The following is a 113,227-nucleotide window of genomic DNA, read 5'->3' on the forward strand; positions in this document are numbered from 1 at the left end:
CCAGATAGAGGCTACTCGTCAAATGGTCGAGCACCACCACATCCAGATCGGCGATGTTCGGAAATGAGAAAATGACGAACGGTCCGGTCAGGCCGAGATGACCCCCCACCGTGAACGGCAGCACCTGGAGCCGCACTTGGGGGAGCCGCGCCACCTCCACCAGATGCCTCAGCTGCTCCGCCATCACCCCCGGCCCGCCGATCTGCCGGCGCAGCACCGCCTCGTCCAGCACCGCGCTGAGCTCCAGGGGCGGATCCGCCCGCAGCACCGCCTGCCGTGCCAGCCGTACCTCGACCAGCGCGTCCACCTTCGGCTCCGGCAGCCCGCCCAGCGCGGCCCGGGTCACGGCCCGCGCGTAGTCCGGGGTCTGCAGCAGCCCCGGCACCACGGAGAGCTCCACGGTGCGTGCCGCCCGGGCCCCGGCCTCCAGGCTGATGAAGTCCCGGTACTCCTGCGGGAGCAGGCCGCGGTAGTCGTGCCACCACTGCCGCCCCCGCGCGGTGTCCCCGCTCGGTGCCGGGCCGGCCGCCGACGCCCCGAGGGCCTCCAGCAGCGCCCGCTGCTGGGCGCTCACCACGCCCCCGTAAGCGTCGAGCAGCAGCCGGATGTCCTCGGTCTTCACACCGCTGCGGCCCGTCTCGATGCGGCTGACCTTCGACTGGTGCCAGCCGACGATGCGGGCCACCTCGCCGCTGGTGAGTCCGGAGCGGTCGCGCAGCGCGCGCAGCTCCTCGCCGAGCTTGCGCCGACGTACCGCGGGACCGTGCTGCATACCCGCTCTCCTTCCACCGGCACACCTCGCGCCGGTCTGCCGTCCAAATACGCTCTTCCGTAGCAGAGTTCACCGCATTGAGCGACAGATATATGCACATCTTGGGGGAACAGCGGAAACGGCGGCACGATGGGTGGCACTCTGGCGCTCAGCGTAGATCCGGGGCGGCTTCGTCCCGGTGGGAAAGGGACGTCGCCATGGCAGATCAGCTGGAAGCATCCGTCACTCTGCCGAGCGATCCGGTATCGGTCGCCGCCGCCCGCCGCTACGTGGCGCAGGTACTGTCCGACTGGGGACTGCGGGAGGACGCCGGCACCGCCGACACCGTCCGGCTGATCGTCTCGGAACTCGCGACCAACTCGGTGCAGCACACCTTCGGCCAGTCACCCACCTTCACCGTCGACGTCCGCCTCGAACGCGACGAGTGGCTGCGCGTCGGAGTGACGGACAGCCACCCGCGCTGGCCCAGGCGGCTCCCCGCCGCGGTCCAGCAGGACAACGGCCGCGGGATGGTCATCATCCGCTGGCTGACGGCGGAGGCGGGCGGCCGGCTCTCGGTCAGCCCCACGGAGGACGGCGGCAAGACCGTGTGGATCACCCTGCCCTGGCCCGCCGACGCCTCCGCGCGGACCCTCAGGGGCTGTTGACCCGGCGCGGGGCGGCCCCGCGCCCGCCGTATACGACTCCTCCCCCCCCGGGACCGGGGCGGAGTCCGAATCGCGTGCCTTCCCGAAACCTGGGTTAACGCGCCGGAAAAATGCGGGCCCTACCGTATGGCCCTCGGTCTTCGGCCAATGATCACCCACGCTCCGGTAAAGCGGCGGTGATCGGGACGGAAAGCCTCGTCCTGTGTGGGGAAAGACGCGCTTGGCAAGCACGGACAAGCGCAGGTCAACAAGGTGTTGACGGCCGGTACGGTCGCCCCGGCGCGATGAAGACATGTCCCGGAAGCTTGGTGATACAGGTGCAATTGACACCGCACGAACAAGAGAGACTCCTGATCCACGTGGCCGCCGACGTGGCCGCGAAGCGCAGGGCGCGCGGAGTGCTCCTCAACCACCCCGAGGCCGTCGCCCTGATCACCTCTCACCTCCTCGAAGGCGCCCGCGACGGGCGGACCGTCGCCGAGCTGATGGCCTCCGGCCGCACCGTGCTCACCCGCGCCGAAGTCATGGAGGGCGTCCCCGAGATGATCCACGACGTCCAGGTCGAGGCGACCTTCCCCGACGGCACCAAGCTCGTCACCGTCCACGACCCGATCGTCTGAGGGGGAGCGGCAGCATGATCCCCGGCGAGATCGTCCACGGGGAGGGTCCGGTGCGCCTCAACCAGGACCGCCCCGTCACCCGCCTCACCGTCCTCAACGGTGCCGACCGGCCCGTCCAGGTCGGCTCCCACTACCACTTCGCCGAGGCCAACCCCGGCCTCGACTTCGACCGGCGGGCCGCGCGCGGCCTGCGCCTGAACATCGCGGCCGGCACCGCCGTCCGCTTCGAGCCGGGCATCCCGGTCGCCGTGGAACTCGTACCGCTCGGCGGACTGCGCACCGTGCCCGGACTGCGCGGCGAGACCGGGGGACCGCTCGATGGCTGAACTCTCCCGCCGGGCCTACACCGACCTCTTCGGGCCCACCGCCGGCGACCGGATCCGGCTCGCCGACACCGCCCTCTTCGTCGAGATCGAGCGGGACCTCAGCGGCGGACCGGGCAACTCCGGCGACGAGGCCGTCTTCGGCGGCGGCAAGGTCATCCGCGAGTCCATGGGCCAGGCCCGCACCACCCGCGCCGAGGGCGCTCCCGACACGGTGATCACCGGTGTGGTGATCCTCGACCACTGGGGCATCGTCAAGGCCGACGTCGGCATCCGCGACGGCCGCATCTGCGGCATCGGCAAGGCCGGAAACCCCGACACCATGGACGGGGTGGACCCCGCACTCGTCATCGGCCCCGAGACCGAGATCATCGCGGGCAACGGGAAGATCGTCACCGCCGGCGCCATCGACGCCCACGTGCACTTCATCTCCCCGACCGTCGTCGACGAGGCCCTCGCCTCCGGCATCACCACCCTCGTCGGCGGCGGCACCGGCCCCGCCGAGGGGTCCAAGGCCACCACCGTCACCCCCGGGCCCTGGCACCTGGCCCGGATGTTCGCGGCGCTGGAGGCCTACCCCGTCAACATCGGCCTCCTCGGCAAGGGCAACACCACGTCCCGCGAGGGCATGCTCTCCCAGCTGCGCGGCGGAGCCCTCGGATTCAAGATCCACGAGGACTGGGGGGCGACCCCCGCCGCCATCGACGCCTGCCTGACCGTCGCCGACGAGACCGGCGCCCAGGTCGCCATCCACACCGACACGCTCAACGAGGCCGGCTTCGTCGCCGACACCCTCAAGGCCATCGCCGGGCGGACCATCCACTCGTACCACACCGAGGGCGCGGGCGGCGGCCACGCACCCGACATCATCACCGTGGTCTCCGAGCCCAACGTCCTGCCCAGCTCCACCAACCCCACCCGGCCGCACACCCTCAACACCGTCGAGGAACACCTCGACATGCTGATGGTCTGCCACCACCTCAACCCGGCCGTCCCCGAGGACCTCGCCTTCGCCGAGTCCCGGATCCGGCCCTCCACCATCGCCGCCGAGGACGTGCTCCACGACCTCGGAGCCATCTCCATCATCTCCTCCGACTCCCAGGCCATGGGCCGGGTCGGCGAGGTCGTGCTGCGCACCTGGCAGACCGCCCACGTGATGAAGGAACGGCGCGGGTTCCTGCCCGGCGACGGCCCCGCCGACAACCACCGCGCCCGCCGCTACGTCGCCAAGTACACGATCAACCCCGCAGTGGCCCAGGGCCTCGCCAGGGAGATCGGCTCCGTCGAGACCGGCAAGCTCGCCGACCTGGTGCTGTGGAACCCCGCCTTCTTCGGGGTCAAGCCCGAACTGGTCGTCAAGGGCGGCCAGATCGCCTACGCGCAGATGGGCGACGCCAACGCCTCCATCCCCACCCCGCAGCCGGTCCTGCCCCGGCCCATGTACGGCGGCATCGGCCGGGCCCCGGCCCTCAACTCGCTCAACTTCACCGCGCAGGCCGCCCTCGACGACGGCCTCCCCGAACGCCTCGGCCTCGGAAAGAGGTTCACGGCCATCGAGAACACCCGCAAGCTGGGCAAGGCGGACATGCGCAACAACGACGCCCGGCCGAGGGTGGAGGTCGACCCCGACACCTTCACCGTCACCATCGACGGCGAAACGGTGGAGCCGGCCCCCGCGGCCGAGCTGCCCATGGCACAGAGATACTTCCTCTTCTGATGGGGCCCAGCCTGCCGAAGGGCCCCCTGCCATGAGCCTCGCCGCGCTGCTCGTGCTCGCGGACGGCCGCTTCCCCGCCGGAGGGCACGCCCACTCCGGCGGGGCGGAGGCCGCCTGCAAGGCCGGCCGCATCCACGACGCCGCCACCCTGGCCCAGTTCTGCCGGGGCCGGCTGCACACCGCCGGGCTCACCGCCGCCGGGCTCGCCGCTGCCGCCGCCCTCGGCCTCGACCCGGCGGAACTCGACGCCGCCGCCGACGCCCGCACCCCCTCGCCCGCGCTGCGCGCCGCCGCACGGCGGCTCGGCCGGCAGCTGCTGCGGGCCGCCCGGGCCGCCTGGCCCGCCGCCGAACTGGACGCCCTGGCCGCCGCCTTCCCGCGCGGGGCCCACCAGCCCGTGGTCCTCGGCCTCACCGCCCGGGCGGCCGGGCTCGGGGCCCTGGACGCCGCGCACGTGGCGGCGTACGAGAGCGTCAGCGGGCCGGCCACGGCCACGGTACGGCTGCTGGGCCTCGACCCCTTCGAGGCGAGCGCCGTACTGGCCCGCCTCGCCCCCGAACTCGACGCCGTCGCCGCCCGCGCGGCCCAGGCCGCCCTGCTCGCCCGTACCGAAGGCGCGGACGCCCTGCCCGCGGCCTCCTCACCGCTGCTGGAGATCGCGGCCGAGGCGCATGCCGACTGGGCGGTACGCCTCTTCGCCTCCTGAGCACCCCGACCGGCTTCCCGAAGGAGACCTGCCGTGCACCTCGACCACGACGTGACCTACCCCCACCGCCACACCCACGGCGCCGCCCCGCTGCGCGCCGACGGCAGCCGCCGCGCCCTGCGCGTGGGCCTCGGCGGCCCCGTCGGCTCCGGCAAGACCGCCACCGTCGCCGCCCTCTGCCGGACCCTGCGCTCCGAACTGTCCATGGCCGTCGTCACCAACGACATCTACACCCGCGAGGACGCCGAGTTCCTGCTGCGCGAAGCCGTCCTGCCCCCCGAGCGGATCAGCGCCGTGGAGACCGGCGCCTGCCCCCACACCGCGATCCGCGACGACATCTCCGCCAATCTGGAGGCCGTCGAGGAACTGGAAGAGGCCTTCCGCACCCATGCCCCCCTCGACCTGATCCTCGTCGAATCCGGCGGGGACAACCTGACCGCCACCTTCTCCCGGGGTCTGGTCGACGCCCAGATCTTCGTCATCGACGTGGCGGGCGGCGACGACATCCCCCGCAAGGGCGGCCCCGGAGTCACCACCTCCGACCTCCTCGTCGTCAACAAGACCGACCTCGCCCCCCACGTGGGCTCCGACCTGGAACGGATGGCCCGCGACGCCGCCGCACAGCGCGGGGACCTGCCCGTCGCCTTCCAGTCCCTGCGCGGCGCCGAGGGCGTGGCCCCGGTGGCCGACTGGGTACGGGAGCGGATCGCCGCCTGGGCCGTACGGTGACCAGCGCGCCCCCCGCCGCCCTCCACCCGGCCTCCCTGCGCGCCACCGCCCGCATCCGCGCCGCCGCCGACGGGCGCGGCGGCACCGCCCTGCCCCTGCTGGCCGGGGAGGGGCCGCTCGCCCTGCGCCGCACCCGGGGCGAGGGAGCCGAGGCGGGGGTGATGCTGGTCGGCGCGATGAGCGCCCCCCTCGGCGGCGACCACCTCACGGTGGAGGCCGAAGCGGGACCCGGCGCCCGTCTGGCCGTGCGCTCGGCGGCGGCCACCCTGGCCCTGCCCGGCCGCGGCGGCGAGCCCGCGCGGTACGACGTACGGCTGACGCTGGCCGCGGGGTCGGCGGTGCGCTGGCTGCCGGAGCCGCTCGTCTCCGTGCGCGGCAGCGACCTGCGCGCCACCACCCGCGCCGAACTGGCCCCCGCCGCCCGCCTCCTGCTGCGCGAGGAACAGGTGCTGGGACGCAGCGGCGAGGCCCCCGGCCTGCTGCGCAGCCGCCTCACGGCCACCCGGGACGGCCGGCCCCTGCTGGACCAGGAGCTGTCCTGCGGCCCCGGCGCACCGGGCGGCTGGGACGGCCCGGCCGGAACGGCGGGGCACCGCGCCCTCGGCCAGCTCCTCGTCGTCGACCCGCGCTTCGAGGCGGACCCGCCGCGCGCCGCCGTACTGGGGGAGTTCGCGGCGGCCACCCCGCTGGCCGGGCCGGCCGTACTCGTGACGGCCCTGGCACCGGACGCGCTGCGGCTGCGCGAACTGCTGGACGGGGCCCAGCGCACGTACGGCTGGTGACCCGGCCGCTGACGGGGGGACAGAACCGGGACAATGGGACACCGCTCAGCGGTACACACCTTTCCGGTTATCGGGTTGGCAAAGAACTCCACCGTGCTCTGTTGCCGGGTACCGGTCAGACGAAAGGATCCCCCTGTCCCAAACCCGCCGCTCCGGGCGGCACATGACCAGGGGGATCAACCACGTGATACGCAATGCGACGCTGGGGAGCGCCGCCACCCTCATCACCGGCGCGCTGGCGGCAGGCCTGCTGCTCGCGCCGCCGGCCTCGGCGGCTCCGGCCGGCCGGGACAACGGCGGCGCCGAGGCGATCGGCGTCCAGATCGCCGCCGCCCGCGCCGCGCGCGCGGGCATCGACTGGAAGGACTGTCCCGCCGACTGGGGCTTCGAGAAGCCGATCCAGTGCGGCTGGGTCAAGGTCCCGCTGGACTACGCCAAGCCCTTCGGCAAGACCATCGAGCTCGCCGTCGACCGCGCCGTCAGCACCGGCACCAAGGAGGAGCGCCAGGGCGCCCTCGTCTACAACCCGGGCGGCCCGGGCGGCTCCGGCATGCGCTTCCCGCGCCGGGTCACCACCAAGAGCCCGCTGTGGGTCAACACCTCCAAGGCGTACGACTTCGTGGGCTTCGACCCCCGCGGCGTCGGCCACTCCGCGCCGATCTCCTGCATCGACCCGCAGGAGTTCGTCAAGGCCCCGAAGGCCGACCCGGTCCCCTCCAGCGAGGCCGACAAGCGCGCCCAGCGCAAGCTCGCCGCCGAGTACGCGGACGGCTGCAAGGAGCGCAGCGGCGAGATGCTGCCGCACATGACCACGCCGAACACCGCGCGCGACCTGGACGTCATCCGGGCCGCCCTCGGCGAGAAGAAGCTGAACTTCCTCGGCGTCTCCTACGGCACCTACCTGGGCGGGGTCTACGCGACCCTCTTCCCGACCCACGTGCGCCGCATGATCCTCGACAGCGTCGTCAACCCGTCGCAGGAGAAGATCTGGTACCAGGCCAACCTGGACCAGGACGTCGCCTTCCAGATGCGCTGGAACGACTGGCAGGACTGGGTCGCCAAGAACGACGCCGTCTTCCACCTCGGCGACAGCCGCGCCAAGGTCGAGGCCAAGTACCAGGAGCTGCGCGCCCAGGCCAAGGCCAACCCGCTCGGCGGGGTCGTCGGCCCGGCCGAGCTGATCGGCTTCTTCCAGGGTGCCCCGTACTACGACTCCTCGTGGGTCCCGGTCGCGCAGGCGTTCAGCGCCTGGGCCGCCGGTGACGAGAAGCCGCTGATCGAGGCCATCGCCCCGGACATGTCCGACACCAAGGGCAACGCCGCCTCCGAGAACGGCAACGCCGTGTACACCGCGGTGGAGTGCGCCGACGCCAAGTGGCCCACCAGCTGGACCAAGTGGGACCGGGACAACACCGAGCTGCACAAGAAGTACCCGTTCCTGACCTGGTCGAACGCGTGGATGAACCTGCCCTGCGCGACCTGGAAGTCCAAGCAGAGCACCCCGATCGAGGTCGGTGCCAAGCGCGGCATCGCGCCGGTCCTGATCGTCCAGTCCGAGCGTGACGCGGCCACCCCCTACGAGGGCGCCGTCGAGCTGCACCGCCGCCTGGCGGGCTCGCGCCTGATCACCGAGCAGAACGCCGGTTCGCACGGCGTCACCAGCCTGCTGAACTCCTGCGTCAACACGCGCGTGGACGGCTACCTGCTCACCGGCAAGGTCGACGCCCAGAACGTCACCTGCGCCCCGCACGCCACCCCGGTGCCCCCGGCCCCGGCCGCGGCGAGGTCCCTCGCGGAGGCCCCGGCCGCCGCGCTCCCGCAGCACGAGGAGCTGCCGGCCGTCCGCTAGGACGCCGGAAGCGGGAGCGGTGACAGCACCCCGGTGACCCGGGCGGGAGAAGGCTCAGCGCGTCAGGCGCCGGGCCTTCTTCCGCTTCTCCTCCTCCTCGGCCTTCACGTCGGCCGCGTACCGGTCGACGTACTCCTGGCCGGAGAGGCCGAGGATCGCGTACATGATCTCGTCCGTGACGGCCCGCAGCACGGCCCGCTCGCCCTCCATGCCCGCGTACCGGGAGAAGTCCAGCGGCTCCCCGAAGCGGATCGTGACCCGGCGGATCTTCGGGAGCTTCTGCCCGGGCGGCTGGATCTCGAAGGTGCCGACCATCGCGCAGGGCACCACCGGCACCCCCGCGCCCAGCGCCATCGCCGCCACCCCGACCTTGCCCTTGTAGAGCCGCCCGTCGTGGGAGCGGGTGCCCTCCGGATAGATGCCGAGCAGCTCGCCCCTGGACAGCACCCCCAGCCCCTCGCGCAGGGCAGCCCGCCCGGCGTCCTTGCCGGAGCGGTCCACCGGGATCTGCCCGGCGCTGCGGAAGAAGGCGGCGGTCAGCCGGCCCTTGAGGCCGGGCCCGGTGAAGTACTCGGCCTTGGCGAGGAAGGTGATCCGGCGCGTGAGGATCGCGGGCATCAGGAAGTGGTCCGAGAAGGACAGGTGGTTGCCCGCGACGATCGCGGGCCCCTCCTCGGGGATGTGCTCCAGCCCCTCGATCCGCGGCCGGAACAGCAGCCGCAGCAGCGGACCGAGCAGTACGTGCTTGAGCAAGTGGTAGAACACCAGGCCGCTCCCGTCGATGCCGCTATGTCACGGTCATCCTACGGAAAGTCAACGCGCGGCCGGGAGGGTCATGCGCTGCGCGAAGCGGCCAGCCCCATGGTCAGCAGCCCCAGCACCACCCAGCCGAACCACAGCCAGCCGTTGCTGCCGAGCGCCACCGAGTACGTGGAGACGGCCACCAGGGCGGCGAAGGTCGTCACCGCCATCGCCTTAACGGATCCGGTCATGCCCCATGGTGGCGCCTGAGGCGGGTCCCGCGCTACTGGCCGCGCTGCTGGAGCGAGGCGAGATACGCGTTGTAGGCGGCCAGCTCCTTGTCGCCGTCCCGGTCGGCGGCCCGGTCCGAGCGCCGCGCGATCCGCTGCTCCGAGTGGTACCACTGGTAGATCAGCGCGATCAGCACCAGCACCGAGGGGATCTCGCTGAACGCCCAGGCGATGCCGCCGCCCCACTGCTGGTCGAGCAGCGGGTCGATGCCCAGGGAGGCCGGCGGGTTCGCGTACGTCTTGATCATCGGCTCGCTCGCCATCATCAGCGCGATGCCGAAGAAGGCGTGGAAGGGCATCCCCGCGAACAGCTCCAGCATGCGCATCACATAGCCGGGGCGGTGCGGGCCGGGGTCCACGCCCATGATCGGCCAGAAGAAGATCAGGCCGACGGCGAGGAAGTGGACCATCATGCCGATGTGGCCGGGCCTGCTCTCCATCAGGAAGTCGAAGAGCGGGGTGAAGTACAGCGCGTAGAGGCTCGCGATGAACATCGGGATCGTGAACGCCGGGTGGGTGACGATCCGCATGTACCGGCTGTGCAGCAGCATCAGGAGCAGCTCGCGCGGGCCCCTGTGGCCGCGCGCCGCGGGCGGCAGCGCCCGCAGGGCCAGCGTCACCGGTGCCCCGAGCAGCAGCAGGATCGGGGTGATCATGCTGATCACCATGTGCTGGACCATGTGCACGCTGAACATGACCATGCCGTAGTCGTTCAGCTTGGTGCACATCACCAGGACCACCGTCAGCACACCGGTGACGAAGGCGATCGTGCGGCCCAGCGGCCAGGAGTCCCCGCGGCCGCGCAGGCGCAGCACGCCCCACCCGTACAGGGCCAGCCCCAGCAGCGAGCCGAACAGGAAGAAGGCGTCGAAGGAGAACTCCAGTCCGCGCCCGAGAGTGAACGGTGGCAGGTCCATGTTCATGTCCATGCCGTGACCGTTGTGATCCATACCTTCACTCCCTTGACTGTGGCGCCCCACCACAGTAATGCCGCCCCCGGACGCCATTGCGTCCGGGGGCGGCATCAGAAGGGGGGAAACCTCACAGAACGGTCTGGGCCTCGTCGTAGCGGGCCGGCGGGACCGTCTTCAGGGTGGAGGTGGCCTCCGCGAGCGGCACCATCACGATGTCCGTGCCGCGCAGGGCCGTGAGCATCCCGAACTCGCCCCGGTGCGCCGCCTCCACCGCGTGCCAGCCGAAGCGGGTGGCCAGCACCCGGTCGTACGCGGTGGGCGTGCCGCCGCGCTGGACATGGCCCAGGATGACCGGCCGGGCCTCCTTGCCCAGGCGCCGCTCCAGCTCGACGGCGAGGATGTTCCCGATGCCCGCGAAGCGCTCGTGGCCGTACTGGTCCTTGCCGCCCGCCTGGTACTCCATCGTGCCGGGACGGGGCTTCGCACCCTCGGCGACCACGACGATCGCGAACCGCTTGCCCGCGGAGAAGCGCTCGCCGACGATCGCCGTCAGCTCCTCGATGTCGAAGGGGCGCTCCGGGACGACGATGGCGTGCGCGCCGGCCGCCATGCCCGAGTGCAGGGCGATCCAGCCGGTGTGCCGGCCCATGACCTCGACGACCATCACGCGCTGGTGCGACTCGGCGGTGGTCTTCAGCCGGTCCAGGGCCTCGGTCGCGACGCCCACGGCCGTGTCGAAGCCGAAGGTCACGTCGGTGGAGGCGATGTCGTTGTCGATGGTCTTCGGCACGCCGACGATCGGCAGACCGCCCTGCGCGAGCAGGTTGGCGGCCTTCAGGGTGCCCTCGCCGCCGATGGGGATGATGGCGTCCAGACCGAGGTCCGCTACGTGTCCGCGGGCCCGCTCCACACCGTCGCGCAGGTGCGCCGGCTGGACCCGGGAGGAACCGAGGATGGTGCCGCCGCGGGCCAGGATGCCGGCGACGGAGTCCAGGTCGAGCTTGCGGTAGTCGCACTCGAGGAGGCCGCGCCAGCCGTCGTGGAAGCCGATGACCTCGTCGCCGTGGTCGACGACGGCGCGGTGCACGACGGAGCGGATGACGGCATTGAGGCCGGGGCAGTCGCCGCCGGAAGTGAGCACACCAATGCGCATGGCAGGAAGAACCTTTGCAACGTGGGCCGACGACCGGACCACGTCGTCCGGTTGGAACTACCCGTCACCCTACAAGCGGATTCCCGGTGGACTGAACCATCCTCCACAGGATGGTCGGAAGAGACAGAAGATCGTACGAACGCACACCGGCCCGGACTCCCGAGGGGGAATCCGGGCCGGTGGCCGGGCGGTGCGGGCGGCAGCCCGACTACGCCGGCTGCGTTGCCGTCGCGATGCGCTCCGCGCGCAGCGCCTCGTACCAGCGGTCGTCTATGGCCGGCAGCGCGTTCACGTCGAGGGCCAGCTTCAGCAGGTGGTCCGCGATGAGCGGGTTGCGGGCCATCACGGGACCGTGCATGTACGTGCCGAAGACGGTGTCGTTGTACGCGCCCTCGGTGCCGTCGCCGGTGCCGTTGCCGCGGCCCATCGTCACCCGGGCGAACGGCCGTGCCGTCGGGCCGAGGTGGGTGACGCCCTGGTGGTTCTCGAAGCCCGTCAGCTGGGGCAGGCCCAGGCGCGGGTCGATGTCGCCGAGGACGTCGCCGACGCACCGCTCGCCCTCACCGCGCACGGTCACCACGTCCAGCAGGCCGAGGCCCTCCTGACGCTGTCCCTGGTCGTTGACGAACTCCTGGCCCAGGATCTGGTACCCGGCGCAGACGGAGAAGACGATCGCCCCGTTCGAGACGGCGCGCTCCAGACCGCCGTCGCGCAGCAGCCGCTCGGCGGCCAGCCGCTGCGGCCGGTCCTCGCCGCCGCCGATCAGGTAGATGTCGCCCGAGGTCGGGATGGGCTGGTCGCTGCGCACGTCCACGCGCTGCACGTCCAGGCCGCGCTGGCGGGCCCGGCGCTCCACGACGAGGGCGTTGCCCTGGTCTCCGTACGTGCTGAGCAGGTCGGGGTAGACCCACACCAGACGCAGGCTGTTGTCGCTCATGCTCTTGTCCTTCGAAGGTCTGGGTACTAGTTGCCGACGCGGCGGCGCACGTCCTGGAAGGCCGTGTAGTTGGCGATCAGCTCGATCTGCCCGGGCGGCGCCAGCTGGACGGCCTCGTCGAGCGTCTCGCAGACCCGGAAGTCCAGGCCCGCGACCTCCAGGCGGACCGCGAGGTCCAGCTTGCGGTCGCCGATGACGAAGATCGGGTGCCCGGCGAGGCGCGGGTAGTCCACGTCCCACAGCCAGGAGGTGTCGGTGCCGTCCGCGCCGCGGGCGTTCACCGAGAGGATCACCGGCGCCGGAGGTCCGTCGATCAGCGAGAACGTCTCGAGCCAGCCCGCCGGGTTCTTCGCGAGCAGCAGCCGCAGCTCACGGCCCATGAAGTTGACCACGTCGTAGCGGCCGGCCACGGCCTGCACCTGGTACATGCGCTCCAGCGCGACCTGCGGCGGCACGCCGAACACGGCGGCCACGGCGGCCGAGGTGGCGGCGTTGGCCTTGTTGGCGCGGCCGGGCAGCTGGAGGTGGATCGGCCAGGCGCTGCCGTGCGGGTCCAGCACGTGGTCGCCGGAGAGCACCCAGCTCGGGGCCGGGCGGCGGAAACCGCATTCGCCGCAGAACCAGTCGTCGCCCGGGCGCTGCATGACGCCACCGCAGGAGGGGCACGACCAGGCGTCGTCCTTCCACTCCTGGCCGGCGGCGACCCACACCACGTTCTGCGAGGAGGAGGCCGACCACACGATCAGCGGGTCGTCGCAGTTCGCGACCACGACCGCCTTGGAGCCCTGGAGCCCCTCGCGCCACTTCTCGGCGAGCATGCGGGTCTCGGCCGCGCGGTCCAGCTGGTCGCGGGAGAGGTTCAGCAGGGCGATCACCTTGGGGGTGACGTCCCGGGCCACCCCGGCCAGGTACTTCTCGTCCACCTCGATGACGCCGTACCTGGCGTCCGAGCCGCCGGCCAGGGCGGAGGTGATGCCGGCCGGCATGTTCGCGCCCAGCGCGTTGGACACGACCGGACCGCTGGCCCGCAGGGCCTCCGCGATCAGGCGGGTCGTGGTGGTCTTGCCGTTCGTCGCGGAGACGAGGACGACGTCGAGATGCTGCGCCAGCGCGCCGAGAAGATCGGGGTCCAGCCTGAGTGCGACCTTGCCTCCGATCACCGATCCGCTTCCGCGTCCCGCGGCCCGCGACACCGCCGCCGCGGCCTTGCCCGCCGTCACGGCCAGCTTGGCCCGCGGCGAAAGCGGCTCCGTGTTGCCTGCCATCGTCCCTTGTCCTCCTAGCGTCGGTCGCCCCAGCCTATCCAGTACCGGCCGTGGCCTTGACCGCGGCGCCCCAGGTCGCCGCGGATCTGCTCATATATTCGCCCGTCGTACCCTTACGGCCATGCGACAGCGTCCCCTCCCCGGTACCACCGGTTCCGTCCGCCCCATGAGCCTGCTGGGTGACCCGGTGCTCCATTCGCCCTGCGCGGAAGTCACCGACTTCGGCCCCCAACTCGGGCGGCTCATCGAGGACATGTTCGCCACGATGTACGCGGCCCAGGGCGTCGGCCTCGCCGCGAACCAGATCGGCACCGGGCAGCGGGTCTTCGTCTACGACTGCCCCGACGACGAGGACGTCCGCCACGTGGGACACGTCGTCAATCCCCGGCTGGTCGAGGCCGACGGGGACGAGTTCCGCGGCCCCGAGGGCTGTCTGTCGCTGCCCGGCCTGGAGGCGGGCACCGTCCGCTTCGACCGGGCGGTCGTCGAGGGGGTCACCTCCGACGGGACCCCGGTGCGGATCGAGGGCACCGGATTCTTCGCCCGCTGCCTCCAGCACGAGTGCGACCACCTCGACGGCACGGTCTACGCGGACCGGGTGACCGGGCTGCGCGCCCGCAGGCTGCGCCGGGCCATCGCCAAGGCCCCGTGGGGCGGTGCCCGGGGGTAGGCCGTCGCGGGCGGGTCAGAAGCCGGGGCCGTCCGCGCGGTTGCCCGCGGTGGCCAGGCGCCCCCAGAGCAGGTCGGTGAGGCCCGCGACCAGAGCGGCCCGGTCGCAGGGCCGTTCGCCCAGCCACCAGTCGCCCGCCGCGTGCATCATGCCGACGATGCCGTGGCCCCAGATCCGGGCGAGCTGCCGGCCGTCGGGGCCGAGGTCCACGCGTTCCCCGACCACCTCCGCCAGCTCCTCGCCGAGCCGGCGCAGCAGCGGGGCGGAGTGCAGGCCGACGTCGAAGCCGCGCTCGTTGCTCTGCGAGTCCTCGGCGGGGTGCATCAGGAACCGGTAGACCTGCGGGCGGGCCTCGATCGCGGCGAGGTAGGTGTCGAGGGTGGCCTCCACCCGACGGCGGCGTTCGGCCGGGGCGTCGAGCGCGGCCCGCAGCGAGTCCAGCAGGGCGTCGGTGTGCCGGACGGCGAGTGCCTGGTAGAGGCCCGCCTTGTCGCCGAAGTGCCGGTAGAGGATGGGCTTGGTGATGCCGGCCTCCGCCGCGATGGCGTTCATGGAGGCCTTCGGACCGTCCCTGAGTACGACGCGGTCCGCCGCCTCGAGCAGCTCGCGCCGACGGCGTTCTCCCGCTCCCGGCTCGCCCGCCTGCTGACTGGTCTCCATGACGTGTTTCTCTCCCCGCCCTTGCGATGTGCCTGACGCCCACGCAACGTAACACCCCGCGTACCCCGGTCACCGAACCGGCCGCGCTTGACAGTGCTTACCGGCCGGTAACAGACTGTGGCCACGACGGGGGTTACCCGCAGTAACGGTAACCCTGTGAGACAGCTGGAGGGGACATGGCGGAGTTCACCATGGAGCTCAACGACGACCAGAAGCAGGTCCGGGACTGGATCCACGGCTTCGCCGCCGATGTGATCAGGCCCGCCGCCGCCGAATGGGACGAGCGGGAAGAGACTCCGTGGCCCGTCATCCAGGAAGCGGCCAAGGTCGGCATCTACTCGCTGGACTTCTACGCCCAGCAGTTCTTCGACCCGACCGGCCTCGGCATCCCCATGGCGATGGAGGAGCTCTTCTGGGGCGACGCGGGCATCGCCCTGTCCATCGTCGGCACCGGCCTCGCGGCCATCGGCGTCGTCGCCAACGGGACCGAGGAGCAGATCGGCACCTGGATCCCGCAGATGTACGGCACCCCGGACGACGTCAAGGTCGCCGCCTTCTGCTCCTCCGAGCCGGACGCCGGGTCCGACGTCGGCGCGATGCGCACCCGGGCCGTCTACGACCGGGCCAAGGACGAGTGGGTCCTCAACGGCACCAAGACCTGGGCCACCAACGGCGGCATCGCCAACGTCCACATCGTCGTCGCCGTCGTCGACCCCGAGCTCGGCACCAAGGGCCACGCCTCCTTCATCGTGCCGCCCGGCACCCCCGGCCTGTCCCAGGGCCAGAAGTTCAAGAAGCACGGCATCCGCGCCTCCCACACGGCCGAGGTGGTCCTGGAAGACGTACGCGTCCCCGGGTCCTGCCTGCTCGGAGGCAAGGACAAGCTGGACGAGCGGCTCGCGCGGGCCCGTGAGCGGGCCGCGGCGGGCGGCGGCGAGCGCGTGAAGAACGCCGCGATGGCCACCTTCGAGGCCTCGCGGCCGGCCGTCGGCGCCATGGCCGTCGGCACCGCCCGCGCGGCGTACGAGGTCGCCCTGGACTACGCGAAGACCCGTACCCAGTTCGGGCGCCCGATCATCGACAACCAGGGGGTGGCCTTCCAGCTGGCGGACATGCGCACCCAGATCGACGCGGCCCGGCTGCTGGTGTGGCGCGCGTCCTGGATGGCCGTCGCGGGCAAGCCCTTCACCTCGGCGGAGGGCTCCATGTCGAAGCTGTACGCGAGCGAGGTGGCGAAGAAGGTCACCGCCCAGGCGGTCCAGATCCTCGGCGGCAACGGCTACACCCGGGAGTACCCCGTGGAGCGGATGCACCGGGACAGCGCGATCTACACGATCTTCGAGGGGACCAGCGAGATCCAGCGCCTGGTGATCGCGCGCACGCTCTCCGGCATGCCGATCCGGTAGCCGCGGTCCTCGCCGCCGCCCCGGGAGCCCGTCTCGCGGGGCGGCGGGCGCGGGTCAGCGCAGCGGGGTCAGGCAGTGCAGGGTCCAGTCGTCGCCGCCGTACTCCGGGGCGGAGAGGAAGTCGCCCGGGGCGCAGGACTCCCCGGTGGTCAGCCGCTTGCTGACGCGGTACTGCGCCTTCGGCGAGCCGCAGCCCGTGACCAGCAGCTCCTGGTCGCTCCAGTCGCCCACGTTGCGCACGCACTGTCCCACCGTCAGGACCGGCGGCTCGTCGTCGCCGGCCGTCAGGCCGGCCAGGACGAGGGCGGGGACGCCGAGGGCCAGGAGCAGCGCCGGTACGAGGAACAGCATCGCGGGCGGGCGCCGCCACAGCGGCCGGCCCGGATCCTGCGGGGGCCGGAACCCGCCAGACGGCACCCCGAGGCGCCGGAAGGCCGCCCGGGGGCCGAGGTTCAGCAGCAGGACGACCGGGGTGACGAACAGCGACAGCGGACCCCACCAGCCCTGCCACAGGGTGTCCGAGGACATCCTGCGGTACGTGGCCGTGCCGCAGTCGCGGCAGAACGGCCCGGGCACGCTCAGGAACCGCATCAGGACCAGCAGGCCCTGATGGCCGCGCACGGTGGCCGGAACCGCGGGCCAGCAGCCGCACACGCGGCAGGTGTACCCGTCGAAGCGCTCCGCCCGCTGCTGCGGCACCGCGGGGGCGTACGGCGGGAGGCGGGGGTCTGCGGCGTCCACCCGCCGGGCGGGGAACTCGTAGGGGCCGCCGGCGCCGTACTGCGGTGGCGGTGTGGCCAAGGGGACCTCCTCGAAGGCTCGGCGATCACCCGGCCGTGAGCCGGGAACGGGCGGTGATCCGGGCCGTGCCGTGATCCGGGCCGGGCGGTGATCACGGCACCATAGCCCGGCCCGTCAGGGGCGCAGGAGGCGGGTCATGGCCCGGCCGAAGAGGTAGTGGCCGGCGCGGGCCACCAGGGGGTCCAGGACGCGGGGGAGGGGGCCCACGCGCAGGTCCTCGCGCCAGTGGACCTCCGTGCCGCCCGCGGGGACCGGGCGCAGCTCGATCTCCGCCCAGCCCGTCACCGTCCGGCCGCGCTTCTCCAGGCGGACCCGCCGAGGGGGCTCCCAGACGACGATCTCCATGGTGTCGTCCACCGTGATCCTTCCCACTCCCGTGCGCGCGGTGAAGCGCGTCCCGGCGTGCGTCGGGGGCTCCGTCTCGACGACCGTCCGGGTCAGCGGCACCTGCGCGCCGTGGCGTTCCCAGTCCGTGAGCCGCCTCCAGGTCTCGTCGGGCGGAAGGGGCGTGCGGCGAATGATCCGGACAACGGGCATGAGCGCATGGTAAGCGGGCATACACACCCTGAACCGGACCTCGGATATGGCTTCCGTCGGGGGGCGGCAATCAGTAATACTCACCGCCACCGTGGATCGCGGATTCGACCGGGTGACCACCGGCCCTCCCGCCCCACACTGCGAGGAGGTGCGCCATGTGCTCCCACCAGCCCCCCTGCCCGCCCGCCGACAGCGCCGACCACGAGGCCGCACGCGTCGTGGCCTCCCACCCCGAGCAGGGCTGGAGCCTGCTCTGCAACGGGGTGGTCGTCTTCGACGACACCGGTGAACTGCTCCCCGAAGGCCGGACGGTGGAACCCCGTCGGCCGGCCCTGGTCTGAGCGAGGAGGCAGCATGCGTCAGCAGCTGATCCGCAAGCCCGTTCCCAAGCCCGCCCCCCGAGACCTGGACCTGCGCACGCCGTCGGGCAGACCCCTCCCGTACTGACGGGAGTCCAGGCATTACGCGGCGCACCGGCTGTCCTTCGCCCGTGAGGCGCGGTCAGCCGGTGGACGCCGCCGCACCGCCCCGGAACGCGGTCTCGTACGCCGCGTCGCCGATCGCCGCCCTGGCCTGCCGCTCGCCCCGGTCCCGCAGGGCCGTCAGCGAGGGCGAGCCCATCTGCGGCCGCCCCACCGTGCGCCACCAGGCGTGTCCGGTGCCGAGCAGCCGCGCGGCCAGTTCCCCGTCGCCCAGGGCCGCCACCGCTGCCGCCAGCAGGTCCAGGCCCAGCGCGATCCCGAAGCGGTCGCCCAGCAGCCGTTTGCCGGACAGCATGGCCCGTACGTGCCGTGCGGCCTCGCCGTGCTGGCCGAGCCCCAGGGCCGCGACGGCCAGGACGTAGTCCGCGTACGCCCGCAGCCAGCGCTCACCCAGCTCCGCGCACGCCTCGCGCAGCCCGTGCGCCTCCTCGGCGGCCTCCTCGAAGCGCCCGAGGTCGCACAGGGCGTACGCCGTGGCCAGCTGGCACAGCAGCCGGCCCGCCCCGTCATCGCGCCCCCCGTGCGCCGCCCGCGCCCGGGGCCCGGCCAGTACGAGCGCCTCCGCCGGGTCTCCCCGCATCAGGACCGACACGGCATGCAGGTGGGCGGCGCGCAGCCGCAGCTCCGGGTCGGTGAGCAGGGCAGCCGCCCGGGTGCACTCGACGCCCATCGCCCGGGCCGCGTCCATGTCGCCCTGGAGCAGGAGCGTCAGCCCGAGCGCCCACTGCGCCTGGACCCGGGCGGCCCCCGGCCGCGGGGCCGCGAGCAGGGCCCGCTCCAGGAAGGCCCGGCCCTCGTGGACGTGCCCGCACGAGAACCAGAAGAACCACAGGGCCCCGGCCATCTCCAGGGCCGCCGCGGGATCGGTGCCGAGCAGGTGCTCCAGGGCGGTGCGCAGCTGCGGGTGCTCGGCGGTCATCCTGCGGTACCAGTCCAGCTGGCCCGGCCCCAGCCAGCCGTGGTCGCCGGCGGCGCAGAGCGCGGCGTACCAGTGGGCGTGCCGGTCCGCGACGGTGCGCACCTCGCCCAGTTCCGTGAGCCAGTCGTGGCCGAACTCCCGGATCGTGTCGAGCATCCGGTAGCGGGCCCCGGCTCCGCGCTCGTGGGAGCGCCGTACGACGGACTTCGCGACCAGACCCTCCAGCACCCGTTCCACCCGGGCGGCCGGCAGCGGCCCGCCGGCGCACACCGCCCGGGCGGCGGCGACGTCGAACTCCCCGCTGAACACCGACAGCCGCGCCCACAGCAGCCGTTCCACCGGCTCGCACAGCTCGTGGCTCCAGCCGATCGTGGTCCGCATGGTCTGGTGCCGGGGCGGGAGCGCGGCGCGAGTGCCGGAGAGCACCTCCAGGCGCGCGCCGAGGCGCTGGGCCATCTCGTCCAGGCTCCACATCCGCATCCGTGCGCCGGCCAGCTCCAGGGCGAGCGGGATGCCGTCCAGCCGGCGGCACACCTCGGCGGCGGTGCGGCACCGGTCGGGGTCGGCGAAGTCGGCGGAGGTCCGCGGGCTCGCGGCGAGCGCGCGGGCGCGGAAGAGGGCCAGCGCCTCGCTGTCGGGGCCCTCGCAGGGGAGCGGGCGGACTTCGAGCACCGTCTCGCCGGGGGAGTCGAGCCGTTCCCGGGAGGTGGTCAGGACCGTCAGGCCGGGTGCCGACTGGAGCAGTTCGCCCGTGAGGTGGCGGACTTCGGCGACCAGGTGCTCGCAGGTGTCGAGGACGAGGAGGAGGGCCTTGTCGGCCATCCACGCGCACAGTTCCTCGTCGAGGGGGCGCACGGAGTGGCCGGCGGGTCCGATGGCGTGCGCGACGGTCGTGGTGAGGAGCGCGGGGTCGCGCAGGGCCGAGAGGTCCACCCACCAGATCCCGTCGGGCCAGAGGGAGCCCGGCCACGGTCCGCCGGACCGGGCGGTGCGGCTGCGGCGGGTGGCGGCGCGCAGGGCGAGCCGGGATTTGCCGACGCCGCCCACTCCGGTCAGGGTGACCAGTCTTCTTCCGCGCAACAGGGTGTCGAGACGGTCGAGTTCCTCCTCGCGGCCGATGAAGCCGGCGGTTTCCGGAGGAAGGTTCCCCGGCAGGTCGGGCAGGTCGGCCGGCTTGGCGCCGCTGCCTGGCGCAGGTTCTCCGCACGCGGAGTCTGCCTGATTGTGGTTGACCGAGTACTCACCGAACACGGATGTATTGTGCGCGATCTTCTTTCGCGGGACCTGCCGTTCGCTTCGGTTCCCGTCCAGGGGCGGACGGTCCGGGGTCAGCCGGGCAGCAGGATCCGCCGTTCCTCCGAGAAGGCGCCCCAGTTGCCGTCGGGCAGCCGGGCGCGCAGTTTCAGGGTCCAGGCCGTCCCCGCCGGTTCGGCCGTGGTGAGCCGGTAGGAGGCCCGGCCGCGCGGTAGGGCCCCGGCGCCGAACTGGATGACGGTGACGGGCAGGTCGTTGACGTAGAGCTGGTACTCGCTCGTCGCGCGGCCGGTGTCCGGGGCGGTCCAGGTCAGTTCCACCGCGCCGGGCGAGGCGGTGGCGGTGAACGAGCCGGGCGCGGTGTGCGGGGCCCGGCCGGGGTCGGCGGGGGTGGTGACCGCCACCGGCGGGCCGTCCGGTGAGGAGTTGTCGGAGCCGTCGCGGGCGCGGACGGTGAACACGTAGGCGGTGCCGGGCTGGAGCCCGGTGACGGTGGTGGCCCGGTCCGTGCCGGGGGCGGTGTGGACGCGGACCCCGGCCTGGTAGACGTCGTACGCGGTCACGCCCGTGTCGTCGGCGGCCGCGTCCCAGCTCAGCCGGACCGCGTGCGGCCCCTCGGCGCGCCCCTCGGCGGCGGCCGGTGCCGTGGGGGCCAGGCGGTCCTCGGCCCGGGCGTCCGGGGTGGTGACCTCTGCCGGGGCGCTGAGCGGCGAGCGGTTCCCGGCGGCGTCCTCGGCGCGGACGGAGAAGGTGTAGGCCGTCCGCGGGGCGAGGCCGGTGATGTCCGTCATGGTCTTGTCGGCGGGCAGTTCCCGCACCAGCCGGCCGCCCTGGAACACCTGGTAGCCGCTGACCCCGTCGGCGGTGTCCGGAGCCCGCCACATCACGTGGACCGAGGTGGCGCTGCCCGCCTGCGCGGTGAGACCGGCGGGAGCGTGCGGGGGCCGGGTGTCGCCGCCCGCGCCGCACGCGGTCAGGGCGGCGGCGAGGCACAGGGCGAGCACCGCCGGTGCGCGGCGCGGGGAAGTGGTGCCTCGCAACGGGCTGCCCTCCTCTTTGGTCTAGACATATATGGCACGGGGAGACCGGACCCACAAGACCCCTGGTCCCGCCGCCACCCGGGGGGTCGCCGGTCTGGGTGGATTCGTCTTCGTCTGATCTCGTCTGGCAATATTGCGATCCGTTTGCAATAACAGATGATTTTGAACAGGGATGTGCACGACATGACGGCCCGGACAGCACGGGGAGCGGGCGGCGCGATGCTCGCCACCGCACTCATCACGGGCCTGGCGGCCTGCTCGAACCCCTCGGCGACCGCATCGCCGGCGGACTCCGCGGTGGTCGGCATCGCGACCGAGCCCGAGAGCCTCAGCCCGCTGCTCGGCTACGGCAAGGACGGCAACTCCAAGATCTTCGACGGTCTGCTCACCCACGACGCGGACATGAAGCTCAAGCCCGCGCTGGCCGAGGCCCTGCCGGAGGTCTCCGCGGACGGCCGCACGTACACGTACAAGCTGCGCCGGGGCGTGAAGTTCAGCGACGGAGCGCCCTTCTCCGCCAAGGACGTGGAGTTCACCTACCGGACCATCCTCGACCCGAGGACCAACAACCCCTCCAGGACCGAGCTGGACGCCATCGAGAGCGTCACCGCCCAGGGTCCCGACCGGGTCGTCTTCACCCTCAAGTACCCCTACGCCCCGTTCGCCGAGCGGACCGTACTGCCCATCGCCCCCGAGCACATCGCGGGCCGGCAGGACGTCAACAGCGGAGAGTTCGCCACCAAGCCCGTCGGCACCGGCCCGTACCTGCTGACCGGCTGGTCCAAGGGCGAGAAGCTCAGCTTCAAGGCCAACCCCGGCTACTGGGGCGGCGAGCCCGCCGTGAAGAAGTTCACCATGGCCGTCGTCAAGGACGACGACGTCCGCGCCACCCGGCTGCGCGCCGGGGAGCTCGACGCGGCCGTCCTGCCCCCGAACCTCGCCCGCGGATTCGCGAAGGACAAGGCGCGCAGGACCTTCGCCGCCAAGACCTTCGACTACCGCAACGTGACCCTGCCGACCCACCACCCCGTCACCGGGGACGTGGCGGTCCGCCGCGCGCTCGACATCGCCGTGGACCGCCAGGCCATGGTCGACAAGCTCCTGGAGGACGCGGGCAAGGCCGCCTACGGCCCCGTCCCGACCGACAGCCGCTGGTTCACCGCGGGCACCGAGCGCCCGTACGACCTCGAACGGGCCAAGCAGATCCTCGACGAAGCCGGGTGGAAGGCCGGCGGGGACGGCATCCGCGTCAAGGACGGGGTCCGCGCCTCCTTCCCCCTCTGGTACACCTCCGGCGACAAGATCCGACAGGACCACGCGCTGGCCTTCGCCTCCGACGCGAAGAAGGCCGGCATCGAGGTCAGGACCGAGGCCGGGACCTGGGAGGTCATCGAACCCCGGATGAAGACCGACGCCGTGCTCGCCGGCGGCGGTTCCCCCGCCGACCCCGACTTCGACCAGTACCAGCTGCTGACCTCCTCCCTCGCGGGCGACGGCTTCAACAACATGGCCCAGTACGCCAACCCCGCCGTCGACCGGGCGGTCGCCGACGGCCGCACCAGCGGCGACCCGGCCGCCCGCAAGGCCGCGTACGACACCGTGCAGCGCGAACTCGTCCAGAACCCGGGCTACGTCTTCCTCACCCACATCGACCACCTCTACGTGGTGAACGACAAGTGGGACGGCCCCTCCACCCAGGTGGAACCGCACGACCACGGCCTCGGCACCGGCCCCTGGTGGAACATCGAGAGCTGGAAGCCGAAGCAGAAGTGACGTCCCGCCGTCCGGGCCCGCCCTGGGGACCGATCGCGCGCATGGCGGGACGGCGGACCCTCTCCGCCGCCCCCGTCCTGCTCGTCGTCACCTTCGGGGTCTTCGCCGTCGCCGCGCTGTCCCCCTTCGACCCCGTCAAGGCGTACGCCGGCACCGCCGGGCTCACCGCCTCCCAGGCCGAACTCGACCAGCTGCGCGCCAACCTCGGCGTGGACCGGCCCTTCCCCGCCCGGTGGTGGGACTGGCTCACCTCCGCGCTCACCGGCGACCTCGGCGACTCCGCCGTGCTGCGCCAGCCCGTCGCCGACGTCATCGCCGGACGCGTCGGCTGGTCCGCGCTGCTCGCCGGCTGCGCCTTCGCCGTCGCCGTGCTGCTGGGCACGGTGCTCGGAGTGCTCGCCGCCCGCCGCCCGGGCGGGGCACTGGACCGGACCGCGACCGGCCTCGCCTACACCCTGGAGGCGGCCCCCGCCTTCTGGCTCGGGCTGCTCGCCGTCTGGTTCTTCTCGGTACGGCTGGGCGTACTGCCCTCCGGCGGCCTCACCGACGCCGCCGACGACACCGTCACCCTCGGCGCGGTCGCCTCCCACCTGATCCTGCCCGCACTGGTCCTCGGCATCTCGCAACTGCCCTGGTTCTTCCTCTACGCCCGCCAAGGAGTGGCCGACGCCCTCGGCGAGGACCCCGTACGCGGTGCCCGCGCGCGGGGCCTGTCCGAGCGGCGGGTCCTGCTCGGGCACGGGCTGCGCTCCGGGATGCTCCCGATGCTCACCCTCATCGGCTCCCGGGTACCCGAGCTGATCACCGGCGCCCTGCTGGTCGAAACCGTCTTCAGCTGGCCCGGCGTCGCCGCCGCCACCGTCACCGCCGCCACCTCGGTGGACTTCCCGCTGCTGGCCGCGCTGACCGTACTGGCCACCGCCGCCGTGCTGGCCGGCAACCTGCTCTCCGACCTGCTGTACGGGCTGGCCGACCCGAGGGTGGGCTTCGATGGCTGACACCGCGGCCGGCACCGCCTGGCGCCGCCACGGCCGGGACCGGCGCTCCACCCGCGCCCTGCGCGTGCGCGCCTCGGCCGCCGTCACCGCCCTCCTCACCCTCGCCGTCCTGCTGGTGCCCCCGCTCGTCCAGCTGGACCAGCAGGCCGTCGACCTCTCCGCGAAGCTGCTGCCACCCGCCTGGGACCACCCCTTCGGCACCGACGACGTGGGCCGCGACCTCCTGCTGCGCTGCGTCTACGGGCTCCGCGTCTCGCTGCTCGTCGGCGTGGTCGCGGCGCTCGCCGCCACCGTGCTCGGCACCGCCGTGGGCGCGGCCGCCGGAGCGCTCGGCGGCCGGACCGACCGGCTCGTGATGCGGGCCGTCGACACCCTGTCCGCCATCCCGCACCTGCTGCTCGGGATCTTCGTCGTGGCCCTGTTCCGCCCCGGCGTCTGGCCCGTGGTGGTCTCGGTGGCGCTGACCCACTGGCTGTCCACCGCCCGCATCGTGCGCGCCGAGGTGCTGTCGTTGCGCGGCCGGCCGTACGTGGACGCGGCCGTCTCCGGCGGCGCCTCCCGCCGGCGGGTCCTCGTCCGGCACCTGCTGCCCGGGGTGCTGCCGCAGGCCGGGCTGGCGGCGGTGCTGATGATCCCGCACGCCATGTGGCACGAGTCCGCCCTGTCCTTCCTCGGCCTGGGCCTGCCCGCGCACCAGGCCAGCCTCGGCACCCTCGTCCAGGCCGGCCGCGGCTCGCTGCTCGCCGGGGACTGGTGGCCCACCCTCTTCCCCGGCCTGCTCCTGATCGCCCCCACGCTGGCCATCGCCGGCCTCGCCGGTGCCTGGCGCGAGCGCCTCAACCCCCGCCGCCGCTCGGAGCTGACCCTGTGAGCCCGCACCCTTCCGCCGCCCCGCCCGCCGGGGAGGTCCTGCGCGTCGAGGGGCTGTCCGTCCGCTTCCGGATGCGCGGCGGACGGTACGTCGAGGCCGTCTCCGACGCCGCGTTCCGCCTCGGGCCCGGCGAGTGCCTCACCCTCGTCGGCGAGAGCGGCTGCGGCAAATCCGTCCTCGCCTCCGCCCTGCTCGGCCTGCTCCCCGCCAACGCCGAGACCGCCGGCTCCGCCCGCCTCGCCGACGGCCTCGACCTGCTCGCCGCCGACGAACGGACCCTGGCCCGCACGGTACGCGGACGCCGCGTCGGCCTGGTCCCGCAGAGCCCCGCCGCGCACCTCACCCCCGTCCGCACCATCCGCTCCCATCTGGAGGAGACCGTCCGCGAGCTCACCGGCACCGGTGACCCGCGCGCGGCCGCCGAAGCCGCGGCCGCACGGGCCGCCTTCCCCGTGAGCCACCTCGACCACTACCCCCACCAGCTCTCCGGTGGCCTCGCCCAGCGCGCCGCCACCGCCCTCGCCCTCATCGGGGACGCACCCCTGCTCCTCGCCGACGAGCCCACCACCGGCCTCGACCGGGAGCTCGTGGACCGCACCGCCGACGAGCTGCGCGCCCACACCCGGGACGCCGGCCGCGCCCTGCTGATGATCACCCACGACCTGGCGGCGGCCCGCCGCATCGCCGACACCGTCGCCGTCATGTACGCGGGCCGGATCGTGGAACTCGCCCCCGCCGAAGCCTTCTTCGGCCGGCCGGGTCCCCGCCACCCCTACGCCCGCGGCCTGCTCGACGCCCTGCCCGAGCGCGCTTTCACCCCCATCCCCGGCGCCCCGCCCGAGCTGGGTGACCTGCCGCCCGGCTGCGCCTTCGCCGCCCGCTGCGCCCTGGCCGACAGCACTTGCCGGTCCGGGCGGCCCCCGCTGACCGAAGGGGTGGCCTGCCACCATGCTTGAGCTCAAGGGCATCACCGCCGGTTACGACCGCCGCGGCCCGGTCGTGCGGGACGCGCACCTCGCGATCCGCCCCGGCGAGGCCGTCGGTCTGCTCGGCCCCAGCGGCTGCGGCAAGTCCACCCTGGCCCGGGTCGCCGCCCTGCTGCACCGGCCCGACCGGGGGACGGTGGCCCTCGACGGCCGCGCGGTGACGGGCTTCAGGCACCGGGCCCCGCGCTCCCTGCGCATCGAAGTCGGCGTGGTCTTCCAGCAGCCCCGTCTCTCCGCGGACCCCCGCCTCAGGCTGTACGACCTCGTCGCGGAACCGCTCCGGGCCACGGGCCGGCGTAACGAAGCGGAATCCGCCGTGGGGGAGCTCGCCGACCTGGTCGGCCTCGGCGCCGACCTCCTCGCCCGGCGCCCCCACGAAGTCAGCGACGGCCAGCTGCAGCGCGCCTGCGTGGCCCGGGCCCTGGTCCTGCGGCCCCGCTGGCTGGTCTGCGACGAGATGACGGCGATGCTCGACGCCTCCACCACGGCGGCCCTGGTCGGGGTGGTCGAGGCGTACCGGCACCGGACCGGAGCCGGCCTGCTGGCCGTCGGACACGATCCGGTGCTGCTCGGCCGCTGGTGCGACCGCACCGCGAACTGGAGTGACATCACCGGCGGTTGACGGCCATCGGCGGGACCGCCCCCCGCCGCCCGGGCCGACGAGCTCCCCAAGACCCCCGGCCACCGCCTGGTCGGGCAGTACGAAGGCGCCCCGACGGCACCGCGTACGTCGGCGTGTTCAATGGCATCGTCGCGGTCCGCGACGGCGGCTGACCCCCGAGCGGACCGCGGCGCGGTCCGCTACACGGCGGTCTCCAGCTGCCGTTCCGCCGGGCGGTCCCGTTCCTGCGCGGAGGGCGGCACGGGCTTGGCCAGTTCGAGGCTCGCCTCCAGGTCGTCCAGTGCGAGGCGGGCGGCGGCGATCCGGTCCCGGACCTCCTCGGCCGGGTCCATGGCGTTCGCCGCGCGCTCCCGGGCCCGCGCGTCGGCCTCCTCCATCTCCCGGGCCTCGTCCAGCGAATTGAGCACGACCCCGATCAGGACGTTGACCAGGACGAAGGAGGCGAGGAGCGCGTACGAGGCGTAGTAGAGGATGCTGAACCGGGAGATCTCCAGCCCGGCCCGGACCGCGTCCGTCAGCCCGTCCAGGGTGGTCAGCAGGAACAGGGTGAGCGCGGCCCGCCCGATCGAGCCGTAGTGCTGCGGGTCGGAGGAGGCGAAGCAGACCCAGCCGACCATGGCGTACACGTACACCACGAGCGCGCCGATGAACAGGAAGCTGGCCGTGCCCGGCAGGCTGCGCCCGACCGCGAGCAGCAGGATCCGCAGGTGGGGCAGGAAGCGGGCGGTGCGCAGCACGCGGGCGAGGCGCAGCAGCCGCAGCACGGTGGTGTTGTCGCGCAGGAACGGCAGGAAGGCGGAGGTCAGGATCAGCAGGTCGAAGAGGTTCCAGGGGTCACGGAAGAATGCTTTCGGCCGGTCGGCGTGGGCGCCCGCCCGCAGCAGCATCTCCAGCGTGAAGAGGGTGAGGCAGGACTCCTCCGCGATCTGGAGCACGTGACGGTTCGCGGCGGCCAGCCCGCTGTACGTCTCCACGCCCATCAGCGCCGCGTTGAGCATGATCACGGCGAAGACGCCCATCCCGAACCACGGCGCCTCGGTGATGCCGCGGCAGCGGGCGGCCAGTCTCCTTCGGCCGAAACCGGCCGGCCTGGGGTCCGTCATCTCGCTCCTCGTACTCGTGTCGCTCGTGGTCGGCGGTCGCGCGGACCGGCGCGGGCGGGGCGCGCGCGCCGGTCCGTACGTCCTTCTAACGCCGTACGGGCGAACGGGTTTCAGGCGGTCGTACGGAGCGGTGCGGCCGGGCCGGGGGCCGGCCACCCGCCCGGGTGCACGGACGGGAGGAGGCGGGAAGGCCATCCGGAGGCGGTATCGGACGCGTGCACGAAGCGGGCGCGTGGCGGCGCGGCCCCACGCGAGTGGCTCCCACGCGAGCGCGGCCCCGCGCGGGCGGGCCGCACGGGCGGGCCGCGCGGGGCGCCGGCCGCGGGAGCGCATACGCGGCCGGGCCGGGTCCCCGAAAGGACCCGGCCCGGCCGTCAGTGTGCGGTGAGGAGGATCAGCCCTGCTTCTCGGCGCGCCGAGCGGCCTCCTCCGCCTGCTTCTCCTTGATCCGCACCGCTTCCTTGCGGACCTCCGCCTGGGTGGCGCGCTCCTTCTGCAGCCACTCCGGGTTCTCCTGCTTGATGGCCTCGATCTGCTCGGTGGTGAGCGCCTCGGTGACCCCGCCGCGCGCGAGACCGGCGATGGAGACGCCCAGCTTCGAGGCGACCACCGGACGCGGGTGCGGGCCGTTGCGCCGCAGCTCCACCAGCCAGGCCGGCGGCTCGGCCTGGAGTGCGTTCAGCTCGGTGCGCGAGATGACACCCTCCTGGAACTCTGCGGGGGTGGCCTCGAGGTACACACCCAGCTTCTTCGCCGCGGTCGCGGGCTTCATCGTCTGGGTGCTCTGGTGCGACGTCATGGAGTCAAGGGTATCGAGCATGTGCGCTACCTCCGACCACGACCGGTAACCTGGCGGGGTGACAGGCTCGGATGTACCCCCTTCCTTCCGGCTCGCCTACGTCCCGGGAGTGACGCCCACGAAGTGGGTGCGGATCTGGAACGAGCGGCTGCCCGACGTCCCGCTGACCCTCGTCGGCGTGCCCGCCGCCGAGGCCTTCGCCGCGCTGCGCACCGGGGACGCCGACGCCGGCTTCGTACGCATGCCCGTGGACGGGGCGGACCTCAGCGCGATCCCCCTCTACACCGAGACGACCGTCGTGGTGGTCCCCAAGGACCACGTCGTGGCCGCCGTCGAGGAGGTCACCACCGAGGACCTGGCCGACGAGATCGTGCTGCACCCCCTCGACGACGTCCTCGACTGGGAGACCCTGCCTGGACGCCCCGCCTTCGAACGGCCCGCCACCACGGCGGACGCCATCGAGCTGGTCGCGGCGGGCATCGGCGTCCTCGTCGTCCCGCAGTCCCTCGCCCGCCTGCACCACCGCAAGGACCTCACCTACCGGACGGTCTCCGACGCCCCCGCGTCGCGGATCGCGCTGTCCTGGCCGGAGGAGAAGACCACCGACCTGGTGGAGGAGTTCATCGGGATCGTCCGCGGGCGGACCGTGAACAGCACCCGCGGCCGCCAGCCCACCCCGCCGCAGCCCAAGCAGCGCAAGACCGCCGGCGGCGCCGGCGGCAGGACGGGAGCCAAGGCGGGCGGCGCGAAGACCGGCGGCGCCAGGGCCACGGGCAAGCCCGCGGCCCGGTCGGGCGGCAAGCCGGCCGCCAAGCGCGGCGGCAAGCCGCGCGGCCGCCGCTAGGGGGCCCTGAACGGCGGGGTTCATCCTGCCCGCGACGCCTTCGGGCGCCCGCCCGCGCCGCTGTGCCGTTGGGGCGAAGTCTCGGGGCCGATGGGCTTCCGGGCCCGGTGCGGAGGGGAGACCCAGCATCGTGACGGCTCATGCGGCAGGGCACGTGATTCCGTACGAGGTGCACGAGGCGGTACCTGGACGGGGGCGCGTTCAGTTGCGCGTTCGTGGACTGCCGGGGGTACGGCGAGGCGACGGACAGCCCGGGGCCTGCACGATGGAGGAGGTCGCGGTGGACGCGCTCGCCGTGGTGCGACGACCTCGGGTGGGACACCTTCTCGGTGGTCGGTCACTCCATGGGCGGCAAGGCGGCCCAGCAGCTGTTGCTGGACGCCCCTCGCGGGTCGGCTCGATCGTCGGCATCTCGCCGGTACCCGCGTCCGGGTTCCCGCTCGAAGGGGGAGAGATCTTCGACGACGCCGGCCACTTCGCCCCGGACGAGAGCCCGGAGGCCCTGGCGACCGTGGTCGAGGAATTCCCGGGACGCCAGGGCGTGCGGTGAAACCGCTGGTCTTTCCGCCGCCCCGGCGGGGTGCCTCACGGGCGGGCCGGTCCTCGCGTTGCGGGGGCGGGCCGGGGCGGGCAGGGTCGGTGGGGCGGTTCCCTCGCAGGAAGGCCGGACCATGCCCATCGCCACCGTCAACCCCACGACGGGCAAGACGCTGCTCTCCTTCGACGCCCTCGACGCCGCCGGCATCGAGCGCTGCCTGGCCCTGGCCGCGCGCACGGCCACCTCGTACCGGCACACCACCTTCGCCGAGCGGTCGGCGCTGCTGAACAGCGCGGCGGACCTGCTGGAGGCGGAGGCGGAGGACGTCGCCCGCACCATGACCGTCGAGATGGGCAAACCCCTCGCGGCGGCCCGCGCGGAGGCCGCCAAGTGCGTCAAGGCGATGCGCTGGTACGCGGCCCACGCCGAGTCCCTCCTCGCGGACGAGCGGCCCGCCGACGCCGACGTGCGCGACGCGGGCGCCTCCGCCGTGACGGTCCGCTACCGGCCCCTGGGCGTGGTCCTGGCGGTCATGCCGTGGAACTTCCCCCTCTGGCAGGTCGTACGCTTCGCCGCGCCCGCGCTCATGGCCGGCAATGTGGGCCTGCTCAAGCACGCGTCGAACGTCCCCCAGACGGCCCTGTACCTCGGCGACCTCTTCGACCGGGCGGGCTTCCCGCAGGGCTGCTTCCAGACCCTGCTGATCGGCTCGGGCCCCGTCGAGGGCATCCTGCGCGACCCGAGGGTGGCGGCGGCCACCCTGACGGGCAGCGAGCCCGCCGGGCGCGCCGTCGCCTCCGTCGCGGGGGACGAGGTCAAGAAGACCGTCCTGGAGCTCGGCGGCAGCGACCCGTACATCGTGATGCCCTCGGCGGACGTCGCGCGGGCCGCGCGGACCGCCGTGACCGCGCGCGTGCAGAACAACGGCCAGTCCTGCATCGCCGCCAAGCGGTTCATCGTCCACACCGACGTCTACGACGAGTTCGCCCGCCTCTTCACGGAGGGCATGGAGGCGCTGACCGTGGGCGACCCGATGCGGGAGTCCACCGACGTCGGACCGCTGGCCACCGAGGGCGGCCGCGCCGACGTGGAGGAGCTGGTCGACGACGCCGTACGGCACGGGGCCACGGTCCTGTGCGGCGGCCGGCGGCCGCCCGGCCGCCCGGACGGCTGGTTCTACGAGCCGACCGTCCTGGCCGGCGTCACCCCGGCCATGCGCGTCGACCTGGAGGAGACCTTCGGGCCCGTCGCCACCCTCTACCGGGTCGACGGCCTGGACGAGGCCGTGGAGCGGGCCAACCACACGCCCTTCGGACTCAGCTCCAACGTCTGGACCCGCGACGACTCCGACCTGGAGCGCTTCGTGCGCGACCTCGAAGCCGGAGGCGTCTTCGTCAACGGGATGACCGCCTCCCACCCGGCCCTGCCCTTCGGCGGGGTCAAGCGGTCGGGGTACGGGCGGGAGCTGTCCGGCCACGGCATCCGCGAGTTCTGCAACATCACCACCGTCTGGCGGGCGGCGGAGCCCGGCTGACCGCTCAGCCCTCCATCATCAGCCCTCCATCAGCCCCACGACGTGTTCGGTGATCATGTCCAGGACCGCCCCGGCGGCCTTCTCGTCGCCGAGGACCAGCACGTTCAGGGTCAGCCCGTCGGTCATGGCCGTCAGGTACCGGGCCAGTACAGGGGCCGGCACCTTCGGGACGAGCCCCATGTCCCGGCACAGCTGCCCGATCAGCTCCTCGTAGGTCTGGCAGTACAGCTCGTACTGGCGGCGGGCCAGGTGCTCGAAACCGGGCCGGCGCAGGGCGTACTGGGTGAGCTCGTAGGTGAGCATGTGTTCGCCGGGCTGGGCGCCCACGTGGTCCCAGTACGCGTGGAAGCCGGCCCGGACGGTCTCGCGAAGGGTGGGTTTCGGCCGGATCGCCTCCTTCACCACCGTGATGTAGTGCGCGGTGATCGCCTCGAGGACGGACTCCAGCAGCTCCTGCTTGGAGTCGAAGCAGTAGTGGAAGACGCTCAGGGACACGCCCGCCTCGGCGGCGATGGAGCGGGTCGTCGTCCGGGCGACGCCGTCGCGGGTCATCGCGCGGATCGCCGCCTCGGTCAGCTGGGCGCGCCGATCGGCCGACGGCATCCGGGGCATGGGACTCCTCTGGGTGGGGCCGCCTGGTACGGCGGCGGGGCCGGCCGGGTCGTCCGGCCGGCCCCGCCCGTGGTGTCAGTTGCTGTAGACGCCCAGCTCGTGGAGGGAGTACCCCCACTGGGTGGCCCGCTGGACCCCCTGGACGCGCAGGTACCGCGCGGTCACCCCGGCGAACCGGGCCGTGTCCAGGCCGCCGTCGCCCTCGGTGGTGGACCAGGCCGTCTGCCAGTTGGCGCCGTCCGTGGAGACCTCGATCCGGTACGCCTTCCCGTACGCCCGTTCCCAGTCGAGGGTGACGCGTCCGATCCGGTGCGCGGAGCCGAGGTCGACGCGCAGCCACTGGGCGTCGTTCCACTCGCTGGCCCAGCGGGAGCCCGGGTCGCCGTCCACGGCCCGGCCGGGGGAGTAGTCGACGAAGGGGTTCCACCACTCCGAGGACGAGGCCGACGCCGGTGAGCCGGCGGCGAGGTTCACCTCGGACCTGTGCCGCTCGGAGCCTCCCCAGGTGGTGAGGTAGGACTCGGCGCCCTTGAAGAGGTCGTCCACCACGTCCTGGCCGCCGACGAGCCGGACGTCCTCGATCCAGTCGGGGACCAGGCCGTAGTGCGAGGCGCCGTCGGTGTTGAGGTCCCAGGTGCGCTGTCCGGTGGTCTGCCTGTCGATGACGGACCCGCCGTCGGTGCTGCGGAAGGGGTACTTCACCGGGTTCGGGGTGTCCGCGCCCCGGGGGCCGGGCCAGCCGCCGACGCCGTTCATGTCGGTGCCGTAGCCGTAGCCGACGTCGTACTTGTCGCGCAGGGCGTCGGTCCGCTTGGCCTCCGCGCTGAAGGCCTCGGAGCCGCTCATGTACTGGGCGGCGAATCCGCCCAGCTTGTAGAGCCGCTCGGTCCAGCCCAGGTCCATCCAGCTGTGGGAGGAGATGACGCCCGGGTAGGACTCGGACTCCAGGATGTCGAAGGCGCGGCCCGCCGCCTTGACGCCCATGTGGTCGATCTCCAGCATCATCCCGCGCTTCATCATCCCGCGGACGGCGTACTCGCCGAGCTCGGTCAGACCGCGCTTGTTGCAGCGCGCGTCGGCGGAGTACGAGGGGACCGAGACGCCCGCCGGGAGCTCCTTCTGTGCCGCCGGAGCCGCCGCGAGGCCGATCGGGTTGTCCTTCTGCGGGCCGGTGCACTGTTCCGTCTGCCAGAAGGTGCCGGTCGACAGGAACTGGCCGACGTTGATCGCGGTGCCGAGGGCGCCCTCGTCGAAGCGGACCCCGCACAGGGCGTTGTCGAACTTGTGGCACAGGAACATGCTGCGCACGCCGAGCCCGTGCAGTTCGTCCAGGCCGCGGTCGATGTCGTCCCTGCCGCACTGGGCGACGTCCAGGACCTGCTTGCAGCCGAAGGGCTCGGAGGTCTCGACCCCCAGGACGACGGCCAGCTTCCCCTGCTTGATCACCTCGCGGGCCTGGCCGGAGTCGGTGACGATGCGGAACCAGCCCTTGCCCGGACCGCCGTACATCTTGTCGACGTAGGCCTGCATGTCGTACGTCTTCCGCGCCTCCAGGCGGATGGCGGTCATCTCGTCGCAGCCGCGGTCCTTGAAGAAGTAGACCGAGCAGATCACCCCGTTGGTGACGAGGTCGTTGACCAGGACCCGCTGGCCGCCGCGCCAGGCCCGCTCGACCCAGGCGTAGTAGTTCTGCTGGTGCGTCAGGGAGTCGTGGGCGGGCCAGTCCTTGAAGGTGGGCCAGCCGTCGGGGTCGTGCCTGCCGTCCCCGCCCTTGGTGATGAAGTCGAAGACGGCGAGGGACCCGTCGGGGTAGTGCTCGGGACAGTCCTTGAGGGCGTCCGCGACGCCCATCTCGGAGAAGGGCTTGCCGCAGATCAGCCGGCCGCCGAAGCCCTCGTTGGACATCAGGTGGTCGTGCGCGTCGACGAACCCGCGCACCCGGCCCTGGGCGTCGGTGCCCTTGAAGGGCTCGCCGGTGACGTTGATCTCCGAGTCGGGCCGGGGCCGCGCGGCCGGGTTCCACCAGCCGGCGTCGGCCGTGGAGCCGCCGTCGGCGGAGGAGAGGGGCGCGGGGCCGAGCAGCATGGCGAGCACGGCCACGAGCGGTGTCAGGAGTGCGATGCGGCGGCGCCCTCGGCGCGCGGCGCCGCGGTACGACCGTGGGGGCGGTGGGGTCAAGGTCATCACTCATGTCAGGTCGGCGGATGCGGCGCGGGCGGATCCGGGCATGAATTGTCATGCCCCGCACAAGGGTGGGACGAGAATCCCGACTGCCCCCGAAGGAGTCAAGGGTCCGGGACGGATGACCTGATGGAGCGTCGGCCCGCGCGGAGGCCGGCGGGCACGGCCGCGGCCGGATCGGACGGTGACCCGGCGACGGGCCGAAGGCCGGGGGCGGTTACGGTCCGCGCCTCCCGGCCGGCCCCGGCCCGCCGGCACGCCTCCGAGCCGGCCGGTGAGGGCTCCGGGACGGGAAGACGACCGGACAGCGGACAGTGGCCGGATCCCACCGGTCCCGGCGGGGGCCGATCCTAGAGTCGCCCGTATGAGCGAACAGAACGACATCGTCCAGGACGGCGGCTTGTCGCGGCGCGGAGTCCTGAGGGCCGCCGCGGCGGGCGCGGGCACGGTCGCCGCCGTGGGTGCCGGAACCTCCACCGCGCACGCCGACGGCCGCCGGCGCGGCGCGCCCACCTTCGTCCTCGTCCACGGCTCCGCGAGCAACTCCTACGGCTGGGCCCCGGTCCTCGCCGAACTGGGCCTGCGCGGACACCGGACGATCGCCGTCGACCTCCCCGGGCACGGCCTCGGCGCCTACTTCCCCCTCTCCTACCAGGCGCCGCAGGACCTGGAGCGGCTGAGCACCGAGCCCTCGCCGATCGGCAAGGTCACGCTGGCGGACTTCGCGGAGCACGTCGAGGGCGTCGTGCGCGCCGCCCACCGCAACGGTCCCGTGATCCTGGTCGGCCAGAGCCTGGGCGGGGCGACGCTGAACGCGGTCGCCAACCGCGTGCCCGAACTGATCGCCCACCTGGTCTACGCCTCCGCCTACTGCGCGACGCGGCACACCTCGGTGCTCGACCTGATGACGGCCCCCGAGGGCTCCTCCAGCGCCCTGTTCCGGATCCCGGCCGTCAAGACCCCGCCGGAGCTGGGGGTCAACCGGGCCAACTGGCGCTCCACCGACCCGGCCTTCTTCGCCGTGATGAAGGAGGCGCTGGCCGCAGACCGGCCGGACGCCGAGGTGTGGGCGCTCCTCAACACCCTGGAGCCCGACGAGTCCGCGGCGATCGGAGCCGCCGACTCCCGCGGGCTGGCGGACCGCTGGGGCCGGGTGCCGCGCACGTTCCTCCGGTTCACCGAGGACCGCTCGATCCCCCTCGCACTGCAGGACCTGATGATCCGCGAGGCCGACGAGACCACCCCGCGCAACCGCTTCCGCGTGCGCTCGGTCGCCGCCCCGCACGTCGGGCCGCGCGCGGCCGTATGGGGGGACGAGCTGGAACGGGTCGCGGAGCTGTGCCGTTAGGTCGTCGCGTCGTCGAAGTAGCGCGGGCCGCGCGGGACGTCGACGACACGGCCCCATGGCCGTCCCGTGCTCCCCGGCGGGCGCGCGGAGAGCTCCAGCTCAGTCGTTGAAGCCGCTGCACTCGGTCAGTTCGCCGCCCTGGCGGACGCTGTACTCGGCGGGCGTCACGTTCAGGATCTGGAAGCCGCCGTTCTGGGCGATCTCGATCGTCCCGCCGTATCCGGCCGAGCCGTAGACGTAGGCCGGACCAGGGGTGAAGCCACCGCCGGACAGGTGCACCTTCCCGTTGTCGAGGATGCCGGAGACCGAGCACGTCGCCGCCGGGGCGGCCGCCGGTTCCCGGGGGGCCGCCGCGAGAGCGGTGGGGGCGGTGATGAACGAGGCGGCCACGAGGGGGCCGATGACGAGGAGGCGGGTACGCGGGGTCATGGGTCTTCCTTACCGGTAGGGCCGCCGTCGTCTGTCCGAACCGGTGGCCCCGGCCGCACGGGAAGCCGTCCGGGAGCCGCCCGGGAACCGGTCCCCCTGTCCGGGACCGGGACGCGACGGGCACGAGTACCGCCCCCTCATCGTCTCTCCTCCCCCTCTCCGGTGCGACCGGCGGGTTCCGGCCGGGGCGCCTAAGGTCGAGGTATGAGCGGGACGGTCGTGGTGTACGAGTACGACCACAGCGCGGGAGCGGCTCCCGGGGACCGGGCGCCGGTCCTGCGCGTGCACGCGGCGCCCGCCGCCCCCGGGCAGAGCGCCGTACGGGGGCCCAGGACGCTGTGCGGCAAGGACACCTTCGCCATGGGGACGGCCCCCTGGCGGCCCGCCGAGCACCCCGGGTCGGACTGGTACCCCCCGGAGCATGCGGGCCGGGTCTGCCCCGCCTGCGACGACGCCGCCTCCGGGGGATGATCAGCGGCCGGGTGCCATGTCGTAGGTGACCCACATGGTCCGCGTCGCCACCTGGTCGTACTTGGCCCGCGCCCGGTGGTTGTCGTCGGCGGTGATCCAGCGCACCACGCTCCAGCCGCGCTCGGCGGCAAGCTCGCGCAGGGCCCCGAGCAGCAGGTCGGCGGCTCCGGAGCCGCGGTGCTCGGGGGCCACGAACAGGTCGTCCAGGAAGCAGCCGACGGTCGCGGACAGCGGCCGGGCGAACGGCCGGTAGTGCGCCAGCCCCAGCAGCCGGCCTCCCGCGTCCTCGGCGACCAGGGCGTTCACCTCGTGCCCGGGGTCGTTCACCCACGCCCACACCGTGCCGGCGGCCTCCTCCGTCTGCTCCACCCGGTAGAAATCGGCATAGCCCCGGTACAGGGCGCGCCACTGGGCGAAGTCCCCGGGCCGGACGGCGCGGACCTGGATGTCGGACATGTGCGGCAGCTCCTGTGATCGGCGGACCGGCGGACCGATGGACCGGCGGCCGACGCAACGTAGCAACCCGCCGCCCGCCCCGTACCTGTCCACGGAGGTGTCCCGCCCACCGGCGTTTTCTCCACGGCGGAGGAGTGGATCCGGGCCGCCGGCGACGGTCGGACGGTCCCCCTTGAAGGAACGATCCGGCGGGGGGTTAGCATATGAGCGCCGCCTAGCTCGAAAGATAAAGTCTGTGACTGTCAACGAGGACTCGTTCGCCAACTGGAAGACCCGCGAGGAGATCGCGGAGTCGATGATCCCCCTCATCGGGAAGCTGCACCGGGAACGGGACGTCACGATCCTGCTCCACAGCCGCTCCCTGGTGAACAAGTCGGTCGTGAGCATTCTCAAGGCCCACCGCTTCGCCCGGCAGATCGACGGCGAGGAGCTGTCGGTCACCGAGACGATGCCGTTCCTCCAGGCCCTCACCGCCCTCGACCTGGGCCCCTCCCAGATCGACATCGGCATGCTCGCCGCCACGTACAAGACCGACGACCGCGGTCTGTCGGTCGAGGACTTCACCGCCGAGGCCGTCGTCGGCGCCACCGGCGAGAACAAGATCGAGCGCCGGGAGGGACGCGACGTCGTCCTCTACGGCTTCGGCCGCATCGGCCGCCTCGTCGCCCGCCTGCTCATCGAGAAGGCCGGCTCCGGCAACGGTCTGCGCCTGCGCGCCATCGTCGTGCGCGGTGGCGGCGAGCAGGACCTGGTGAAGCGGGCGTCGCTGCTGCGCCGCGACTCCATCCACGGCCAGTTCCAGGGCACCATCACGGTGGACGAGGCGACGAGCACGATCCTCGCCAACGGCAACACCATCAAGGTGATCTACGCGAACGACCCGTCCGAGGTCGACTACACCGAGTACGGCATCAACGACGCCATCCTCATCGACAACACGGGCAAGTGGCGCGACCGCGAGGGCCTCTCCAAGCACCTGCGCCCGGGCATCGACAAGGTCGTCCTGACGGCCCCCGGCAAGGGCGACGTCCCCAACATCGTCCACGGCGTCAACCACGACACCATCAAGCCGGACGAGCGGGTCCTGTCCTGCGCCTCCTGCACCACCAACGCGATCGTCCCGCCGCTGAAGGCGATGGACGACGAGTACGGTGTGCTCCGCGGCCACGTGGAGACCGTCCACTCGTTCACCAACGACCAGAACCTGCTGGACAACTACCACAAGGCCGACCGCCGCGGCCGCTCCGCGCCGCTCAACATGGTCATCACCGAGACCGGCGCCGCCTCCGCCGTCGCAAAGGCGCTGCCCGACCTCAAGGCCCCGATCACCGGCAGCTCGATCCGCGTCCCCGTCCCGGACGTCTCGATCGCCATCCTGAGCCTGCGCCTGGGCCGGGAGACCACCCGCGAGGAGGTCCTCGAGTACCTCCGCGGCGTCTCGCTGCACTCGCCGCTCAAGCGCCAGATCGACTTCACCACCGCTCCCGACGCCGTCTCCATGGACTTCGTCGGCTCGCGCCACTCCTCGATCGTCGACGCGGGCGCCACCAAGGTGGACGGTGACAACGCGATCCTCTACCTCTGGTACGACAACGAGTTCGGCTACTCGTGCCAGGTGATCCGCGTCGTACAGCACGTCTCCGGCGTGGAGTACCCGACCTTCCCGGTCCCGCAGGTCTGATCCCGCCCACGCGCGTGATCCGGTGCCCCGCCGACTGCCGTCGGCGGGGCACCGCCGCGTTACCTAGACTGACCGGGTGACCGAGAACGCCCTTCCCCCCTGCCCTGAATGCTCCGGCTCGTACGCCTACGAGATGGGCGCCCTCCTCGTCTGCCCCGAGTGCGGGCACGAATGGCCCGCCGCGGCCGGCGAGGCCGGCGAGGCCGGCGACGCCTCCGAGGAGCGGGTGATCAAGGACTCGGTCGGCAACGTGCTCACGGACGGTGACACCGTGACCGTGGTGAAGGGCCTGAAGGTCAAGGGCCACCCGACCGGGATCAAGGCGGGCACCAAGGTCCGCAACATCCGGCTCGTCGACGGAGTCGACGGTCACGACATCGACTGCAAGATCGAGGGCTTCGGCTCCATGCAGCTCAAGTCGAGCGTCGTGAGGAAGGGCTGATTTCCGACTGACATTCAGCCCCGCCACCCCTCCCTCCGCCCCCGTCCACGCTCCCGTGGCCGGGGGCGTCGCCGTATCCGTACCGGCCATCGCCGACCCGATCCGGCCACGGTGGCTTGACCGGGCGCGTGACGAGCCCGCCAGAGAGGGCCGTTCCGCCTATTCGAGCCATCTGCCGAACGGGCCCGGAACCGCGGCCGGATCTCCGCTCTAGCGGTCCCCGGGGCCCTGCGTGATGCTGAGGACCGGGTCGGCCGCTCCGATGGCCGGATGGCATCGCCGTCCGGCCGGACCGGAACCCGAGGAAATCCGGCATTCCCCCTTCGCGGCCCGCGCCGCTCCACCGGCGCACGCACTCCGCCCAGCGCACCTTCCGGCTTTCGTTTCCACACGAGGGAGACACACATGTCCGACACCGCACACACCCCCGAATCCGGCTTCGAGGACCTCGACCTCGACCTCGGCGACCTCAGCGTGACCTCGATGCGGGACACCGTCGCGCTGCCCGAGGGCGGCGCCTCCTGGGGCTCGTGCTCCTGCCAGGGCTCCTCGTCCTGCGCCCAGCCGACCCAGCCGAGCCCCATGTAACCGCCGCACCACCACCACGCGGACCGCTTCCCGCCGCACCCCGCGTACGGCGGGAAGCCCGCGCGCCACCACCTACAGGAGGGGGACCGGCATGCAGCCGCAGCAGCACCACACGCCGGCCGGGGCCGAGGACGGAGCCGACGGCTACCGGGTGTGGCCCCCGCCGTACGCGCTGGTCCGCGCCACCGTACTGACCCACCCCGCCCAGACCCCGGACGCCGCCCGCTTCCGCGCCCTGCTCGCCCGGCTCCACCACCTCGACCGGCAGCTCACGCGGACGGCCGCACCGCTCTGCGACGACCTCCACGACAGCCGCGACGGCCACCCCGCCGCCCTCCACCGCGACGTGGTCCTCCCCCTGCGCCGAGCCCTGCACAACGGACGCGAACCCCGCCCCGCCCTGCTGGAGCGCCTCGGCGACCTCCCCGAGCGGGTGCCCCGTCTCGCCCACTGGCTCGGCCTGCGCGCCCGGCGCACCGCGCTCCTCGCCGGCCTCGGACCCGCCGCCGAACGCGCCCTCGCCGCCGAACGCGGCGCGCTGGCGGCCCTGTGCCGCGAACCGGCCCTCGCCAAAGCCGTCGCCCTCACCAGCGCCGACCTGCTACGGGCCGTGGAACGGGCGGGCACCGGAACGCAGGACCGCAGGGCCCGCAAGGAGGAACCCGCCGTCCTGCGCTACGCCCTGCGGGCCAGCACCAAGACCAGCCCGCTGTCCTGGTTCACGGCGGTCGGCTGGGGGCCCCTGCCCCCCGGCCCGCGCCGCGGCCGTGCCGTCCCCGCGTGGGGCCTGGCCCCCCTGTTCGACGGCCCGCTCCACCCCGTCGTGCAGCCCAGCCGCACCCTGACCACCGCCCTCACCCTCGCCCTCCTGGACGCCCCGCACCGCCGGTCCGCCCTGCCCCACCGCATCGCCAGCACCGCCCGGATCACCGGCGGCCGGGCGGCGTACTCCCGCGAACGGACCGCCTTCGCCGGGGGCCGCTACCTCGTCGCCGGTGAGGACGAGGCGGAACTCGCCCTCACCGGCCCGCTGGGCCTGGTCACCGAGCGGGCCGGGGACCCCGTACCGCTGGACGAGCTGACCGGGCTGCTGGCCGCCGCGCTGCCGGGCACGGCCGGTGACGGCCGGTCCGCCGCGGCCGGTTTCCTCGGCCGGCTCGCGGAGGCCGGGCTGCTGGTGCCGGTCGAACCGGTCCCGCCGCACGACCCTGACCCGCTGGGCCGCATCGCGGACTGGCTGGCCGCCCTGGACGGTGCCCCAGACGACGCCGCCCACGCCGGGCGCCTGCGCGCGATCGCCCGCATGACCGCCGACTTCGCGGGCACCCCCGCCGCCGGCCGCCCCGCCCTGCTGACCGGCCTCTCCCACCGCTGGACTGAGGCGCTGGCCGCCGCCGGGCGCCCCGTCCCGGCCGTGTCCGCCCCGCTCAGCGTGGTCTCCGAGGACGTCGTCGCCCCCCGGCCGCTCGCCCTCGACGGCTTCCTCGACGCCACCGACCACGAAACCCTCGGCGAGGTCACCGCGCTGGCGGAACTCTTCGACCTCGGCCACCTCCTGCGCCGGATCGTCCGCGACCGCTTCGTCGCCCGCTACGGCCCCGGCGGCCGCTGCCCGCACCCGTGGGAGTTCGGCACCGACATCGCCGAGGCCTGGGCGGCCGCCGGACGGCTCGCCGCCCTCGGCCCGGCCGACGACCTCCCCACCGGGACCGGGGTGCTTGCGGAGCTGCGGGCCGAAGCCGTGGCCGCCGCCCACGGCGCCCCGGGCGGCGGTCCCGCCGCGGCCGCGGAGCTCGTCCTGCCCCCGGACCTCCTCGCGGGACTCGGCGACCGGCTGCCCGACTGGGCCCTCGCCCGCCCGCTGAGCTACGCGTACTTCCTCCAGCGCGACCCCCGCCACCACCTCCTCTGCGTCAACCAGGTCTACGGCGGCTGGGGCCGCTTCACCAGCCGGTTCCTGGACGCCCTGGACCCCCGCGCCACCACCGAGGTCTCCCGGCAGGTCCGGCGCGGCCTCGGACCGGGCGCCCGCGCCGCCCAGATCAGGCCCGTCGGCGGCTTCAACGCCAACCTCCACCCCCTCTTCGTCCCGGACGAGATCGGCCCCGACCGCCGCTGGGCCTCCCTCGGCGAAGCCGACCTGGAACTCGTCCACGACGAAGCCGACGACCAGGTGCGCATCCGGCTGCGGAACACCGGCGAACTCCTCGACGTGCTCTACCCCGGCTTCCTCTCCCCGGTGCTGCTGCCGCGCCGCCTCGGCGCCCACCTCGGCGACCACCCCCACGGCATGGTCGACCTCGGCCCCCTCGCGCCCCGCAGCGTCCTCCCCGCACCGGGCGGCGGCCGCGTCACCCACACGCCCCGACTGCGCCACCGCCACGTGGTGCTCCGCCGACGGCGCTGGCTGCTGCCGCCCGACGCGGTGCGCGAACTCCGCGCCGGCCTCGCCGCCGGAGGCCCGGTCCCCGCGGAGACCGCCGCCCACTGGCGGGCCCGGCTGGACCTCCCCGAACAGCTCTTCCTGCGCCCGGCCGCCCCCGCCCCCACCGGGCGCCCCGCCGAGGACTTCCTGAACGGGCTGAGCCGCCCCAAACCGCAGTTCGTGGACCTCGGCAACGCCCTGCACCTGCGCTGCCTGGCCAAGTGGCTCTCCCGCCACGACGACGGCGCCCTCCTCGAGGAGGCGCTGCCCGCACCCGGCGCCCAGACCGCGCCCGCCCGCGCGGTCGAACTCGTACTCGAGGTCTACCGGGCCGGGCGGACCCGATGACCCACCCCCCGACAGCGGAGGAAGGAACCATGCCGGCACTTCCCGGCGGCCGCCCCGACAGCCGTGCCCTCGACGTGGTCGCCTACCACCACCACCCCGTCAAGGCCCCCCTGCTGCGCGAGGCGCTGCTGCCCCTCGCCGCGAGCTGCGCGCGGCAGGGCCTGTCCGCCCACGTCGAGCGGCACTGGCTGCACGGCCCCCACCTGCGGCTCTGCCTCCGGGGCCCGGCGGCGCGGGTGGAGGCCGCCGCGGCATCCGCCGCCTCACGGATCCGGGACTGGCTGCGCCTGCACCCCTCGCGCAGCGACCTCACCCCCGCGCAGCTGCTGGAGGCGGCGGCCGTGAACGGGCGCGCCGAACTCGTCCCCCCGCCCTACGGGCCCATCGCCCCGGACAACACGGTCCGCGTCGAGCCCGCCGACCGGTCCCCGGTCCGCGCCCTGCTCGGCGACGACGGCGCCGCCCTGCGCGACGACCTGCTGCGCGACGGACTCGGCGCGCTGCGGGCCGGCGCCGGCTTCCTCGCCGACCACGCGGACACCGCCCCGGCACGGGTCCGGCTCGCGGTGACCGCGCTCGCCGCACACGCCGCCGCCCATCCCGGGGGCCTGGCCGGCGGCCACTACTCGTACGTGTCCCACCTGGAGGACTTCCTGCTCCACGACGACCCCGACGGACGGCTGCGCGCCTCCTTCGACCGCCAGTGGGAGCGCGCCGGGGACACCCTGACCCCGCTCGTCGGGCGGATCGCCGACGGCGGCCCGCACGGCTGGGAACGGGCCTGGGCGGGATTCTCCGCCGCCGCCCGGAACCGGACGCGGGCCCGGTACGAGGCCGGCGCCGACCTGCACGGCAGCCCGCCCGCCTACCGGGACCGGGCCGCCGCCACCGGCGACCGGGCCGCGGCCGAGCGCTGGGACCCGGAGGCGCGCACCCGCTACAGCGAGTTCCACCGGCTGCTGCGCCGCGCCGACCCGCGGGGGGCGATGTTCACCGACCCCGGCTACGTGGTCCACCGGGTCTGCACCAACGCCCTCTACCGGCTCCTCGCCATCTGCGACGTGCGCCCGCTGGAGCGGTACCTGGCGGCACACCTGGTGGTCCGCACGGTCCCGGCGCTGACCGGCTCCGACTGGCGCACGGAGCTCCGCGCAGCCGTGGCCGCCGTGGAGAGCGGCGCATGACGGCCACCGGGGACCGGACGACGGGCGCCGCCCCTGCCGCCCGTGCCGTGCGCAGGCTCCGCCCGGGCGTCGCCGTGACCCCGCTGCGGGCCGGCCTCCACCTGCGCGGCCGCGACGGCAGCGTCACCCTGGAGGGCAGCACCGCACTGCCCGCGCTGTGGCGGTGGCTGGAGGGGCCGCTGCGGGACGGCGGACTCGACGACCTGCTGGACGCGACCGAAGCCGGCCCGCGCCTGCGCACCGCCGTACGGACCCTCCTCGGCCGGCTGGAGGCCCACGGCCTGCTCATGACCGAGCCCGCCGGGTACGAGGACCAGTGCGCCGGAGATCACGGCCGTGACCCCGTGGCGCTGTGGCTCCGGGCGGGCGCCGCGCGGCCCGCCGCCGCCCGGGCCGCGCTCGCCGCCGCCCGCGCCGAGGTGCTGGCCGGCGACCCCGACGGGCCGCTGGCCCGCGCCGCCGGGCGGGCCCTGGCACTGGGCGCGCTGCCCGTCACCCGCACCGCCGATCCGGCCCTGCCGGCGGGCCGGGTCCTGCTCCGGCTCCACGGCACCGGACCGGTACGCGCCCTCGCCGCCGGACTCCGCGCCGGCGGCGGATACGCCACCGCCCCCGGCAGCCCGGCCCAGGCCCGCTCCGACGCGGCCGCCCTGGAAGCCCGGCTCGGCCCCGGAGACGTAGACGGGGACGGGGGCGGCTCGCCGGCGCTCGCCTCCCTGCTCGGGGGTGCGGCGGCCCACCGGCTGCTCTGTGCGGCCGCAGGTCTCCCGGACCCGGCGGCCGAAGGCGGCGACGACCGGCTGCTGCCCGGGTTGCCGGCGGTGCTTCTGGCCGAAGCTGCGCCGCCGAGGGCCGAGTACCGCACCTGGCTCGGGCCCGGCCGGCTGGACACCGACCGGCGGACGGACCTCCCCCCGGCGGGCACCCTCGGCGAAGCGCTGAGGCGGCTGGCGGCCCTGGGCGACGAGCGGTGCGGGGCCCTGCCCGCGCCGCTCCCGGCGGACCTGCGCCAGCTGCCGGTGCCGCTCGCCGCCTGCGGACTCCCCGGGGAAGGTCCGGCCGGCGGTCGCCTGGTCGCCGGGGCGCCGAGGCTGGACCTGGCCCGCCTGGAGGTGTTCTGCCGCGCGGCGGAACTGCTGCTGGGCGGGCCGGGGTTCACCGTCGGCGCGAACCCCGGGCACGCCCGCGGCCGGGCCCTGCGCGCGGCCTTCGCCCGCCGCGCCGCCGACGACGGCCGCGCGGCCGGGGAGCGGGCCGGCGCGGGGGACGCGACCGGGGGCAGGGCGCCGGCCGTCCCTCCGCCGGGCGGCCCGGCGGCCCTCGCGGCCGACGCGCCGCGGTCCGGCGCCGTCGACGCACGGCCCCCGGGCCCGGCGGCCCGGGCGACGGCCGCTCCGCCGTCCGGCCCCACCGGCGCCCAGGCGGCAGGCCCGGCGGAGTGGCCGACGGGCGCCCCTCCGGCAGGCGCCGCCGGCTCACCGCCTGCCGACCCGGCGGACGTCCTGCCGCCCGGCCCGGCGGACGCCCTGCCGCCCGGCCCGGCGGCCCGGATGACCGACGCTCCGCCGTCCGGCCCCACTGGCCCCACCCGCCCCACCCGCCCCACCGGCCCACCGCCGGCCGGCGGGGACGCGGACCGGGCGGTGCCCGTCGCCGCGCCCTTGTGGGCCGGGCACCCGCAGTTCCGGCACTGGTGGCACACCCTGACGGCCCGTCTGGAGGTGCCCGCCCGCCTCGAGGTGCTCCGGGCCGGGCCGGACGGGGTGTACCACGCCGTGGTCCGCCGCGCCGGAGGACCGGCCCCGGTGCTCGGTGAGGCCGTGGAGGCCACCCCGGGCGACGCGGCCGCCTTCGCCGCGCTCGCAGCCGTGGCCGCCGTCCGTACCGGGCGGCCCGGCCCAGGCCGGACCCCGCCGTCGGGCGCCGCCGTCGCCCCGCTGGCCTGCGCCGGCGTCCGCACGGCCGCCTGGGAGGACGCCGGCTGGACCGGTCGCTGGCTCGCCGACGCCGCCGGACGGGAGGAGGCCTTCCAGGACGCGCTGCGCCGACTGGCCGGGCCGCCACCCGCCACCGGCGCACCGGCCCCGGTCCGGGACCCCGCACTCCTCGCCCGGCTGCGGGCCTTCGGCTTCACCGTCCTGCACACCCCCGAGGAGCCGTGATGACCGCAGCAGTCCCGGCCTTCCCCGCCCCGGCCTTCCCCACCGTGGCCGCCCTCTTCCCGGGCCTGCCCGTCCCGGTCCTCGACGCCGCGGCCGCGCTGGAGGCCACCGCCGGACCGGCCGCCGTCCTGCTGACCGAATGGACCCCGGGGCTCGCCGAGGAGCTGAGCCGGCATGCGCTGGCGCACCCGGTGGCCCTGGTCCCCGTACGCTTCGACGGGCCGCTGGCGGTGGTCGGGCCGCTGCTCGCGCCGGACGCGCCGGCCTGCCTGAGCTGCGTCGAGTACCAGCGGCTGGCCACGGCCGGCGGACGCGTGCCCCGGCAGAGCCCGGAGCTCGCGCTGGCCGGCGTACCGTCCCCGGCGCTGGCCGAGTCCCTCGGCGCGCTCGTACGGGACCTCCTGGACGTCCACGCACCGCCCTCGCCCGCCCAGGAGCCGCCGGCGGCCACCGTGTACCTCCTCCACCAGGGGCGCGGCACCTGGTCCGGCCACCGGGTCCGCCCGGTCGGCGGCTGCGCCGTCTGCCACCCCCTGCCCCTGGACTCCGCCGCCGAGGCGGTCCCGCTGCCCTCGGCGCCCCGCCCGCTGCCCGACCCGTACCTGCTGCGCGCCCCCAACCCCCGCACCACGGCGGACGGGCTGCGCGCGGCCCTGCACGACGAGCGGTTCGGCCCGGTGCGCCGGCTGTTCCGCACCGAGGACTCGGCCTTCTGCCTGACCACCGCCCTCGTGACCGACGGCCGCCCCGTCGACGACGGCGGCCACGGCCGGGCCGGGGACTTCGCCGACAGCGAGCGGATCGCCCTCTTCGAGGCCGTCGAACGGTACGCCGGCATGCGCCCGACCGGCTGGCGCACCGGCCTGCGGGCCTCCTTCGCCGAGCTCGGCCCCGAACGCGCCCTGGACCCGGAGCGGCTCGGCCTGCCCGACCCCGCCCACCACGGGCACCCGGCCTCGCCGACCGTGCCCTACACGCCCGATCTGCGCATGGACTGGGCAGGGGGCTGGTCCCTCACCCGGCAGCGGGCGGTGGCCGTCCCCGAGCACGTGGCGTACTGGGACCCGCCCGGAGAGGGCCGGCCGCGCGTGGTGTACGAGTCCTCCAACGGCTGCGGCCTCGGCAACAGTCCCGAAGAGGCGGCGCTCTACGGCCTGTTCGAGGTGGCCGAACGCGACGCCTTCCTGATGGCCTGGTACGCGGCCACCCCGCTGCGCCGCGTCCAGCCCCCGCCGCGGGACACCGACACCGCCCTGCTCGCCGACCGGGCGGCCCTGGCGGGCTACCGGCTGCTGCTGCTCGACGCGACGAACGACTTCGGCATCCCCGCCGTCGTCGCCGTCTGCCGCTACGAGGGCTCCCACCCCGACGCGCCCCGGATGTTCCTCGCCGCGGGCGCCCACCACGACCCGCGCGCGGCGATCCGCTCCGCCGTCGCCGAGGTCGTCACCAACGTCCTGGAGTCCGCGCAGCGCGCGCTCGCCGAGGGCGGTCCGCGCGATCCCGCGCGGCTTCGGCCCATGCTGGACCACCCCGAGCTGGTGGTCACCCTCGACGACCACGTCGGGCTGAACGCCCTCCCCGAGGCGGCCCCGCGCCTGGAGTTCCTCTTCGCCGACACCCCGTGCCTGACCGTCGCCGAGACCTGGCCGGGAGCACCCCGGCCGGTGGGCGACCTCTCCGCCCTGCTCACGGCCACGGTGCGACGGCTGTCGCAGGCCGGCCTGGAGGTGATCACCGTCGACCAGACCGAGCCGGGCCTGCGGCAACGGCTCGGCCTGCACTGCGTGAAGACCGTCGTCCCCGGCTCCCTGCCGATGACCTTCGGACACGTCAACCGCCGCACGCGCGGCCTGCCCCGGCTCCTGGAGGTGCCCCACCGGCTGGGCCGCACGCAGCGCCCGCTGCGCCACGAGGACCTCGCGCTCCACCCGCACCCCTTCCCCTGAACCGGACGACGACCGGACGTGACGACGTGACGACTTCCGACACCTGGCACAGCCACCACCTCTTCCTGCACTCCGCGACCGACGACACCGACGCCTTCCTGCTCCGTGACGCCGCCCCGCTCCTCGACGGCCTGGTGGCGGCGGGGGAGGCCGCCGGATGGTTCTTCATCCGCTACGGGGAGGGCGGACCCCACGTACGCGTCCGGCTCCGCGGCCTGAGCGCCGCGGCCGCCGCCGCCCTGCCCGGGGAACTGGCCCGCGCGGCGAAGGCGGTGCCCGCCGTGCCGGGCCCCTGGCCGTCCCGCCACGGCGAGGTCCGCGCCGTCGCCTACGAACCGGAGACCGAGCGCTACGGCGGACCGCGGGCGCTGCCCGTCGCCGAAGGGGTCTTCGAAGCCTCCACCCGTGTGGTCCTCGACGCCCTGCGCGCCCTGCCCGACGGCGGCGGAACGGGGGCCCGGCTCACCACCGCCGCCGACCTGGCCCATACGACGGTCCACGCGCTCGGCCTGGACCCGCTCACCGCGGCGCGCTGGCTGCGCCGGCACGCCGGCGGCTGGCGGTGGGTCACCGATGTGGAGCTGCTGCCCGGCGCGGCCGTCCACACACGGGTCGACTCCGTGTACGCGACGCAGCGTACGGGCCTGCGGCGGCGGGCCGCCGGCCTGCGGGAACGGCTCGCGGCGGGCACCGCCCCGCCCTGGCTCGTACGGTGGGCGGCCGCGGTCCGCGCCGCCGACGAGCGGCTGGCGGACCTGGGGGAGGGGCCGCGGCTCCTCGTGTGGGGCTCACAGCTCCACATGCTGTTCAACCGGCTCGGGATCACCCCCGACGAGGAGCGGGCGGTGTGCCGGCTGGCCGCCCGCACCCTGCTGGAGACCGAGCAACCGCCCGGGTTCTTCCCGCCCGGACACACCGCCGCCGACGTCCAGTACCTGGAGAGGAGCAAGTTCCGGATCGGCCGCAACGAGGACAGCGCGCTGCGCCCGCTGCCGCACGAGCCGGTCCCGGCGCCGGCGGCGGGGTCCGAACTGGCCCTGCCCGCCGACCCGCTGCCCGAGGTGTCGCTGCGCGCCGCGCTCGCCGCCCGCACCTCGCTGCGCGGCCCGCTCCGGGGACCGCTGGACGCCGGGACCCTGGGCTCGCTGCTGTGGCACTCCCTGTCCGACAGCGCGCCCACCGGGCGGCCCGGCCCCGACGGCCCGTCCCCGGCCCACCGTCCCTACCCCAGCGCGGGCGCCCTGTACACCGCCCGGGTGCGGCTGCTGGTGCTCGACGTGGCGGGCGTCCCGCAGGGCACGTACGACTGCGTGCCGGAGCGGCGGACGCTGCGTCCCGTCGGGCCGGCGCCGGCCCCGGCGGAGCTCAGGGCGCTCTCCACGTACCTGTCCCGGCCGGAGACGGACCCCCACTGGATCGGCGTCGACGGGGCGCCCGCCGTCCTGGCCGTCTACGCGGACCTGGGCCTGCTGCGCCGTCGCTACGGGCTGCGCGCCCTGCGCCTCGCCCTGCTGGAGGCCGGCCACCTCACCCAGACCCTGCTCCTGACCGGAGCCGCCCTCGGCCTGGCGGGCACCCCGCTGGGGGGCTTCCACGACGACCTGGCCCACGAACTCCTCGGCCTGGACGACCTGGAGCAGCCCCTCCAGTACCTGCTGCCGCTGGGGCGGTACGCGCCCTGACCGTCCCCGCCGCGCTTTTGTGCGAAGGCACGGAGCGGGCCGTGTGCCGAAGGGAAATCCCATGGTTTTCCCCAGTGGGTCTGGAGGATCCCGCTCCGGTACGTTCGCCGGGTCCTGCACGTGGTGAAGGGGGAAAGCCGTGGGAGCAGTGGCGTCCGTACTGGCGGCGGCGGTGCTGTGGGGGACGGTGGGGCCCGCCCAGCTGTGGGCGGACACCGGCGTGCACCCCGTGTCGCTCGGAGCCTGCCGGATGCTGCTGGGCGGGCTCGTACTCAGCCTGCTGACGGTGCGTCCGGCGGGGCTGCGCACCCTGCGCGGACCTGGAACGAGCCGGTGGCTCGGGCTGAGCGTGCTGGTGACGGCCGCCTTCCAGGTCTGCTTCCTCCAGGCGGTGGAACGCGGCGGGGCGGCCCTGGCGACGGCCGTCGCCTTCGGGACCGTGCCCGTGGCCGGCGGGCTGTGCGCCCGCCGGCTCTCCGGTGAGCGGCTCACCCGACGCTGGCTGTGGGGGACGGGCTGCGCCGTGCCGGGCATCGCGCTGTTGCTGCTGCCCGGCAGCGGGGCGCGCGCCGATCTGCCGGGCGTGGCCTTCGGCGTGGTGGCCGGGGCGAGCTTCGGCGTGTACATCGCCGCGTCGAAGCGGCTGGCCGCGGGGGGCGCGGACCTCGGCGCGGCGGCGCCGGTGAGCGTGCTGTGCGCGGGGCTGCTGGTCTCCCCGTACCTGCTGGTGGCTCCCGAGGGTCTGGCCGCCGGCCGCTCGCTGGCGCTGATCGGCTGGCTGGGCCTGGGCACCACCGCCCTCGGCTACCTGCTGTTCACCCGGGGCGTCGGCCGGCTCAGCGCCGCCACGACGGGGACGCTGAGCCTGACCGAGCCGCTGGTGGCGACGGTGCTCGGGGTCGCGGTGCTGGGCGAGCGGCCCGGCCCGCCGGCGGCGGCCGGGGCGGCGCTGATGCTGCTCGGGCTGGTCCTCGTGTCCCTGCCGGAGCGGCGCCGGGCCCCCACACGGCCTTCGCAGCACTCGCAGCACCCGCAGCCGTTGCGGCGGGAGCCGGTCTAGGTCCTGTCGTCAAAGTAGCGCCGGTCAGGCCTGCGGCGTCCGGTGCCGTGCATCGCAAGGCGGAGGGGCGCCCGAGTACTGGACGTACTTGGGTGCCCCGACAACGCGGCGAGGTGCGGTGCCGGGGGCCGCGGGCCAGGCGGGACTTTGACGACAGGGCCTAGCGGTCGTGGTAGGCGGTCATGTTCGTCCGGACGCGGTCGGAGAAGAACATCGGGCCTATCGCGTCGGCCCAGGCCATGCCGTCCGGGGTCAGTCCCAGCGTGCCGCCCTTCTCCCGCAGCCAGTTCCGCTTCAGCAGGAAGTCGAGCTGGGGCCCGAAGTCGTCCTCGAAGCGCGTCGCGAAGCGCTGCTCGTAGGCGCCGGTGCGCAGGCCCGTCGACTCCAGCAGGTGCTGGAGGACGTACATCCGGCGCCGCTCGCCGTCGTCCATCGCGAACGCCCACTGCGCGCGCCGGAACCGCTCCGTCGGAGTGGCGATGTAGTCGTCGATGATCCGCCGCACCTCCGGCACCGCGACCGCGTAGTCGGTGGTGTAGTGCAGGCCGGTGGTGAAGGAGCGGGCGCCGACGCCCAGGCCGACCATGCCGGCCTGCTGGTTGTACTCGCTGATGCCGCTGGCGTCGGTGTCCTCGACGGCGGCGGTGCCGGAGCGGCGGAAGACCCGCATGGAGGTCTGCTCGTACCCGGCGGACAGCAGGTGGTCACGGCCGTAGCGGTAGAGCCGCAGCCGCTGGTCGTTCCAGTCCTGGAGGGTCTTGGCGTGGCGCGTGCTCAGCCCGGTCAGCGGGCGCACGTACAGCGGGTAGAGGTAGATCTCCTCCGGCTCCCAGGCGAGGGCGGCGTCGAGCGAGACCCTGAAGGTGCGCTCGGTCTGGCCGTCGATGCCGTAGATGAGGTCGATGTTGAGGATCGGGAACCGCGCCTCCTTGAGGCGGGCGAGCGAGGCCTCGACCTCGGCCCGCTTCTGGGGCCGTACCGCCGCTCGGGCCTCCTCGTCGACGAAGCTCTGCACACCGATGCTCAGCCGGGTCGCGCCGCGTTCGGCGAGTACGGCGATCCGGTCGGCGGTCGCGGTCGCCGGGGACGTCTCCACGGACCAGGAGGCGGCCTTGAGGTCGGCTCCCATGATGTTCTCGCTGATGTCGCAGAGACGGGTGAGCTCGTCCGCGGTGAGGTAGGTGGGGGTGCCGCCGCCGAACGCGGCGAGGGCGAAGCGGATCGGCTCGCCCGTGGCCTCCAGCGCCTCGCGGGTGACGCGCGCCTGCCGCTCCAGGGTGGCGAGGAAGCCGCGGGTGACCTCCTCGGGGGCTCCGGTGCGGGTGAAGAGGTTGCAGAAGCCGCAGCGCATCTCGCAGAAGGGGACGTGCGCGTAGAGGGAGAGCGCGTCGAGGCGTTCCCCGGCCCACAGGTCGCTGAGCAGCGGGCCGTTCTCGAGCAGGCGGTACGCCTTCTGGTGCGGGTAGGCGTACACGTACTGCTCGTACGGGGTTTCGGGATCGGTGTCGGGGGAGGAGCCCGGGAAGGCCGGCGTCGGGAGCAGAACAGGCGTCGTCATAACGGGAATCGGCTCTCTTTCGGAAGGGGTCTCACGCGAATGACGTCACGCTTGGTGACAGGGCGTCACCTTAGGTTCGTGCTCGGGCCGTTTTCTGTAGTGCAATTCCCATGAACCGGCTTTCGGCGTGTAGAGCTTCATATGTACTTTTTGTGGAAGCCGGGGTTCCGTACCGGAACGGCCCGGTATGGGAATCCACCGCGCTCGCGGCGGCACCGGGTGCTGGGGTATCGGTGTCCGGCATGGAGAGCACGAAGAACACGAAGAGCGCCGGCGGCGCGAGGAATCCGAAGGGCCCGCGGAGACTCCTCGTCGCCGCCGGCGGTGGCGGCGACGCGATCACGACCGCCATGGTCCACGCCGCCCTGCACGGTGCGGACACCCCGGCCCTCGTCCTGACCTACGCGTGGGAGCGGCTGGTCGTCGACCCCGTCCCCGGGCCCCGGCGCACCACCGACTTCCACGGCACCGAGTCCGTCGCGCCGGACCTCGCCCTGGTCACCCCCGCGACGCGGCCCGCCGCCCCGGCCGGCTCCCTGCTCCCGCGCCTGTCCGGCGAACTGCGGCCGCGGCTCGGGCTGCTGGACCCCTACGGCGGCACGCTCGGCCTGACCCGCCAGCTCGCGGCGGCCGCCCGCTGGTGCCGGGCCGACCGCATCGACCTCGTCGACGTGGGCGGCGACATCGTGGCGCGGGGCGACGAGCCCACCCTGCGCAGCCCGCTCGGCGACGCCCTCGCCGTCGCCGCCTGCGCGGGCACGGGACTGCCGGTCCGCGTGTACGTGGCCGGGCCCGGGCTCGACAACGAGGTGCCCCCGCCCGCCCTGCTGCCGCGGCTCGGCGAGCCGGCCTTCACCCTCGACGCCGCGCACACCGAGCCCGTGAACGGGGTCTTCGACTGGCACCCCTCCGAGGCAGGCGCCCTGCTCGTCGCCGCCGCCCGCGGGGTGCGCGGGGTCTGCGGCACCCGGGACGCACCCCGGCCCGTACACCTGGACGCCCGGGCCGCCGGCGTCCACCGGCTCACCCTGGACCGCGTCCTCGCCCTCAGCCCCCTCGCCCGGGCGCTGGCCGGCACCCGCGGCCTGGAGGAAGCCGAGGAGGCCTCCCGCGCCGTGTGCGGCTTCTCGGAGATCGAGCGGGAACGCCGGCGCGCGGCCGCCCTGCCCGCCGCTCCGCCCGCCCCGCGCCCGGACCGGGACCCCGTCCGGGTCGGGGCCCGCTTCGCCGCCTGGGAGCGCGCGACGCTGGCGGACGGGATCGCGTACGTCACCACCCGCAGGATCACCGAGGAGCTCGGACTGAGCGCCGGGGAGGCCCGCGGCCTGTTCGCGGCCCTGGACGACCGCCGCACCGGGCCGCTGTGGCGGCTGGGCCCGGCCGCCGGCGACCGCGGGCGGGACGGGGGTGTCGGCGGGGGCCGCTAGGCTTCTCGAATGGCCCTTCCGGACGCTTCCCCCGAGATCTCCGACTCCCTGCAGGTACTGCACCGCGTATTCGGATACAGCTCCTTCCGCGGCGAGCAGGAGCAGATCATCGAGCAGGTCGCCGGGGGCGGCGACGCCCTCGTGCTGATGCCGACCGGCGGCGGCAAGTCGCTCTGCTACCAGATCCCAGCCCTCGTCAGGGACGGCACGGGCATCGTGATCTCCCCGCTGATCGCACTCATGCAGGACCAGGTGGACGCGCTGACCGCCCTCGGGGTGCGGGCCGGATTCCTCAACTCCACGCAGGACCCGTACCAGCGGCAGGCCGTCGAGCAGGCCTTCCTCGCCGACGAGCTGGACCTGCTCTACCTGGCGCCCGAGCGGCTGCGCACCGAGGGCACCCAGCGGCTGCTCGACCGGGGCAAGGTGTCCCTGTTCGCGATCGACGAGGCGCACTGCGTCGCCCAGTGGGGCCACGACTTCCGGCCCGACTACCTGGCCCTGTCGATGCTGCACGAGCGGTGGCCGAAGGTGCCGCGGATCGCCCTCACCGCGACCGCCACCGAGGCCACCCACGCCGAGATCGCGGCGCGGCTGGGCCTGGAGGACGCCCGGCACTTCGTCGCCAGCTTCGACCGGCCGAACATCCAGTACCGCATCGTCGCCAAGGACAAGCCGCTGGCGCAGCTGCTGGAGCTGATCAGGACCGAGCACGACGGGGACGCCGGAGTCGTCTACTGCCTGTCGCGGGCCTCGGTGGAGAAGACCGCCGCATTCCTGGTGGAGCAGGGCATCGACGCCGTGGCGTACCACGCCGGCATGGACGCCCGTACGCGCGCCGCGAACCAGTCGCGCTTCCTGCGGGAGGACGGGGTCGTGGTGGTGGCCACGATCGCCTTCGGCATGGGCATCGACAAGCCGGACGTGCGCTTCGTGGCCCACCTGGACCTGCCGAAGTCGGTCGAGGGCTACTACCAGGAGACCGGCCGTGCCGGCCGCGACGGGGAACCGGCCACCGCCTGGCTGGCGTACGGCCTCCAGGACGTGGTCCAGCAGCGCAAGCTCATCGACGGCTCCGAGGGCGACGAGAACCACCGCCGCTCCCTGGCCGCCCACCTCGACTCCATGCTGGCGCTGTGCGAGACCGTCGACTGCCGGCGCGTCCGGCTGCTCGCGTACTTCGGGCAGACCGGCGAGCCCTGCGGCAACTGCGACACCTGCCTGACGCCCGCCGAGTCCTGGGACGGGACGGTCGCGGCGCAGAAGCTGCTGTCCACGGTGTGGCGGCTGGCGCGGGAACGGCGCCAGAAGTTCGGCGCCGGCCAGATCATCGACATCCTCCAGGGCAAGAAGACGGCCAAGGTCATCCAGTTCGACCACGACGCCCTGTCGGTGTTCGGGATCGGCGCGGACCTGAGCACCGCCGAGTGGCGCGGGGTCGTGCGCCAGCTGCTGGCGCTCGGACTGCTGGCGGTCGAGGGCGACTACGGCACCCTCGTGCTGACCGACGCCAGCGGCGAGGTGCTGGGCGGGCGCCGCACCGTCCAGCTGCGCAAGGAGAAGGCGCCGGCCGCCCCGTCCCGCAAGGAGGCCGGCTCGCGCTCCGGCAAGAGCGCCCGGGTACCGGTCGACCTGCCCGCCGCCGCCGTGCCGGTCTTCGAGGCCCTGCGCGCCTGGCGGGCCGCGACGGCCCGCGAGCAGGGCGTCCCGGCGTACGTCGTCTTCCACGACGCCACGCTGCGGGAGATCGCCACGCGCCTGCCCGGCACGGTCGGGGAACTGGCCGGCGTCGGCGGGGTAGGCGAGGCCAAGCTCACCAAGTACGGCGAGGGGGTGCTCGAGGCCCTGGCCGGCTTCGGCCCGGCAGCGGCCACGCCCGCCCCGCTCCCGGCCACGGCGGACGCCGTCGCCGAGCCCCCGCCGCCCCAGGAGCCGCCGTACGGCGAGGAGCCGCCCTACGACCTGGACGAGGACCCGCCCTGGGACGACTGGCGCTGAGCCCGGTCGCCAGAACGGCGCGGCCTGGCCTTCCGGTCGGGTCGGGGCCGCTTCCTCGCCGGACGGGCACGTCAGGGCCGTGTCAAAGATCGGTCTGCTTGCGCGAAGGGGACGTCAGGAAATACCCCCGGAGGAGTCGGCCGGGCACAGACTGGTGATGCGACGGAGCCGGCCGACGGCCGACGGCGCGCCGGCCGGAGCGCGGTCCACCGTGGGGGTAAGACCGTGCGCCGGGGCTGCGCGCCGTTTCCGGTCGCACCACAGGGGCCGTCCGGCCTCCGGTATGGGGATACCGGTGACCGGACGGCTCGGTGCTTGCGGGGGCCCGGAACGGGCGACCGTTCAGACGCCCGCGTAAGCCGCGAGGTGTTCCGCGGTGAGGGTGGAACCGGCGGCGACGAGGTCGGCCGGCGTGCCCTCGAAGACGATCCGGCCGCCGTCGTGCCCGGCGCCCGGACCCAGGTCGATGATCCAGTCGGCGTGCGCCATGACCGCCGGGTGGTGCTCGACGACGATGACGGACTTCCCGGAGTCGACCAGCCGGTCGAGCAGGCCGAGGAGCTGCTCCACATCGGCCAGGTGCAGGCCGGTCGTCGGCTCGTCGAGGACGTAGACCCCGCCCTTGTCGGCCATGTGCGTGGCCAGCTTCAGCCGCTGCCGCTCGCCGCCGGACAGCGTGGTGAGCGGCTGGCCGAGGGTCAGGTAGCCGAGCCCGACGTCCGAGAGCCGGCCGAGGACGCGGTGCGCGGCCGGGACGCGGGCCTCGCCGGACCCGAAGAACTCCTCGGCCTCCCGCACCGGCATCGCCAGCACCTCGCTGATGTCACGGCCCCCGAGGCGGTAGTCCAGCACGGACGCCTGGTAGCGCTTTCCCTCGCAGTCCTCGCAGGTGGAGGACACGCCGGCCATCATCCCCAGGTCCGTGAAGATCACCCCGGCGCCGTTGCAGGAAGGGCAGGCACCCTCGGAATTGGCGCTGAACAGGGCCGGCTTCACGCCGTTGGCCTTGGCGAACGCCGAGCGGATCGGGTCGAGCAGTCCCGTGTACGTCGCCGGGTTGCTCCGGCGCGAGCCGCGGATCGGGCCCTGGTCGACGCGGACCACGCCCTCCTCCGCGGGGATCGACCCGTGCACGAGCGAGCTCTTGCCGGAGCCGGCCACCCCGGTGACCACCACCAGCACCCCGAGCGGGACGTCCACGTCGACCCCGCGCAGGTTGTGCGCGTCCGCCCCGCGGATCTCCAGGGCGCCCGCGGGCTTGCGCACGGTCTTCTTCAGGCCGGTGCGGTCGCCCAGGTGGCGGCCGGTGACCGTGCCGGAGGCCCGCAGTCCCTCCACGGAGCCCTCGAAGCAGACCGTGCCGCCCGCCGTGCCCGCCCCGGGGCCGAGGTCGACGACGTGGTCGGCGATCGCGATCGTCTGCGGCTTGTGCTCCACCACGAGCACCGTGTTGCCCTTGTCGCGCAGCCGCAGCAGGAGCTCGTTCATCCGCTGGATGTCATGGGGGTGCAGTCCCGTGGTGGGCTCGTCGAAGACGTAGGTGACATCGGTGAGCGCGGAGCCGAGGTGGCGGATCATCTTGACGCGCTGCGCCTCGCCGCCCGACAGCGTGCCCGCCGGACGGTCGAGCGCGAGGTAGCCCAGACCGATCTCCACGAAGGAGTCCAGGGTGTGCCGCAGCTTCTCCAGCAGCGGTGCCACCGAGGGCTCGTCGAGGCCGCGGACCCATGCGGCCAGGTCGCTGATCTGCATGGCGCAGGCGTCGGCGATGCTGATCCGCCCGATCCTCGAGGACCGGGCCTCCGGCGTGAGCCGGGTGCCCTCGCACTCGGGGCAGGTGGCGAAGGCAGTGGCCCGCTCCACGAACGCCCGGATGTGCGGCTGGAGCGCGTCGATGTCCTTGGACAGCATCGACTTCTGGATCTTCGGGATCAGCCCCTCGTAGGTGAGGTTGATGCCGTCGACCTTGATCTTCGTCGGCTCCTTGTGGAGGAGGTCGTCCAGTTCCCTCCTGGTGTACTCGCGGATCGGCTTGTCCGGGTCGAAGAAGCCACAGCCGCCGAAGATCCGGCCGTACCAGCCGTCCATGCTGTAGCCGGGGACGGTGAGCGCGCCCTCGTTGAGGGACTTGGAGTCGTCGTAGAGCTGGGTCAGGTCGATGTCGGAGACGCTGCCGCGTCCCTCGCAGCGCGTGCACATGCCGCCGGTGCGGTTGAAGGTCGCCTTGACCGTCTTCTTGGAGCCCTTCTCGACGGTGATCGCCCCGCTGGCCCGGACCGAGGGCACGTTGAAGGCGTACGCGCCGGGCGGGCCGATGTGCGGCTGGCCGAGGCGGCTGAAGAGGATGCGCAGCATCGCGTTGGCGTCGGTGGCGGTGCCGACGGTGGAGCGCGGGTCGGCGCCCATCCGCTGCTGGTCGACGATGATGGCCGTCGTCAGCCCTTCCAGTACGTCGGCCTCCGGCCGCGCCTGCGTGGGCATGAAGCCCTGCACGAAGGCGCTGTAGGTCTCGTTGATCATCCGCTGGGACTCGGCGGCGATCGTGTCGAACACCAGCGAGCTCTTGCCCGAGCCCGAGACGCCCGTGAACACGGTCAGCCGGCGCTTGGGGATCTCGATGTCGACGTCCTTGAGGTTGTTCACGCGCGCGCCGTGCACGCGGATCAGACCGTGGCTGTCGGCGATGTGGGGCGCGGGCGACCGCGTCTCCGTCCTCTTGGCCATGCTCTTCGTGTCTCCATCGTTCGGTCCGGCCGCTTCCGAGCAGTATGTCTGCTCCGGCTGCGCCGGTGCGGCGTGGCCGCCGCACCGTCCGACAGCCACGCTATGCGGGGTCCGGGCACCGGCGCTTCTCGATTCCTGACCGGCCCGCCGCCGGGCCCGCGGGCCGGCGCGGCGGTCCCACCGGCGCGTACGGGGCCGGCGCCCCGAGGAAGGCCCCGTCCGGCACCTGCCGGCGCTCGTTCCGCAGCGCAAAGCCCGCCTCAACGGCGCGCGCGGCAAGGCTGCTTCCGGCCAAACAGACCGGTGCGGCCCGGCGGAGACCTGCCGGGCGGCGGCACCCCTCGCGCTAGTGTGCGTACGTGAACTCTCATGTCGTCATAGGCTTCGGGCCCGCCGGAGCCGCCACCGCTCGGCTGCTCGCCGAACGGGGCCACTCAGTCAAGGTCGTCACCGCCTCGGGCCGGGCCCCGGAGCCCGGCATCGAGCACGTCGCACTGGACGCCCGGGACACCGGGCGGCTGACCGAGGTGGCGCGCGGCGCGGCCGCGCTCTACCACTGCGCCGCACCGCCCTACCACCGCTGGGCGGGCGAATGGCCGGCGCTGGTCGCGTCGGTGTGCGCGGCCGCGGAGGCCACCGGTGCGGTTCTGGTCATGCTGGGCAACCTCTACGGGTACGGCCCGGTGGACGTCCCCATGACGGAGGACCTGCCGCTCGCCGCGACCGGTCCCAAGGGGCGGGTCCGCGCGGCCGGCTGGGAACGGGCGCGCGCCCTCCACGAACAGGGCCGCGTCAAGGCCGTCGAGGTGCGGGCCTCCGACTTCTTCGGCCCCGGCGTCACCGACGGCGGGCACCTGGCCGCCCGGGTGGTTCCCCCGCTGCTGCGCGGCAAGCCGGTCTCCGCCCTCGGTGACCCGGACGCCCCGCACAGCTGGACCTACCTCCCGGACGTGGCCAGGGTCCTGGCCGAGGCCGCGGGCGAGGAACGGGCCTGGGGCCGGGCCTGGCACGTGCCGACCGCGCCGCCGCTGTCCGTCCGGGAGATGGCCGGCCGGCTGGCCGCCGAGGCGGGAACCGGTCCCGTCGCCGTACGCGGGCTTCCTCCCGCCGTCCTGGGCATCGGGTCGCTCTTCTCCCCGCTGCTGCGCGAGCTCAAGGAGATCCGCTACCAGTTCGACCGCCCGTTCGTCGTCGACGCGAGCGCCTACGAAGCCGCGTTCACCGAACGGGCCACCCCCGTCGACGAGCAGGTGAAGGCCACGGTGGCGTGGTGGCGCGAGCGACTGGCAGCCGCCCGATGACGGCGCCGGCCACCGTGACGCGCGACGACATAGCCGTCGTCGGCATGGCGTGCAGGTTCCCCGGCGCCCGTGACGTCAACCAGTACTGGCGGCTCCTGACGGACCCGCGCCCCCAGTTCTCCCGGATACCCGACTCGCGGTGGCGTGCCGCCGCCTTCCTCAGCGACGACTTCCGCGACACCTCGGCGGCCTACACCGACACCATGGCCCTGCTGCCGGACGTGGACCGCTTCGACGCCGCCCACTACGGCATCCCGCCGCGCCGGGCCAGGTCGATGGACCCCCAGCACCGGCTGCTGATCGACCTCGCACGCGAGGCCCTCCAGGACGCGGGATGGGAGACGGACGGCTTCGACCGCGAGGAGACCTCGGTCATCACCGCGCTCACCGAGAGCGGCTACCGCCAGCTCAGCACCATGCGGCTGCGGATGCGCCAGCTGGCCGGGGGCGAGTTCGGGGCGCGGGCGGCCGACCCCGGCTGGCACGAGACGGTCCGCGCGGTCGACGGGCTGCACGGCACCTCCGCCGCCGGACTACTGCTCAACATGGGCCCCAACACGGTCAGTTCGGTCTTCGACCTGCACGGCGAGAGCTACGCCCTCGATTCCGCCTGCTCCGGCGGCCTCATGGCCGTGGCCAACGCCGTGTACGCGCTGCGCGCCGGCCGCTCCCGCATCGCGCTCGCCGGCGGCGCCCAACTGGTCCTCACCCCCGACCTGCTCGTCGGGCTGTGCCGGATCGGCGCCATCTCGCGCAGCGGCCGGTGCCTGCCCTTCGGGGCGAAGGCCGACGGCTTCGTCCTGGGCGAGGGCGCCGGCGTCCTGGTCCTGCGGCCGCTCTCCGACGCCCTGGCCGCGGGCGACCGCGTCTACGCGGTGATCCGCGGCGTGGGCACGGCCAACGACGGGACCGTGCAGGGCGGTATGCACCCCCAGGCCGCCGGCCAGCTCCGGGCCCTGCGCCGCGCCTACCGCGACGCGGACCTGACGCCGGACGCGGTGGGCTACCTGGAGGCGCACGGCACCGGTACCACGGTGGGCGACCCCGTCGAGCTCGCCGTCCTGCGCGAACTGCGCGGCGAGGAGGCCCCGCCGGCCTACCTCGGGGCGGTGAAGGCGGTGGTCGGGCACTCGCTGAACTCCGCCGGCATGGCGGGGCTCATCAAGTCGGTGCTGGCCGTGCACCGGGGCGTCATACCCCCGCAGCCGGAGTTCCAGCCGGCCGACGCCTCCCTGCTCGACGGCGCGCGGCTGACCGTCCCCACGGCGCCGGTCCGCTGGCCGGAGAGCGGCGGACCGCGGCGGGCCGGGGTGAGCGCCTTCGGCTTCGGCGGCACCGGCGTCCACATGGTGGTGGAGGAGGCCCCCGCACCGGCGGCGCGTACGGCGCGGGCGGAGGGCCCGCACGTGCTGGTGCTCACCGCCCGCGACCGGGCGGGGCTGGCCCGCCACGCGCGGGAACTGGCGGAGGTCATCGCCGAGGACCGGCCGGAGCCGGCCGCGGTGGCGGACACCCTGGCCCGCCGCACCCCCCTCGGGGAACGCCTCACCCTGGTGGTGGAGGACACCGCCGACGCCGTCGCACGGCTGACCGAAGCCGCCGCGGGCGTGGAGGCGGGCCGTACGGGAGACCCCGTCGCGCGGCCGCTGCCGGTACCCGGGGAACGCACGCCCCCGTGCACGCTGCCGCCGAGCCCGCTCGCCCCGCGCCGCCACTGGGCCGTGGACGAGTCGGCGCGCGAGCTGTCCGGCCCGGACGCGCCCGTGGACGCGTACGGGGACGCGTACGGGGCGGACCGGCCGGCTTCCTCCGGCGGCGGGTCCATCGCCACCGCCGTGCTCGAAGAGGTGTCGCGGGCCGGCGTCTTCCCGCTCTCCGACCTGCACCCCGGCATGACGCTCGTGAGCGACCTGGGCTTCGACTCCCTCATGCTGCAGGAGCTGGAGGTCACCATCGGCAAGCGCGTGCCGGGCTTCCGGACCGAGGAGCTCTTCTCGGCCGACCTCACCATCGGCCGGCTGATCGCCCTGGCCCGCGGTGAGGAGGACGGCACGGCGACGGCCGTCCCCGTCACGGAACCGGTTCCCGCCGAAGCGCCGCCGACGTGGAGCGCCGACACCGCCGACATCGACGCGTTCCCCGAGGTGGCCCGGTTCGAGGAGCGGCTCGCGGCGGTCACCGGCAGCACGGAGGGCTCCCCGTACTTCCGCGTCCACGAGGGCACCATCTCCGACACCACGGTCATCGGGGGCCGCCCGTACCTGTCCTTCGGCAGCTACAACTACCTCGGGATCTCCGGCCACCCGGCGGTCAACGAGGCCGTGCACGAGGCCGTGGACCGGTACGGGACCTCCGTCTCGGCGAGCCGGGTGCTCTCCGGCGAACGGGACCTCACCGTCCGCCTGGAGCGGGCACTGACGGACTTCCTCGGCGTCGGGGACTGCCTGGCGCTGGTGAGCGGCCACGCCACCAACGTCACCGCCATCGGCCACCTCGTCGGCCCCGGGGACCTCGTGGTGCACGACGCGCTGGCCCACGACAGCATCCTCCAGGGCTGCGCCCTGTCCGGTGCCGCCCGGCGCCCCTTCGAGCACAACGACATGGGCCGGCTCGAGCAGATGCTGAGGCTCAACCGGTCCCGGTTCCGGCGGGTCCTGATCGCCGTGGAGGGCGCGTACAGCATGGACGGCGACCTCGTCGACCTGCCCGCCGTGATCGAGCTGAAGAAGCGCTACGGAGCCCTGCTGATGGTGGACGAGGCGCACAGCATCGGAACGGTGGGCGAACGCGGCCGGGGCGTCGGCGAGTTCTTCGGCGTCGACCGCTCCGATGTGGACCTGTGGATGGGCACCCTCTCCAAGGCCTTCGCCAGCTGCGGCGGTTATCTCGGCGGCTCGGCCCGGATGGTGCGCTGGCTGCGCCACACGCTCCCCGGCTTCGTCTACAGCGTCGGCCTCACCCCGGCCAATGCGGCCGCGGCGCTGGCCGCCACCGAGCTGATCGCCGCGGAGCCGGAACGGGTGCGGGCGTTGAGACGCAACTCCGAGCTCTTCCTGGGGCTCGCCGCCGAGGCCGGTCTGGCTACGGGCTCCAGCGCCGGAACGCCGATCGTGCCGTGCGTCCTGGGGGACTCGGCGAAGACGCTGCGCGTGGCGGGCGGACTCTTCGGACGGGGTGTCGTCGCCGATCCGATCTTCCACCCCGCCGTGGAGGAGGGGCTGTCGCGGCTGCGCTTCTTCATCACCAGCGAGCACCGCGAGGACGACATCCGGCGCGCGGTCGCCGTGCTGGCCGAGGAGGTGGCGTCCGCCGGGAGGTAAACCCATCTCAGATCAGGGTGCGTTCTATGCGGCTGAGCGTGGCGCTCTTGGCGGGCCGGTCGCCCTCGTGCGCGTCCGCGTCGGTGCCGTGCCGCTGTTCGGCGCCGCCCATCCGCTGGGAGAGCAGGTAGGCGATGATCTCCGCCTCCTGCTCCTGGACGTCGTCGTAGGTCGCGCGCAGGAGCATGTCGCGCACGATGTCGGGGTCGAGGTCGGGGAAGAGGAGGCGGGCGGCCGCCTCGTCCAGGCCGCCGGCCCCGCGGTGGCAGCAGATGATGTGGCCCAGCTCGTGCAAGATGATGTGCTCCTGATGCGCGCTGGTGGTGTTGGCGTCGTAGAAGATCAGGTCCTCGTCGCGGGCGGCGACCCACATGCCGCAGGGGTGCGACGAGGGCATCTGCATCGGGACCAGGATGATCGGGCGGTCGCGGACCTCGCCGAGGTGGCGGCAGAGCTCGGCCACGTCGGGGGCCTCGGGGAGGTCGAGTTCGGCGATCCGCCGGGCTCCGGCCTTCCGCAGCTTCTTGAGCCGGCTCCGGCGGTCGTGGTCGGCGGCCCGCTCCTTCCAGGCGCCCCTCATTCGGGTTCGCTGGAGTCGGTGACGGGGGGAAGGCCCTGCAACTGCCGGTACTGGTCCATGATGGCCGTGATGGCCTGGAGGTTCTCCTTCTTCATCCCCGCCGCCCGCATCGCCACGGCGCGGACCCCGGACTGCCGCAGCGCCTCGATGGCGGCGACCTGGCTGAGCACGGACTCGGCGACCTTGTCGTCGAAGAAGTAGGCGACCGAGACGCCGAAGAAGCGGGCGAGGGCCGCCAGCAGGTCGGGCGAGGGGTTGGAGCGCTTGCCCGTCCGCAGCTGGGACAGGTAGACACCGCCGACCTTGAGCTCGGGATTGGCCCGCTTGAGCTCCTCCGCCACCTCGGCATTGGTCCAGTGCTTGCCCTTGGGGCGAACGGTCTTGAAGAGGTCGTCGAGGCGCACTGCGAGCAGGGGCCGGTCGCCTGCCTCGGTCTCGGTCTCGGTCATTGGTGATCCTTCCTCCCGTCACCTCCTCGGTATAGCCCTTGGCTATACGTCAGTTTCACAGATTAGCGGTCAGTTGACAATTGGGCTGGACTCCGCCAACGTTGGGTCTCGCCGATAGCTGGCAGTTAACTCGACTCACGGGGGTTCGTCGGTTGGCTTGCCGGTGAAAAACGGACTGGCCCGGCCCTCGGGGGATGGGCCGGGCCAGTCCGGGCGGTGTCCGCCCGTCCCGCCCCGTGCGGAGACGGGGGGCAACGGGGGAGCTGCCCGCCCGGTTTGACGGGGGATGCAAACCGGGCGGGAGCTTCAACTCGCGGTGCCGAGCTTACTGTAGGCGGCCGCTACTTGGGTGAGCCATGCCACCTCCGCCGTGAAGTTGTCGGTGTCGCGGTCGTCGAAATCGCCGGCGTCCTTGTTGTCGTGAGGGACGGTCCCGTTCCGCTTGGCGAGCAGAGCCTGCTTGATCTGCGCCGCTTCCGTGAAAGCCTGCCGCGACTCCTCGCTGGCCTCCTGGCCCGGACCCCCGTCACCCGGTGCGGTGCGGTCGATGTAGGGGCGCAGATCGCGCCATCCGTCGCGTATCTCGACGACCCGGCGGTGGAGGCGGTAGTCCATCTCCGAGACCGAGGCGCCCGGCGGCTCCAGCGCGATGTCCGGGGAGGACTCGTACAGGTCCCGCCACAGCGGGTAGAGGGCCCGGTAGGACCGGTAGCTGCGCGCCCAGCTCAGGAGCCTGGTGGCCGAGGGGCCCCAGGAGGAGTTGGTGAGGCTCAGCGAGAGGATCACGATGCCCGCCGCGCTGAAGATGTTCGACGCGAGCTTCCAGACGCCGATGTCGATCCCGGCCGCCGACGTCAGGATGTTCACCGTCCGCGCCGAGCAGTACAGGAAGAGGACCACCGCGGCGACGCGGAGCATGCGCAGCGCCTGCCGCAGCGAGGCGTTGTCGGTCATCCGGGCGTAGGGGCCGCACTGGCGGAAGATCGTGACGCACGGAACGGCCTGCGACACGATGAAGGCCAGGAGGTACGTGAGGACCAGCGGCTGGCCGCTGCCCGTGTCGAAGTCCGACGACGGCCGGCCCGGGCCGTCGGCGAGCAGGAACAGCGCGACGAGGAGCACGTTCAGGCCGATGCCGGTGACCGTCCACCAGCGTGCCCTGCGGACGGCCTCCTTGTCGGCGTCCGCCCACTTCAGCAGGATGATCTGCGAGCTCACGCAGAAGGCGACCGCCGCCAGGTGCATGAGGAGGATGGCGAGGTTGCCGACGCCGAGGAAGCTGCCGCCGCCCATGGCGACGGCGCCCATCGTGAAGGTCAGGCACTGGAGCAGGAGGGTGGTGATCAGCGCGCGGTAGGCGCTGTCCTTCCAGCTGCGCCGTGCCTGGCACAGCCGGTAGACGAGCGCCGCGTACGACGACAGCGCGGCTATGACGAAGCAGAGGGTTCTGGTGGTGTTCACGTCCTGGATTTTCTGCGGGTGCCGCGGGGGCGGCTGACGGTCAGTCGGTCGTCCCGGCCAGGGGGACGTCGAGGCCGATGGCCTCGGCCGCGACGGCGATCGCGTAGTCGAAGAAGGCGGCCTCGTCGCTGACGCTGTCGTGGGTGCGGCTGAAGACCTGGAAGACCAGCAGGCCGATCAGGTTGCTCCAGAGGACGATGCCGCGTTCGATGATGTCCGAGAACGGAGCCCCGGGCACCCCGCCGAAGGCGGCCACGGCCTCGGGCAGGAGCAGCTGCCGGGCGGGCGGCGTCCGCCGGGGCGGGGTGAGTTCACCGGCCTCCAGTGCCGACCGGATGATCCCGGCGAGCACCGCGGGCGTACGGGAGGCGGGCGGGACCGTGTCCTGCGGGGCGTGGTACCCGGGTACGGGCGAGCCGTAGATCAGCGTGAACTCGGCCGGGTACTCGAACGACCACTGCCGCAGGGCCCGGGTGGCCGCGAGGAGACGCGCACCGGCCGGGGCCCCTTCGGCCGCGGCGGCCGCGTCGGCCCGTTCCATCGCGGCGCCGGACGCGTCGTACGCGTCGATGACCAGGGCGGTCAGCAGGTCGTCCCGGTGCGGGAAGACGGCTTCCACCTCGCTGACGGCGAGACCGCTCTCGTGCGCCACGGCCTCCGGGGTCAGCCCCGCGGCCCCCAGCTTCGCCAACTGCGCACGCGCGGCGTCCTTGACCACGGCCGTCCGGCCCGTGTCTTCGGCGTTCGAACTCGTTGTGGAAACGTCCATGCCGGAACCGTACCCGCCGCACGACGGGGGCCGGGAGCGCGGTCTCCCGGTCCCCCGGGCAGGGCGCCGAGTTCCGGCCACCGCCGCCCGGGCCCTCGCGCCGCCGCCGGTCCGGGGGCCCGGGCGGGGTGGCGTACCGCCCGCCGGGGCGGGTAGGCGCCCGACAGGAGCCGCTTCCAGCAGCCGGAGGAGCCATGACCCGCAGCGTCCACGAGGTGATGACCTCGAACCCGGTGACGGTCGAGAAGCTGACCTCACTGGCTGAAGCCGCACGCGTGATGCGGGACGCCGGCATCGGGGACGTCCTCGTCGTCGACGGGGGGCGGCTGCACGGCATCGTCACCGACCGCGACCTCGTCATCCGGGGCATGGCCGAGAACCGGGACCCGGCCGAAACGACCGTGCACGCGATCTGCAGCACCGAACTGCTCACGGTCGGACCCGGCGACGACGTCCACCAGGCCGTCGCCCTGATGCGCCGCAACGCCCTGCGCCGCCTGCCCGTACAGACCGAGGACGGAGAGCTGGTGGGCGTCGTCACCCTCGGCGACCTGGCGGTGGAGAGCGATCCGGGCTCGGCCCTCGCCGCCATCGCGGCCGCCGAGCCGGACACCTGAAGCGCGCCCGTCGGCGGAGGAAGGGAGGCGGTGCCGTCGTGAACGCGTCCATCCCCCTGATCTCCGTACCGGACGGCCGGGTACTGATCCCCGCCGACGAGGTGACCGCCCTGCTGCGGTACGTCGCGGGGGAGTGGCTGCACACCGTGAGCCGGGGCGGGGCGGAACTCGACCCGGGAACGACCCTGCGCCTGGCGGGCGTGCTGGCGGCCTTCGCGGACCAGATCGACGTGGAATGCATCGGTTTCATGCCCGTCCCCGACGAGGACCCCGGCCCCGGACCCTGAGCGCCGCACCGTCCGCCCCCTCCCGTGTTACTCCGCGGTAAGCAATGATGGCGGGCGACCACTCAGAGGGCGGGGGCTGATCAGCGGTGACCACTTTCGAAGAACGGGCCAGGGTGCACGCGTTCCGGGACGACGCCCTGGGCGAGCACGACGCCGTCGGCCTCGCCGCGGCGATCCGGCGGGGCGAGGTCTCCGCCGCGGAGGCCGCCCGCGACGCGCGGGAACGCGTACGGGGGGTCGAGGCCCGGCTGCACGCGGTCCAGGCGTACGCGGACACCCCCGCGCGCACCGGCCCCGCGGTCGGGCCCTTCGCCGGGGTGCCGACCTTCGTCAAGGACAACACCGACTACCGGGGGCTGCCCACCGGCCACGGCAGCGCCGCCTTCCGGCCCAGGGAGGCCCGGCGGCACGCGCCGTTCGCCCGGCAGTTCCTCAGCAGCGGGGTCACGGTGCTGGGGAAGACCCGGATGCCCGAGTTCGGTTTCAGCCCCACCACCGAGTACGAGGGCGCCGAGCCGGTGCGCAACCCGTGGCACACCGGCCACTCCGCCGGCGGCTCCTCGGGCGGCAGCGCGGCGCTCGTCGCCGCAGGAGCGGTGCCCGTCGCGCACGCCAACGACGGCGGCGGCTCGATCCGGATCCCCGCCGCCTGCTGCGGGCTCGTCGGCCTCAAGCCGACCCGCGGCCGGGTCGTGCCGAACGAGCAGAGCCGCCGGCTCCCGATCGACCTCGTCACCGACGGCGTCGTGAGCCGGTCGGTCCGCGACGCCGCCGCCTTCCTCGCCGCCGCCGAGACGTACTGGCGCAACCCCGGGCTGCCGCCCGTCGGCCTGGCCGAAGGGCCCTCCGGGCAACGGCTGCGCATCGGCTTCCTGCTGGACTCCCCGAACGGCGTCCGCTCCGACCCCGCCACCCGGGCCGCGGTCAGCCGGACGGCGGCCACCCTCGAAGGGCTCGGCCACACCGTGGAGCCGGTGGAGATCGCCATCGACCCCGGGTTCACCGACGACTTCCTCACGTACTGGGGGATGCTGTCCTTCCTCCTCGGCGTCACGGGCCGCACCCTCGGAGCGGACTTCGACCGCGGCCGCATGGACGGCCTCAGCCGGGGACTGCGCGAGACATACCTGGAGAACTGGCGCCGCACGCCCGGAGTGCTCAGCCGGCTCAAGGGCACGAGGGAGGCGTACGCGGCCGCCTTCCGCGGGCGGGACCTCGTGCTGTCCCCCGTGCTCGCCCACACCACGCCGCCGATCGGCCACCTCGGCCCGGCCGTTCCCTACCCGGCGCTGATCGAGCGGATCCTCGCGTACGTGGCGTTCACGCCGGTCGACAACGTCGTCGGCACACCGTCGGTGTCGCTCCCCGCCGAGACGACCACGGAGGACGGACTGCCCGTCGGGGTGATGTTCTCCGCCCGTCCCGGCGGCGAACGCACCCTGCTGGAGGTCGCGTTCCAGTTGGAGGCGGAGCGTCCGTTCCGGCGGATCCAGGACAGGTGACACGGCGGGCGCCGGGCGGGTGACCGCCACGGCGGGCGCCGGCCGCCCGTGTGCGGGCGGCTCCTGACGGTGCGTTCAGGTCGTTCAGGTGGTGGGGTGCCATTCGGACAGGACGATGGTGGCGTCGTCGTGCAGCCGCTGGCCCTGGTGGGTGAGGAGGTCCAGGACCAGGCGGCGCAAGGCCTCGGGGGCGGTGGCGCCCGAGGCCATGGAGCGGATGACGGTGTCGGCCAGCCGGTTCTCGCCGAACAGCTCCCCCGCGGCGGAGCGGGCCTCGATCACGCCGTCGCTGTAGAGCAGCACCCGGTCACCGGGCTGGAGCCGCGCCCGGTCCTGCCGGGGAGGTTCCTGGGCGTGGAAGCCCAGCCCGAGGGGGAGTTGGGCCGGGCGTTCGAGTGCTCCGGGCAGGACGTGGCCGTTGCGGATCAGCAGGGGCGCCGGGTGGCCGCAGTTGACCCAGGTGAAGTCTCCGTGCCCGGTGTCGAGGTTGGCGAGGATCCCGGTCATCAGCCGGTCCGGGATCCACTGCTGGAGGGTGCGTTCGATGGTGACGGCGATCTCGGTGAGCGTGCCGCCTGAGCGGCGGGTGGACCGGCAGGCGGCCAGGCCGGCCGCGCTGGCGCCGCCGGAGGCGAGGTCGTGCCCCATGGCGTCCAGCAGGGTCATGTGCAGCAGGCTGTCGCTGAAGTTGTGGTCGAAGGCGTCACCGCCGATGTCGTACGCCGGTTCCAGGACGGCGGTCGAGGTCGCCTGGCTGGTGCCGATCGTGCGCGGCGGCAGGAAACCCCACACCAGCTCCGCCTGGAGCGTCATGGGCCGGCTGCGGCCCCTGACGACGAGGGGGTCGTTGTGCGCGGACTTGGAGACGACGATCAGCGTGGCCAGCGCGGCCAGGGCCCGGCAGACCTCCAGGTCGCCCTCGTCCAGGGCCGCTCCGGAGGCCTTCATGACTCCGATCCGCTCGACGCCGTCGATCATCGGCAGCCACGCGGTGGTGCGGTCGCGGGACAGCTGCGTGCGCTGACTGCGGTACGCCAGACCGGCCAGGGAACCGTCGATGTCGAGGGCCTCCGCCTCCCGGTCGGCCTCGGTGGCCTCCTCCGGGCCCGGCCGGGGGTCCGCGAGCTGGGGGAGGGCCAGCAGGCGCACCTGCTGCACGTCGGCCACGTACAGGCGGGTCCCGGCCAGCCCCAGCCGCTGTGCGGCCTGGTCGATCAGCGCCGGTACCTGGCGGGCGGAGGCGTCGTGCGAGCGGTCCAGCACCCAGCCGAGGACGGAGCCGGGCAGGTCCTCCCACCGCCGCGCGTTCACGGGGCGGCTCCTGCCCGCGGACCCGTGGTGCGCCTCGGGCCTTCCCGCACCCGTGCCGGGACGCTCACGGCTCGCGCCAGGCGTCGGTCTCCAGGTGGGAGCCCGCCATCGGGCCCATGCGGAGCATCCCGCCGTCCACCGCCCAGGAGGCCCCGGTCACGTAGCCCGAGCCGGGCCCCGCGAGGAAGGCGACGACCGCCGCGACCTCACGCGCGTCACCGGGGCGCCCGAGGGGGATCCCGGGCCGCGGGACCGAGCGGACGTCGACGTCCTCCTGGCCGGTCATCGGGGTGGCGATCTCGCCCGGGGCGACGGAGTTCACGGTGATCCCGTACTCGGCCAGTTCGAGGGCCATCACCTGCGTGAGCAGGCCCAGCCCGCCCTTGGCGGCGCAGTACGGAGCGGTACCCACGCGGGGCTGGTGCTCGTGGACCGAGGTGATGTTGACGATGCGCCCGCCCCGCCCCTGCGCGATCATCCAGCGGGCCGCCCGCTGGCCGCACAGCAGCGGTCCGACCAGGTCCACGTCCAGGATCCGGCGCACCGTGTCCAGCTCCAGCTCCAGGAAGGGCTCCGACACACCGGTGCCGGCGCAGTTGACGAGGACGTCCAGGCCCCCCAGCTCCCTCGCGAGACCGTCCACCGCCTCAGCCGCCCCGGGCAGCCGCGACAGGTCCATCCGCGCGACGGCGGCCCGGTGCCCGGACCGCGCCACCTCCTCGGCGGTCTCCCGGGCCCCGGCCTCGTCGGAGTGCCAGGTGATGCCGACGTCCGTCCCCGCGTCGCGGGCGAGCGCGACCGCGACGGCGCGGCCGATCCCGGAGTCGGACCCCGTCACCACGGCCGTGTGCGGAGCGAAGGGCCGCGGCCCGCCGGCGCCATTCACGGCAGTCCCCGCCACGGCGCCGGGCTCGCGCGCCGCCCGACAGCCGACGGATGCCGTCGCGCCGGCTCCGCGGGCCGTTCGCGGGAGCGCCGCACGGCCCTGAGCCGTCCGTCCATGACAAGCACCGCCTCGTACTCGGTACGCCGCCCCGCCCGCGTGCGCGGGCAGCGACGGCCGTGGTTCAGAGGGCCAGCACGATCGCGAACACCAGGAAGAACAGGGCCACCAGGACCGCCAGGGCGACGATGACCGCGAGCGGGCCCTTGGCCCACCCGCGCTTCAGCGGCCGGTAGGGGCCGGCGCCGGAGGAGGTGCTCGCCTCGCCGGGAGGGGTCTCGCCGGGCGGAACCGAGCCGCCCGGTTCGAGGCCGGGGGTGGTGCGGGGATCCGGGTCAGGATTGTGGGTACTCATGTCGGGCGTGTCCCCGCAATCCGGACACCCATGCCGGGTGAGGCGGACTTCCCGAGGAGACCGGCATCGACCTGGTGTCCGGCGGCGAAGCCGGGGCAGACGGGGCACCATGAGCGTCGTCGGGCTCCGCGGACGCGGGGCCCCGGGCCGGCCGGGTGCGGATGCCCGGGACCGCGCCCCCACCGAACCAGCGGGAGAGAGAATGCCCGAGAAGTACGAGCCGGAGCAGCCCATGGCCGCCGACACCCCCGCGGACCACGTACCCGGCAAGCCCGCCCCCACCTCCCCCCAAAGGGAGGAACCGACCAGTCCGCGCCCGCCGCTGCCTCCCAAGGCGGACCAGGAGGGCCCCGAGACGGTCAGTCCCACCGGCCAGGCCACTGGGGCGGAAGGAGCGCGCGACGCCCAGAGCGGGGCGTACCTCACCAGTGCGCAGGGCACCCGGCTGTACGAGACCGACCACTCGCTGAAGGCGGGCCCCCGGGGGCCCGTACTCCTCCAGGACCATCACCTGCGCGAGAAGATCACGCACTTCGACCACGAGCGGATCCCCGAGCGCGTCGTCCACGCCCGCGGGGCCGGCGCGCACGGGGTCTTCCGCGGTTACGGCACCGCGGGCGAGGTCTGCAGGGCGGCCTTCCTCGGCCGGGACGTCGAGACGCCCGTCTTCGTCCGGTTCTCCACCGTGCTGGGCTCGCGCGGATCCGCGGACACCGTGCGGGACACCCGGGGCTTCGCGGTGAAGTTCTACACCGAGGAAGGCACCTTCGACCTGGTGGGCAACAACATCCCGGTGTTCTTCATCCAGGACGCCATCAAGTTCCCCGACGTCATCCACGCCGGCAAGCCGCATCCCGACCGGGAGATCCCGCAGGCCCAGAGCGCGCACGACACCTTCTGGGACTTCGTCTCCCTGCACACCGAGGCGACCCACCACACCCTCTGGAACATGTCCGACCGGGGCATCCCTCGCTCGTACCGGATGATGGAGGGCTTCGGGGTCCACACCTTCCGTCTGGTCAACGAGGCGGGCGAGAGCGTACTGGCCAAGTTCCACTGGAAGCCGAAGCTGGGCGTGCACTCCCTCACCTGGGAGGAAGCGCAGATGATCGGCGGGACGGACCCGGACTTCCACCGCCGCGACCTCTTCGACGCCATCGAGTCCGGCGCCTTCCCCGAGTGGGAACTGGGCGTCCAGGTGTTCCCCGACACCCCGGAGCAGACCTTCGAGGGCATCGACCTCCTCGACCCCACCAAGATCGTGCCGGAGGAGCTCTCCCCCGTACAGGCCATCGGCCGGCTCACGCTGAACGCCAACACCAAGAACTTCTTCGCCGAGACCGAGCAGGTCGCCTTCCACCCCGGGCACCTGGTGCCGGGGATCGACATCACCGACGATCCGCTCCTCGCCGGCCGGCTGTTCTCGTACCTGGACACGCAGATCAGCCGCCTCGGAGGCCCCAACTTCGCCCAGATTCCGGTCAACCGCCCGCACGCCCCCGTCAACGACATGCTGCGGGACGGCATGCACCAGACCGCCGTGCACACCGGCGTGGCGCCGTACCGGCCCAACAGCCTGGACGGCGGCTGCCCCTTCCTGGCGGGCGCGGAATCCGCCGCCTACATCGAGGCGCCCGTGCGGGTGCCCGCGGCGAGCAAGAGCCGCGAGGCCGCAGCCTCCTTCTCGGACCACTTCAGTCAGGCGCGCATGTTCTGGCTGAGCATGAGCCCGCCGGAGCGCGAGCACATCATCGCCGCGTACAGCTTCGAACTGGGCAAGTGCTACGAACAGGCCGTCAAGGAACGGATGCTCGGCAACCTCGCGAACATCGACCCCGAACTGTGCGCCCAGGTGGCCGCCGGGCTCGGGCTGCCCGCTCCCGGCCCCACCATCCCGCTCGCCGAGGTCGAACCCAGCCCGGCCCTGTCCCAGCTGGGGCGGACCTGGCCCGTCGACGGCCGGGTGATCGGCATCGTCGCCGATCCCGCCGGGGAATCCGCCGAGGTGCGCGCCGTACAGCGGGCCGCCTCCGCCCGGGGCCTGCTCCCGCTCGTCATCGCCCCGAACGGCGGCACGCTCGACGCCGAAGGGGAGCCGGTGGCCGTCCAGCGCACGTTCGCGACGGCGCGGTCGGTGGAGTACGACGCCATCGTCCTCGCCGGCGCCCCCCGGCCCGCCGCCGACGCCCGGGGCGCCCGCGACGCCAAGGCGGGCACGCCCGGAGCGACGGAAGTCGACCCGCGCGTACTGCTGCTGATCACCGAGGCCTACCGGCACGGAAAGGCCATCGCCGGCTGGAACGGGGGCGAGCGGGCGCTGGAGGCCGCCGGCATCGCCGCCGACGAGCCGGGAGTCATCGTCGGGGACTCGGGATCCTCGGTGCTGGACGCGCTCGCCGGGGCACTGGAGAAGCATCGGGTCTGGGAGCGCTTCCCCGCGCCGGCCGCCTGAGGGGCCCTGCCGGCCGGCCGGCGCGGGTCGCGACGGCCGGCCGGCACAGGCCTGATCGGCGGTGTCCGGACGGGTGACGCAGCACCCGCCGCGGCGGGTCGCCTGACGGGGACCGCCCGGACCGCGACGATGGCGGGCGTCCGGCGGGCCCCACCGGTCCCCGGCCCCGACACCGACAAGGAGCACTCCGTGCTGGAAAGAAGGCGTCGCAAGAACGCCACCGAGGTCACCTTCGTGCTGCCCGAGGGTGACCCGCCGGGGCCGGTCAGCGTCGTGGGCACGTTCAACGACTGGCGGCCGGGCACGCACGTGCTCGCACCCCGCCCCGACGGCAGGCGAGCGGTGACCGTCGAGCTTCCGGCGAAGGCCACCCACGCCTTCCGGTACCTGGCCGCCGGGGACTACTGGTTCAACGACGAGGGCGCCGACGGACACGACGGCGCCAACAGCCGTCTGCGCACCTGAACGCGGCGGAGGGAGCCGTGCCGCGCACGGCTCCCTCCTGTGGCCGGGAGCGCCGGCCCGCGAGCGGTGTCAGGACTCCTTGCCGCGCCCGCTCATCGCGTCGCGCAAGCGGTCCACCAGCCCCATGCCCGGCGCCAGGAGCTTGTTGGCGGGCGGAGTGTCGGGAGCTGAAGGGTGCGGCCGGGTCGGCGCGGTCTTCTTCGCCGTCCGGACCTTGTCACCCAGCGTGCCGAGCATCTCCGGGCCGCACGCGGTCCGCAGCCGGGGGAACAGGTTCTGCTCCTCGTCGGCCATGTGCTCGCGGATCTCCGCCATCAGCTTCGCTGCCAGCACGTCGAAGCGGGGGTCATCCGCCTCGCAGCCCTCCAGGTCCTTCATGACGCGCTCGGCCGCGGCGTGGTCCGCGAGCTCCTTGTCGGCCAGCGCGTCGCCGTTCGGCAGCTGCTCCCGTACGGCCGGGTACAGATAGGACTCCTCCGCCACGGAGTGGCGGACCAGTTCCATGATCGCCTGGTCTGCGTACTCCTTCCTGCGGGCATCGCCCGGAGGCAGGGCTTCCATCTTGCCGAAGATCTCCTCCACTTCCCGGTGGTCGGTGGTCAGCTCTGCGATGACGTCGCCGCCGTGTCCCATCGTGTCCCTCCTCGATCGGTCGGAATAAGCCGCGCCTTTCCGTTCCGATGTCATTTATTCGGTCATTAAGGTGAGGGGAGGAAGCCCGCACCCCGCCCTGGAGGCCGCCGTGTCCACGGACAGCGCGCTGGCGCCGCTCATCGCGGCCACGGCGCAGTGGTTCGACCGCGCGTACCCGTCCGGGCGCGGCGCGCTCCAGCGGGGCCTCGCCCAGGCCCAGTCCCGCCAGGCCGTCACGCTCGCCGCCTGGCTCCGCTATCCGACGCGGCTCGACGTCCACCTGGTTGCCCTGACCGGGCCCGGCGGCTCGGGCAGACTCGACTGGATCACCGGCTCCGACTTCGCCCGCGCGGCGGAGACCGCCGACCCGCGGGCCGTCGCCTGGCGGACCTGGGTGGACGAGGTGGTCGCCAGCTGGGCCGCCTGCCTGCTGGGTACGCCGTCCCTCGCCGAGGCGGCGGCGCGGGCGGTCACCGGCACGGAGCACGTGGGGGCGGTGCCCGTCTCCTTCCGCCGGCTGACCGAGCCGGACCCGTACGACCACCGGGGCGCGGAGCTGCTGCGCCATCCCGACCTGCTGGCCCCGGTGGCGGACCTCCACCGGAGCCGGCTCCTGGCCCGTCTGGAGGCCCCGGCCTGAGCCGCCGGCGGGCCCGCGCGTACGGGCCGGCGGCACGGCTGCCCCGCGCCCCGCGGTCCGCGCGGACGGTGCGGCCGCCCGCGTACGGCGGCTGCCCGAGGCCTCCGCGGGGGCCGTGGCGGGCGTGCCGCGACGGGGCGCGCCCCCGCCGCGCTGTGCCGTGCCTGCCTCCATCTGCTGGACATCACCGGTGCGTCCGTTTCCCTCGCCGGGGACGCGGACGCGCGCGTGCTGTGGTGGTCCTCCGACGAGCGGGCCGCCAGGCTGGCCGACGCGCAGTACACCCTCGGGGACGGGCCGTGCCGCACGGCGATCGCACTGGCCGCGCCGGTCCTCGCCGAGCACGAGGACCGCTGGCCGGGCTTCACGCCCCTCGCGGCCGCCGCCGCATACCGGGCCGCGCACGCCCTGCCCCTGCGGTGCGCCGCCAGCAGGTCGGAGCCCTCAACCTGCTCGCCCGCGCACCCACCGCCAGAGCGCCCTCTCCGGCAAGGCGGTGGTGGACACCGCGGCCGGCATGATCGCGGCCGCGACGGGCGTCACCCCGGCCGAGGCGTCCAACACCTCACGGCGTACGCGGCGGCGCACGGCCGGCGCCCGACCGAGGTCGCCGACCGGCTCGTACGGCGCACCCTCACCCCGGAGGCCGTTCTGCGGCCGGAGCAGGCCGCGTAGCCCCCGCCTTCCCGGGCTTCCCCCGGCGTGCAGCGCCCTGCGCGCGCGGTGTCGTCCCCCGTCCGAGCGTGAGCATCGCCTCCGCGACCTCGCCGACCGCCGCTTCGGGGATCGCGGTGGCGGCCGCGTCGAGGACGAGCAGCCGTGCCCCGGGGATCTCGCGTGCGATGGCCTCGCCGTGGCCGACGGGGAAGAACCGGTCGCGGCGGCCGTGGACGACGAGCGTGGGGACCGCGATCCCGGGCAGGCGTTCGCGCCAGCGGGGTGCGCAGTCGAGCCTGGAGAACACCATGCCCAACTGGTTGGCCATCTGCACCGGGGGCGCGGTGCCGGGCGTGCGGTCCCAGACGCGCGCGGCGACCGCCCGCGCGGCGACGGGGTCGTCTCCGCGGATCTCCGCGCCCGTGGCGGCGAACTCCGCGACGGCCCCGCGGTCGCTCCAGTCCGGCAGCGGACGCGCGAACAGCCGGCTCATCGTCGCCCGGTCGTGGTCGGGAAGGTCGTCGTCGGGCGGACCAGGGGCGACGGCGCGGGTGCCGGCCAGGGTGAGCGCGGAGAACGCGCCCGGATGGTCGAGCACGGCCACCTGGGCGACCATCCCGCCGACGCCGATCCCCGCGAGGTGCGCGGACCCGCCACCGAGCGCGCCGGAGAGGGCCGCCGCGTCGGCGGCGAGGTCGCGCAGGGTGTAGGCGGGCGCCTCCGGATCCGCCGTGGTCGACTCGCCGCTGTCGCGCAGGTCGTAGCGCACCGCCCGGCACCCGCCGGCGGCGAGGCGCTCGCACAGCGCGTCCGGCCAGGAGAGCATCGTCGGTCCGCCCGCGAGCAGGACGAGGGGCGCGTCGTCGTCACCGAACGACTCGATGCCCAAGGCGATCCCGTTGACGTCGACCGTGGTCACCGGATCACCCCCGGCCGGTCGTGGGCGGACAGCGGTGTTCCGGCGCCCGGCGCGACGGGCCCGAGGCGCGGTGTCAGCGGGTGGCCCCGGTCGTGACGGGAGTCCCCAGCGATGATTCGAGTCATGCCGGGGCAGACCCGGCCCGCCGCCCGGACTCATCGCTCGCGCACGAAGCGGGTGGCGGACGCGCACCCGGCGCCCGGTACCCGATGCCCGGTGCTCGCCGCCGCGTGCGCGACGCGGCCCACCGGTGGTGGCGGACGGGGCCGGTCCGTGAACCCCTGACATCCTGGAACCACGCCCCGTCCTCGCCGTCCCGGAGGCTCCGATGAAGGTCGACGTCCTGACCGAGGCCGTCATCGCCGCCCCCTGCGCCCGGGTCGCCGCCTACGCGGCCGATCCCGCGAACGCGCCCGCGTGGTACGTCAACATCACCTCCGTCGAATGGCGGACGCCGCCACCCGTGGCGATCGGCTCCAGGATCGCCTTCGTCGCCCGCTTCCTCGGCAGACGGCTGGCCTACACGTACGAGATCACCGCGTACGAGCCCGGGCGCCGGATGGTGATGCGGACGGAGCGGGGGCCGTTCCCCATGGAGACCACCTACACGTGGGAGCCGTACGGGGAACACCCGGACCGCACCCGCATGACCCTGCGCAACCGGGGCGAGCCCAGCGGATTCGCCTCGCTCGGGGCCCCCGTGATCACGGCCGCCATGCGCCGCGCCCAGCGCAAGGACCTGGCGGCCCTCTCGGCGCTGCTGGAGGCACGCTGAGTACGGACCCCGGGGAACCGCCTCCGGTCCCGGCGCGTTGACCATGGCGGAAGCATTCGCGGGCCGCCGGGGGCGGCAGGGGGGACGCAGGCCTTTCTCATGAGCACCACCGAGCACGAGCACAGCACCGAGCACGTCAGCACCGAGCACGTCAGCACCGGGCACGTCAGCACCGAGCACGTCGTCGCGGGAGAGAGGGCGCAGGCCGCGCGCGTCGTGGCCGTCAGCAGCAATGCCGTGTACTCGTTCAGCAAGCCGAACCGGGAGAGCATCACGCTCCTCGCCGGCCTCGGCGTCGAAGGCGACGTGCACGCCGGGGTCACCGTCAAGCACCGCTCCCGCGTGGCCCAGGACCCGACGCGGCCGAACCTCCGTCAGGTGCACCTGATACACCGGGAACTGTTCGACGAGGTGGCGGAAGCGGGCTTCGGCGTCGAGCCGGGCCGGCTCGGGGAGAACGTGACCACCGAGGGCATGGACCTGCTCGCCCTGCCGACGGGGACGCTGCTGCACCTGGGCGAGGAGGCGGTGGTGGAGGTGACGGGCCTGCGCAACCCGTGCCCGCAGATCAACGCCTTCCAGGACGGCCTGCTCAGGCAGGTCGTCGGCCGGGACGAGGAGGGCCGCGTGGTCCGCAAGGCCGGGATCATGGGCGTGGTCCACCGGGGCGGCACGGTCCGCCCCGGTGACACCATCACCGCCACCCTCCCGCCGCTGCCGTACATACCGCTCGAGCGCGTCTGACGGGAGGGGGCGCGGCGGCGGGCCCCGTGGTGGGAGCGACGGTCAGTAGTAGTCCCGCATCAGGGCCGTCGACCACTCCGGCTGGCGGGTCTCGCCGCGCGGGCCGAATTCCTCCATGTACGGCTTGAGGTCGAGCACGGGGGTGCCGTCCACCGCGTCCAGGCCCTCGACGTGCACGTCCAGGCCGTCCACCTTCAGCACCCTGCACCGTGACAGGCCGATGCGGTTGGGACGGTTCTTGCCGCGCTGGGCGAAGATGCCCACCAGGGGCCAGTCCCGGTTCCCCCGCGGGTGCCGGGCGCCCGTCTCGATCTTCTCCACCGGCACCCGGTCGAAGTGGTAGACGACCTCGACGTGCGAGAAGTCCTCCAGTCCGTAGAGGGCTTCGGGGCCGAACCGGCCGGAGTCCAGCCGGATCACCGCCCGCTCCCGTCCCCAGTCGTCGTCGACGACTTCCGCCCGGCCGCCGACCACCACGCCCACCGGCTGCGACTCCACCATCGCGTGCCCCCGTCTCCCTTTCCCGTGTTCCGTACCGGGCGCGCTCAGGCCGGCCGTACGGCCACGCCGTCCAGTGCGGCCAGCAGGCCGGCCAGCTCCGGCAGCCCGGAGTTCCCCTCGCTGGGGACGGCCAGGACCGCGCCCGGTTCCTCGTCCAGCAGGACGAAGGCCGGGCCGCCGGTCCGGGCCACCAGCGACCAGCCCGGCCCGTCGGCCCGCAGCGCCCGTACGCCCTCGCCCGCGAAGGCCGACCGGACCCGCCCCGGCGGCGGTGCCTGCCGGGCGTAACCGGCGGCCTCCCGCAGCGCCCGCGCGAGCCCGGGGTGCACGGCTGCCGCCGCCCCGCCGTCCTCCGCGACGCGCTCGCTCCAGTCCGCCCACTCCCGGCCGACCTGGTCCGCGCCCAGACGCCGCTGCACCGGCCCCCAACCCTGCGCCGAGGGGGGTGACAGCGGCACCCGACCCGTGCCGTCCGCGCCCTGCTCCGGGTCGTGGGGCTCCGGAATGCCCGCCGTCGACACCGTCAGCTCCAGCGGCCAGCCCGCCAGCGAGGCCACGATCGTGCGCTCGTCGGGCGACAGGTCGTAGTCCATGCCGCAGTCCCAGGAGGCGATGGCGGCGGCCACGAGCGAGACGTCGTCCACGACGACCGTCCAGCGCGCGCCCTCCTCGTCCTGTCCCAGCACCAGCCCGTACCCGTCGGCGACCGGCGGTACCCCCAGCAGCGCGCAGGCCTCCGGGAAATCGTCGCCGAGCACCGCCGGGAACTGCGTGGGGGTCAGCAGCACGGCCGTCAGCACGTACAGCGAGCCCCCGTCCTCCTCGTCGGACACGTGGCCTCCCGATCGCGTTCTCGTCGGCGCACCTTAACCAGCGGGTAACTCGCACGTCGAGACCCGACGGGGGACGATTTCCAAGGCCGCTACCTGCACGTAGAGTTGGGGCCCCGCCACAGAAAGGGAGTCCGGTGCAGCGTTACGACCGGCTGAGGGAGATCCTCCGGCTCGACCCCGACCAGGACTTCCTGGCCATCTACCGGCTCACCGCCACCTACGAGTTCCCCTGGGACTTCACCCGCGCCCTCGAGCTCGCCCTCTTCCGGACCTACGCCGTCCCCTCCATCGGCGCGCTCCTCGCCGAGACCGCCGAGTTCACCGACCGCGCGCAGAAGCGTTACGACGACACCGCGCTGCTCCTCGACGCCGTCGTGGAGCACGGTTTCGAGAGCGACACGGCGCGCACCGCGATCCGCCGCGTCAACCAGATGCACCGCAGCTACGACATCTCCAACGACGACATGCGCTACGTCCTGTGCACGTTCGTGGTGATTCCCGCACGCTGGCTCGACGTCTACGGCTGGCGCCCGCTGACCCACCACGAGCGCCGGGCCTGCGCCAACTACTACACCGCACTCGGCCGACGCATGGGCATCACGGACATCCCGGGCTCCTACGAGGAGTTCGAGGCCACCCTGAACGCCTACGAGGAAGCCCACTTCGGCTGGGACGAGGGGGGCCGCGAGGTCGCCGACTCCACCCTCGACCTGATGGCCTCCTGGTACCCGGCGCCCCTCGCCCCCGCGGTGCGCGGCGCGAGCCTCGCCCTGCTCGACGAGCCGCTGCTGAGCGCCTTCCGGTACGAGACCCCGAGCCCCGCCGTCCGGCGGCTGGTCCGGGGCGCCCTCCGGCTGCGAGGCCGCGCGGTACGGCTGCTGCCCCCGCGCACGGCCCCCCACTACGCCCGCCAGAACCCGGAGATCAAGGGATACCGCGACGGCTACGACGTCGGCGAGCTCGGCACCTTCCCCGTGCCCGGCGCGGGCGGCTGCCCCGTGCCGCACCCGCGCCGTCCGGCCGGAGCCGAGGCCCAGCCCCCGGCGTAGCCCCCGGGGCCGGGCGGGTGCGGGCGCGCGGGCCGGCGTACGAAAATGGTCTCCCCGGGCGTCGTGCCGATTACCGGACGCGCTCGGCCAGGACCAGGAAGCGGGTGTCCTCGTCGGCGTAGGAGGTCATCCGCCAGCCGGAACCGGACAGCAGCGGGCCCAGGTTGTGCTCGGCCCGCAGATCGTCCGGGGTCAGCTCGCGGCCGTGGCGCGCGGCGAGCGCGACTCTCCCGATCGGGTGAAAGAGTGCGAGCCGGCCGCCCGGGCGGACGACGCGGGCGAGCTCGCGCAGGTTCGCGGCGGGATCGGGCAGGTGGGCGATCAGCCCGGCGGCGAAGACCGCGTCCAGCGCCCCGTCGCGCAGTGGCAGCCGGGCCACGTCGGCGCGCAGCAGCGCCCCCGCGCGGTCGCGCCCGGCGCGCCGCGCCTCGGTCAGCATCTCCTCGGTCAGGTCCGCGCCGATCACGGTTCCGGACGGCCCGACGGCCGCCCGGAGCGGGACCAGTGCCCGGCCCGTCCCGCAGCCCGCGTCGAGCACCCGGTCCCCGGGCCCCACACCGAACTCCGCCACGGCGGTCGCGAAGGCGGGCCCGTCGTCCGGGAACTTGCTGTCCCAGGCGGCTGCGCGTGCCCCGAAGAACTCCTGCACGTGTGGGTGGTCTTCGTTCGTACGGCTCATACGGCTCATGCCTCCATGATCCCGCACTGGCCCCGGCCCTTGCGGACCGTGCGCAAGGTGGCACGTGGTGTGATCGGAGATGAACGTCTCTCTGTCATATTCCAGCAGTTACAGCTGCTTTCGAAATGCTCCCCTTGTTCGCGCCCTCACCCGGACTAGCGTCCCGTGGCCATGGGACACCTGGACCACGCCGCCTATGGCTGGCTGACACCCGCACTGTCATATGTGATGGCATCGATCGGCGCCGCCCTGGGGTTGCGCTGCACCGTCCGCGCACTCGCCGCGACCGGCGCCTCCCGCCGCAACTGGCTCCTCACCGCCGCCTCCGCCATTGGCACCGGCATCTGGACGATGCACTTCATCGCCATGCTCGGCTTCCACGTCACCGGCACCGAGATCCACTACGACGTGCCGGTGACCCTCCTCAGCCTGCTCGTCGCCATGGCCGTCGTCGGCACCGGGGTGTTCGCCGTCGGCTACGGCAAGGACCGCCGCCGCTCCCTCGTCCTCGGGGGCCTGACCACCGGACTCGGGGTCGCGAGCATGCACTACCTCGGCATGGCCGCCCTGCGCCTGCACGGCCGGATCGAGTACGACCCGCTCACCGTCGGGCTCTCGGTCGCCATCGCCGTCGTCGCCGCGACCGCCGCGCTCTGGGCCGCCCTCAACATCAGCTCACCGCTGGCCGTCGCGGTCGCCTCCCTCGTCATGGGCGTCGCCGTCAGCAGCATGCACTACACCGGGATGGCGGCCGTCGCCGTCCGCGTCATGCCCTCGGACGCGGCCCTGCCCGGGGCGACCGCCATGCAGTTCATCTTCCCGCTCGCGGTCGGGCTCGGGTCCTACCTCTTCATCACCGCCGCTTTCGTGGCGCTCTCCCCGACGGCGGACGAGCGGACGGCGGACGGGCGGACGGTGCCGACGTCCGAGCGGGCGGCGTCGGCGTCCCGGCGGACGGCGTCGGCCCGGGCGTCCGCACCGGGGGCGCCGGCTCCGGCCGCCGCGGCTCACGGCTCCGATGCGGGGTCCGGTCGTGGCTTCGGTCCCGGCGCGGGTGCGGGCATGGGGCCGCGCTCCGGGTCCGCGCCCACTGCCCGGCGCCTCGGGGAGGGCACCGTCCCCTCCCGCTGACACCCCGCCCACCCCCCCCGTGGATCCGTACCGCCCCGGAACGAGGAGCCATGCGCACACCCCGCAGAAGACCGGAGCCGGCGCCGCCGCGGCTCCCCGCGCCCGCCTCGCGCGGCCGCCGCGCACACGCCGGTCCCCCCGCGACGGAACCGCCGGAGTCCGGGTTCCGGCGCCCCGCCCCGGCCGGAGGCGCCCGGGCCGGAGGCGCCCGGGACCGGGGCGGGCCGTGGACCCGGCTGCGGCCCGCCACCGTCCGGGCGAAGATCGTCTCGCTGCTGATGGTCCCGGTCGTCTCGCTGCTCGCCCTCTGGGGCTTCGCCACCGTCGGCACCGCCCAGGACATGGCCCGGCTCGGCCGCGTCCGCGAGGCCGACGCCGCGATACGCGCGCCCCTCGACGCTGCCCTCGCCGAGATCCAGGCCGAACGCCGCGCCGCCGTCCGCTTCCTGGCCGACCCCGCCCCCGGCGAGGCGTCCGCCCTCGGGCAGCAGGCCCGGCGCACCGACGAAGCCGTACGCCGGCTGCGTCTCGGCGACCGCCACACCGTCGCCGACTCCGGCGGTCACCGCACCGACACGGTCGTGCGGCTCGGCGCCTTCGTCGCCGCCGCGGAGGCGCTCGGCCATGCCCGGAAGGACATCACCGCCCGCCGCGCCACCCCGGAGGGCGCCTACGAGACCTACACCCGCGTCGCCGACTCCGCCCTCGCCGCCCAGGGCGCCCTCTCCGGTGGCGCCGACTCCGAACTCGGCGCCGACGCACGGGTCCTGCTCGAGTTCGCCCGGGCCGGCGAGCTGCTGTCCCGGGAGGACGCGCTCCTCGCCCTGCCCGGCCCCCGCACCGCCGACGCGCTGCGCCGCCTGGCCGGCGCCGTGGAGACCCGCCGCACCCTCACCGTCGCCGCGGCGCGGGACCTGCCCCCGGACCAGCGGTCCGCCTGGGACGCCGTCTCGAAGGGCGCGTCCTACGCCGAGCTCACCGCCGCCGAGGACAAGGCGCTGGCCGTCACTCCCGTCCCCGCCGGGGCGGCGTCCGCGGCTTCGCCGCCCCGTGAGGCGCACGCGGTCCCCGTCGGCTGGGACACCGCCCACGCCGCGGTGAGCTCGTCCATGCGGGAGGTACGGCGGGCCGCGCACGCCCGGGCCGCCGAGCGTGGCGATCCGCTCGCCGGAGGGGCTCTCGGCCCGGCCGGCGCCGCCGTCCTGCTGGGTCTGGTGGCGGTCGCCGCCTCGCTGGTGATCTCCGTGCGCATCGGCCGCGCCCTGGTGGTGGAGCTGGTGGCCCTGCGGAACACCGCGCTGGAGATCGCCCACCGGAAGCTCCCGCAGGCCATGGAACGGCTCCGGGCCGGACGAGCCGCCGACATCGACGTCGAGGAAGAGGCCCCGCCCGGGCCTCCCGCCGAGGACGAGATCACCCAGGTCGGCGAGGCCCTGTCCACCGTCCACCGGGCCGCCCTCAGCGCCGCCGTCGAGCGCGCCGAACTCGCCGGCGGGGTGAGCGGCGTCTTCGTCAACCTCGCCCGCCGCAGCCAGGTCCTGGTCCACAAACAGCTCGACCTCCTCGACTCGATGGAGCGCCGCGCCGATGACCCGGGCGAGCTCGGCGACCTCTTCAAGCTCGACCACCTCACCACCCGGATGCGCCGCCACGCGGAAAGCCTGATCATCCTCTCGGGCGCCGCCCCGGGCCGGGCGTGGCGGATGCCGGTGCCGCTGACGAACGTCGTGCGCGCCGCCGTCTCCGAGATCGAGGACTACCCGCGCGTGGAGGTCCGGCGGCTCGCCGAGGCCGCCGTCACCGGCGCGTCCGTCGCCGACCTCACCCATCTGCTCGCCGAACTGATCGAGAACGCGGCCCAGTTCTCCCCGCCGCACACCACGGTCCGGGTCACCGGCGAACCCGTCGGCGCCGGTTACGTCCTGGAGGTCGAGGACCGCGGCCTCGGCATGGGCCGCGAGGCACTCGCGGAGGCCAACCGCCGGATCGAGCACTGCGAGGACCTCGACCTGTTCGACAGCGACCGCCTCGGCCTGTTCGTGGTCAGCAGGCTCTCGGCGCGCCACGGGATCCGGGTGCACCTGAGGCCTTCGCCCTACGGCGGCACCACCGCCGTCGTGCTGCTGCCCAACTCCCTGCTCCAGCCGGCGGCCGGTGCCCCGCCCGCCGCCGAGCGGGAGCCCGTGCACGTGCCGGCGCCCGTGCCCGCCTCAGGGCGGGGCGACGGGCCGCGGCAGGATCCGGTCGCCGCCCCGGTGGCGCCGCTGCGGCCGCGCGGGTCCGGCGGCGCGGTCATCCGTACCGCACCCGCACCCGCATCCGCGCCGACGGCCGTGCCGGAGCCGGCCGTCCCCGCCGCCCCGGTGACCGGACTGCCGCGCCGGGTGCGCCAGGCCAGCCTGGTCCCGCAGCTGCGCGAGGCCCCCGCCGCCGGCCGGGCCCCGACCGGCTCACGGGCCCCCGCGGAGCCCCCCGACCGAAGCCCGGAGCAGGCACGGGACCGGATGGCCGCCTACCGGGCGGGGTGGGCACGCGGCTCCCAGGACGACTCCCCCCACGCAGGCAGCGAAGGAGAAGTGCGATGAACGAACACCACAGGACCGCGCTCGACGGGATCCGGGGATCCGGCGAACTGGACTGGCTGCTGGACGACCTCGTCCGGCGGGTCCGGGAAGTCCGGCACGCGGTGGTGCTGTCCAACGACGGGCTGGCGGTGGGCTCCTCCACTGCCCTGAGCCGGGAGGACGCCGAGCACCTGGCGGCGGTCGCGTCCGGTTTCCACAGCCTCGCCAAGGGCGCGGGCCGCCATTTCCACGCCGGGGGCGTACGCCAGACGATGGTCGAGATGGACGAGGGGTTCCTCTTCGTCGCCGCGGCCGGGGACGGCTCCTGTCTGGCCGTCCTCAGCGCCGCGCGTGCCGATATCGGGCTGATCGCGTACGAGATGGCCCGGCTGGTCAGACGGGTCGGCGAACACCTGGACACGCCGACCCGCTTCGCGGTCCGCCCCCCGGCCGCCGGGTGAGGGCGGCGGACGGGCACGTGGAAGGCCAGTGGTACGACGCCGAGGCGGGCCCGCTCGTCCGCCCGTACGCCATGACCGGAGGGCGTACGAAACCGGGCCCCCACGGGGTCCGCTTCGACCTGATCGCCCTGGTCGTGGTCGATCCGGAGGCGGCCGGCGCGGGGGACGAGGCCCTGCTCGGCCCGGAGCACCGCACGCTGCTCGGGCTCTGCCGCTCGGAGACCCAGTCGGTCGCGGAGCTCGCCGCCGAGGCGGACCTCCCGGTGGGCGTGGTGCGGGTGCTGCTGGGCGACCTGCTGGAGGCGGGACACGTGCGGGTCAGCCGGCCGGTGCCGCCCGCCCGACTGCCGGACGAGCGGATTCTGCGGGAAGTCGTCGAGGGATTGCGAGCACTGTGATGGGACCGCACGACAACGGCACGACGGGCGCCGGGAGTTCCGGCGACGAGGAGGAACTTGCCGCGCTGGCCCTGAAGATCCTCGTGGCCGGCGGCTTCGGCGTCGGCAAGACCACGCTCGTGGGCGCGGTCAGCGAGATCAGGCCGCTGCGCACCGAGGAGCTGCTGAGCGAGGCGGGCCAGTTCGTCGACGACACGGGCGGAGTGGACCACAAGACCACGACCACCGTGGCCATGGACTTCGGCCGGATCACCATCAGGGCGGGCCTGTCGCTCTACCTGTTCGGGACCCCGGGCCAGGACCGCTTCTGGTTCCTGTGGGACGAGCTCGCGCAGGGCGCGCTGGGAGCGGTCGTCCTCGCCGACACCCGCCGGCTGGAGGACTGCTTCCCGGCGGTGGACTACTTCGAGCACCGGAGGATCCCCTTCGTGGTGGCCGTCAACTGCTTCAGCGGCGCCCGCGGCTACGGCGCGGACGAGGTGGCGCGCGCGCTGGACCTGGAGCAGGGGACACCGGTGGTGCTGTGTGACGCGAGGGACAAGGACTCGGGGAAGGAAGTGCTGATCAGGCTGGTGGAATACGCCGGCCGGGTCCACACGGCCCGGCTGCTCGACTCGGTGGGGCACTAGGTCCTGTCGTCAAAGTAGCGCCGGTCAGGCCTGCGGTGCCGGGGGCCGCGGGCCAGGCGGGACTTTGACGACAGGGCCTAGGGCGTTTCCCTCGGACCCCAGTCCCGCAGGACCGTCACGGCCCGGTCGAAGGCCGAGTCCTTGTTCTGGTCGAACTCCTCCGCGGTGAAGACCGGCTCGGTGAGGTGCGGCGGGATGCCCGCGCCGTCGAAGGTCCTGCCCGACCGGCTCAGCAGCTCCTCGTTCGGCAGCCAGACCGACATGCCGTTGGGGAGCCTGCGCACCATGACGTCCGAGAAGACGCCCTGCGTGGGCTGCCCGATCCGCACGGTCCTGCCGGGCCGGTCCATGAGGGCCTGGGTGAAGGTCTCTCCCGCGCTGACGGTCGAGCCGCCGGTCAGCACGGCGACCGGTCCGGTGTAGCGGGGGCCCTGGGCGGGCGTGACGTACAGGGGCTGGGGGCGCGTGTGCCGGGTGGGGTCCGCGGGATCGTTGCGGGCCCGCTTGGCGTAGGCGAGGTACGGGGTGTCGGTCAGCCGCCCGGCGACGTGGAGCCCCAGGGCGTCGGAGCCACCGCCGTTGATCCGCAGGTCGATGACCAGGCCCTTCAGCTGCCGGGTGCGTTCCTGGTCGAGGACCGTGTCCAGCGCCCTGTCGAGCTCGGCCAGCTCGGCGGCGTAGGAGGCCGCGCCGCCCGCGTAGCCGCCGAAGCCGGAGATCCGCAGGTAGCCCTGCCCGCCGGGGAGGTCGGCGTAGGTGATCCGCCCGGCGGCGAAGTCCTGGAGTGTCCGGGCGTTCTTGAGGTCGCGCTCCACGACGAACTTCTTGACCTTGGCGTCGAGCTTCCCGTCGGGCCGGACGGTGCCCGGGCGGACCTGCGCGAAGGCCCGGTCGGGGGCGCCGTCGCCGTCACCGTCAGCGCCCCAGACGGCGACGTGGGCGTCGCGGAGCGGCTCGACCATCTTGCTGAAGACGGCGAAGAGTTCGTCCGGGGTCGTCTTTTCGTGGACCGTGGGCCGGTAGCGGTCGCGTACGGCGTGCCAGTCGATGCCCTTGGCGGCGAAGAACGGGTAGTTCTCCTCGAAGGACTGCCAGAAGACGTCGAAGGAGGCGAGCGGGCCCCCGGGGGCGGGACGCCTGCAGGCGTCGGGCAGTGCCGTCATCCGGCGCAGGTTCCGTTCGCCGACGTCTCCGTCCAGCCGTAGGGAAGCGCGGTCGCGGTCCCGGCGGGTGCGCACGGTGAGGACGGTGCCTCCAGCCGTGGTGTAGGCACCCGGGCCGGTGCGTTGAGCGGCGTCGGCCGCGATGCAGCTGACGGCGGTGATCTGGTACTCCTGGAGGGTTCCGCTCCGGATGGACAGCACGGTGCCGTAGCCATCGGTGCGCCAGATTCCGTCGGTGGCCGGCTGGTGGGCGGTGGCAGCCGGTGCGGCTGCGCCGACGAGGGCCAGGGCGACGCCGGTGGCCGTGACGATGCGCACGATCTTGCCTTGTCTGTAGGTGACTTGCTGGGTACCGCCCCACCGTCGCCGACACGGGATCCACCGGGCCATCCGGCTGTCCGGCCGATCGGGGGTGGGGCCAGCCCCCGCTACCCGCGGTACCCGGGCAGGGCCGGATTCCGCCCCTTGACGGTCATCCGGCCGGTGGCGAAGGAGGGGGAACCGCCGTCGGGAACCGACCAGATGGGAGCGGTGTGCGGGCTTCCGTCCTACAGGTCCGTGGACGGGGTTCCGGTGCGCGTGGAGTGCCTGCCGAACGCCCGGCAGTCCTCTTGAGTCATCTTCTGTGCCATGCGTCCGTCCTCCTTGCCGGAAAGCCCCTGGTGGGGAAGGCTGGCGGGACGACCAAGCGGGGTGGGGCGCGGCCACGTCGGCCGGGTCAACGGGGAGGGGCTGGAAATGGCACTGGACAAGCAGCTCGACTGGTTGCTGGACGATCTGACGCGCAGGGTCCAGCAGGTCCGGCACGCGGTGGTCCTGTCCAACGACGGGCTGGTGACGGCCGCGAGCGCGGGACTGGCCCGGGAGGACGCGGAGCACCTGGCGGCCGTCGCGGCCGGTTTGCAGAGCCTGGCGAAGGGTTCGGGGCGGCACTTCCGGGCGGGTGAGGTGCGCCAGACGATGGTCGAGTACGACGAGGGGTTCCTCTTCGTCGTGGCGGCCGGCTCGGGAAGCTGCCTGTGCGCGCTGAGCGCCGCGGAGGCCGACATCGTGCAGGTGGCGTACGAGATGACGCTGCTGGTCAACCGGGTCGGCGAGCACCTGGGGGTCGCGGAGCGGCGGATCACCGGAGGCTGAGTTATCCACAGGCCTCGCGCGACAGCGTCACCCTTGGTTACGGTCTTCACACAGAGTGATCGCCATGTGTGGGGGAGGACTGTGATGAAGGTGCAGACGCTGGAGCGCGCGTCCACCGGACCGGACCGGGATCCGGCTTCGGACGTACGAGTGGACGCGCGGCCCGAACCGTCGCTCAGCGGCATCCGCGCGGCCGGAGAACTGGGGCTGAGCCGGGGCGAGTTCGCCCGGGCCGTCCAGCTGGGGCTGGTCCGTGCGGGACCCCGGGCGGCGAGCGGCGCCGCCCGCTTCACCCGGGCCGAACTGGACCGGGTCAGGGCGGCGCCGGGATTCCCGCAGGAGCTCCGCGCCCAGGTCGAGACGATGGCCGGGACCGACGCGGCCGCCCGGGTGCTGGAGGTGGGTCCGAGCCGGTTCACCCGGCTCGCGCGCTGCGGGCACCTCATGCCCGTCGGCTACCGGATCAACCGCTACCGGGCCGTCGTCTGGCTCTACCTGGCCACGGAGCTGCGGGAGTTCGCCGCCCGGGAGCCGGGCCTGCTCAGCGGGGCCGCGCCCCCGCAGGACCGGGAGCTGATGGCGGCCGGGGCGGACCTGCGGCCGCGCAGGTGGCGGGGCCGGCATGTGGGGCTGCTGCTGAGACGGACCACCGACCTGTGGGAGCGGGCGGCCGTACTGGCCTCGGTGCTCCCCGACGACGAGGTACGGGCCGCCGCGCCCGACCCGGCGGAGCGCATCGTGCTCGCCGCGCTCGCGCCGCCCCCGCCCTACGGCCACTCCCGGGTTCCTGCGGCCGCGGCGGTGGCCCGGCGACTGCTGCTGGCCGAGCCACCGGAGGAGACCCTGTGGTACCGCGCGGGCCTGGACTTCGCCCTGGCCCGCGCGCGAGGTCAGGTGAAATCGACGGGGGAGAGGGGACCGACGTAGACCCAGGCCCCGCCTTCGCGGGAGAAGGAGCTGTGCTCTTGCAGCGAGCCGGTGTGGCCGCCCTCGCGGTAGTGGGCGCGGAACTCCACCGACCCCTCCGTCTCGAACATCCCGCCGCGCTCGGTGGCGAGGATCTCCAGGCGCTCCCAGCGCTGGTCCGGGTACAGGTCGAGCCGGTCCGGACGGGTCGAGGGGTGCCAGGAGCGCATCAGATAGGCGGTGTCGCCGACCGCGAAGGCACTGAAGCGCGAACGCATCAGCAGCTCGGCGGTCGGCGCCTGCCGGGCGCCGGAGTGGAAGCGGCCGCAGCAGTCCGCGTAGGAGGCGGGCAGCCCGCAGGGGCAGGGGAGGGCCGGGGTGGACATCGGTGCGATCAGCTCTTCGGTGAGGAGACGGGGGAAGGAGACGAGGACCGACGCCGCTCCGGGCGTCGCCGGGACCGCGGTCGCTACTGGGGCGAGACGGCCGGCCTGGACTTCTCGGCCGGGTACGGGCGGAAGAGGCCCTCCTGGACCACGGAGACCAGCAGCCTGCCCCGCACGTCGTAGATGCGGCCGCGGGCCAGGCCACGACCGCCGTGCGCGATGGGCGACTCCTGGTCGTACAGGAACCACTCGTCCGCACGGAACGGCCGGTGGAACCACATGGCGTGGTCCAGCGAGGCCATGTCGAAACCGCGCATGCCCCACAGCGGCTCGACGGGGATGCGCACGGCGTCGAGGAGGGTCATGTCACTGGCGTAGGTGAGGGCGCAGGTGTGCACGAGCGGGTCGTCGCCCAGCGGGCCGACCGCCCGCATCCACACCGCGCTGCGCGGGTCGGCGTCCTTGAGGTCCTCGGGGGTCCAGCGGAGCCGGTCCACGTACCGGATGTCGAAGGGCTGGCGGCGGGCCATCCGCTCCAGCGCCTCGGGCAGCGCGCCCAGGTGCTCGCGGATCTCGTCCACGACCTTCGGGAGCGTGTCCGGGTGGGGGAAGTCGAGGCGGGGAGGCAGCTGGTGCTCGATGCTGCCCTCCTCCGGGTGATGGAAGGAGGCGGTCAGGTTGAAGATGGTCTTGCCCTGCTGGACGGCGGTGACCCGGCGCGTGGTGAAGGAGCGCCCGTCACGGACCCGCTCCACCTGGTACACGATCGGAACCCCGGGGATGCCCGGGCGCAGGAAGTACGCGTGCAGAGAGTGGACCGGCCGGTCGCTCTCGGTGGTCCGGCCGGCGGCCACCAGCGCCTGGCCGGCGACCTGCCCGCCGAACACGCGCTGGAGGGACTCCTGGGGGCTGACCCCCCGGAAGATGTTGACCTCGATCTGCTCCAGGTCGAGCAGATCGACCAGTCTCTCGGCGGGGTTCGTCATCAGAGGTTCTCCACTGTCGGTTCCGGCGGGCCGGGCGGGGCCGCCCGCGGGGGCTTGCGGATTCCGGTCAGAGCGCGCCGAGCTCGCCGACCGAGGTGACCCGGATGACGGCCCGGCCCTCCTCGTCGGAAGCGGCGAGGTCGACCTCGGCGCTGATGCCCCAGCCATGGTCGCCGTTGGGGTCGGCGAAGGTCTGGCGGACGCGCCACAGGCCGTGCGCCGCGTCCTCCTCGATCTGGAGCAGCTTCGGGCCGCGCGCGTCGGGACCGGTGCCCAGGTCGTCGTACTCGTCCCAGTACGCGTCCATGGCCTCGCCCCAGGCGTCGGCGTCCCAGCCGGACTCGGCGTCCAGCTCGCCCAGCTGACCGACGTGGTCCAGGGCCGCCAGCTCGACCCGGCGGAACATCGCGTTGCGTACCAGCACGCGGAAGGCACGCGAGTTGGCCGTGACCGGCTTGACCTGGTCGGCCTTCTCCTGGGCCTGTTCGGCCGTCTCCACCTCCGGGTTCGCCAGCTGCTCCCACTCGTCGAGGAGGCTGGAGTCGACCTGGCGGACCAGCTCGCCCAGCCAGGCGATGAGGTCCTCGAGGTCCTCGGACTTCAGGTCGTCGGGGATGGTGTGGTCCAGCGCCTTGTACGCGCTCGCCAGGTAGCGCAGCACGATGCCCTCGGTACGGGCCAGCTCGTAGAAGGAGGTGAACTCGGTGAAGGTCATCGCCCGCTCGTACATGTCGCGGATGATCGACTTCGGCGAGACCGGGTGGTCCCGGACCCAGGGGTGGCTCTTGCTGTAGACGTCGTAGGCGTGGACCAGGAGCTCCTCGAGGGGCTTGGGGTAGGTCACCTCCTGGAGGCGCTCCATCCGCTCCTCGTACTCGATCCCGTCGGCCTTCATGGCGCCGACCGCGATGCCCCGCTCCTTGTTCTGCTGGGCCGCCAGGATCTGGCGCGGGTCGTCCAGCGTGGACTCGACGACGGAGACCATGTCCAGCGCGTAGGAGGGGGATTCCGGGTCGAGCAGCTCGAAGGCGGCCAGCGCGAAGGTGGACAGCGGCTGGTTCAGCGCGAAGTCCTGCTGGAGGTCGACGGTGAGCCGGATGGTGCGGCCCTCGGCGTCCGGGGTGTCGAGCTTCTCGACGACGCCGCCGTCCAGCAGCGAGCGGTAGATGGCGATGGCCCGGCGGATGTGGCGCAGCTGGGCCTTGCGCGGCTCGTGGTTGTCCTCCAGGAGGTGGCGCATCGCCTTGAAGGCGTCGCCCGGCCGGGCGATCACCGAGAGCAGCATGATGTTGGTGACCTTGAAGCGCGAGGTCAGCGGCTCCGGGTCGGCGGCGATCAGCTTCTCGAAGGTGGTGTCCGACCAGGCGACGAAGCCTTCGGGGGCCTTCTTGCGGACCACCTTGCGGCGCTTCTTCGGGTCGTCGCCGGCCTTCGCGAGGGCCTTCTCGTTCTCGATGACGTGCTCGGGTGCCTGTGCGACCACGAACCCGGCCGTGTCGAACCCGGCCCGTCCGGCCCGTCCGGCGATCTGGTGGAACTCCCGCGCGCGCAGCGTGCGGACCCGGTTGCCGTCGTACTTGGTGAGCGCGGTGAACAGCACGGTGCGGATCGGGACGTTGACGCCGACGCCCAGGGTGTCGGTACCGCAGATGACCTTCAGCAGGCCGGCCTGGGCCAGCTTCTCGACGAGGCGCCGGTACTTGGGCAGCATGCCCGCGTGGTGGACGCCAATGCCGTGGCGGACGTAGCGGGAGAGGTTCTGGCCGAACTTCGTGGTGAAGCGGAAGTTGCCGATCAGCTCCGCGATCTTGTCCTTCTCCTCGCGGGTGCACATGTTGATGCTCATCAGCGACTGTGCCCGCTCGACCGCCTGGGCCTGCGTGAAGTGCACGATGTAGACGGGCGCCTGCCGGGTCTCCAGCAGCTCGGTGATGGTGTCGGTGATCGGCGTGGTCACGTACTCGTAGGAGAGCGGTACGGGCCGGGACGCGGAGCGGACCACCGAGGTCGGGCGGCCGGTCCGGCGGGTCAGGTCGTCCTCGAACCGCTTCACGTCGCCGAGGGTCGCCGACATCAGGACGAACTGCGCCTGCGGCAGTTCCAGCAGCGGGATCTGCCAGGCCCAGCCGCGGTCCGGCTCCGCATAGAAGTGGAACTCGTCCATCACGACCTGGCCGATGTCGGCGTACTTGCCGTCGCGCAGCGCGATGGAGGCCAGCACCTCGGCGGTGCAGCAGATCACCGGGGCGTCGGCGTTCACGGACGCGTCACCGGTCAGCATGCCGACGTTCTCGGTGCCGAAGAGCTTGCACAGGTCGAAGAACTTCTCCGACACCAGTGCCTTGATGGGCGCGGTGTAGAAGGTGACCTTGTCCTGGGCCAGCGCGGTGAAGTGCGCTCCGGCCGCGACGAGGCTCTTGCCGGAGCCGGTCGGGGTCGACAGGATCACGTTCGCGCCGGAGACGACCTCGATCAGCGCCTCCTCCTGTGCCGGGTACAGGGTGATGCCCTGGTCCTCCGCCCACGAGGAGAAGGCCTCGAAGAGGGCGTCGGGGTCGGCGGTCGGCGGGAGCTGATCAATGAGGGTCACGCCCCCCATCTTGCCTGGCTTCCCCCCGGAAGAGGGAACCGGCGGACGGAACGAAGATCATCACGGGTACGCTGTGCCGTCGAGGCGGCCCGACCGAATCCCTCCACAGGGCCCCACCACGACAGGACCGGGGCGGGAAACGAGCATGATGGGTCCGGCGCACTCACTGTCCGGAGCTGCGGCCTGGCTGGGGGTGGGCGCGGCGGTGGCCGCCGCCGGACACCCGATGCCCTGGCCGGTACTGGTCGTGGGTGCCCTCATCTGCGCCGGCGCGGCCCTCGCCCCCGACCTCGACCACAAGTCGGCGACGATCTCACGTGCCTTCGGACCGCTGTCCCGGGGCCTGTGCGAGGTGGTCGACAAGATGTCGTACGCCGTCTACAAGGCGACCCGGACCCCGCGCGACGCCCGCCGCAGCGGGGGCCACCGCACCCTGACCCACACCTGGCTCTGGGCCGTCCTCATAGGCGCCGGATCCTCGGCGGTCGCGGTCGGCTTCGACCGCTGGGGCGTGCTGGGGCTGCTCTTCGTACACCTGGTGCTGGCCGTCGAAGGGCTGCTGTGGCGGGCGGCCCGGATGTCCAGCGACGTCCTCGTCTGGCTGCTCGGCGGGACCAGCGCCTGGATCCTGGCCGGGGTGCTCGACCAACCGGGCAACGGCGCGGGCTGGCTGTTCAGCGGCCCCGGCCAGGAGTACCTCTGGCTCGGCCTGCCGATCATGCTCGGCGCGCTGGTCCACGACATCGGCGACGCGCTGACCGTCTCCGGCTGCCCGATCCTGTGGCCCCTGCCCATCGCCGGGAAGCGCTGGTACGCGCTGGGCCCGCCGAAGATGATGCGCTTCCGCGCGGGCAGCTGGATCGAGCTCAAGGTGCTCATGCCGGTCTTCATGCTGCTCGGCGGCATGGGCGGCGCCACTGCCCTCGGCTTCATCTGAGACCACCGGCCGGCCCCGTCACCGGCCTGCCCGCGCCCGCCCGTCACCGGCCCCTCGCGGCGGCCCGCGCGGGGCGGGGGCTCCCGCCCGGCGCGGACTCTCAGCCGTGCCAGGACCGCCACAGGGCCGCGTACGCCCCGTCGGCGGCCACGAGCTCGTCGTGCGAACCGAGCTCACTGATCCGCCCGCCCTCGACCACCGCGATCACGTCCGCGTCGTGCGCGGTGTGCAGGCGGTGCGCGATCGCGATCACCGTACGGCCGTCCAGCACCCGCGCCAGCGAGCGCTCCAGATGGCGGGCCGCACGCGGATCCAGCAGCGAGGTCGCCTCGTCCAGCACCAGCGTGTGCGGATCCGCCAGCACCAGCCGGGCCAGCGCGACCTGCTGGGCCTGCGCCGGCGTCAGCGCGCTCCCGCCGGATCCGACCTCGGTGTCCAGCCCCGATTCCAGGTCCCGCGCCCAGCCGGCCGCGTCCACCGCGCCCAGCGCCGCCCACAGCTCGGCGTCCACGGCACCCGCCCGGGCCAGGCGCAGGTTGTCCCGCAGGGTGCCGACGAACACGTGGTGTTCCTGGTTGACCAGCGCCACGTGCTCGCGGACCCGTTCCGCCGGCATCCGCGACAGCCGGGCCCCGCCGAGCGTGACCTCACCCGCCCGGGGCGCGTAGATGCCCGCCAGCAGCCGGCCCAGCGTGGACTTGCCCGCCCCCGACGGCCCCACCAGCGCCATCCGGGTGCCCGGCGGCACGGACATCGACACCCGGTGCAGGACGTCCACGCCCTCCCGGTAGCCGAAGCGGACCTCGTCGGCCCGCACGTCCCGGCCCTCGGGGGCGACCGACCGGTCACCCGCGTCCGGCTCGATCTCCCGCACGCCCACCAGCCGCGCCAGCGACACCTGGGCGATCTGCAGCTCGTCGTACCAGCGCAGGATCAGCCCGATCGGGTCGACCATCATCTGTGCCAGCAGCGCCCCGGTGGTCAGCTGGCCCACCGACATCCAGCCCCGCATCACGCAGTAGCCGCCGATCACCAGCACCGAGCCGAGGATCGTCACATAGGTGACGTTCACGACGGGGAACAGGACCGTCCGCAGGAAGAGGGTGTACCGCTCCCAGGCCGTCCACTCCTTGATCCGCCGCTCCGACAGCTCGATCCGGCGCCCGCCCAGACGGTGCGCCTCGACGGTGCGCCCCGCGTCCACCGTCTCCGTCAGCGCCGCCGCGACCGCCGCGTACCCGGCCGCCTCCGACCGGTACGCCGAGGGAGCCCGCCGGAAGTACCAGCGGCACCCGATGACCAGCACCGGGAGCGCCACCAGCGCGGCCAGCGCCAGCGGCGCCGCCGTGACCGCGAGCGCGCCGTAGAGCAGCCCGGCCCACACCACGCCGATCGCCAGCTGCGGCACGGCCTCCCGCATCGCGTTGGCCAGGCGGTCGATGTCGGTGGTGATCCGCGACAGCAGGTCGCCGGTGCCGGCCCGCTCCAAGACGCCCGGCGGCAGACCGACCGAACGCACCAGGAAGTCCTCGCGCAGATCGGCCAGCATCTCCTCGCCGAGCATCGCCCCGCGCAGCCGCACCAGCCGCACGAAGCACGTCTGCGCGGCCAGCGCCAGCGCGAACAGCAGCGCCACACGCCCCAGATGGAGATCCCGCGTCCCCGCGGAGAGCCCGTCGACGACCCTGCCCAGCAGGTAGGGGCCGGCCATCGAGGCGGTCACCGCGGCCGCGTTGACCGCGACCAGCACCGTGAAGGCCCGCCGGTGCCGCCGCAGCAGCCCGCGCACGTAGTCCCGCACGGTCGCCGACGTGCCCACGGGCAGGGTGGCGGCCGTCTCGGGAGCCGCCGGATCGTAGTGCGGCGGAGCCACGCCGATCATGCCGATTCCTCGATCCCTGTGAGTTCCTGCTCTTCGGCCGGCCGGGCCGCGCCGGGCCCCGCCGGCCGCTGTTCCTCTTCCGTCTCCCGGGTGACGACCGCCCGGTAGCGCGGTTCGTCCCTCAGCAGCTCCCGGTGGCTGCCCGCCGCCACCGCCCGGCCCTCGTGGACCAGGACGACCCGGTCCGCCCGGTCCAGCAGCAGCGGTGACGAGGCCAGCACCACCGTCGTGCGCCCGGCGCGCAGTTCCGCGATCCCGTCCGCGATCCGCGCCTCGGTGTGCGAGTCCACCGCCGAGGTCGGCTCGTCCAGTACCAGCACCTCCGGGTCGGTCACCAGGGACCTGGCCAGCGCCAGCCGCTGGCGCTGCCCGCCCGACAGGGACCGGCCGCGCTCGGTGATCCGCGCGTCCATGGGGTCCTCCACGCCGTCGGGCGCCGACTGGAGCAGGGCGTCCAGGACGTCACCGCACTGCGCGGCGGCCAGCGCGGCCCCCGCCGTGACCGACCCGGAGGCCGGTACGTCGAACAGCTCGCGCAGCGTCCCGGACAGCAGCACCGGGTCCTTGTCCTGTACGAGGACCAGCTCGCGCGCCGTGTCCAGCGCGAGTTCGTCCAGCGCGACCCCGCCCAGCAGCACGGGGGGAGTCCCGCCGTCGCCGTCCACGGGGTGCCCGCCGAGGCGCTCCGCGAGCCGCCCTGCCAGGTCCGGGTCCCCGCACACGACCGCCGTGCACAGCCCGGCCGGGGCCAGCAGCCCGGTCCCCGGGTCGTACAGGTCCCCGCCCGGCGCCGGAGCGGCCGCCCGGCCGGTGACCGGGCCGTCCGCCCCGTCCTGCGAGCGCGTCAGCGACAGCACCCGGGCCGCCCGCTCGGCGGAGGGCCGCGAGAAGGAGTACGCCATCGCGATCTCCTGGAAGTGCTGGAGGGGGTAGAGCATCGTGGCCACCGCGCTGAAGGCCGCCACGAGTTCACCGACCGCCAGCCGGCCGTCCAGTACGAGCAGCGCGCCGTACCAGACCACGGTGATCAGCAGGGCCCCCGGCAGCAGCACCTGGATCGCGGAGATCAGGGCCCACATCCGGGCGCTGCGCACGGCGGCCTCGCGGACCTCCTGCGAGGCCTCGCGGTAGCGGCCCAGGAACAGCTCCTCACCGCCGATCCCGCGCAGCACCCGCAGGCCCGCCACCGTGTCGGAGGCCAGCTCGGTGGCCTTGCCGGCCTTCTCCCGCTGGAGGTCCGCCCGCCGGGTGGCACGCGGCAGCAGCGGCAGTACCGACAGGGCCAGCACCGGCATGCCCGCGGCGACGACCACCCCGATCGCGGGTGCGTAGAGGACCAGGCCCACGCAGAGGGCGACGACCGCGAAGGCGGCGGCGAGGAACCGGGAGACGGCCTCGACGAACCATCCGATTTTCTCCACGTCACCCGTGGACACCGCCGTGATTTCTCCGGCCGCGACCCGGCGGGTCAGCGCGGAGCCCAGTTCGGCGGTCTTGCGGGCGAGGAGCTGCTGCACCCGCGCGGCCGCGGTGATCCAGTTGGTGACGGCGGTGCGGTGGAGCATGGCGTCGCCGACGGAGACGGCCGCGCCGAGGATCAGGAGCAGCCCGCCCGCCAGCAGCAGCCCCCCGCCGTCGCGGTCCACGACGGCCTCGACGCCGAGGCCGACCGTGTACGGGAGCCCGGCGATCCCGCAGAAGTGCACGAGGCCCCAGGCCAGGCTGCGGGCCTGGCCGCCGAGTTGGCCCCTCCCCAGCCACCAGAGGAAACGGGGGCCGGAACGGGCGTCGGGTACCCCGGGATCCGGATAGGGAAGATCGCTGATCTGCATGACGCCCCACGAACTGGTCGATGACTGCAACCCGCGCAAGGTTCGTCCTCCCGACCGGGCCCGGGCAATCGATTTTCCGACCCGGGGGCGCGCATACGGCGCCCGCTCCGGCGCGCGCGACGGCTGTCACCTCCGCGTGCGCCGGTGCGTTCAAGGGCGCGTGGCGCGCTCCAGCTCGATCAGTGCCGAGTGGTAGGGGCGGCCGGTGGCCTGGTCCATGCCCACTTCGCACATCCGGTTCGCCGACAGGTGTGCGTCGAACTGCCGTGCCGTCACCTCCGCGGCCTCCCGCGCCGTCGCCGAGGCCGGCAGTTCCGGGTGCAGCATCCCCCGGTCGCCGGCGAAGGCGCAGCAGCCCGCGTCGTCCGGGACCACCACCTCCCGGGCGCAGGCCCCGGCCACCGCGCGCAGCTGCGCCTCGTCGCCCAGGTGCCGCATCGAGCAGGTCGGGTGCAGGACCGCCGAGCCGACGGTGCGCCGGATCTCCAGGTGCGGCAGCAGTTCCTCCGCCGCCCACACGACGGAGTCGACGATCCGCAGTTCCGCGTGCAGGGCGAGGTTGTCCGCGGTCAGGAAGGGAACCACCTCCTGCGCGAGGCCCAGGGTGCAGGAGGAGGCGTCCACCACCAGGGGGAGCCGGCCCCCGGCCGTCCAGCCCCAGGCGGCCTCGACGACGCGGTTGGCCATCAGCCGGTTGCCGGCCTCGTACCCCTTGGAGTGCCAGATCGTGGCGCAGCAGGTCCCGGCCACGTCGCCGGGGATCCACACCGGCTTCCCCGCCCGCTCCGACACGGCCACGACCGCCTCCGGCAGCGAGGGGCCGGGGTGGCCCTCGGGACCGCCGAAGATCCGGTTGACGCAGGCCGGGTAGTACACGGCCGCCGCCCCCACCCGCCGGGTCGCGGGCAGGCGCCGGGCAGCGGCCCCGGGGATCCGCGGCAGCCACTCCGGTACCAGGTCGGGGCGTACGGCCTTGCGCGCGGCGGCCGTGACGGCGACGAGTACCCGGTCCCCGAGCACGCGCGTGATCCGGTCGGAGGCGGCCACGGCCAGCCGGGCACCGGCTTCGACGGCACGGAAGCGCCGGGCGGCCAGTTCGGCGGCCCGCTCCTCGCGCGGGCCGTGCCTGCGGTGGCGGAAGTCCCTCATCAGCGCACCGGTGTCGATTCCGACCGGGCAGGCGAGCTTGCAGGTGGAGTCGCCCGCGCAGGTGTCGACGGCGTCGTAGCCGTAGGCGTCGAGCAGCCCCGCCAGCACGGGGGAGCCCGGCTGCTGGCGCATCATCTCCCGCCGCAGCACGATCCGCTGGCGCGGAGTGGTCGTCAGGTCCCCGCTGGGGCAGGTCGGTTCGCAGAAACCGCACTCGATGCACGGGTCGGCCACCTCCTCCACCCTCGGGATCGTCTTCAGGCCCCGCAGGTGGGCCAGCGGATCACGGTCCAGGACGATGCCCGGGGCGAGGACCGAGTCCGGGTCGATGAGCCGTTTGGTGCGCCACATCAGGTCGGCGGCCCGGGGCCCCCACTCCAGTTCCAGGAAGGGGGCCATGTTGCGGCCGGTGGAGTGCTCGGCCTTCAGGGAGCCGTCGAACCGCTCCACCGTGAGGTGGCAGAAGGCGTCCATGAAGGCCGCGTACCGCTCGACGTCGGCGGGCTCGGCGGCGTCGAAGGCGAGCAGGAAGTGCAGGTTCCCGTGGGCCGCGTGACCGGCGACGGCCGCGTCGAAGCCGTGCTCGGCCTGGAGCGCGAGGAGGGCCTCGCAGGCCTCCGCCAGGCGGGACGGCGGAACGGCGAAGTCCTCGGTGATCAGGGTGGTGCCGGGCGGCCGGGCCCCGCCGACGGCGGTGACGAAGGCCTTGCGGGCCTTCCAGTAGCCGGCGATGGCGGCCGGGTCGCCGGTGAAGGCGTTGGTGACGGAGGCGACCGGCGCGACCAGCTCCAGCGCGGGCAGGATCGCGGCCGCGCGGCGTTCGTACACGGCGCGGCCCGCCGCGTCCGGGGCCCGGAACTCCACCAGCAGCGCGGCGGTGTCCCTGGGCAGCTCCGCCCAGTCGGCGGGCACGCCCGCGACGCTGACCGAGGCTCGCAGGGTGTTCCCGTCCATCAGCTCGACGGCGAGGGCGCCCGCGTCGTTGAAGAGCGGTACGGCGGCGGCCGCGGCCGGCAGGGAGGGGAAGAAGAGCAGGGCGGTGGTGAGCTCGCGGTCCAGGGGGAGGGTGTCGAAGACGACCTCCGCGATGAAGCCGAGGGTGCCCTCCGAGCCGACCATCAGACCGCGCAGGATCTCGACGGGCGTGGTGCCGTCCAGGTAGGCGTCGAGGCGGTAGCCGGTGGTGTTCTTGATCTCGTACTTGGCGCGGATCCGGGCGACCAGGGCCGGATCGGCCTCGATCTCCCCCTTGAGCTCCATCAGCCCGTGGCACAGGGCCGGTTCCGCCCGGGCCAGCTCCTCGTCGGCGAGCGGGTCGGCGGTGTCCACGACGGTGCCGGTCGGCAGGACCAGGGTGAGGGAGGACAGGGTGCGGTACGCGTTCCTCGTGGTCCCGGCCGTCATGCCGGAGGAGTTGTTGGCGACGACCCCGCCCAGGGTGCAGGCCACGGCACTGGCCGGGTCGGGGCCCAGGATCCGGCCGTACCGGGCCAGGGCGGCATTGGCCCGGAACACGGTGGTGCCGGGCCGGATCCGGGCGCGCCGGCCCTCCTCCAGGACCTCGACGCCGGCCCAGTGGCGGCGTACGTCGACCAGGATGTCCTCGCCCTGCGCCTGGCCGTTCAGCGAGGTCCCGGCGGCGCGGAAGACCACCTCGCGCTGTCTGCCGTGGGCGTACGAGAGGACCGCGGAGATGTCGTCGATGTCCTCGGCGACCACCACGACCTGCGGCACGAACCGGTACGGGGAGGCGTCGGTGGCGTAGCGGACCAGGTCGGAGACCTTCCACAGCACCTTCTCGGCGCCGAGCAGCTCGCTGAGCTCCTCGCGCAGGGCGGGCGGAGTGCCGTCGGCCAGCCGGTCGGGGACCCGGTCGGGGGCGGGGGCGCGGGGTCCGCGCGGGCGCAGGGCTCCGGGCTTCGGTTCGAGCAGCGGCATGAGCAGGCCCCTCGTGTGTCGCGGTCCGCGCGCCGGCGCCGGGCCGCCCGTCTCAGCAGCGGCGCTCCGCGGGAGCGTCCGCCAGCGCGTTCAGCAGACCGCCGAGCACCTCGCGCTGTTCGGCGGTCAATGGGGACAGGATCTCCTCTGCCGCGTCGGTCCGCGCGTTGCGCAGACGGCGCAGCGTGGCGCGGCCGGTTTCGGTGAGCTCGATCCGGATGACGCGCCGGTTGGCGGGGTCGGGCACGCGGCGTACGCAGTCGGCGGCCTCCAGCCCGTCCACGAGCGTGGTCACGGCACGCGGCACCACTTCGAGGCGCGTCGCGAGATCGGCCATCCGGGGCGGCTGGTCCCCGCCGTAGTGCGAGACCAGGCGCAGCAGCCGGCCCTGGGCGGGGGTGATCCCGAGCGGCTCCATGTGGCGCTTCTGGATGCGGTGGAGTCGGCGCGTCAGGCGCAGCAGCTGCTCGGCGAGGACGCCGTCGGTGGAATCGCGGGTGTCGCTCTCGGAACCGGTGCTCATACTGGGAACAGTATCAGGACCGGATTCATTGTGAGCATAGGTAACAATGAGCTATGCTCATTCGAGTCCCGTCATAAGGAGGCCCATGCGCCACGACGAACCGAAGTGGACACCATCGAACGAAGCCCTCGACCCGAGCCGCCCGGGACCGGCGGACCGCCCCCGCGAGCTGCGCCGGATCCTCGGACTGTTCCGCCCCTATCGGGGCCGCCTCGCCGTGGTCGGAGTGCTGGTCGGTGCGTCCTCGCTGGTCGGCGTGGCCTCCCCGTTCCTGCTCAAGGAGATCCTCGACGTCGCGATCCCCCAGGGCCGGACCGGCCTGCTCAGCCTGCTCGCGCTCGGGATGATCCTCACGGCGGTCGTGACCAGCGTCTTCGGCGTGCTCCAGACCCTGATCTCCACCACGGTCGGCCAGCGCGTCATGCACGACCTGCGCACCGCCGTCTACGCCCAGCTCCAGCGGATGCCGCTGGCCTTCTTCACCCGCACCCGCACCGGTGAGGTGCAGTCCCGCATAGCCAATGACATCGGCGGCATGCAGGCCACCGTCACCTCGACGGCGACCTCGCTCGTGTCGAACCTGACCGCCGTGATCGCCTCCGTCGTCGCGATGCTCGCGCTCGACTGGCGGCTGACCGTGGTCTCCCTCCTGCTGCTGCCCGTCTTCGTGTGGATCAGCCGGCGGGTGGGCCGGGAGCGCAAGAGGATCACCACGCAGCGGCAGAAGCAGATGGCCGCCATGGCCGCGACCGTCACCGAGTCCCTGTCGGTCAGCGGCATCCTGCTCGGCCGCACCATGGGTCGCTCGCAGTCCCTCACCGCCGCCTTCGCCGAGGAGTCCGAGAAGCTGGTCGGCCTCGAGGTGCGCTCCAGCATGGCCGGGCGCTGGCGGATGTCCACCATCGGCATCGTCATGGCCGCCATGCCCGCGCTGATCTACTGGGCCGCGGGCATCGCCCTGCAGACCGGCGCTCCCTCGCTCTCCGTCGGCACCCTCGTCGCCTTCGTCACCCTCCAGCAGGGCCTGTTCCGGCCGGCCGTCAGCCTGCTGTCGACCGGGGTGCAGATCCAGACCTCGCTCGCCCTGTTCGCCCGGATCTTCGAGTACCTCGACCTGCCGGTCGACATCACCGAGCGGGCCCAGCCGGTGCGTCTGGAGCGCGCGAGGGGCGAGATCCGTCTGGAGGACGTGCACTTCGCCTACGAGCCCCAGGCCGGCCCCACCCTCACCGGCATCGACATCACCGTCCCGGCCGGCGGCTCCCTCGCCGTGGTCGGCCCCACCGGCTCCGGCAAGAGCACCCTCAGCTACCTGGTGCCCCGGCTCTACGACGTGACCGGCGGGCGGGTCGCCCTCGACGGGGTGGACGTACGCGACCTCGACTTCGACTCGCTGGCCCGGTCCATAGGCGTGGTCTCCCAGGAGACCTACCTGTTCCACGCCTCGGTGGCCGACAACCTCCGCTTCGCCAAGCCGGACGCCACCCGCGAGGAGATCGTCGAGGCGGCCCGCGCGGCTCAGATCCACGACCACATCGAGTCCCTGCCCGACGGCTACGACACCCTCGTCGGCGAGCGCGGCTACCGCTTCTCCGGAGGCGAGAAGCAGCGGCTGGCGATCGCGCGCACGATCCTGCGGGACCCGCCGGTGCTCATCCTCGACGAGGCCACCAGCGCCCTCGACACCCGTACCGAGCACGCCGTGCAGCGCGCCATCGACAACCTCTCCAAGGGCCGCACCACCATCACCATCGCCCACCGCCTCTCCACCGTCCGTGACGCCGACCAGATCGTGGTCCTGGACGCCGGCCGGATAGCCGAGCGCGGGACGCACGAGGAACTGCTGGGAGCCGGAGGCCGCTACGCAGCGCTGGTCCGCCGGGACCGGGATGCCGCGCGGGCGCCCGAGCGGGACGGCTCCGGCGCGGAGCCGGGCGGCTCCGGCGCGGGGCCGGCGGCGGGGGAACCCGTACCCACTCCGGTGAACGTGTGATCGTACGACTGGAGCGGGGTGTGATGCCCGGAAGGTCAGGTTTCAGGGGTTAGCGTGCCCGCATGCCTGATGAGTACCGGCCGTACCAGCCGCCACCGCGCCGCTCCCGGCTCACCCGGCGAGGCCGCATGGTGCTCCTCCTCGGCGCGCTCCTCCTGATCGGTCTCGCCACCGTGGTGATCGAACCCCTGCTGCCCAGGGAGCAGGCGCCCGAGACGCCACGCCAGTTGCTGATCCCCGAGGGCTGGCGGGCCGCACAGGTCTACGCCGCCGTCGACCGCGCGCTCGAACTCCCCGCGGGCACCACCAAGACGGCCGTCGCCACGGCGCCTCTCGACCTGCCCGCGGAGGCGAAGGGCAACCCGGAGGGCTACCTCTTCCCGGCGACGTACCCGGTGACCTCACGGTCCACCCCGGCCGCGCTGCTCGCCTTCATGGTGCGGACGGCCAACCAGAAGCTGGCCACCAAGGCCGTCGCGGACGGTGCCAAAGCGCACGGCATGACCCCCTACCAGACGGCGACCCTCGCCAGCGTCATCGAGGCGGAAGCCGACAACCCGGCCGACATGGGCAAGGTCTCACGGGTGGTCCACAACCGGCTGGCGAAGTCGATGCCGCTCCAGATGGACTCCACCATCAATTACGCCCTCAACCGCACCACCGTGGACACCACGCTCGCCGACACCCGCATCGACCACCCCTTCAACTCCTACGAACGCCAGGGCCTGCCCCCCACCCCCATCGACAGCCCGGGCCTGCGGGCCATGGCCGCCGCCGTCGCGCCGACGCCCGGAAACTGGCTGTTCTTCGTCACCGTCAAGCCCGGGGACACCCGCTTCTCGGCGACCTACGAGGAACACAAGGAGCACGTCGCCGAGTTCAACCGGCTTCGCGCCGCCGCCGGTCCGTCCGCCGGCGCACCCTCCGCCGGTGCGCCCGCCCGCGCCCAGGCCGGATCCCAGGCGAAGGGCACCGCCGCGAAATGAGCAGGGGCCGGCTCCCGTCGTCCCCGTCAGACGGGTGAGCACGGCCGGCCGGCGGCGGCCCCGGCCACGCACCGTCCGCACCGGCCGTGGGGCGGACGGCCGGATCCTCAGGCCGTCACCGCCGGGCCCCGGGCCAGCAGACGCCGGATCTCGCGGACGGCGGCGCCGCCCGCGCGGTTGGCCCCGACGGTCGAGGCCGACGGGCCGTAGCCCACCAGGTGGACCCGCTCGTCACGCACCGCCCTGGTCCCCTCGACCCGGATCCCGCCGCCCGGCTCCCGCAGCCGCAGCGGCGCCAGGTGGTCGACGGCGGCCCGGAAGCCGGTGGCCCACAGGATCACGTCGGCGTCCACGTTCCGCCCGTCCGCCCACGCGACCCCGGCCGGGGTGATCCGGTCGAAGACGGGCAGCCGCTCCAGCACCCCGGAGTCCAGTCCGGCCCGTACGCCTTCGGTCAGGGCCAGCCCGGTCACGCTGACCACGCTCCGCGGGGGCAGTCCCCGCCGGACCCGTTCCTCCACCAGGGCCACCGCCGCCCGGCCCTCCGCCTCGCCGAATCCCCCCGCGCGGAAGACGGGCGGCCGCCGGGTCACCCAGGTGGTCGCGGCCGCCACCTCGGAGATCTCCAGCAGATGCTGCACCGCTGAGGTGCCGCCGCCCACCACGACCACCCGGGCCCCGGCGAACTCCCCGGGCCCGGGGTAGTTGGCGGTGTGCAGCTGGCGGCCCCGGAACAGCTCCTGGCCCGGGTAGCGCGGCCAGAACGGCCGGTCCCAGGTCCCGGTGGCGTTGACCAGCGCCCGGGCCGACCAGCTGCCGGACGCCGACTCGACGAGGAGGCGGCCGTCGGCGCCCGGACCGCCGTCGCGTACGGCGGTGACGTCCACGGGGCGGCGTACGGGCAGGCCGAAGCGCTCCTCGTAGGCCGCGAAGTACTCCCCGATCACCTCGGACGAGGGCCGCAGCGGATCGGCGCCGGTCAGCTCCATGCCGGGCAGGGAGTGCATCCCGTGCACCTTGCCGTAGGTCAGCGAGGGCCAGCGGAACTGCCAGGCGCCGCCCGGGCGGGGCGAGTGGTCCAGCACCACGTGCCCGATTCCGGCCCGGGTCAGGTGGTAGGCGGTGGAGAGGCCCGCCTGGCCCGCCCCGACGACCACCACGTCCACGTCCACGGTGGCCGGGTCCCTCAGCGATTCGTTCACGGTTCTACCAACTGGCGGGGGGTGCGGGATCTTCCCCGACCGGGACTCACCCCCGCGCGGCCCGCGCCGGAGCCGCGGCGGGGGAGAGGCCGTGCAGGCGTTCCAGGCGCAGGCGGGTCTCCTCGTCCAGCGGGACGAAGGTCGTCAGCCGCGCGCCCGACGCGGGGCCCAGCCACAGGCTGGTGTGCTCCAGGCGCAGCAGCCCCACGTGGGCGTTGCGGATGTACTTGGTGTTGCCGCCCGCCCCCACCACCTCGTGCCGGGCCCAGATCTCCCGGAACTCCGGCGAGGCCGCCTCCAGCCGGGCCAGCAGCGTCTTCCAGGCGGGTTCCGCGAGGTGCCCGGCCATGGAGGCCCGGAACTTGGCCGCGAGCAGCCGGTTCACGTCCGGCATGTCCGCGAGGGAGGCGCGCCAGTCCGCGTTGGTGAACGCCAGCCACACGCAGTTGCGGTCCTCGGGCGGCAGCGCGTCCAGGTCGCACAGCAGCCGCCCGTACGTGCCGTTGTGGGCGAGGATGTCGTACCGGCTGTTCTGCACGCACGCGGGGATCGGATCGAGCTGGTCGAGCATGGCCCGCAGCGCCGGGGTGACGCTCGGGCAGCGCGTGTTCGGCGCCGGGTCGGTGCTGCCGGCCAGTGCGAACAGGTGGGCGCGCTCGCTGGAGTCCATCAGCAGGGCCCGCGCCAGCGCGTCCAGCACCTGGGGCGACACCTGGATCTCGCGGGCCTGCTCCAGCCAGGTGTACCAGGTGACGCCGACGGCGGAGAGCTGTGCGACCTCCTCGCGGCGCAGCCCCGGGGTGCGCCTGCGCGGGCCCCGGACCAGCCCGACCTGTTCGGGGGTGATCCGCTCGCGGCGGCTGCGCAGGAAGTCGGCGAGCTCGTGACGGCGCAGGTCGCTCTCGGGGGCAATGGTGGTCATGGCCCCAGCGTGCCGCACCGCCCATCCCGTTGCCAGGTACTCCTGGTACCAGGATGAGGAGACTCTGGTACCAGGCTGAGCGGCGGTGGATCGTCTCTCCCGTGAGCGAAACAACCGTACGCACGACCCACCCCTCCCCGTCCTTCCCCTCGGCCCCGACCGCCCCGGCCACCGCCGGGCCCGCGGCCGCCGAGCCTGCCGCCCTTACGCCGCTCGGGCTGTTCACCGTCCTGCTGGGCGCCGCCCTGCCCCTGATCGACTTCTTCATCGTCAACGTGGCGCTGCCGGCCATCGACACCGACCTGGCCGCCGGGCCGGCCATGCTGGAACTGGTCGTCGGCGGCTACGGGGTCGCCTACTCGGTGCTGCTGGTGCTGGGCGGCCGGATCGGTGACACGTTCGGCCGGCGCCGGCTCTTCGTCGTCGGGATGGCGGCCTTCGGGCTGACCTCCCTCGCCTGCGGACTGGCGCCCACCGCCTGGACCCTCGTCGGCGCCCGGGTCGCCCAGGGTGCCGCGGCGGCGCTGATGCTGCCGCAGGTGCTCGCCACCATCCAGGCCACCACCCAGGGCCCGCGCCGAGCCCGTGCGATGAGCCTGTACGGGGCCACCGCCGGCCTGTCCATGGTCGCCGGACAGATCCTCGGCGGGCTCCTGGTCGCCGCCGACGTGGCCGGGTCGGGCTGGCGCTCGGTGTTCCTCGTCAACGTGCCCGTGGCGGTGGCCGGGCTGGTGCTCGCCGTCCGGGCCGTACCGGAGACCCGCTCGGACCGTCCGGCTTCGGTGGACGTCCCCGGAACGCTGCTGTTCGGGTTCACCCTGGTCTCCCTGCTCCTGCCGCTGACGGAGGGCCGGGCGGCCGGCTGGCCGCTGTGGACGTGGGTGTCGCTGGCCGTGTCCCCCTTCGCGGCCCTGGCCTTCTACCTGACCGAGCGCCGTGCCGACCGGCTGGGGCGGACCCCGCTCGTGCCGCCGAGCCTGCTGCGGCTGGTGTCACTGCGCCGCGGACTGGTGATGCTGCTGCCGTTCTCGGTCGGCTTCAGCGGGTTCATGTTCGTGGTCGCCGTCGCACTCCAGCAGGGCCTGCGCATGGGCCCGGTGGCGGCGGGGCTCGCACTGGTGCCGATGGCCCTGGCTTTCTTCGGCGCCTCCCTCGCCGGACCCCGGCTGGTCGGCAGGTTCGGCAGCCGGGTCGTCACCGCCGGCGCCCTGATCCAGGCCCTCGGGATCGCCCTGGTGCTGGCCGCCGTCCGGTACGGCTGGCCGGACCTCGGTCTCGCCGGGCTGGCTCCGGGGGTCGCCGTCGCGGGCCTCGGGCAGGGCCTCCAGCTGCCGGTGCTGATGCGGCTGATGCTCTCGGACGTTCCGGCGGACCGGGCCGGAGTGGGCAGCGGGGTCATGATCACCACGCAGCAGTCCTCGTTGGTCCTGGGCGTGGCGACCATCGGCAGCCTCTTCCTCGCGCTGGCCGGATCGCTGGGGATGCGTGACGCCCTCGCCGTGACCCTGCTGGTCCAGCTGGGCCTGATCGCCGTGACGGCGCTGCTCAGCCTGCGCCTGCCGAGGGTGATGCGCTGAGGGAGGCCCGGTCCGCGAGCCCCCGCCCGCTGCTCACCGGCCGAGGTCAGGCGGGGCCTGCGGTCCCCCGGGAGAACAGCCACTCCTCGGCGGTGTCGGCGCTGAACTCCCGCTGACCGCCCGCGAAGAGCAGACCCGCCGCGGCGAAGGCCGGATCGCCGGCGGTGTCCGCCACGTACGGGACCGCCACGCAGCCCATCCCCGCGGCCCGCGCGGCCAGCGCGCCCGGTGCCGCGTCCTCGACGACCACGCAGTCCGCGGGCCGGGCGCCGAGCCGGCGGGCGGCCTCCAGGAACACGTCGGGGGCGGGCTTGCCGCGCTCGACCTCCTCGGCGGAGACGGCCGTGGTCAGCAGCGCGGCCAGGCCGGTGCCCTCCAGGACGGCGTCGATCGCCTCCCGCGAGGAGCCGGAGGCCACCGCCATCGGGACGCCCCGCGCGTGCAGCCGCTCCACGAAGGCCCGCATCCGGGGGAAGGCCTCCGTGCGGGTGCGGGCCAGCTCCAGGTAGGCGGCGTTCTGCTCCGCCAGCAGCTGCTCGACCGGGGCCCGCAGGCCGTAGCGGTCCTTGAGCAGCTCCAGCGTCTCCAGTGTGCCGATGCCGATGAAGCGGGAGTGCTCCTCCCAGGTGAAACCGGGTACGCCGTGGCGCTCCAGGACGCGGCGGCCCGACTCGTAGTAGTTCGGCTCGCTGTCCACGAGGGTGCCGTCGAGATCGAATATGACGGAGATCATCCGCTGTGCCCGTCCTGCCGGTCGCGTACCTGTCCGGGTCATCCTGTCAGGGTGTGCGAGCCGCCCTCTCCACGGACTCCACCAGCGGCAGCAGCCGGTGCGCGACCCGCTCGCGCAGGGCGACCTCCGTCCGGGTGCGCACCACGCCCGGCATCCGGATCAGCCGTTGGATCACGTCCTCCAGGTGGCCGGCGTCCCGGGCCACCACCCGCGTCAGCAGGTCCCCGCCGCCGGTGATCGAGAAGGCCTCGACGATCTCGGGCACGGCCGCGAGCGCGTCCCCGACCTCGTCCAGGTGCCCCTGGGTGACCTCGATGTGGACGAAGGCCAGGACCGGGTGCCCCAGCGCGGCGGGGGAGAGCACCGGACCCGTACCGGTGATCACCCCGGTGCGCTCAAGCCGGTCCAGCCGCGCCTGGAGGGTGCCGCGGGCCACGCCGAGGATCCGGGCGTACTCGCGGACGCTGGTGCGCGGCTGCTCGATCAGCAGGCGCAGGATCCGGGTGTCGAGCTCGTCCACCGCCATGTCAGGACTGTACCAATGGCCTGGAATGTCCGATGGTTCGAGCCGTCGGGCGGTCCGGGCGGACCGACGGTCCTGCCGTCCGGCGGTCTGCGCCGCCCGCACCCCCGGCCGCCGGACCACCGGCCCGCCCCCGGCCGTCCGGACCGGACGCGACCGCATCCGGTCGCGTCCCCCGCACCGAAGAACAGGGCGGAGGCCGCCGCCCCCGCCACCGCCGCACAGTCCCGACACGGAGTCGAGCGCCATGAACACCGCCGTGGTCCTGTACACCTCCGACCTGCGCCTGCACGACCATCCACCGCTGCGCGCCGCCCTCTCCTCCTGCGACCAGGTCGTCCCGCTCTTCGTCCGGGACCGGACCATCGAGGACTCCGGCTTCGCCGTGCCCAACCGGCTGGCGTTCCTCGCCGACTGCCTCGCCGACCTCGACGCGGGCCTGCGCGAGCGCGGCGGACGCCTCGTGGTGCGCTCCGGGGAACCCGTCGCCGAGGTCTGCGCCCTGGTGCGGGAGGCCGACGCCGACGAGGTCCACATGGCCGCCGGCGTCAGCGGCTACGCCCGGGCCCGCGAGGAACGGCTGCGCGAGGCCCTGGAGGCGCAGGGCCGCCGCCTGTACACCCACGACACGGTGGTCACGGCGGTGGCCCCGGGGGCGGTCCTCCCCACCGGCTCGGGCGCTGGCCACTTCGCCGTCTTCACCCCGTACCTGCGCCGCTGGACGGCACTGCCCCAGCGGGCCCTGGCCCCCGCCCCGCGCCGGGTACGGGTACCCGAGGACATCGGCTCCGAGCCGCTGCCCCGCCGCGACGCCGTCACCGGAACCTCCCCGGGCCTCGCGCGCGGCGGCGAACGCGAGGCCCGTCGGCTGCTGACCCACTGGCTCCGCTCCGGCGTCACCGACTACGAGGACACCCACGACGACCTCGCCGCCGACGCCACCTCCCGGCTCTCCCCGCACCTGCACTTCGGCACCCTTTCGCCCACCGAGGCCGTCCACCGCTCCCGCGCCGTCGGCGGCCCCGGAGCCGAGGCCTTCGTCCGGCAGCTGTGCTGGCGCGACTTCCACCACCAGGTCCTCGCCGCCCGCCCCGACGCCGCCGCCGCCGACTACCGCCCCCGCCACGACCACTGGCGCACCGGCCCCGCCGCCGAGGAGGAGCTCCGGGCCTGGAAGGACGGCCGCACCGGCTACCCGGTGGTCGACGCCGCCATGCGCCAGCTGCGCCACGAGGGCTGGATGCCGGGCCGCGCCCGGCTGCTCGCCGCGAGCTTCCTCACCAAGAGCCTCTACGTGGACTGGCGGACCGGAGCCGCGCACTTCCTCGCCCTCCTCGTGGACGGGGACCTCGCCAACAACCAGCTCAACTGGCAGTGGGTGGCCGGCACCGGCACCGACACCCGTCCCAACCGGGTCCTCAACCCCGTCCGCCAGGGCATGCGCTACGACCCCGAGGGCCGCTACGTCCACCGCTGGGTGCCGGAACTGGCCGACCTGGCCGCGCCCCGCGTCCACGAACCCTGGCGGCTGCCCGAGCCCGAGCGGGCCCGCTACGACTACCCGCCGCCGCTGGTGGACCTCGCCGACGCGCTCGGCCGCTTCCGCCAGGCGCGGCCCGGTGCCGCACCGGTCGGCGTACCGTAGGCCGGTGGACCCCGAACCCGCCCTCAGCACCGGCGCCGTCGCCCGCAGCCTCGGGGTGTCCCCGGCCACGCTGCGCTCCTGGGAGCGCCGCTACGCCATCGGACCGGCCCACCGCGAGGACGGCCGGCACCGCCGCTGGACGCCCGGGGACATCGCCCGCCTGGAGGAGATGTGCCGGCTCACCGCGAGGGGCGTTCCCCCGTCGGAGGCGGCCCGGGTCGCGCTCGGCGCAGCCCCCGGCGCCCGCGCGGCGGGGCGGGCGGGCGGCGCGACGCCGGGCGGGCCCGGTGCCCTCCCCCTCGGGGAGGTGCGGCCGGAGGGCCGGGGGCTCGCACGGGCCGCCGTACGACTGGACGCGCCGGCGGTGGCGGAACTGCTGGAGGCCGCCCTTGCGGAACACGGACCGGTCGCGGCCTGGGAGGAGGTGATCGCGCCGACCCTGCACGCCGTGGGCCGCAAGTGGGCCTCGGCGGGGGAGCGCTACATCGAGGTGGAGCACCTGCTGTCCTGGCAGATCTCCGCCGCCCTGCACCGGGTCCGCCCCGCGCCGGAACCGCTGCGCGTGCCCCCGGTCCTCCTCGCGTGCGCGCCGGGGGAGCTGCACAGCCTGCCCCTCGAGGCCCTGGCCGCCGCCCTGGGCGAACGGGGCGTGCCGGTCCGGATGTTCGGCGCCGCCCTGCCCGCCGGGGCGCTGTGCGACGCGGTACGGCGTACGGGTCCCCGTGCCGCCGTCCTCTGGGCGCAGTCCCGCACCACCGCGGACCGGGCCCTGGCCCGCTCGGTCGCCGACATCGAATGGGGGTTGCGCGGCGCGCGCGGCCGCCCGGCTCTCCTGCTGGCGGGACCCGGCTGGGGTCCGGAGGCCCAGGGGCCGCGCACCGGGCGGCTGTTCGGGCTGCGGTCCGGGCTCGCCGTCATCGCGGAACTGGTGGCGGGGCGGGCTCCAGCGACCGCCGCAGGGCACCCAGGCCCCGCCGCGTGTGACTCTTGACGGTGCCCAGCGGAAGCCCGGTGCGCTCCGCGATCTGGCTCTGGCTCAGATCCGCGTAGAACGCCAGCCACAGGACGCGCCGCTGGGCCACCGGCAGCCGGGCCAGCTCCCCGAGGACCAGCACCCGGTCCAGGGCCTGCTCCGGCGCCGGCCCCCGCGCCCCGGTGCCCCGCCGCTCCTCCGCGCCCCGCGCCTCGGCCCGCGCCACCCGGGCCCGCCGGCTCCGGGCCTCGAGCGCGTCGGCGACCTTGTGCCGGGTGATGCCGGTCAGCCACGCCCCGAGCCCGCCCGGCCCCGGACGGTATCCCGCCCGGCCGCGCCATGCGGCGAGGAACACCTGCTGGGTGACGTCCTCCGCCTCGCGGGGATCACCCAGGGCCCGCCGGGCCAGGGCGAGCACCAGGGGCCGCCAGCGCCGGAAGACGGCCTCCGCGCAGGCCTCGTCCCCGGCGGCGAACCCCGCCTCCAGGGCGGTACCGGTGGTGTCCTGCGGGAGAACGGTGTCCATGGGCCCAGCCTCCCGAGGCGGGGCGGGCGGAATCCACTTGCACCGTTTCCGCATCGATTGGCGGTCTCGCCTACCGCTCCCGCCTACCGCTCCCGCGCAGCGCCGCCGCGCACCGGTCCGCGCGGCTCCCGGACGTGACACGCCCGCCCGGCTCCAGGGGCCGGCATGCCGCGCGCCGGCTCACCGCCATAGGGTCCGGGCATGAGTGATCTGCTGCTGGTGAGGCACGGCGAGACGGCATGGAGCGCCAACGGGCGCCACACCGGGCTGACCGACGTGCCGCTGA

General features: G+C 74.0%; 102 protein-coding genes and 1 pseudogene (2 of these 103 running past the window's edge). 58 read left to right on the top strand and 45 right to left on the bottom strand.

The annotated features are described in order from the left end of the window. Positions 1–772 carry the 5' portion of a helix-turn-helix domain-containing protein gene (locus ACZ51S_RS01060; RefSeq protein ID WP_468479341.1) on the bottom strand. Its footprint begins 113 nt before the window's first position, so 772 of the gene's 885 nt are visible here — the first part of the coding sequence; its start codon is at positions 770–772; its stop codon lies off the left edge, out of view. Between the two features lie 197 nt (positions 773–969). Here ACZ51S_RS01060 and ACZ51S_RS01065 point away from each other — a divergent pair, with 197 nt between their 5' ends. From ACZ51S_RS01065 to ACZ51S_RS01100, 8 genes are all read left to right on the top strand, one after another. Further along, the gene (locus ACZ51S_RS01065; protein WP_468479340.1) at positions 970–1,419 is read left to right on the top strand and encodes an ATP-binding protein; all 450 of its coding nucleotides are present in this window, start codon (positions 970–972) and stop codon (positions 1,417–1,419) included. 317 nt (positions 1,420–1,736) lie between these two features. Beyond that, on the top strand, positions 1,737–2,039 hold the full coding sequence (locus ACZ51S_RS01070; protein ID WP_468479339.1) for an urease subunit gamma: 303 nt from the start codon (positions 1,737–1,739) through the stop codon (positions 2,037–2,039). Between the two features lie 14 nt (positions 2,040–2,053). Continuing rightward, positions 2,054–2,365, top strand: a complete 312-nt coding sequence (locus ACZ51S_RS01075; protein ID WP_468479338.1) for an urease subunit beta — start codon at positions 2,054–2,056, stop codon at positions 2,363–2,365. Then, positions 2,358–4,079 (top strand): urease subunit alpha, encoded by a 1,722-nt coding sequence (locus tag ACZ51S_RS01080; RefSeq protein WP_468801696.1) that lies wholly within the window; start codon positions 2,358–2,360, stop codon positions 4,077–4,079. Before ACZ51S_RS01075 ends, ACZ51S_RS01080 begins: the two co-directional genes overlap by 8 nt. 31 nt (positions 4,080–4,110) lie before the next feature. Next, the gene (locus ACZ51S_RS01085) at positions 4,111–4,785 is read left to right on the top strand and encodes an urease accessory protein UreF (RefSeq protein WP_468801697.1); all 675 of its coding nucleotides are present in this window, start codon (positions 4,111–4,113) and stop codon (positions 4,783–4,785) included. Positions 4,786–4,818: 33 nt separating this feature from the next. After that, positions 4,819–5,514, top strand: a complete 696-nt coding sequence (gene ureG / locus ACZ51S_RS01090) for an urease accessory protein UreG (RefSeq protein ID WP_388937113.1) — start codon at positions 4,819–4,821, stop codon at positions 5,512–5,514. Then, entirely contained in the window at positions 5,511–6,296 is a 786-nt protein-coding gene (locus ACZ51S_RS01095) for an urease accessory protein UreD (RefSeq protein ID WP_468479335.1), read from the top strand. The genes ureG and ACZ51S_RS01095 overlap by 4 nt, the downstream gene beginning before the upstream one ends. Before the next feature lie 184 nt (positions 6,297–6,480). Continuing rightward, complete coding sequence (locus tag ACZ51S_RS01100) at positions 6,481–8,145, top strand: alpha/beta hydrolase (RefSeq protein ID WP_468479334.1); 1,665 nt, start codon at positions 6,481–6,483, stop codon at positions 8,143–8,145. A 54-nt stretch (positions 8,146–8,199) separates the two neighbouring features. On the opposite strand, the gene ACZ51S_RS01105 is transcribed toward ACZ51S_RS01100, so the two are convergent. The 6 genes from ACZ51S_RS01105 to ACZ51S_RS01130 all read right to left on the bottom strand — a co-directional run bounded on the left by ACZ51S_RS01105 (position 8,200) and on the right by ACZ51S_RS01130 (position 13,445). Next, positions 8,200–8,910, bottom strand: coding sequence for a lysophospholipid acyltransferase family protein (locus tag ACZ51S_RS01105; protein ID WP_388937105.1), 711 nt, complete (start codon positions 8,908–8,910; stop codon positions 8,200–8,202). Positions 8,911–8,978: 68 nt separating this feature from the next. After that, positions 8,979–9,137, bottom strand: a complete 159-nt coding sequence (locus ACZ51S_RS01110) for a hypothetical protein (RefSeq protein WP_185911042.1) — start codon at positions 9,135–9,137, stop codon at positions 8,979–8,981. Positions 9,138–9,169: 32 nt separating this feature from the next. After that, positions 9,170–10,126, bottom strand: a complete 957-nt coding sequence (locus tag ACZ51S_RS01115) for a cytochrome c oxidase assembly protein (protein WP_468479333.1) — start codon at positions 10,124–10,126, stop codon at positions 9,170–9,172. A 91-nt stretch (positions 10,127–10,217) separates the two neighbouring features. Beyond that, a complete protein-coding gene (locus tag ACZ51S_RS01120) occupies positions 10,218–11,243 on the bottom strand; it encodes a 6-phosphofructokinase (protein ID WP_467893690.1) in 1,026 nt (341 codons plus the stop codon). A gap of 208 nt (positions 11,244–11,451) precedes the next feature. Continuing rightward, on the bottom strand, positions 11,452–12,180 hold the full coding sequence (locus ACZ51S_RS01125) for a type 1 glutamine amidotransferase (RefSeq protein WP_388937096.1): 729 nt from the start codon (positions 12,178–12,180) through the stop codon (positions 11,452–11,454). Between the two features lie 26 nt (positions 12,181–12,206). Next, on the bottom strand, positions 12,207–13,445 hold the full coding sequence (locus ACZ51S_RS01130; protein ID WP_468479332.1) for a MurT ligase domain-containing protein: 1,239 nt from the start codon (positions 13,443–13,445) through the stop codon (positions 12,207–12,209). A gap of 121 nt (positions 13,446–13,566) precedes the next feature. Between ACZ51S_RS01130 and def the strand changes: the two genes are divergently transcribed. Beyond that, positions 13,567–14,115, top strand: coding sequence for a peptide deformylase (gene def, locus ACZ51S_RS01135; RefSeq protein ID WP_388937090.1), 549 nt, complete (start codon positions 13,567–13,569; stop codon positions 14,113–14,115). Between the two features lie 15 nt (positions 14,116–14,130). Here def and ACZ51S_RS01140 read toward each other — a convergent pair whose 3' ends face one another. After that, positions 14,131–14,775, bottom strand: coding sequence for a TetR/AcrR family transcriptional regulator (locus ACZ51S_RS01140; protein ID WP_388937087.1), 645 nt, complete (start codon positions 14,773–14,775; stop codon positions 14,131–14,133). Positions 14,776–14,951: 176 nt separating this feature from the next. Here ACZ51S_RS01140 and ACZ51S_RS01145 point away from each other — a divergent pair, with 176 nt between their 5' ends. Continuing rightward, complete coding sequence (locus ACZ51S_RS01145; protein ID WP_467893701.1) at positions 14,952–16,181, top strand: acyl-CoA dehydrogenase family protein; 1,230 nt, start codon at positions 14,952–14,954, stop codon at positions 16,179–16,181. Between the two features lie 54 nt (positions 16,182–16,235). Here the strand turns inward: ACZ51S_RS01145 and ACZ51S_RS01150 are convergent, their stop codons facing one another. Both ACZ51S_RS01150 and ACZ51S_RS01155 read right to left on the bottom strand, forming a co-directional pair. After that, positions 16,236–16,982: an LppU/SCO3897 family protein gene (locus tag ACZ51S_RS01150; RefSeq protein WP_468959189.1), complete on the bottom strand. Its 747-nt coding sequence runs from the start codon at positions 16,980–16,982 to the stop codon at positions 16,236–16,238. A 114-nt stretch (positions 16,983–17,096) separates the two neighbouring features. Further along, entirely contained in the window at positions 17,097–17,519 is a 423-nt protein-coding gene (locus ACZ51S_RS01155; RefSeq protein WP_468959192.1) for an SRPBCC family protein, read from the bottom strand. 155 nt (positions 17,520–17,674) lie between these two features. Between ACZ51S_RS01155 and ACZ51S_RS01160 the strand changes: the two genes are divergently transcribed. Continuing rightward, complete coding sequence (locus ACZ51S_RS01160; protein ID WP_100661028.1) at positions 17,675–17,860, top strand: DUF5999 family protein; 186 nt, start codon at positions 17,675–17,677, stop codon at positions 17,858–17,860. 160 nt (positions 17,861–18,020) lie between these two features. Here ACZ51S_RS01160 and ACZ51S_RS01165 read toward each other — a convergent pair whose 3' ends face one another. Both ACZ51S_RS01165 and ACZ51S_RS01170 read right to left on the bottom strand, forming a co-directional pair. Beyond that, a complete protein-coding gene (locus tag ACZ51S_RS01165; RefSeq protein ID WP_468479329.1) occupies positions 18,021–20,171 on the bottom strand; it encodes an ATP-binding protein in 2,151 nt (716 codons plus the stop codon). Between the two features lie 77 nt (positions 20,172–20,248). Continuing rightward, positions 20,249–21,214, bottom strand: coding sequence for a fibronectin type III domain-containing protein (locus ACZ51S_RS01170; protein ID WP_468959195.1), 966 nt, complete (start codon positions 21,212–21,214; stop codon positions 20,249–20,251). Between the two features lie 183 nt (positions 21,215–21,397). On the opposite strand from ACZ51S_RS01170, the gene ACZ51S_RS01175 reads away from it, so the two are divergent. The 5 genes from ACZ51S_RS01175 (at position 21,398) to ACZ51S_RS01195 (ending at position 26,464) form a co-directional block, all read left to right on the top strand. After that, positions 21,398–22,987 carry an ABC transporter substrate-binding protein gene (locus tag ACZ51S_RS01175; protein WP_388937067.1) on the top strand — a complete coding sequence of 530 codons (1,590 nt, stop codon included), beginning with the start codon at positions 21,398–21,400 and terminating at the stop codon, positions 22,985–22,987. A 41-nt stretch (positions 22,988–23,028) separates the two neighbouring features. Next, positions 23,029–23,985, top strand: a complete 957-nt coding sequence (locus ACZ51S_RS01180) for an ABC transporter permease (RefSeq protein ID WP_468959198.1) — start codon at positions 23,029–23,031, stop codon at positions 23,983–23,985. Continuing rightward, a complete protein-coding gene (locus ACZ51S_RS01185) occupies positions 23,978–24,856 on the top strand; it encodes an ABC transporter permease (RefSeq protein WP_388937061.1) in 879 nt (292 codons plus the stop codon). The genes ACZ51S_RS01180 and ACZ51S_RS01185 overlap by 8 nt, the downstream gene beginning before the upstream one ends. 71 nt (positions 24,857–24,927) lie before the next feature. Then, a complete protein-coding gene (locus ACZ51S_RS01190; protein ID WP_468479351.1) occupies positions 24,928–25,812 on the top strand; it encodes an ABC transporter ATP-binding protein in 885 nt (294 codons plus the stop codon). After that, on the top strand, positions 25,805–26,464 hold the full coding sequence (locus ACZ51S_RS01195; protein WP_468959201.1) for an ABC transporter ATP-binding protein: 660 nt from the start codon (positions 25,805–25,807) through the stop codon (positions 26,462–26,464). Before ACZ51S_RS01190 ends, ACZ51S_RS01195 begins: the two co-directional genes overlap by 8 nt. Positions 26,465–26,643: 179 nt before the next feature. Here ACZ51S_RS01195 and ACZ51S_RS01200 read toward each other — a convergent pair whose 3' ends face one another. Both ACZ51S_RS01200 and ACZ51S_RS01205 read right to left on the bottom strand, forming a co-directional pair. After that, entirely contained in the window at positions 26,644–27,567 is a 924-nt protein-coding gene (locus ACZ51S_RS01200) for an ion transporter (RefSeq protein ID WP_468801705.1), read from the bottom strand. Positions 27,568–27,961: 394 nt separating this feature from the next. Further along, the gene (locus ACZ51S_RS01205) at positions 27,962–28,366 is read right to left on the bottom strand and encodes a DUF5997 family protein (RefSeq protein WP_388937052.1); all 405 of its coding nucleotides are present in this window, start codon (positions 28,364–28,366) and stop codon (positions 27,962–27,964) included. Positions 28,367–28,424: 58 nt separating this feature from the next. Between ACZ51S_RS01205 and ACZ51S_RS01210 the strand changes: the two genes are divergently transcribed. The 3 genes from ACZ51S_RS01210 to ACZ51S_RS01220 all read left to right on the top strand — a co-directional run bounded on the left by ACZ51S_RS01210 (position 28,425) and on the right by ACZ51S_RS01220 (position 31,282). Further along, entirely contained in the window at positions 28,425–29,210 is a 786-nt protein-coding gene (locus tag ACZ51S_RS01210) for a LysR substrate-binding domain-containing protein (protein WP_468959203.1), read from the top strand. 280 nt (positions 29,211–29,490) lie between these two features. After that, the gene (locus ACZ51S_RS01215; RefSeq protein WP_468959206.1) at positions 29,491–29,760 is read left to right on the top strand and encodes a hypothetical protein; all 270 of its coding nucleotides are present in this window, start codon (positions 29,491–29,493) and stop codon (positions 29,758–29,760) included. Positions 29,761–29,881: 121 nt separating this feature from the next. Next, positions 29,882–31,282: an NADP-dependent succinic semialdehyde dehydrogenase gene (locus ACZ51S_RS01220; protein ID WP_468479321.1), complete on the top strand. Its 1,401-nt coding sequence runs from the start codon at positions 29,882–29,884 to the stop codon at positions 31,280–31,282. Positions 31,283–31,300: 18 nt separating this feature from the next. On the opposite strand, the gene ACZ51S_RS01225 is transcribed toward ACZ51S_RS01220, so the two are convergent. Beyond that, complete coding sequence (locus tag ACZ51S_RS01225; protein ID WP_388937042.1) at positions 31,301–31,894, bottom strand: TetR/AcrR family transcriptional regulator; 594 nt, start codon at positions 31,892–31,894, stop codon at positions 31,301–31,303. Between the two features lie 75 nt (positions 31,895–31,969). Beyond that, positions 31,970–33,979 carry a galactose-binding domain-containing protein gene (locus ACZ51S_RS01230; RefSeq protein ID WP_468801949.1) on the bottom strand — a complete coding sequence of 670 codons (2,010 nt, stop codon included), beginning with the start codon at positions 33,977–33,979 and terminating at the stop codon, positions 31,970–31,972. 460 nt (positions 33,980–34,439) lie between these two features. On the opposite strand from ACZ51S_RS01230, the gene ACZ51S_RS01235 reads away from it, so the two are divergent. Next, positions 34,440–35,423, top strand: coding sequence for an alpha/beta fold hydrolase (locus ACZ51S_RS01235; RefSeq protein WP_468959208.1), 984 nt, complete (start codon positions 34,440–34,442; stop codon positions 35,421–35,423). A gap of 99 nt (positions 35,424–35,522) precedes the next feature. Here ACZ51S_RS01235 and ACZ51S_RS01240 read toward each other — a convergent pair whose 3' ends face one another. Next, a complete protein-coding gene (locus tag ACZ51S_RS01240; RefSeq protein ID WP_468959210.1) occupies positions 35,523–35,852 on the bottom strand; it encodes a hypothetical protein in 330 nt (109 codons plus the stop codon). A 204-nt stretch (positions 35,853–36,056) separates the two neighbouring features. Between ACZ51S_RS01240 and ACZ51S_RS01245 the strand changes: the two genes are divergently transcribed. Beyond that, positions 36,057–36,323 carry a hypothetical protein gene (locus ACZ51S_RS01245; RefSeq protein WP_468480173.1) on the top strand — a complete coding sequence of 89 codons (267 nt, stop codon included), beginning with the start codon at positions 36,057–36,059 and terminating at the stop codon, positions 36,321–36,323. On the opposite strand, the gene ACZ51S_RS01250 is transcribed toward ACZ51S_RS01245, so the two are convergent. Continuing rightward, complete coding sequence (locus ACZ51S_RS01250) at positions 36,324–36,779, bottom strand: GNAT family N-acetyltransferase (protein WP_468885354.1); 456 nt, start codon at positions 36,777–36,779, stop codon at positions 36,324–36,326. Between the two features lie 235 nt (positions 36,780–37,014). Between ACZ51S_RS01250 and ACZ51S_RS01255 the strand changes: the two genes are divergently transcribed. From ACZ51S_RS01255 to ACZ51S_RS01295, 9 genes are all read left to right on the top strand, one after another. Further along, complete coding sequence (locus ACZ51S_RS01255) at positions 37,015–38,460, top strand: glyceraldehyde-3-phosphate dehydrogenase (protein ID WP_468480175.1); 1,446 nt, start codon at positions 37,015–37,017, stop codon at positions 38,458–38,460. Positions 38,461–38,536: 76 nt separating this feature from the next. Next, positions 38,537–38,902: a zinc ribbon domain-containing protein YjdM gene (locus ACZ51S_RS01260; RefSeq protein ID WP_468801709.1), complete on the top strand. Its 366-nt coding sequence runs from the start codon at positions 38,537–38,539 to the stop codon at positions 38,900–38,902. A gap of 405 nt (positions 38,903–39,307) precedes the next feature. Then, on the top strand, positions 39,308–39,490 hold the full coding sequence (locus ACZ51S_RS01265) for a thiazolylpeptide-type bacteriocin (protein WP_388937029.1): 183 nt from the start codon (positions 39,308–39,310) through the stop codon (positions 39,488–39,490). A gap of 91 nt (positions 39,491–39,581) precedes the next feature. Further along, a complete protein-coding gene (locus ACZ51S_RS01270) occupies positions 39,582–42,263 on the top strand; it encodes a lantibiotic dehydratase (RefSeq protein WP_468959212.1) in 2,682 nt (893 codons plus the stop codon). Positions 42,264–42,292: 29 nt separating this feature from the next. Next, positions 42,293–43,447 carry a hypothetical protein gene (locus tag ACZ51S_RS01275; protein WP_468801711.1) on the top strand — a complete coding sequence of 385 codons (1,155 nt, stop codon included), beginning with the start codon at positions 42,293–42,295 and terminating at the stop codon, positions 43,445–43,447. Beyond that, positions 43,444–45,609 carry a hypothetical protein gene (locus ACZ51S_RS01280; protein WP_468959214.1) on the top strand — a complete coding sequence of 722 codons (2,166 nt, stop codon included), beginning with the start codon at positions 43,444–43,446 and terminating at the stop codon, positions 45,607–45,609. Before ACZ51S_RS01275 ends, ACZ51S_RS01280 begins: the two co-directional genes overlap by 4 nt. Further along, entirely contained in the window at positions 45,609–47,558 is a 1,950-nt protein-coding gene (locus ACZ51S_RS01285; RefSeq protein ID WP_468959216.1) for a TOMM precursor leader peptide-binding protein, read from the top strand. Before ACZ51S_RS01280 ends, ACZ51S_RS01285 begins: the two co-directional genes overlap by 1 nt. A gap of 26 nt (positions 47,559–47,584) precedes the next feature. Further along, positions 47,585–49,240: a thiopeptide-type bacteriocin biosynthesis protein gene (locus ACZ51S_RS01290; protein WP_468885347.1), complete on the top strand. Its 1,656-nt coding sequence runs from the start codon at positions 47,585–47,587 to the stop codon at positions 49,238–49,240. A 139-nt stretch (positions 49,241–49,379) separates the two neighbouring features. Beyond that, complete coding sequence (locus tag ACZ51S_RS01295) at positions 49,380–50,300, top strand: DMT family transporter (protein WP_468801715.1); 921 nt, start codon at positions 49,380–49,382, stop codon at positions 50,298–50,300. A 160-nt stretch (positions 50,301–50,460) separates the two neighbouring features. Here ACZ51S_RS01295 and ACZ51S_RS01300 read toward each other — a convergent pair whose 3' ends face one another. Further along, positions 50,461–51,858, bottom strand: a complete 1,398-nt coding sequence (locus tag ACZ51S_RS01300) for an STM4012 family radical SAM protein (protein WP_468801716.1) — start codon at positions 51,856–51,858, stop codon at positions 50,461–50,463. A gap of 242 nt (positions 51,859–52,100) precedes the next feature. Here ACZ51S_RS01300 and ACZ51S_RS01305 point away from each other — a divergent pair, with 242 nt between their 5' ends. Continuing rightward, complete coding sequence (locus ACZ51S_RS01305; RefSeq protein WP_468476081.1) at positions 52,101–53,285, top strand: DUF1152 domain-containing protein; 1,185 nt, start codon at positions 52,101–52,103, stop codon at positions 53,283–53,285. Positions 53,286–53,294: 9 nt separating this feature from the next. Continuing rightward, the gene (recQ, locus tag ACZ51S_RS01310; RefSeq protein WP_468885345.1) at positions 53,295–55,283 is read left to right on the top strand and encodes a DNA helicase RecQ; all 1,989 of its coding nucleotides are present in this window, start codon (positions 53,295–53,297) and stop codon (positions 55,281–55,283) included. A 342-nt stretch (positions 55,284–55,625) separates the two neighbouring features. Here the strand turns inward: recQ and ACZ51S_RS01315 are convergent, their stop codons facing one another. Next, the gene (locus tag ACZ51S_RS01315; protein WP_468885343.1) at positions 55,626–58,007 is read right to left on the bottom strand and encodes an ATP-binding cassette domain-containing protein; all 2,382 of its coding nucleotides are present in this window, start codon (positions 58,005–58,007) and stop codon (positions 55,626–55,628) included. Between the two features lie 359 nt (positions 58,008–58,366). Between ACZ51S_RS01315 and ACZ51S_RS01320 the strand changes: the two genes are divergently transcribed. Both ACZ51S_RS01320 and ACZ51S_RS01325 read left to right on the top strand, forming a co-directional pair. After that, on the top strand, positions 58,367–59,308 hold the full coding sequence (locus ACZ51S_RS01320; protein WP_468959218.1) for an NAD-dependent epimerase/dehydratase family protein: 942 nt from the start codon (positions 58,367–58,369) through the stop codon (positions 59,306–59,308). A gap of 44 nt (positions 59,309–59,352) precedes the next feature. Next, positions 59,353–62,628 (top strand): aminotransferase class I/II-fold pyridoxal phosphate-dependent enzyme, encoded by a 3,276-nt coding sequence (locus tag ACZ51S_RS01325; protein ID WP_468801950.1) that lies wholly within the window; start codon positions 59,353–59,355, stop codon positions 62,626–62,628. 7 nt (positions 62,629–62,635) lie between these two features. Here the strand turns inward: ACZ51S_RS01325 and ACZ51S_RS01330 are convergent, their stop codons facing one another. From ACZ51S_RS01330 to ACZ51S_RS01345, 4 genes are all read right to left on the bottom strand, one after another. After that, complete coding sequence (locus ACZ51S_RS01330) at positions 62,636–63,208, bottom strand: toxin (RefSeq protein WP_468801721.1); 573 nt, start codon at positions 63,206–63,208, stop codon at positions 62,636–62,638. After that, positions 63,205–63,657, bottom strand: coding sequence for a helix-turn-helix domain-containing protein (locus ACZ51S_RS01335; RefSeq protein WP_467884165.1), 453 nt, complete (start codon positions 63,655–63,657; stop codon positions 63,205–63,207). Before ACZ51S_RS01335 ends, ACZ51S_RS01330 begins: the two co-directional genes overlap by 4 nt. A gap of 306 nt (positions 63,658–63,963) precedes the next feature. Beyond that, positions 63,964–65,118 (bottom strand): MAB_1171c family putative transporter, encoded by a 1,155-nt coding sequence (locus tag ACZ51S_RS01340; RefSeq protein ID WP_468959220.1) that lies wholly within the window; start codon positions 65,116–65,118, stop codon positions 63,964–63,966. Positions 65,119–65,158: 40 nt separating this feature from the next. Beyond that, positions 65,159–65,887 (bottom strand): TetR-like C-terminal domain-containing protein, encoded by a 729-nt coding sequence (locus tag ACZ51S_RS01345; protein ID WP_468801723.1) that lies wholly within the window; start codon positions 65,885–65,887, stop codon positions 65,159–65,161. A gap of 194 nt (positions 65,888–66,081) precedes the next feature. On the opposite strand from ACZ51S_RS01345, the gene ACZ51S_RS01350 reads away from it, so the two are divergent. From ACZ51S_RS01350 to ACZ51S_RS01360, 3 genes are all read left to right on the top strand, one after another. Beyond that, a complete protein-coding gene (locus ACZ51S_RS01350) occupies positions 66,082–66,504 on the top strand; it encodes a CBS domain-containing protein (protein ID WP_468476088.1) in 423 nt (140 codons plus the stop codon). 38 nt (positions 66,505–66,542) lie between these two features. Then, positions 66,543–66,791: a DUF6213 family protein gene (locus ACZ51S_RS01355; protein ID WP_468801724.1), complete on the top strand. Its 249-nt coding sequence runs from the start codon at positions 66,543–66,545 to the stop codon at positions 66,789–66,791. 86 nt (positions 66,792–66,877) lie between these two features. Next, complete coding sequence (locus ACZ51S_RS01360; protein WP_468959222.1) at positions 66,878–68,293, top strand: amidase; 1,416 nt, start codon at positions 66,878–66,880, stop codon at positions 68,291–68,293. 84 nt (positions 68,294–68,377) lie between these two features. Here ACZ51S_RS01360 and ACZ51S_RS01365 read toward each other — a convergent pair whose 3' ends face one another. The 3 genes from ACZ51S_RS01365 to ACZ51S_RS01375 form a co-directional block, all read right to left on the bottom strand. After that, positions 68,378–69,604 carry a PP2C family protein-serine/threonine phosphatase gene (locus ACZ51S_RS01365; RefSeq protein ID WP_468476091.1) on the bottom strand — a complete coding sequence of 409 codons (1,227 nt, stop codon included), beginning with the start codon at positions 69,602–69,604 and terminating at the stop codon, positions 68,378–68,380. A gap of 64 nt (positions 69,605–69,668) precedes the next feature. Further along, positions 69,669–70,490, bottom strand: coding sequence for an SDR family oxidoreductase (locus tag ACZ51S_RS01370; protein WP_468476092.1), 822 nt, complete (start codon positions 70,488–70,490; stop codon positions 69,669–69,671). A gap of 181 nt (positions 70,491–70,671) precedes the next feature. After that, complete coding sequence (locus tag ACZ51S_RS01375; protein WP_388936970.1) at positions 70,672–70,902, bottom strand: DUF6480 family protein; 231 nt, start codon at positions 70,900–70,902, stop codon at positions 70,672–70,674. Between the two features lie 202 nt (positions 70,903–71,104). Between ACZ51S_RS01375 and ACZ51S_RS01380 the strand changes: the two genes are divergently transcribed. Together ACZ51S_RS01380 and ACZ51S_RS01385 are read left to right on the top strand one after the other, a co-directional pair. Beyond that, a complete protein-coding gene (locus ACZ51S_RS01380) occupies positions 71,105–73,354 on the top strand; it encodes a catalase (protein WP_468959224.1) in 2,250 nt (749 codons plus the stop codon). A 189-nt stretch (positions 73,355–73,543) separates the two neighbouring features. After that, a complete protein-coding gene (locus ACZ51S_RS01385; RefSeq protein ID WP_468476094.1) occupies positions 73,544–73,819 on the top strand; it encodes an isoamylase early set domain-containing protein in 276 nt (91 codons plus the stop codon). A gap of 69 nt (positions 73,820–73,888) precedes the next feature. Here the strand turns inward: ACZ51S_RS01385 and ACZ51S_RS01390 are convergent, their stop codons facing one another. After that, positions 73,889–74,452, bottom strand: a complete 564-nt coding sequence (locus tag ACZ51S_RS01390; protein WP_468959226.1) for a hemerythrin domain-containing protein — start codon at positions 74,450–74,452, stop codon at positions 73,889–73,891. A 109-nt stretch (positions 74,453–74,561) separates the two neighbouring features. Between ACZ51S_RS01390 and ACZ51S_RS01395 the strand changes: the two genes are divergently transcribed. Further along, positions 74,562–75,092: a hypothetical protein gene (locus tag ACZ51S_RS01395; RefSeq protein ID WP_468476096.1), complete on the top strand. Its 531-nt coding sequence runs from the start codon at positions 74,562–74,564 to the stop codon at positions 75,090–75,092. Positions 75,093–75,320: 228 nt separating this feature from the next. Then, positions 75,321–75,767, top strand: a complete 447-nt coding sequence (locus tag ACZ51S_RS01400; RefSeq protein ID WP_468959228.1) for a hypothetical protein — start codon at positions 75,321–75,323, stop codon at positions 75,765–75,767. On the opposite strand, the gene ACZ51S_RS01405 is transcribed toward ACZ51S_RS01400, so the two are convergent. Next, on the bottom strand, positions 75,727–76,668 hold the full coding sequence (locus ACZ51S_RS01405; RefSeq protein WP_468801726.1) for an alpha/beta fold hydrolase: 942 nt from the start codon (positions 76,666–76,668) through the stop codon (positions 75,727–75,729). The two genes, ACZ51S_RS01400 and ACZ51S_RS01405, sit on opposite strands and share 41 nt — an antisense overlap. Before the next feature lie 328 nt (positions 76,669–76,996). On the opposite strand from ACZ51S_RS01405, the gene ACZ51S_RS01410 reads away from it, so the two are divergent. Together ACZ51S_RS01410 and ACZ51S_RS01415 are read left to right on the top strand one after the other, a co-directional pair. Beyond that, a complete protein-coding gene (locus tag ACZ51S_RS01410; RefSeq protein ID WP_468476099.1) occupies positions 76,997–77,443 on the top strand; it encodes an SRPBCC family protein in 447 nt (148 codons plus the stop codon). Positions 77,444–77,542: 99 nt separating this feature from the next. Further along, on the top strand, positions 77,543–78,187 hold the full coding sequence (locus ACZ51S_RS01415; RefSeq protein ID WP_468959230.1) for an MOSC domain-containing protein: 645 nt from the start codon (positions 77,543–77,545) through the stop codon (positions 78,185–78,187). A 42-nt stretch (positions 78,188–78,229) separates the two neighbouring features. On the opposite strand, the gene ACZ51S_RS01420 is transcribed toward ACZ51S_RS01415, so the two are convergent. Next, positions 78,230–78,688: an SAM-dependent methyltransferase gene (locus ACZ51S_RS01420; RefSeq protein WP_468476101.1), complete on the bottom strand. Its 459-nt coding sequence runs from the start codon at positions 78,686–78,688 to the stop codon at positions 78,230–78,232. Between the two features lie 44 nt (positions 78,689–78,732). Further along, positions 78,733–79,521, bottom strand: a complete 789-nt coding sequence (locus ACZ51S_RS01425; RefSeq protein WP_468476102.1) for a hypothetical protein — start codon at positions 79,519–79,521, stop codon at positions 78,733–78,735. Between the two features lie 134 nt (positions 79,522–79,655). On the opposite strand from ACZ51S_RS01425, the gene ACZ51S_RS01430 reads away from it, so the two are divergent. Next, complete coding sequence (locus ACZ51S_RS01430; protein WP_468476103.1) at positions 79,656–80,570, top strand: oxygenase MpaB family protein; 915 nt, start codon at positions 79,656–79,658, stop codon at positions 80,568–80,570. Between the two features lie 70 nt (positions 80,571–80,640). Here ACZ51S_RS01430 and ACZ51S_RS01435 read toward each other — a convergent pair whose 3' ends face one another. Continuing rightward, positions 80,641–81,249 (bottom strand): class I SAM-dependent methyltransferase, encoded by a 609-nt coding sequence (locus tag ACZ51S_RS01435; RefSeq protein WP_468959665.1) that lies wholly within the window; start codon positions 81,247–81,249, stop codon positions 80,641–80,643. Between the two features lie 171 nt (positions 81,250–81,420). Here ACZ51S_RS01435 and ACZ51S_RS01440 point away from each other — a divergent pair. The 5 genes and pseudogenes from ACZ51S_RS01440 to ACZ51S_RS01460 form a co-directional block, all read left to right on the top strand. Next, positions 81,421–82,185 (top strand): annotated as a pseudogene (locus tag ACZ51S_RS01440) (MHYT domain-containing protein); the annotation flags it as partial. A 245-nt stretch (positions 82,186–82,430) separates the two neighbouring features. Next, on the top strand, positions 82,431–84,965 hold the full coding sequence (locus tag ACZ51S_RS01445; RefSeq protein ID WP_468959232.1) for a sensor histidine kinase: 2,535 nt from the start codon (positions 82,431–82,433) through the stop codon (positions 84,963–84,965). Then, the gene (locus ACZ51S_RS01450) at positions 84,962–85,405 is read left to right on the top strand and encodes a roadblock/LC7 domain-containing protein (RefSeq protein ID WP_468476105.1); all 444 of its coding nucleotides are present in this window, start codon (positions 84,962–84,964) and stop codon (positions 85,403–85,405) included. Before ACZ51S_RS01445 ends, ACZ51S_RS01450 begins: the two co-directional genes overlap by 4 nt. A gap of 17 nt (positions 85,406–85,422) precedes the next feature. Then, on the top strand, positions 85,423–85,803 hold the full coding sequence (locus ACZ51S_RS01455; RefSeq protein ID WP_467884129.1) for a DUF742 domain-containing protein: 381 nt from the start codon (positions 85,423–85,425) through the stop codon (positions 85,801–85,803). Next, the gene (locus tag ACZ51S_RS01460; RefSeq protein WP_468885327.1) at positions 85,803–86,432 is read left to right on the top strand and encodes a GTP-binding protein; all 630 of its coding nucleotides are present in this window, start codon (positions 85,803–85,805) and stop codon (positions 86,430–86,432) included. Before ACZ51S_RS01455 ends, ACZ51S_RS01460 begins: the two co-directional genes overlap by 1 nt. 77 nt (positions 86,433–86,509) lie before the next feature. On the opposite strand, the gene ACZ51S_RS01465 is transcribed toward ACZ51S_RS01460, so the two are convergent. After that, positions 86,510–87,913 (bottom strand): S41 family peptidase, encoded by a 1,404-nt coding sequence (locus tag ACZ51S_RS01465; RefSeq protein WP_468959234.1) that lies wholly within the window; start codon positions 87,911–87,913, stop codon positions 86,510–86,512. A gap of 420 nt (positions 87,914–88,333) precedes the next feature. Here ACZ51S_RS01465 and ACZ51S_RS01470 point away from each other — a divergent pair, with 420 nt between their 5' ends. Both ACZ51S_RS01470 and ACZ51S_RS01475 read left to right on the top strand, forming a co-directional pair. Beyond that, positions 88,334–88,732, top strand: a complete 399-nt coding sequence (locus tag ACZ51S_RS01470; protein WP_042800536.1) for a roadblock/LC7 domain-containing protein — start codon at positions 88,334–88,336, stop codon at positions 88,730–88,732. Positions 88,733–88,816: 84 nt separating this feature from the next. Continuing rightward, on the top strand, positions 88,817–89,659 hold the full coding sequence (locus ACZ51S_RS01475) for a DUF6397 family protein (RefSeq protein ID WP_468959236.1): 843 nt from the start codon (positions 88,817–88,819) through the stop codon (positions 89,657–89,659). On the opposite strand, the gene ACZ51S_RS01480 is transcribed toward ACZ51S_RS01475, so the two are convergent. The 3 genes from ACZ51S_RS01480 to ACZ51S_RS01490 all read right to left on the bottom strand — a co-directional run bounded on the left by ACZ51S_RS01480 (position 89,623) and on the right by ACZ51S_RS01490 (position 93,600). Further along, entirely contained in the window at positions 89,623–90,024 is a 402-nt protein-coding gene (locus tag ACZ51S_RS01480) for a YchJ family protein (RefSeq protein ID WP_468959239.1), read from the bottom strand. The genes ACZ51S_RS01475 and ACZ51S_RS01480 overlap by 37 nt on opposite strands. An 83-nt stretch (positions 90,025–90,107) precedes the next feature. Beyond that, positions 90,108–91,010, bottom strand: a complete 903-nt coding sequence (locus ACZ51S_RS01485; protein WP_468476110.1) for an acyl-CoA thioesterase — start codon at positions 91,008–91,010, stop codon at positions 90,108–90,110. Positions 91,011–91,077: 67 nt separating this feature from the next. After that, a complete protein-coding gene (locus ACZ51S_RS01490) occupies positions 91,078–93,600 on the bottom strand; it encodes a DEAD/DEAH box helicase (protein ID WP_468476111.1) in 2,523 nt (840 codons plus the stop codon). 145 nt (positions 93,601–93,745) lie between these two features. Here ACZ51S_RS01490 and ACZ51S_RS01495 point away from each other — a divergent pair, with 145 nt between their 5' ends. Beyond that, positions 93,746–94,537: a metal-dependent hydrolase gene (locus tag ACZ51S_RS01495; protein ID WP_468476112.1), complete on the top strand. Its 792-nt coding sequence runs from the start codon at positions 93,746–93,748 to the stop codon at positions 94,535–94,537. Positions 94,538–94,637: 100 nt separating this feature from the next. Here ACZ51S_RS01495 and ACZ51S_RS01500 read toward each other — a convergent pair whose 3' ends face one another. From ACZ51S_RS01500 to ACZ51S_RS01515, 4 genes are all read right to left on the bottom strand, one after another. Then, positions 94,638–96,419 carry an ABC transporter ATP-binding protein gene (locus ACZ51S_RS01500; protein WP_468959241.1) on the bottom strand — a complete coding sequence of 594 codons (1,782 nt, stop codon included), beginning with the start codon at positions 96,417–96,419 and terminating at the stop codon, positions 94,638–94,640. Next, complete coding sequence (locus ACZ51S_RS01505; protein WP_468476204.1) at positions 96,416–98,251, bottom strand: ABC transporter transmembrane domain-containing protein; 1,836 nt, start codon at positions 98,249–98,251, stop codon at positions 96,416–96,418. Before ACZ51S_RS01505 ends, ACZ51S_RS01500 begins: the two co-directional genes overlap by 4 nt. A gap of 150 nt (positions 98,252–98,401) precedes the next feature. After that, positions 98,402–101,338, bottom strand: a complete 2,937-nt coding sequence (locus ACZ51S_RS01510; RefSeq protein ID WP_468959243.1) for an FAD-binding and (Fe-S)-binding domain-containing protein — start codon at positions 101,336–101,338, stop codon at positions 98,402–98,404. A gap of 52 nt (positions 101,339–101,390) precedes the next feature. Then, positions 101,391–101,861, bottom strand: a complete 471-nt coding sequence (locus ACZ51S_RS01515; RefSeq protein ID WP_388936908.1) for a MarR family winged helix-turn-helix transcriptional regulator — start codon at positions 101,859–101,861, stop codon at positions 101,391–101,393. Positions 101,862–101,946: 85 nt separating this feature from the next. Between ACZ51S_RS01515 and ACZ51S_RS01520 the strand changes: the two genes are divergently transcribed. After that, positions 101,947–103,854 (top strand): ABC transporter ATP-binding protein, encoded by a 1,908-nt coding sequence (locus tag ACZ51S_RS01520; protein WP_468476116.1) that lies wholly within the window; start codon positions 101,947–101,949, stop codon positions 103,852–103,854. Between the two features lie 62 nt (positions 103,855–103,916). Then, complete coding sequence (gene mltG, locus ACZ51S_RS01525) at positions 103,917–104,840, top strand: endolytic transglycosylase MltG (protein WP_468476117.1); 924 nt, start codon at positions 103,917–103,919, stop codon at positions 104,838–104,840. 107 nt (positions 104,841–104,947) lie between these two features. On the opposite strand, the gene ACZ51S_RS01530 is transcribed toward mltG, so the two are convergent. After that, positions 104,948–106,042, bottom strand: a complete 1,095-nt coding sequence (locus ACZ51S_RS01530) for an FAD-dependent oxidoreductase (protein ID WP_468476118.1) — start codon at positions 106,040–106,042, stop codon at positions 104,948–104,950. 46 nt (positions 106,043–106,088) lie between these two features. Further along, positions 106,089–106,964 (bottom strand): helix-turn-helix transcriptional regulator, encoded by an 876-nt coding sequence (locus ACZ51S_RS01535; protein ID WP_468885320.1) that lies wholly within the window; start codon positions 106,962–106,964, stop codon positions 106,089–106,091. A 101-nt stretch (positions 106,965–107,065) separates the two neighbouring features. Here ACZ51S_RS01535 and ACZ51S_RS01540 point away from each other — a divergent pair, with 101 nt between their 5' ends. Then, positions 107,066–108,541 carry an MFS transporter gene (locus tag ACZ51S_RS01540; RefSeq protein WP_468959244.1) on the top strand — a complete coding sequence of 492 codons (1,476 nt, stop codon included), beginning with the start codon at positions 107,066–107,068 and terminating at the stop codon, positions 108,539–108,541. 46 nt (positions 108,542–108,587) lie between these two features. Here the strand turns inward: ACZ51S_RS01540 and ACZ51S_RS01545 are convergent, their stop codons facing one another. Both ACZ51S_RS01545 and ACZ51S_RS01550 read right to left on the bottom strand, forming a co-directional pair. Then, positions 108,588–109,316, bottom strand: coding sequence for an HAD family hydrolase (locus ACZ51S_RS01545; RefSeq protein ID WP_468476121.1), 729 nt, complete (start codon positions 109,314–109,316; stop codon positions 108,588–108,590). A 4-nt stretch (positions 109,317–109,320) separates the two neighbouring features. Next, positions 109,321–109,800 carry an Lrp/AsnC family transcriptional regulator gene (locus tag ACZ51S_RS01550; protein WP_468959246.1) on the bottom strand — a complete coding sequence of 160 codons (480 nt, stop codon included), beginning with the start codon at positions 109,798–109,800 and terminating at the stop codon, positions 109,321–109,323. 244 nt (positions 109,801–110,044) lie between these two features. Between ACZ51S_RS01550 and ACZ51S_RS01555 the strand changes: the two genes are divergently transcribed. Both ACZ51S_RS01555 and ACZ51S_RS01560 read left to right on the top strand, forming a co-directional pair. Next, positions 110,045–111,442 (top strand): cryptochrome/photolyase family protein, encoded by a 1,398-nt coding sequence (locus tag ACZ51S_RS01555; RefSeq protein WP_468476123.1) that lies wholly within the window; start codon positions 110,045–110,047, stop codon positions 111,440–111,442. Between the two features lie 4 nt (positions 111,443–111,446). Continuing rightward, positions 111,447–112,433 carry a MerR family transcriptional regulator gene (locus tag ACZ51S_RS01560; RefSeq protein ID WP_468801739.1) on the top strand — a complete coding sequence of 329 codons (987 nt, stop codon included), beginning with the start codon at positions 111,447–111,449 and terminating at the stop codon, positions 112,431–112,433. Here ACZ51S_RS01560 and ACZ51S_RS01565 read toward each other — a convergent pair. After that, a complete protein-coding gene (locus ACZ51S_RS01565; protein ID WP_468476125.1) occupies positions 112,357–112,941 on the bottom strand; it encodes an RNA polymerase sigma factor in 585 nt (194 codons plus the stop codon). The two genes, ACZ51S_RS01560 and ACZ51S_RS01565, sit on opposite strands and share 77 nt — an antisense overlap. Positions 112,942–113,142: 201 nt before the next feature. Here ACZ51S_RS01565 and ACZ51S_RS01570 point away from each other — a divergent pair, with 201 nt between their 5' ends. After that, a protein-coding gene (locus ACZ51S_RS01570; RefSeq protein WP_468476126.1) for a histidine phosphatase family protein crosses the window boundary here: on the top strand, positions 113,143–113,227 show its 5' portion. 509 nt of this gene lie beyond the right edge of the window; 85 of the gene's 594 nt are visible here — the first part of the coding sequence; it begins with the start codon at positions 113,143–113,145; the stop codon falls past the right edge of the window.

The organism is Streptomyces sp. NPDC034043 (assembly GCF_055575675.1).

Bases quoted from the DNA above. Each gene is read 5' to 3' on its own strand.
- ACZ51S_RS01535 (WP_468885320.1), bottom strand. From the start codon at position 106,964: ATGACCACCATTGCCCCCGAGAGCGACCTGCGCCGTCACGAGCTCGCC.
- ACZ51S_RS01200 (WP_468801705.1), bottom strand. From the start codon at position 27,567: ATGACGGACCCCAGGCCGGCCGGTTTCGGCCGAAGGAGACTGGCCGCC.
- ACZ51S_RS01120 (WP_467893690.1), bottom strand. From the start codon at position 11,243: ATGCGCATTGGTGTGCTCACTTCCGGCGGCGACTGCCCCGGCCTCAAT.
- ACZ51S_RS01140 (WP_388937087.1), bottom strand. From the start codon at position 14,775: ATGGAGACCAGTCAGCAGGCGGGCGAGCCGGGAGCGGGAGAACGCCGT.
- ACZ51S_RS01375 (WP_388936970.1), bottom strand. From the start codon at position 70,902: ATGAGTACCCACAATCCTGACCCGGATCCCCGCACCACCCCCGGCCTC.
- ACZ51S_RS01110 (WP_185911042.1), bottom strand. From the start codon at position 9,137: ATGACCGGATCCGTTAAGGCGATGGCGGTGACGACCTTCGCCGCCCTG.
- ACZ51S_RS01505 (WP_468476204.1), bottom strand. From the start codon at position 98,251: ATGCAGATCAGCGATCTTCCCTATCCGGATCCCGGGGTACCCGACGCC.
- ACZ51S_RS01245 (WP_468480173.1), top strand. From the start codon at position 36,057: ATGAGCGGGACGGTCGTGGTGTACGAGTACGACCACAGCGCGGGAGCG.
- ACZ51S_RS01550 (WP_468959246.1), bottom strand. From the start codon at position 109,800: ATGGCGGTGGACGAGCTCGACACCCGGATCCTGCGCCTGCTGATCGAG.
- ACZ51S_RS01145 (WP_467893701.1), top strand. From the start codon at position 14,952: ATGGCGGAGTTCACCATGGAGCTCAACGACGACCAGAAGCAGGTCCGG.
- ACZ51S_RS01565 (WP_468476125.1), bottom strand. From the start codon at position 112,941: ATGGACACCGTTCTCCCGCAGGACACCACCGGTACCGCCCTGGAGGCG.
- ACZ51S_RS01450 (WP_468476105.1), top strand. From the start codon at position 84,962: ATGAACGAACACCACAGGACCGCGCTCGACGGGATCCGGGGATCCGGC.
- ACZ51S_RS01160 (WP_100661028.1), top strand. From the start codon at position 17,675: ATGTGCTCCCACCAGCCCCCCTGCCCGCCCGCCGACAGCGCCGACCAC.
- ACZ51S_RS01345 (WP_468801723.1), bottom strand. From the start codon at position 65,887: ATGGACGTTTCCACAACGAGTTCGAACGCCGAAGACACGGGCCGGACG.
- ACZ51S_RS01410 (WP_468476099.1), top strand. From the start codon at position 76,997: ATGAAGGTCGACGTCCTGACCGAGGCCGTCATCGCCGCCCCCTGCGCC.
- ACZ51S_RS01085 (WP_468801697.1), top strand. From the start codon at position 4,111: ATGAGCCTCGCCGCGCTGCTCGTGCTCGCGGACGGCCGCTTCCCCGCC.
- ACZ51S_RS01470 (WP_042800536.1), top strand. From the start codon at position 88,334: ATGGCACTGGACAAGCAGCTCGACTGGTTGCTGGACGATCTGACGCGC.
- ACZ51S_RS01285 (WP_468959216.1), top strand. From the start codon at position 45,609: ATGACCGCAGCAGTCCCGGCCTTCCCCGCCCCGGCCTTCCCCACCGTG.
- ACZ51S_RS01275 (WP_468801711.1), top strand. From the start codon at position 42,293: ATGCCGGCACTTCCCGGCGGCCGCCCCGACAGCCGTGCCCTCGACGTG.
- ACZ51S_RS01265 (WP_388937029.1), top strand. From the start codon at position 39,308: ATGTCCGACACCGCACACACCCCCGAATCCGGCTTCGAGGACCTCGAC.
- ACZ51S_RS01485 (WP_468476110.1), bottom strand. From the start codon at position 91,010: ATGACGAACCCCGCCGAGAGACTGGTCGATCTGCTCGACCTGGAGCAG.
- ACZ51S_RS01230 (WP_468801949.1), bottom strand. From the start codon at position 33,979: ATGCTGCTCGGCCCCGCGCCCCTCTCCTCCGCCGACGGCGGCTCCACG.
- def (WP_388937090.1), top strand. From the start codon at position 13,567: ATGCGACAGCGTCCCCTCCCCGGTACCACCGGTTCCGTCCGCCCCATG.
- ACZ51S_RS01130 (WP_468479332.1), bottom strand. From the start codon at position 13,445: ATGGCAGGCAACACGGAGCCGCTTTCGCCGCGGGCCAAGCTGGCCGTG.
- ACZ51S_RS01510 (WP_468959243.1), bottom strand. From the start codon at position 101,338: ATGCCGCTGCTCGAACCGAAGCCCGGAGCCCTGCGCCCGCGCGGACCC.
- ACZ51S_RS01195 (WP_468959201.1), top strand. From the start codon at position 25,805: ATGCTTGAGCTCAAGGGCATCACCGCCGGTTACGACCGCCGCGGCCCG.
- ACZ51S_RS01480 (WP_468959239.1), bottom strand. From the start codon at position 90,024: ATGTCCACCCCGGCCCTCCCCTGCCCCTGCGGGCTGCCCGCCTCCTAC.
- ACZ51S_RS01500 (WP_468959241.1), bottom strand. From the start codon at position 96,419: ATGATCGGCGTGGCTCCGCCGCACTACGATCCGGCGGCTCCCGAGACG.
- ACZ51S_RS01445 (WP_468959232.1), top strand. From the start codon at position 82,431: ATGCGCACACCCCGCAGAAGACCGGAGCCGGCGCCGCCGCGGCTCCCC.
- ACZ51S_RS01075 (WP_468479338.1), top strand. From the start codon at position 2,054: ATGATCCCCGGCGAGATCGTCCACGGGGAGGGTCCGGTGCGCCTCAAC.
- ACZ51S_RS01390 (WP_468959226.1), bottom strand. From the start codon at position 74,452: ATGGGACACGGCGGCGACGTCATCGCAGAGCTGACCACCGACCACCGG.
- ACZ51S_RS01380 (WP_468959224.1), top strand. From the start codon at position 71,105: ATGCCCGAGAAGTACGAGCCGGAGCAGCCCATGGCCGCCGACACCCCC.
- ACZ51S_RS01065 (WP_468479340.1), top strand. From the start codon at position 970: ATGGCAGATCAGCTGGAAGCATCCGTCACTCTGCCGAGCGATCCGGTA.
- ACZ51S_RS01225 (WP_388937042.1), bottom strand. From the start codon at position 31,894: ATGCCCCGGATGCCGTCGGCCGATCGGCGCGCCCAGCTGACCGAGGCG.
- ACZ51S_RS01350 (WP_468476088.1), top strand. From the start codon at position 66,082: ATGACCCGCAGCGTCCACGAGGTGATGACCTCGAACCCGGTGACGGTC.
- ACZ51S_RS01240 (WP_468959210.1), bottom strand. From the start codon at position 35,852: ATGACCCCGCGTACCCGCCTCCTCGTCATCGGCCCCCTCGTGGCCGCC.
- mltG (WP_468476117.1), top strand. From the start codon at position 103,917: ATGCCTGATGAGTACCGGCCGTACCAGCCGCCACCGCGCCGCTCCCGG.
- ACZ51S_RS01545 (WP_468476121.1), bottom strand. From the start codon at position 109,316: ATGACCCGGACAGGTACGCGACCGGCAGGACGGGCACAGCGGATGATC.
- ACZ51S_RS01185 (WP_388937061.1), top strand. From the start codon at position 23,978: ATGGCTGACACCGCGGCCGGCACCGCCTGGCGCCGCCACGGCCGGGAC.
- ACZ51S_RS01495 (WP_468476112.1), top strand. From the start codon at position 93,746: ATGATGGGTCCGGCGCACTCACTGTCCGGAGCTGCGGCCTGGCTGGGG.
- ACZ51S_RS01235 (WP_468959208.1), top strand. From the start codon at position 34,440: ATGAGCGAACAGAACGACATCGTCCAGGACGGCGGCTTGTCGCGGCGC.
- ACZ51S_RS01190 (WP_468479351.1), top strand. From the start codon at position 24,928: ATGCGCGGCGGACGGTACGTCGAGGCCGTCTCCGACGCCGCGTTCCGC.
- ACZ51S_RS01315 (WP_468885343.1), bottom strand. From the start codon at position 58,007: ATGGCCAAGAGGACGGAGACGCGGTCGCCCGCGCCCCACATCGCCGAC.
- ACZ51S_RS01460 (WP_468885327.1), top strand. From the start codon at position 85,803: ATGGGACCGCACGACAACGGCACGACGGGCGCCGGGAGTTCCGGCGAC.
- ACZ51S_RS01335 (WP_467884165.1), bottom strand. From the start codon at position 63,657: ATGACCGAGACCGAGACCGAGGCAGGCGACCGGCCCCTGCTCGCAGTG.
- ACZ51S_RS01415 (WP_468959230.1), top strand. From the start codon at position 77,543: ATGAGCACCACCGAGCACGAGCACAGCACCGAGCACGTCAGCACCGAG.
- ACZ51S_RS01205 (WP_388937052.1), bottom strand. From the start codon at position 28,366: ATGACGTCGCACCAGAGCACCCAGACGATGAAGCCCGCGACCGCGGCG.
- ACZ51S_RS01475 (WP_468959236.1), top strand. From the start codon at position 88,817: ATGAAGGTGCAGACGCTGGAGCGCGCGTCCACCGGACCGGACCGGGAT.
- ACZ51S_RS01080 (WP_468801696.1), top strand. From the start codon at position 2,358: ATGGCTGAACTCTCCCGCCGGGCCTACACCGACCTCTTCGGGCCCACC.
- ACZ51S_RS01220 (WP_468479321.1), top strand. From the start codon at position 29,882: ATGCCCATCGCCACCGTCAACCCCACGACGGGCAAGACGCTGCTCTCC.
- ACZ51S_RS01280 (WP_468959214.1), top strand. From the start codon at position 43,444: ATGACGGCCACCGGGGACCGGACGACGGGCGCCGCCCCTGCCGCCCGT.
- ACZ51S_RS01270 (WP_468959212.1), top strand. From the start codon at position 39,582: ATGCAGCCGCAGCAGCACCACACGCCGGCCGGGGCCGAGGACGGAGCC.
- ACZ51S_RS01305 (WP_468476081.1), top strand. From the start codon at position 52,101: ATGGAGAGCACGAAGAACACGAAGAGCGCCGGCGGCGCGAGGAATCCG.
- ACZ51S_RS01300 (WP_468801716.1), bottom strand. From the start codon at position 51,858: ATGACGACGCCTGTTCTGCTCCCGACGCCGGCCTTCCCGGGCTCCTCC.
- ACZ51S_RS01115 (WP_468479333.1), bottom strand. From the start codon at position 10,126: ATGGATCACAACGGTCACGGCATGGACATGAACATGGACCTGCCACCG.
- ACZ51S_RS01325 (WP_468801950.1), top strand. From the start codon at position 59,353: ATGGCGTGCAGGTTCCCCGGCGCCCGTGACGTCAACCAGTACTGGCGG.
- ACZ51S_RS01420 (WP_468476101.1), bottom strand. From the start codon at position 78,688: ATGGTGGAGTCGCAGCCGGTGGGCGTGGTGGTCGGCGGCCGGGCGGAA.
- ACZ51S_RS01125 (WP_388937096.1), bottom strand. From the start codon at position 12,180: ATGAGCGACAACAGCCTGCGTCTGGTGTGGGTCTACCCCGACCTGCTC.
- ACZ51S_RS01175 (WP_388937067.1), top strand. From the start codon at position 21,398: ATGACGGCCCGGACAGCACGGGGAGCGGGCGGCGCGATGCTCGCCACC.
- ACZ51S_RS01330 (WP_468801721.1), bottom strand. From the start codon at position 63,208: ATGAGGGGCGCCTGGAAGGAGCGGGCCGCCGACCACGACCGCCGGAGC.
- recQ (WP_468885345.1), top strand. From the start codon at position 53,295: ATGGCCCTTCCGGACGCTTCCCCCGAGATCTCCGACTCCCTGCAGGTA.
- ACZ51S_RS01555 (WP_468476123.1), top strand. From the start codon at position 110,045: ATGAACACCGCCGTGGTCCTGTACACCTCCGACCTGCGCCTGCACGAC.
- ACZ51S_RS01155 (WP_468959192.1), bottom strand. From the start codon at position 17,519: ATGCCCGTTGTCCGGATCATTCGCCGCACGCCCCTTCCGCCCGACGAG.
- ACZ51S_RS01250 (WP_468885354.1), bottom strand. From the start codon at position 36,779: ATGTCCGACATCCAGGTCCGCGCCGTCCGGCCCGGGGACTTCGCCCAG.
- ACZ51S_RS01520 (WP_468476116.1), top strand. From the start codon at position 101,947: ATGCGCCACGACGAACCGAAGTGGACACCATCGAACGAAGCCCTCGAC.
- ACZ51S_RS01435 (WP_468959665.1), bottom strand. From the start codon at position 81,249: ATGAGCCGTACGAACGAAGACCACCCACACGTGCAGGAGTTCTTCGGG.
- ACZ51S_RS01515 (WP_388936908.1), bottom strand. From the start codon at position 101,861: ATGAGCACCGGTTCCGAGAGCGACACCCGCGATTCCACCGACGGCGTC.
- ACZ51S_RS01180 (WP_468959198.1), top strand. From the start codon at position 23,029: ATGGCGGGACGGCGGACCCTCTCCGCCGCCCCCGTCCTGCTCGTCGTC.